We start from the raw sequence: 115,343 nt of genomic DNA, 5'->3' as shown, positions 1-115,343 counted from the left end.
AACGGGTGGCCGGGATCGGGGATGCCGGGGGCCGCGACGCCGCGGAGACGCGCGATGACCCGCTGGGCGACGTCGTCGAGGTCGGCGGCGCGCTCGCCGAGGTAGCCGCCGAGGGCGACGAGCTGCTCGCGGAACGAGGCGAAGGCGTCGTGCACGGCGAACTCGCCGTTCTTGCCCGCGGCCAGGCGCGCGTCGACCTCGGCTTCGAGGGTCGGGTCCTCGGCGATCATCGCCTGCGCTTCCAGCACGTCTCGGGCGGCGCCGCCGGCCTGGGCGCCCCGCGCCTCGAGCTCGCGCGCGACGGCGGCCACGGCCTCGCGCACGCGGGCCGTCTCCTCCTCGACCGTGCGATCGCTGGGGCTGTCCTTCGGGGCGGGGAGGGGCTCCGCCATGCGCGCGATGGGTCCCTGGGCGACGCCCAGTCCGATACCGACTCCGCGAAGTTCCGTCATGTTCCTGGTGTTCCTTTACTCGGCGTCGTGGTCGGTGGTCAGCAGCTCGGCGAGGCGCTCGAGCGTCGCCTCGGCGGTGTCGCCGTCGGCCGTGAGAGTCACGTAGTCGCCCTGCTCGAGGCCGAGGGCGATGATCCCCAGGATGCTGGCGGCGTTGACCGGGGCGCCCGCGTCTTTCGCGATCGTCACCGGGATGCCAGACTCTTTCGCCGCCTGCGCGAAGAGCTTCGCGGGGCGGGCGTGCAGGCCGCGCGACGATCCGATGCGGACCGTCCGGGTGATCTGGGGCATGGGGATTCCTTTCCGGTGGCGGGTCAGACGGTGTCCGCGGATTCCCGCGCGCCCATCGCCTCTTCCACGAGAGCGAGCGTGCGGGTACCGGTCAGGTCGGAGAAGACGTCCTCGGGGAGCAGCACGACGTGCACCCCGCGTGTCGCGGCATCCTGTCGGATCCGCTCGAACTCGGGACCGAGGTGCGGGCCGACGAGAACGATGTCGGTCGCGGGCAGGTCGATCGGGAGCGACTGCACGGTCCCCGCCGCAGCGGAGTACGGGAGGCCGCGATCGTGGGCGGCGCGTTGTACACGCTGTGCGACGAATGTGCTCGACGCACCCGCGCCGCACACCACGAGGATCTTCATCGACCCGCCTCCTTTCCCTCGATTCTGCGCACCGGCGTTCACAGCGGACAACCAGGTTCGTTTCCCACCCCCCGGAACGTGGATGCCGCGCCCCCGGCGCCGCGGGTGACCTCGCGTGGTTGGATGGGGGAAGCGTTGCCGTTCCAGGGGCGGCGCGGAGGACGGATCGTGACGACGAAAGCTCGGCAAGACCGCCTGCTGGCCTTGCTGTTGCGGGACGCGGAGTGGTCCACCGCGGCGTCGCTGGCGGATGCGCTGGGTGTGACGCCGCGCAGCATCCGCTCGTACGTCACGGCGGTGAACGCGCGCGTCCCCGGGGGCGCGGCGATCGAGTCCGGTCCGCTCGGGTACCGCGCCGGCGCGGACGCGGCCCTCGCGCTGCGCGCCGGGTCGCCCGCCGACAGCGGCACGCCCCGCGACCGTCTGCACACCCTCGTCCGCCGGCTCCTCGACGCAGCCGACGGCATCGACGTCTACGAGACCGCGGATTCGCTGCACGTCAGCGCCGCGACGCTCGAAGCGGATCTGGCACGCGTACGCGGTTTGCTCGGCGGGACCGAGCTGACCCTCGAGCGCTCGGCATCCACCGCTCGTCTCCGCGGGACCGAGGTCGCTCAGCGCCGGCTGCTGTCCAAGCTCGCGCACGACGAGATGGATGCCGGGATGTTCGACCTCGACGCCCTCCGCCGCACGCTCGGCGAGAGGTCGGTCGGAGCGCGCGCGTTCGGACCGTTCAAGGCCGAGCTCGTCGCCGAACTCGGCGCCCTCGGCTACTTCGTGAACGAGATCGGCATCGGCGACGTCGTCATGCACATCGCGATCGCCGCCGATCGGGTCACGCGCGACCGGGGCCTGGGTGCTGCGGCGGGGGAGTCCTCGGATGCCGTGGACGCCGTCGCGGACCTCCTCGACCGCCTGACCCTCAAGCACATCGGCGTGCAGCTCGGCGCGGGCGATCTCCGTCACCTCGCGACCCTCGTCCTCACACGCATCGTCGCCCCGGGCGCTCCCGCGGCCGACGACGTGCGCTCGCGCCTCGACCCCGCGGTCGAGGGAGCCGTGCGCGCGGTCGTGGAGGAAGCGGCATCCCAGTACCTCGTCGACATCGCGCACGACGACTTCGTCCTGCGCCTGGCGCTGCACGTGCAGAACCTGCTGCACCGCTCGCGCGAGCAGGCGTGGTCGCGGAACCCGCTGACGCGCTCGCTGAAGTCGACGTACCCGATGATCTTCGAGGTCGCGGTGTACATCGCGAAGGGCCTGCAGGACGCGCTCGGCATCCCGATCCTCGACGACGAGATCGCCTACATCGCGATGCACGTGGGCGGACGACTCGAGCGCAGCCGCCGCTCCGACCAGCTGCTCACGGCGACGATCGTGTGCCCCGGGTACTACGAGCTGCACGAACTCCTCCGCTCGAGCGTCGACCGTTCGCTCGGGCAGGCGATCGAGGTCGTCGGCGTCGAGACGCGCATCGACCCGGCGTGGGATTCGATCGATACCGACCTCGTCCTCACCACGATCGACCCGCCGCGGCCCGGCGACCGGTTCGTCCGCATCCAGCCGTTCCTCACCGATGCCGACGTCGAGCGCGTGCAGGCCGCCGCGTCGCGGGTGCGGCGCGGGCGGCGTCTCGCGCGGCTGCGCGCCGAGCTCGAGACGTACTTCTCGCCCGACGCGTTCGTCCGTGGCCTGGATGCCGCCGAGGGCGAGGCCGGCGTCATCCGGCGGCTCGGCGGGCTGCTTGTGGACGAGGGCGTCATCGACGACGACTACGTCGTCCGGGCGGTGGAGCGCGAGGCGATCTCCTCCACGGCGTTCACCGACGCGCTCGCCGTCCCGCACGCGATGGGCATGACCGCGACGCAGACCCGCATCGCGATCGGCATCGCCGACCCGTCGATCGCCTGGGGCGAGGGTCGCGTGCAGGTGGTGGCGCTCGTGGCGTTCAGCGAGACCGACCGCGAGGCGTTCCAGACCGTGTTCGAGCAGTTCGTCGAGGTGTTCAGCGAGCGCGACAGCGTGCAGCGGATCGTGCGCCGCGGCACGGACTTCGCGGCCTTCCTCGACGAGTTGGTCGCGGTGATCGACGGCTGACGGACCCGCAAGTCCGGAGACGTCAGCGCCGCGCGGTCACTCCTCGCCGATGTCCTCGTTCCAGAGCGAGGGGTTCTCGTCGATGAACGTCGTCATCACGTCGATGAGCGCGGGGTCCTGCAGCACGTGCACGTCGACGCCGTTCTCGCGCAGCCAGTCCTCGCCGCCGTAGAACGTGGTGTTCTCGCCGATGACCACCCGCCCGATCCCGAACTGGCGGACGAGGCCGGAGCAGTACCAGCACGGGGAGAGCGTCGTCACCATCGTGGTGCGCCGGTAGGAGCGCTGGCGCCCCGCGGCGAGGAAGGCCGACGTCTCGCCGTGCAGCGCGGGGTTGTCGCCCTGCACGCGCTGATTGCGCCCCGACCCCAGCAGCCGGTCGTCGTGGTCGAAGAGCGCGGCGCCGATCGGGATCCCGCCCTCCGCCCGACCCTCGAGCGCCTCCCAGCGCGCGACTTCGAGCTTCTCCTCGTCGGTGGCGTACACGGCTCCGACGACGGGTGCAGTGCTCACGCGGCGTCCTCCGCGGCATCGACGTGGGCCACGATCTCGTCGTCGGTCAGGGGACCGCCCACCTTCGGCGCGAAGACGCGGAAGAGGACGACGTAGAGCACCCCGGCGATGAGGAAGCCCGCGGGCGGAGTAAGGTCGCCGAGCGGCGAGGCGGCGCCGCCCGTCGCCTGGACGACGACGCCGAGGAAGAGCGTCTGGTTGGAGAACAGCAGGATCGAGACGACCACCGCCACCACGAACGAGATCGGTCCGGCGGGGTTGCGGTACTTGGCCGTGTCGCTGACGAGCGCGGCGATGGAGGTGCCGCGGCGCAGGTAGCGGTCGACGAGCACGATGCCGAGCCACGGGGCGATCCAGTACGCGATGACCAGCAGGAAGTTCTCGTAGATCGTCGTTACGTCGGCGAGGATCGAGACGAGGGCGATGATGAACCCGAGCACGCCGAACCCGAGCGCGATGATGGCGCGGCGCAGCGAGAAGGGGATCCGCACGCCGGCCGCGAGGAACGACATGGCGCCCGAGTAGACGTTCAGCGCGTTGGCGGCGATGGCGCCGACCGCGATCGCCGCAAGCGTCAGCGCGCCGATCCAGCCGGGCATCCCGTGCACGAAGGCATCCGTGGGGGAGGCGTCCGCGGGTGCGATGATCAGCGCCGAGGCGGCTCCGGCCGACATCAGCACGGTGCAGGACACGAAGATGCCGAGGGCCGCCGCCCAGCCGGTCGCCGGGAGGCTGACCGTGCGGGGCAGGTAGCGGGTGTAGTCCGCGGCGTACGGCGTCCATCCGGCCGAGTAGCCGAAGGCGGCGGCCGCCGTGAGCAGGAACCCGCCGAAGGAGAAGCCGCCGCCGGAGATGCCGGCACCGACCTCGGGGTTGGCGAAGATGGCGATCGTGGCGAGAAGGAAGATCACGCCGAGCACGATGCTCGCGTAGCGCTCGAAGACCTGCACCAGGTCGTGACCGACGAAGGCGAGGAGGACCTCGAGCACGACGATGACCACGAGGCTCAGCCACACCGGCAGCCCCGTGAGAGTGGTCAGGGCGAACGCCCCGGACACCGAGTTGACGGCGAACCAGCCCAGGCCCGCCATGACCGTGTTCAGACCGGCCGGGAGGATGTTGCCCCGCAGCCCGAACGCCGTGCGGCTGAGCACGAGCTGCGCGAGACCCTCGCGCGGGCCCCACGTCGAGAGCACGCCCTGCGCGGCCGCCGCGAGCGCGTTGCCGACGACGATCGCGAGCACGGCCTGCCAGAAGCCGAGACCGAAGAACGCCACACCGATGAACCCGACGAAGACGGTCGCGAACTCGAGGTTGGGCGCCGACCAGGTGGCCAGCAGCTGCCACGGCGAACCGTGTCGATGCTCGTCCGGGATGGCTTCGATGCCGCCCGCCTCGATCTTCGTGGGCCGCGTCCTGGCCTCACTCGCGTGTGTCGTCGCACTCATATGCTCAACGTACGACTCGCCTGTTACCGGAACGTTATGGCCGCGTTAGGGGTGTCGTCGCCGGCGTCTCGCGGAGGGCCCGAGCACCGTCGGACCCTCCGCGGGCGTCAGCGCACCGCGGCGAGCAGTTCCTCGGCGCCGGCGCGCAGCGCCTCGAGGCGGCGGCGGGCCTTCTTCGCCGACGAGCCGCGCACGTCGAGGTACAGCTTCAGCTTCGGCTCGGTGCCGCTGGGACGCACGATGAGGCGCGAGCCGTCCTCGAGCCAGATGCGCAGCACATCGCCCGGGGGCAGCCCGTCGACGCCCTGCAGCAGGTCGTCCACCTTGGATACCGCGACCTCGCCGACAGCCGACGGCGGCTGGGCGCGGAGGGATGCCATGATCCCGCCGATCTCGCTGAGGTCGGTGACGCGCACCGAGATCTGGTCGCTCGCGAACGCGCCGAACGTGTCGCGGAACTCCTGCAGCAGGTCGGCGACCGTGCGGCCCTCGGCGCGCGCGGCCGTGGCGAGGCCGAGGAACGCGACGGCGGCGGAGATGCCGTCCTTGTCGCGCACGGTGTCGGGGTTCACGAGGTAGCCGAGAGCCTCCTCGAAGCCGAAGATGATCCCCGGCGCACGCGAGATCCACTTGAAGCCCGTGAGGGTCGCGTGGAAGTCGAGCCCGTAGTGCTCCGCCACGACCTGCAGCCCGGGCGACGACACCAGCGAGCAGGCGAGGGATGCCGGCTGCCCGGCGCCCCGATCGGAATCGGCGTGCGCACGCGCCGCCCGCCAGCCGAGCAGCAGCCCGATCTCATTGCCGGTCAGGCGACGCCAACCGCCCTCGACGTCGGCGTCCGGAATGGCGACCGCGAGGCGATCGGCATCCGGGTCGTTGGCGATGACGAACTCGGCGTCGGCGGAGCGGGCCGTCTCGAACGCGAGGTCCATGGCCCCGGGCTCCTCCGGGTTGGGGAAGGCCACGGTGGGGAAGCGCCCGTCGGGGTGGATCTGCGCCTCGACGACCACCGGGGCGGGGTAGCCCGCCGCGGCGAGGACGCGCTCCACGGTCTCCCACCCCACGCCGTGCATCGCGGTGTAGACCCAGCGCACGCCCTCCGCGCCCGAGGGGGCGGGGGCGACGGCGGCGGTGGCGGCGACGTAGGCGTCGACGAGCGACTCGGGCGCGTTCTCGTACCCGACGGAGCGGGGGAGGATCGTGACGTCGCCCGCATCGGCCACACGCTGGATGTGCGCGGCGATCTCGGCGTCGGCGGGCGAGACGATCTGCGCGCCGTCGTCGGCGCCGCCGAGGTAGACCTTGTAGCCGTTGTCGTCCGGCGGGTTGTGGCTCGCGGTGACCATGACTCCGGCGTCGGCGCCGAGGTGCCGCACCGCGAAGGCGAGCACGGGCGTCGGGAGCATGCGGGGCAGCAGGATGGCGCGCAGCCCGGCCCCGGCGAAGATCTCGACCGAGTCGCGCGCGAAGACGTCGGAGTTGCGGCGTCCGTCGTAGCCGACCACGACGGTCGGCGTCCCCTCGGGCTGCTTCTCGCGCAGGTACGCGGCGAAACCCGCCGCGGCCTGCGCGACGAGCACCCGGTTCATGCGGTTCGATCCGGCGCCGAGCGTGCCGCGCAGCCCGGCCGTCCCGAAGGCGAGGCGCGTCGCGAAACGGTCCTCCAGGTCGGCGGCCGCCTCGGCATCCCCGTCCTCCACCCGCGCGAGCAGCGCGGTGAGTTCTTCGCGGGTCGTGGCATCCGGGTCCTGGGCGAGCCAGGCGCGGGCCGCGGCGACGTGGTCGCTCACAGCGCGCCGATCACGCGGGCCAGGAGCGCCGAGATCACGGGCTCCGCCTCACGACCTGCCTCGAGCACCTCGGCGTGGCTGAGGGGCGTCTTCTGGATGCCGGCGGCCAGGTTCGTGATGAGCGAGAAGCCGAGGATCTCCATGCCGGCCTGCCGCGCGGCGATCGCCTCGAGCGCCGTGGACATGCCCACGATGTGTCCGCCGATGGTCTTGGCCATCTGCACTTCGGCGGGGGTCTCGTAGTGCGGACCGCGGAACTGCGTGTAGACGCCCTCGTCGAGCGTCGGATCGATCGACCGGGCGAGGTCGCGCAGGCGCTTCGAGTACAGGTCGGTGAGGTCGATGAACGTCGCGCCCTCGAGCGGGGAGTCGGCCGTGAGGTTGATGTGGTCGCTGATGAGCACCGGCTGGCCGGGCTTCCAGGTCTCGCGGATGCCGCCCGCGCCGTTGGTCAGGATCATCGTGGTCGCACCGGTGGCCGCCGCGGTGCGGACGCTGTGGACGACCCGGCGGACGCCGTGCCCCTCGTAGTAGTGCGTGCGTGCACCGATGACGAGGACGTTCTTGCCGCCGGGGGTGCGGACGCTGCGGAGGGTCCCGACGTGTCCCTCGAGGGCGGGCTTCGAGAAGCCGACGACCTCCGTCGCGGGGAACGCCGAGGTCTCCTCGCCGATGAGTTCGGCGGCGCGGCCCCAGCCGCTGCCGAGGGTGACCGCGATGTCGTGACGCTCGACGCCGGAGAGACGCGCGATGTCGGCGGCCGCCGCCGCGGCGATCTCGAACGGGTCGACCGCCGGGTCGTCGAGCGGGTGAGAGTTGCTGTGTGCCATGGACCCACTCTAGAAAGCCACGGCATCCGAGGCCAGGCGAACGGGGCGCGCGCCGCACTAGGCAAGAATGGATGCCATGGTGCAGAGCTTCGAGCGCAAGCAGTCCGTCGCGATCGTCGGCGGTGGCCCCGGCGGCTACGAAGCGGCACTCTCGGCCGCCCAGCTGGGCGCCGACGTCACGCTCGTCGAGCGCGCGGGCGTGGGCGGCTCGGCCGTCATCACGGACGTGGTGCCGTCGAAGACGCTGATCGCCACCGCCGACGCGGCCGTCGCGATCCGCAGCGCCAGCGAGCTCGGCGTGCAGCTGTTCGCGAAGGACGACCACGGCAAGCCGCTGACGCCCGAGGTCGCGATCAACCTCGCCGCCGTGAATCAGCGCCTGCTCTCGCTCGCGCGTCAGCAGTCCGACGACATGCGCGCGTCGCTGCTCGACGCGGGGGTCCGCATCATCTCCGGCCACGGGCGCCTCGACGGCCCCGGTGCCGTCGTCGTCTCGACCGAGGCCGGCGGCACGGACTTCGACCGCATCGAAGCCGAGACGCTCGTCGTCTCCGTCGGCGCCTCGCCGCGCGAGCTGCCGTCCGCCCGCCCCGACGGCGAGCGGATCCTCACGTGGACGCAGCTCTACAACATGAAGTCGGTGCCGCAGCACCTCATCGTCGTCGGTTCCGGTGTCACGGGCGCCGAGTTCGCGTCGGCGTACATGAACCTCGGCGCCAAGGTCACGCTCGTCTCGAGCCGCGACCAGGTGCTCCCCGGCGAGGACCAGGATGCCGCGGCGGTCCTCGAGCGCGTCTTCCAGCGCGGCGGCATGACGCTGCTGGCGAAGGCCCGCGCCGACTCCGTCGTGAACACCGGCGACGGCGTCACGGTGACGCTCGCGGACGGCCGCACGATCGAGGGCAGCCACTGCCTCATGGCCGTCGGCTCGATCCCCAACACCGCCGGCATCGGCCTGGAGCAGGCCGGGGTGCAGATGACGCCGTCGGGCCACATCCGGGTGAACCGCGTCGCGCGTACGTCGGTGCCGAACATCTACGCCGCGGGCGACTGCACGAACTTCTTCCCGCTGGCCTCCGTGGCATCCATGCAGGGCCGTCAGGCCGTCTTCCACGCGCTCGGCGACGTCGTCATCCCGCTCGAGACGCGCCGCATCACGGCGAACATCTTCACCGCGCCCGAGATCGCGACGGTCGGCTTCAGCGAGCAGGACATCGCCGACGGCAAGATCGACGGCGTCGTCAAGAAGCTGCCGCTGTCGGCCAACCCGCGCGCGAAGATGCAGGGCATCATCGACGGTTTCGTCAAGCTCATCGCGCGGCGGGGGAGCGGCACCGTCATGGGCGGTGTCATCGTCGCCCCGCGCGCGTCCGAGCTCATCTACCCCATCGCGATCGCGGTCGAGCGGCGCCTCACGGTCGACCAGGTCGCCCGCGTGTTCGCGGTGTACCCGTCGCTCACGTCGAGCATCACGGATGCCGCCCGCGCCCTGCACATCGTCGACCGCGACGACCCCGGCGAGGACTGATCCGGCTGCCGTTCCGGCATCCATCCCTCTCTCCGTGCCCGTGCCCGTGCCCCTGCTCGTGCCCCTGCCCTCTGCCTCTGGCGAGCTGCGATAGGCGCGACCGCGCCGCGTCCTGACGGACAGCGATAAACGCGATCCACGGCGGGGAACGTCCTGTCGCGCCGTTTCGTGCCGTGGATGCAGTTTCTCGCGGGGACCGCCGGGCGGCCGCGCAACGCAACGCCAACGCGGCAACGCAAAGCCCGGGCGGCCGCGCAACGCGACGGCGCCGCGCCCCCGGAGGGACGCGGCGCCGGACGCGAGCGGGATGCCTCAGCTGATGAGCAGCAGCTGGTGGCCCGCCGAGACGGTGGTGCCGGGGCTGGCGTCGATGCCGCCGATGGTGCCGTCCTTGTGGGCCTGGATGGGCTGCTCCATCTTCATGGCCTCGAGCACGACGACGAGGTCGCCCTTGACGACCTGCTGGCCCTCCTCGACGGCGACCTTCACGACCGTGGCCTGCATCGGCGACTTCACGGCGTCGCCGGTGGCGCCCGCCGTGGGGGATGCCGAGTGCGAGCGGCGCGACGGCGGGGCGACGGCCGGACGGCCGGGCTTCGCGGCGGGTGCGCCCAGGCGGTCGGGGAGGCTCACCTCGAGGCGCCTGCCACCCACCTCGACCACGACCGTGTGACGGCCGGGCGCCTCCGCGGGGGATTCGAGCTCGCCGTCCCACGCGGGGATGTCGTTCACGAACTCGGTCTCGATCCAGCGGGTGTAGACGCCGAACGTGCCGTCCTCGGCGGTGAACGCGGGGTCGCGGACGACCTTGCGGTGGAACGGCAGCACGGTGGGGAGACCGGCGACCTCGAACTCGTCGAGGGCGCGACGGGCGCGCTCGAGGGCTTCGGCGCGGTCGCGGCCGGTGACGATGATCTTCGCCAGCAGCGAGTCGAACGCGCCCGAGACGCTGTCGCCCGCGGTCACGCCCGAGTCGAGCCGGATGCCGGGGCCGCCGAAGGTCTTGAAGACGTGGATCGGGCCGGGCTGGGGCAGGAAGTTCCGGCCCGGGTCCTCGCCGTTGATGCGGAACTCGAGCGAGTGGCCGACCGGGGCGGGGTCGTCGTAGCCCAGTTCCTCGCCCTCGGCGATACGGAACTGCTCGCGCACGAGGTCGAGGCCGGTGACCTCCTCGGAGACCGGGTGCTCGACCTGCAGACGGGTGTTGACCTCGAGGAACGAGATCGTGCCGTCGGCCCCGATGAGGAACTCGCACGTGCCGGCTCCGACGTAGCCGACCTCGCGGAGAATGGCCTTGGATGCCGAGTACAGAACCGAGATCTGCTCGTCGCTGAGGAACGGCGCGGGGGCTTCCTCGACGAGCTTCTGGTGGCGGCGCTGCAGCGAGCAGTCGCGGGTGGAGACGACGACGACGTTGCCGGCGGCGTCCGCGAGGCACTGGGTCTCGACGTGGCGCGGCTTGTCGAGGTACTTCTCGACGAAGCATTCGCCGCGACCGAACGCGGCCACCGCCTCGCGCGTGGCGGACTCGAACATCTCGGCGACCTCGTCGAGTTCGCGCGCGACCTTCAGTCCGCGGCCACCTCCGCCGTACGCGGCCTTGATGGCGATCGGTAGTCCGACCTGCTCGGCGAACGCGATGACCTCGTCGGCTCCGGCCACCGGGCCGGGGGTGCCGGGCGCGAGCGGTGCGCCGACCTTCTCTGCCACGTGACGGGCGGTGACCTTGTCGCCCAGCGCCTCGATGGCGTCGGGCGAGGGGCCGATCCAGACGAGGCCCGCGTCGATGACGGCGCGCGCGAAGTCGGCGTTCTCGGCGAGGAAGCCGTAGCCGGGGTGCACGGCGTCGGCGCCGGAGCGGCGGGCGATCGAGAGGATCTTCTCGATCGAGAGGTAGGTGTCGGCGCTGGTGGCGCCGTCGAGCGCGTACGCCTCGTCGGCGAGGCGGGTGTGCAGGGCGTCCCGATCCTGGTCGGCGTAGACCGCGACGGAGGCCTTGCCCGAATCGCGTGCGGCGCGGATGACACGGACGGCGATTTCGCCGCGGTTGGCGACGAGAACCTTGGCGATCTTCGGCATCCACCCAGCCTAGCGAGGGGTGGTGCGGGTCTTTTGACCCACCTCCACAAGAAACGCCGGAAAACGTGTGGGGGAGTCTACGAACGGTTCCAGAGCGCGGTCCACGATCCGCCGAGCTCCCGCACGAGCCCGCGGACGGTCGACAGCGACATCCCGACGACCGTCGACGGGTCGCCCTCCACCCGCTCGATGAAGGCGCCGCCGAGCGAGTCGACGGTGAACGCCCCCGCCACGAGCAGCGGTTCGCCGCTGGCGACGTAGGCCGCGATCTCCTCGTCGTCGACGTCCTCGGCGAAGCTCACCGACGCCTCCGCCACGGCGAACGCCTCGCGCGGTTCCTCGCCGGGGACGAGTCGGAAGACGCTGTGCCCGGAGTGCAGCACGCCGGTGCGCCCGCGCATCTCGCGCCAGCGGGCCGTGGCGGCCTCCGGGGTGTACGGCTTGCCGAGGATCTCGTCGCCGAGCGCGAACATCGAGTCCCCGCCGATGACGAAACCGTCGAACGACGGGTCGTCGACGCGGAGCCGCTCCGCGACGTCCGCCGCCTTGCGGCGCGCGAGGAGCAGCACGTGTTCCGGGGCGGGGAGGGTGCGCCCTTCCGCCGCCTCGACCTCGGCGATCACGGCCTCCTCGTCGACCTGCGGGGCGCGGGCCTCCGGTTCGATCCCCGCCTGCCGGAGAAGCATCAGACGGGCGGGAGAAGTGGATGCCAAGCACACGCGCATGCGTCCACGCTACCGACGGCGCGGCCTCGCGGTGCCGCCGTGTGACAGGCTCGGAGGATGCAGAACGGCGACCTCATCGATCTCGACATCACCGGAGTCGCCCACGGCGGCATCTTCGTCGGGCGGCACGAGGGCCGCGTCGTCTTCGTACCCGACACGCTCCCGGGCGAACGCGTGCGCGTGCGACTCACCGACACGCGGAAGAAGGCGTTCTGGCGCGCGGAGGCCCTCGAGGTCCTCGACGCCGCGCCCGAGCGGCGCCCCCACGTGTGGGCGTCGGCCGCGATCGACCGCGCCCCCGAGGACCGCGTGGGCGGCGCGGAGTTCGGGCACATCGAGCTCGCCCACCAGCGCGCCCTGAAGGAGCGCGTCATCCGTGAATCCCTCGAGCGCGTCGGTCGCCTCGAACTGCCGGTCGAGGTCCGTCCGGCGGGTGCCGACGAGACCGCCGACGGCACCGGATGGCGTACCCGGGTGAGCCTGCACGTCGACGGCGCCGGACGCGTCGGACCGTTCGCGCCGCGCTCGCACCGGGTCGTCGAGACCCCCGATCTGCCGCTCGCCACCGCCGACCTTGCGCGCGTGGCCGCCGACCTGCGCGGTGCCGCCGAGGGCCGTATCGACCTCGTACAGCCGGCCGACGGCCGCGTCCGGGTGCTGCCGCGTCCGGACGGTGCCCGACCCACCGGGCCGGTCGAGGTCGTGGAGGAGATCGTCGGCGACCGTTCCTTCCGCGTCGACGCGGGCGGGTTCTGGCAGGTCCACCGCCTCGCCGCGGGTGCTCTCACGGAAGCGGTCGCGGATCGCATCCGTTCCTCGGCGGGCGACCTGGATCCGGATGCCATCCACCTCGACCTCTACGGCGGCGTGGGCCTTTTCGCGGCGACGTTGGGCGACCTCGGCGGTGCGTCCACGCGCGTGGTGAGCGTCGAGAGCGACCCTCGGGCGACGGAGCACGCGGGGGAGAACCTCGCGGAGTGGGTCGGCGCGCGCGCCGAGACGGCCCGTGTCGACCGCTACGTCGGTCGTCTGCGGGCCGATGCGTCCGAGCGCGAGCGCGAACGCCTCTCGCGCGGCGTCGTGGTGCTGGACCCGCCGCGGGCGGGAGCCGGCCGCGAGGTCGTCGAGGGCATCGCCGTGCTGGCGCCGCAGACGGTCGTCTACGTCGCGTGCGACCCGGTCGCGCTCGCCCGGGATCTCGCGACGTTCGCGGTCCACGGCTACCGTGCCGACGGGGGCGTGCACGGCCTCGACCTGTTCCCGAACTCCCACCACGTCGAAGCCGTCGTCGCCCTGCGTCGGTGACGCGCTGGTGACGCCCGCCCGTGACGCGCCGGTGATCCGTCGACGACCCGCCGATCGGGGGATGTGGACTCCCGTTCGGGAGCGGGTCGCGCGGATACGATAAGGGGATGACGCGCGTCGCCCTCATCGATGACCATGAATCGGTCCGACTCGGCCTCGAGGCTGCGCTCGCTCAGACGGGGTCCTTCGACGTGGTGTCCTCGGGTGCGAACGTCGCCGCCTACCTCGATTGGCGCCGCTCCGCGGGCGAGGCTCCCGCGGACGTCGTCGTGCTCGACCTCACTCTGGGTGACGGCACCACCGTGTCCGAGAACGTCGACCGGGTCGTCCGCGACGGGTCGAGCGTCATCATCCACAGCGTCGCCGACCGCCCGGCCGCCGTCCGCGAGGCGCTCGCCGCCGGGGCAGCGGGCATCGTGAGCAAGTCCTCGCCCACGCACGAGGTGCTGGCCGCGATCGACACCGTCGCGCGCGGCGAGCTGCTCGACAACGTCGAGTGGGCCAGCGCGGTCGACGGCGACCGCGAGTTCGCGGACGCGCAGCTGTCGGCGCGCGAGCGCGAAGTGCTGCGGCTCTACGCCGCCGGGCTCCCGCTCAAGGCCGTGGCGGAGCGCTTGGGCGTGGCGTATTCCACGGCCAAGGAGAACATCACGCGCGTGCGGGTGAAGTACGTCGAGGTGGGGCGCCCCGCCCCGACGAAGGTCGATCTGCTGCGGCGGGCGATGGAGGACGGCATCCTCCACGAGACGCCCGAGACGCCCCGCGATGCCTGACGTCGACCGCTCCGTCCTCGACGAGGCGTGGGCACGCATCCCTCACACGCGCGAGACCAGCGACGACCCCGGATCTTTCACGCAGAAGCGGATCGAGCGCGTCATCACGCTGCTGGTCGGACCTGCGTGCCTGGTCCTCGGGGTCCAGGCCTTCGTCGCGGCCTTCGGCCCGAGCGACGAGGCTGCGGGGTGGCACCTGCCGCTGGTGGTCGGTGTCTTCGTGCCGCTGGTCGCGATGGTCGTGGCGTGTGCGGTCGACCGCTTCGCGCGGTTGTTCTCCGGCCTCTTCGCGGTGCTGTTCATGGTGGCGCTGGTGCTGTGGCCGTTCGCGACCGCCGGGGGCCAGGCGCCGTCCCCCACCGAGAACCCCTGGATCTTCTACCTGATCAATGTCGCCACGGTCGCGACGGTCGTCGCCTTCCCGCTGCCGCTGCAGGTCGCCTGGACCGTCGCCGCTCCGCTGCTGTTCGGTGTGGTCCGACTCCTGCAGGCGGGCGGGCGTCCCGAGTTCCTCCTCCCCGTCGCTCTCGACGTCTCCTTCGCGCTGCTGTTGGGCAGCGTCCTGGTCACGCTGACGTGGATGTACCGGTCGATCGCGGCGAACGTCGACGAGACCCGCACACGCGCGGTCGCGAGCTACGCCTCGGCGGCGGCCACCGCCGCAACCGAGCACGAACGCGTCGCCGTCGCCGCCCTCATGCACGACAGTGTCCTGGGCGCCCTGCTCGCCGCGGAACGCGCCGCCACCCCACGCGAACGCACCCTCGCGGTGAGCATGGCGCGCGAGGCCCTCACCCGACTGGCGAACGCCGAGAAGGACGCCCTCGAGGGCACTGACGAGCCGATGGATGCCGTGGCGCTCGCCGAGGACATCGAGAAGTCCGCGCGCGACTTCGGCGTCGAGCTCGTCGTCATCCGGCGTGTGCAGGAGGGGACTCCCCGTGTCCCGGGCCGCGTCGCCCGCGCGCTGGTGCTCGCGGCCATGCAGGCCGTCGCCAACGCCGTGCAGCACGCGGATGCCGCCGCGCTCTCCGTCGAGGTCATGGGTTCGGCGGAGCCGGGCGGCGTGACGATCCGCGTGCGCGACGCGGGCCGCGGCTTCGATGTGAATGCGATCCCGGCGGATCGGCTCGGCATCCGCGGCTCGATCATCGCGCGGGTGACGGCGGTCGGCGGTCGCTCGACCGTGGATTCGTCGCCCGCGGGCACCACGGTGACCCTCGAGTGGGAGAGCGGGGACCGCTGGTGACCGTCCGCTCCATCCTCTCGGGCATCGCCCTCGCCTTCACGGCCTACCTCGCCGCCCGGAGCCTGCTGTGGACGCTGCCCGAGACGGTCGAGCGCGGCTGGCTGTTGATCGCGGCGCTCGTGATCTATCTGCCGATCACGTGGGTGTGGGTCCTCCTCCCGACCCGCCGACGCATTCCCGCGCCCGGTGATACGGAGACGGATGAGCGGCTCTCCCCGCCGCGCTGGGCCATCGCGCTCGCTCTCTTCGCGGCCGCCGTCGTCCCCAACGCCGCGTTCGCCGCGGTCAGCGAGGCGGGACGGGCCCAGCCGTTCGTCACGTGGGTGATCGGGGGCATCGGTGCGCTGATGACGGTCGTGATGGTGCGCCGCCGGACGATCGTGGCGTGGATCGGGACGGGCCTCCTGGCGGTCTCCGCGTCCGCCTGGTTGGGCCCTCTCTCGGCCCTCAGCCTCGGGCTCGTCGGTTCGCTGGTCTGGGTGGCGGCCGCTCAGCTGATCACGGTCGCCCTCGATCGGGTCGCGCGTGACGCGGAAGAACTCTCCGAGCTGCAGCAGGCGGCCTCGGCCTGGCAGGCGTCGCAGAGCGGGCGCCAGCGCGAGCGCCGACTGCACGTACAGCGAGCACTCCACGTGGCCGGCCCGGTGCTCGGTCGGACGATCGAGACGGGTGGCAACCTGCGCCCGAGCGAGAAGACCGCAGCCCGGCTGGCGGAGCAGAGTCTCCGCGACGAGCTGCGGAGTCCGCGTCTCCTGGACGACGGCGTGCGCGCGGAGATCGACGCGGCGCGTCGCCGCGGCATGATCGTGATGCTGTTCGACGAGGGTGGGCTGGATGACCTGCCCCCTTCCGCGCTGGAGGACATCCGGTCCGAGCTGGCGGAGATCGTGCGCGACGCCACCTCCGAGCGCGTGATCATCCGCTCGTCACCGCATCACGAGATCGCGGTCACGGTGGTCGGCCGCCGGGCGACCGTCGGGGCCAGCGCGGACGAGGACGACGTGGATCTCTGGCGCGAGATCCGTCGCCCCCGCTGACCGCCCACCTCCCGCGCCCGAACGCGCCGGGCCCGACGAGCGACGCCGCGAGCGAGCCGCGGCCGAACCAGAAGCCCCCCTCGGCGGGCGGCCGAGGGGGGGCTGTGTCGGGTTTCTGCATCCGGGGAAGAGTGCGAAAAATGAGGGGTGAGGGGCGGCAATGCCTGCCCCTCACCCATGCGAACGGCTACCCGAAAACCGTCCGCGGTGGCCGGAACCGGCTCGATGGAGCGGCCCGACCGAACGCGTGATGCGTTCCAGCTCCTCCAGTATTCGCGAACGATCTCGCGGCGTCTGTAGGTATTTCGGGGGACAGTCAGCCGGTGAAGGCGTGCCAGCCCGCGGCGCGGTTCAGCGGGGTGCGGAGCCCGCGCGCGGAGAGCTCCCAGCGCGAGCGCGCCGAGACCTCGGGCGCGGTGGCATCCGCGGCCTCGCGCGCATAGGCCTCGCTCACGACGACGATGGCCGCCGCGAGTTCCTCGGGCGTCGGCGTGCCGCGGACGACGCGGGCGACCGCCTCGGACGGGTCAGCGGGTGCGGTGTCGCTCACAGCGGGATGTTCCCGTGCTTCTTCGCGGGCAGGCTCGCCCGCTTGTTGCGCAGAGCCCGCAGCGCCTTGGCGATCGATACGCGGGTCTGCGCCGGCTCGATGATGCCGTCGAGCTCGCCGCGCTCGGCGGCGAGGAACGGGGATGCCACGTTGTACGTGTACTCGTTCGCGAGGCGGGTGCGCACCGCGGCGACGTCCTCGCCGGCTTCCTCGGCGCGCTTGATCTCGCCGCGGTAGAGGATGTTCACCGCGCCCTGACCGCCCATGACGGCGATCTCGGCGGTGGGCCAGGCGAGGTTGATGTCGGCGCCGAGCTGCTTGGAGCCCATCACGATGTAGGCGCCGCCGTAGGCCTTGCGAAGGATCACGGTCACGAGCGGGACCGTGGCCTCGGCGTAGGCGTAGAGGAGCTTCGCGCCGCGGCGGATGACGCCGGTCCACTCCTGGTCCGTACCGGGCAGGTAGCCGGGAACGTCGACGAGCGTCACGATCGGCACAGAGAACGCGTCGCAGAACCGCACGAAGCGCGAGGCCTTCTCGCCGGCGTCGATGTTGAGCGTGCCGGCCATCTGCGAGGGCTGGTTGGCGATGATGCCGACCGTGCGCCCCTCGATGCGGCCGAACCCGATCACGATGTTGGGCGCGAAGAGCGGCTGGACCTCGAGGAAGTCGGCCCCGTCCACGATCCCGTCGATCACCGTGTGGATGTCGTACGGCTGGTTCGGCGAGTCGGGGATGACGGTGTTCAGCGCCCGATCGGCATCCGTCGTCTCGAACTCGAAGGGGGTCTCGTACAGCGGCAGCTCGGCGAGGTTGTTGTCCGGCAGGAAGCCGATCAGCGTGCGCGCGTAGTCGAGGGCGTCGTCCTCGTCGTCGGCGAGGTAGTGCGCGACACCCGAGCGGGTGTTGTGCGTGTGCGCGCCGCCGAGCTCCTCCATGCCGACGTCCTCGCCGGTGACGGTCTTGATCACGTCGGGGCCGGTGACGAACATCTGGCTGGTCTTGTCGACCATGATGACGAAGTCCGTGAGGGCGGGGGAGTAGACGGCACCGCCGGCCGCCGGGCCCATGATGATCGAGATCTGCGGGATGACGCCCGATGCGGCGGTGTTGAGGCGGAAGATCTCGCCGTACTTCCCGAGCGCGACGACGCCCTCCTGGATCCGCGCGCCTCCCGAGTCGAGCATGCCGATGATCGGGATGCCGCTGCGCAGCGCCAGCTCCATGACCTTGATGATCTTGTCGCCGGCGACCTCGCCGAGCGAACCGCCGAAGGTGGAGAAGTCCTGCGCGTAGACCGCGACGGTGCGGCCGTGGATCGTGCCCGTTCCGGTCACGACCGAGTCGCCGTAGGGGCGGGACTTGTCCATGCCGAAAGCCGAGGTGCGGTGGCGCACGTACTCGTCGAGCTCGACGAAGGAACCCGGGTCGACGAGCATCTCGATCCGCTCGCGGGCGGTGAGCTTGCCCTTCGCGTGCTGCTTGGTGCGGGCGGCGGTCTCGGCATCGACGACCGCCTCCTGGAACCTCGTGCGCAGGTCGGCGATCTTGCCGGCGGTCGTGGAGAGATCGGGCTGGTCGGTCACGCTTTCCACCCTAGCGACCGGTTCCACGCCGATGTTGGAGGGTGTGCACAAGCCCCCCGCGAGTACGCTGTGGCATCCATCCACTCTCCCGGTCGGAGTGAACCGGGCGGGGAAGGCAAGTGGATGCCGATCACCCGCCGTCGTGCCTAGGGTGTGCACATGCCGATCCCCGCTGCCGGATACCCGCTCGCCGCCGGCGTCAGCCCGCGCGTCCAGGTCGTCGAGACCACCGATTCCACCAACGCCGACGTCGTCGCGTCCGTCACGGCCGATCCGGCCGGCTGGCCGCATCTGTCGCTCCTCGTGACCGACGATCAGCGCGCCGGGCGCGGCCGCCTCGACCGCACGTGGACCGCGCCGGCGGGCACTGCGCTCGCCGTCTCGGTCGTCGTGGACGCGGCGCGGGTCCCGATCGAGATGCGCGGATGGATCCCGCTCGCCGCCGGTGCGGCCATGGCGCGGGCCGTGGACACCCGGTTGGCGGGGCACGGCGCGAGCGCCCAACTGAAGTGGCCGAACGACGTGCTCGTGGACGGGGGGAAGATCTGCGGCATCCTGGCGGAGGTCGTCCCCGGTGCTCCCGACACGGTCGTCGTCGGAGCCGGGATCAACACGCGGATGACGCGCGCCGACCTCCCGGTCTCGACGGCCACGTCGTTCGCCGCGATCGGCGTCGACGTCGACGAGGACCGGCTGCTCGCGGACTACCTGCGGGGCCTGGACGGATTCCTCGATGCGCTGTCGAGAGGCGACGTCGCGCGGGTGCACCGCGACATCGAGAAGCTGTGCGCGACCGTCGGGCGCGACGTGTCGGTGTCGCTCCCGGACGGGACGACCGTGCAGGGGCGCGCGGAGCGCCTCGACGCCGAGGGGCGTCTCGTGGTCGGATCCGGCACGGTCGAGACGGTCGTCGCCGCGGGCGACGTCGTCCACGTGCGCTGACGGGCGAGTTCCGCGTGTGCGGGCGGCCGCGGAGGCCGCGGCCCCGCAGAATGAGTACGTGACACAGCCGACCAGCTACGGGGGGCGCCCGCGCACGCCGGCCCCCGGTGCGGCGGCGCCCGAACGACGGATCGTGCGCCTCCGCGGACACGCGCGACGGCTGTTCTGGTCCGCGCTCGTCCTCATCGCCGTGTCCGGTGCGGCGTCGTACTACTACGACAACCTCCCCGCTCCGTTCGAGAACTGGATGCTGCTGACCGCCGCGGGCGTGGTGCTCGTGCTGCTCGTCGTGCTCCCGTACTTCGTGTGGCTGTCGCGGTCGTGGACCATCACGACGCGCCGCGTCATCGAGCGCTCGGGCTTCTTCGGTTCGCGGAGCCGCGAGGTCTCGCACGTGCGCGGGTACGCGATCGAGATGCGTCGTGGCATCCTGCAGCGCCTGTGGGGTGCGGGGACACTCACGCTCTCGAACGGCGTCGAACCGCCGATGCGTCTGAAGAACGTGCCCCACGCGGTGCTCGTGCACGAGACGCTGGTGGACCAGGTCGAGGTGAACCAGATCCTCGCGCACCGCGATTCGCAGTCGCAGGGTTCCGGCTCCGTCGACTTCTGACGCCCCACCCGCTCACGCCCCGCCCTCGCCCCGCCCGTGCCGCACCCGTGCACGACCTCGCGATAAACGGCATCCACGGCGGGAAACGCGCTGACGCGGCGTTTCTTCGCGTGGATCGCGTTTATCGCGAGGGGTGGGGAGCGAGGGCAGCGGCGGGCGGAGGCAGAATGGACGGGACGGAAGGAGCGGCATGGCGCTGCGAGTCGGAGTGGTCGGTGGCGGACAGCTGGCGCGGATGATGATCGCGCCCGCCGAAGAGCTCGGGATCGACATCCGCGTCCTCGCCGAGAGCGAGGGGATGTCGGCGGGCCTTGCGGCCACCGCGGTCGGCGACTACCACGACGCCGAGACCGTGCTGCGTTTCGCGCGCGACGTCGACGTGCTCACCTTCGACCACGAGCACGTCCCGCAGGACGTCCTGTCGGTGCTCGTGGAGGCCGGCGTCGCCGTGCACCCCGGCCCGGCCCCGTTGGCCGTCGCCCAGGACAAGCTCGTCATGCGCGCGCGCATGGCGGAACTCGGGATGCCGCAGCCCGACTGGGCGGCCGTCTCCGACGCCGAGCAGCTCCAGGACTTCCTCGACGCGCACGGCGGTCGCGCCGTCGTGAAGACACCGCGCGGCGGGTACGACGGCAAGGGCGTGCGCGTCGTGTCGGCCGCGACCGAGGCCGACGACTGGTTCGCCGCACTCGCCGAGGACGCGAACGGGGGAGCCCTCCTCGTGGAGGAGCTCGTCGACTTCACGCGCGAGCTGGCGCAGCAGGTCGCGCGCCGCCCCTCGGGCGAGGTGCGCGCGTACCCGCTGGTCGCGACGGTGCAGCGCGACGGCGTGTGCGCCGAGGTGATCGCTCCGGCGCCCCGCGCGGGGGAGCGGCTCGAGCGCGCCGCGGCGCAGATCGGCATCGCCGTCGCGGAGGGGCTCGGGGTCACCGGGATGCTCGCCGTCGAGCTGTTCGAGACCTCCGACGACCGCATCCTCATCAACGAACTCGCGATGCGACCGCACAACAGCGGTCACTGGACGCAGGACGGCGCCGTCACGAGTCAGTTCGAACAGCACCTGCGGGCGGTCCTCGACCTCCCTCTCGGATCGACGGATGCCATCGCCCCCTGGACGATCATGGTCAACATCCTGGGCGGCCCGGCCGAGGGCGGACTGACCGAGCGCTTCGCCCCGGCGATGGCCGCGCACCCGACCGCGAAGATCCACACCTATGGCAAGGATCCGCGCCCCGGGCGCAAGGTCGGACACGTCAACGTCGCGGGCGACGACCTGGACGACGTGGTCTACGAGGGGCGTGCGGCGGCGGCATTCTTCGACTGAAGCGCGCCGTTCCGCGATCTTCCAGCGACCCGGCCTAGCCTGGTCCGGTGACCCGGCCGCTGCATTCCTCCGAGACGCCCGTGGTCGGCGTCGTCATGGGCTCCGATTCGGACTGGCGCGTGATGAGCGACGCCTCGCAGGTCCTCACGGAGTTCGGCATCCCGCACGAGGTGGAGGTCGTCTCGGCGCACCGCACCCCCTGACAAGCTCATCCGCTACGGCCGCGAGGCGCGGGCGCGCGGCCTCCGCGCGATCATCGCGGGAGCGGGCGGGGCCGCCCACCTGCCCGGGATGCTCGCGTCGGTCACGGCGCTCCCGGTGATCGGCGTTCCCGTGCAGCTCGCGACGCTCGACGGCCTCGACTCCCTCCTCAGCATCGTCCAGATGCCGGCCGGGATCCCCGTGGCGACCGTGTCGATCAACGGGGCCAAGAACGCCGGCCTCCTCGCCGCCCGCATCCTCGGATCGACGGATGCCGAGATCGGAGACCGCGTCGAGCAGTACGCCGCCGACCTCGAGGCGCAGGTGGAGGAGAAGAACCGCCGGCTGAAGGACGCGCTGTGAGCGTGACCGCCCCGCCCCGGCCGCGGACGCGCGCGGCGGTCGTGGAGTCGCAGCCGATGCGCCACCCCGACGCTTCGTCTCGTGAGGTCATGACGCGCCGCGGATGGTGGCTGGTCGTCCTCAACTTCCTGCTCTGCCGGGATCGGCGCAGGTCCTGGCGGGCAATCGCCGCCTCGGCCGGTTCGGTCTCGCAACGACGCTGTTCCTGTGGGCGGTCCTGATCCTCGCGGCGCTCGGTGCGCTGCTCTGGCCCAGTGGTCTCTTCGCCCTGGCGACCGGGTCGTTCATCCCGGACTTCCTGTCGTGGTTCCGGTGGGTCCCGCTCACGCTGGTGCAGGTGGTCCTCGTCGGCTACGTGGTGGTGTGGATCGTCCTCACGATCGACACCCTGCGTCTCGTCCGGCTCGTGCGCACCGGGCCGATCGCTCGCTGGGCGATGGCCGTCGTCTCCGTCGGGCTGCTCTTCCTCACCGGCTCGGGGGCGGCGTGGGCGGCCCAGGCCGCCGGAACCACGCGTGATTCGTTCGCGGAGATCTTCGCCCAGTCCGCCCCGGTCGTCCCGCCCTCGGACGGCTACTACAACATCCTTCTCCTCGGCGCGGATTCGGGCGAGGGGCGCGACTCGATGCGGTTCGATTCCATCTCCGTCGCCTCGATCAACGCCGCCACGGGTGCCGTGACGATCACGGGCATCCCGCGCGACATGCCGGACTTCCCGTTCGCCCCCGGGCCGATGCAGGACGAATACCCCGACGGGCACACCGGCAAGTTCGACGAGACCTGTGGCTGGGGGAGTGGGATCAACCAGCTGCGCACCGAGGTCGAAGTGTGCCAGGACGGGAACGCCCTGTACCCCGACGCCAAGGCCAAGGGTTCCGAGCCCGGCATCGAGGCCACCAAGGACGCGGCCGAAGGCATTCTCGGCATCCAGATCCCGTACTACGTGCTCTTGGACATGAAGGGGTTCGCCGACCTCGTGGACGCGCTGGGTGGCGTCGACATCACCGTGGACGAGCGTCTCCCCAAAGGCGGCCCCGCCTACGACGGACAGCCGGTGGACGACTGGGCGTTCGGCTGGATCGAGCCCGGTGCCCAGCACATGAACGGCGACACCGCCCAGTGGTACGCCCGGTCCCGCTACACCACGAGCGACTTCGACCGCATGCGGCGCCAGCGGCAGCTGCAGGAGGCGATCCTCGCGCAGTTCACCCCGCAGAACGTGCTGCAGCACTTCCAGCAGGTCGCCGCCGCCGGCACGAACATCCTCGAGACCGATCTGCCCCAGGGGCTCATCGCTCCCACCCTGGTCGACCTCGCGCTGAAGGCCAAGGATCAGCCCGTGACCACGATCGAGCTGACTCCCGCGGGCGGCGTCGACGAATTCCACCCGGACTACGACCAGGTGAAGCAGATTGTTCACGACAAGCTCCACCCCCCGACCGCAACGGAGAGCCCCGCGCCGTGACCGTCACCCTTCGCGTCGTCCTCGACCAGCTCGTCGCCCCGACCTCCCGTGACCTCGAGGAGGCGTCGGCGTCGCTGACCCAGGCCCTGATCGACACCGCCCCGCGCGGGTGCGATGTCGGCGCGATCGTTCCCGCCCCCGGCCTGCCCGAAGACGCGGGCGTCGTCGGCCTCTCCTCCGAGACGCGCCTCTCGATGCGTCGCCGCGAGCTCGCGGCATCCTGGCAGCTCGGTGTTGCTCCCGGGATCGGGCGGGGACTCATCCACTCGCCGACCCCGCTCGCGCCGCTCGTGCGCCACGACCGCGTGAACGAGACGCACCAGATCGTGGTGACGCTGTGGGATCTGCGCGCGTGGGAGACGCCGGACGAGCTCCCCAAGACCGAACTGCTCGCCGCCCGCGCGCTGCTGTCGCGGATCGGCAAGCACGCCGACGCCGTCGTGGTGCCCTCGCACGCGATGGCCGACCGCCTCGCCGAGGTCGCGAAGGCGAAACTCGTCGCGAAGGTCCGCGTCATCGGCGGTGCTCCCGCGGCGGGCTTCCGCGTGCCCTCGGATGCCGTGGGCCGACTGCGCGCCCTCGACCTGCCGTCGTCGTTCCTCCTCGTCTCGGGGGGAGCCGTCGCCTCCGACGGGCTGACCGCGGCGTTCGCGGGTGTGTCCGCGGCGGGGTGGGAGGGCGACGTCGTGGTGCTCGACGTCCCCGAGGGCGAGGAACCGGCGGTCGTCGAACTGGCCTCCGCGGCAGGGATACCCGAGGCGCGGGTGCACGCCCGCGGGTCGCTCGACCGCTGGGACCGGGCCGCGGTGCTCTCGCACGCGGTCGCGCTGCTCGCCCCGAGCACCCGCACGGACTGGCCCTGGCGCGCCGTCGACGCGCTCGCCGTCGGCGTCCCGATCGTGGCCGCCGACACGGCCGTCCATCGTGAGGTGCTGGCCGAAGCGGCCCTCTTCGCGGGCGAGGACGGCTTCGGGGATGCGCTCGCGCGCGCCCTCGGGCCGGACGCGGAGCGCCTGCGCGTTCTCGCCGGCGACCGGGCGAAGGGCTTCGCCTGGGAGGCCTCGGCCGACCGGGTGTGGGCGCTCCACGCGGAGCTGTAGGGCCGCCCCCTATGCTCGAGTCATGAGTGCGCGCGTCGGGGTCGTGGTCCGCACGCATCGCCGGCCGGAGTTCCTCCGCCGCGCCCTGCAGGACATCTCCGCTCAGACTTTCACCGACCGTCGCATCGTCGTCGTGAACGACGGCGGCGATCCCGCCGACGTCGACGCTGTCGTCGCGTCCGTGCCTTTCGACGTCGAGGTCGTGCACATCGCCCCCGGCTCGGGGGGACGCTGCGTCGCCGCGAACACCGGGGTGCGCGCGTCCGGGACCGAGTTCGTCGTGCTCCACGACGACGACGACCGGTGGCATCCGGAGTTCTTGTCGCGCACGGTCGCGTGGCTCGACGCGCACCCCGCGGATGCCGCGGTCTCGGTCTCGACGGAGATCGTCTACGAGGAGGAGCGAGGCGGCCGGTGGGTCGAGGTCGGCCGGGCCCCGTTCTGGGCGGGGATGCAGCGCATCTCGCTCAGCGAGATGCTGAGTGTGAACCGCGCGGTGCCGATCTCCGTGCTCTATCGGACAGCCGTGCACGAGGAGGCGGGCTGGTACGACGAGTCCCTCGACGCCGTAGAGGACTGGGACTTCTACCTCCGCGTCCTCGCCCGTGCCGGATTCGGCTTCATTCCGGGCGAGCCGCTGGCCTATTGGACGCAGCGACCGGATGCCACGGGGATCGCCGCCAACAGCATGTTCGCGCTCGCCGGAGCCCACCGCCTCGATGACGCCCGCGTGCGCGACCGCGCCCTGTCGGAATGGACTCGCCGGGAGGGAGAGGGTCTTCCGCTCTATCTCGCGGCCCTCCAGGATCAGCTCGTCGAGCGTCTCGATGAACTCGCGCGAGCTCACGCGGAACGCTTGCGGGCCGAGATCCGCGACGACCTCCGCCGCGAGATCGACGCGCATCAGCCGGTGTGGTCACGGCTGCGGCGTCTCCGACGTCGCGTCGGGCGCGGGTGATCGCGCGCGGCGTGGCAGCCACCGATCACGCCGCTTCACCCGCACAATGATGGCGTGATCCCCGTGAACCACCCCCGGACGTCTCCCTCAGCGAAGAGGAGTCGCCGCTGGGCCGTGCCCGTCGGCATCGCCGCGATCCTCGCCCTCGCCGGCTGCGCGACGCCCGTCGGAGGGGCGGTGTCCACCGAGACACCCAGTCCGTCGGCATCCGTCTCCTCGTCGCCTGCGCCGAGCGCATCGTCGACATCGACCGCGGCGCCGACGCCCTCGGTCACCCCGTTCTCGGGAGACGTCCTCATCGTCACCTCCGATGTGATCGACGGCCGTCTCGAGGTCACCGCGATGATCCCGAAGGTCTCCGAGGGTGACGGCACCTGCACGCTCGAGCTCGTGGGCGCAGACCGCACGGTGTCGGTGAGCGGCACCGAAGGCAAGGACGTCACGTATTGCGGAGTCATGTCGATCGCCGTCGACGACGCTTCGTCCGCCCCGCAGTTCCGCGTACGGTACGAATCGCCGTCGACGCGCGCCGAGTCGGCCGTCTCCACGGTCGAGCCGGCGCCGTGACCGCACGGTCGCGCCCTCGCGCCGCCCTCTCCGTGCTCGCGGCGGTGGGTGTGCGCGGCGGCCCTCCTCGTCGCGCTGCCCGTCGCCCTTCCTGCCACGGTGGCGCCGGTGGAGACCGCATCCGCCGCGGATGCGACCGACTGGAACCCCGGCAACATCATCGATGACGCCCACTTCTTCGACCGCACAGCGCTGAGTTCGTCCGAGATCCAGGCATTCCTGCAGAAGCAGGTGCCGAACTGCCGCAGCGGCTACACCTGCCTCAAGGACTACCGGCAGAACACCGACGACCGGCCGGCCGACAAGTACTGCAACGGATATGCGGGCGCCGCCAACGAGAGCGCCTCGACCATCATCGCCAAGGTGGGCCTTTCCTGCGGCATCAGCCAGAAGGCGTTGCTCGTTCTGCTCGAGAAGGAGCAGCGGCTGGTCTCGTCGACCTGGCCCGAGGACTTCCAGTACAAGGCCGCCACCGGCCAGGGGTGTCCGGACACCGCGCCGTGCGACCCCGCAACCCAGGGGTTCTTCTACCAGGTCTACTACGCCGCCCGGCAGTTCGAGGTCTACCGCCTCAACCCGACATGGTGGGGGTATCAGGCGGGGCGCTGGAACAACATCCTGTACCACCCCTACAACAACTGCGGCACGCAGCGGGTCTTCATCGAGAACGCCGCCACAGCAGCGCTCTACATCTACACGCCGTACGTTCCCAACGCCGCCGCTTTGAGCAACCTCTACGGCACCGGTGACTCGTGCTCGGCGTACGGCAATCGCAACTTCTGGCGTCTCTACACGGACTGGTTCGGGTCGACCCGGGACATGGGGAACCCCTACGGGCCGATCGGTTCCGTCGATGCCGTCACCCGGGTACCGGGCGGTTTCCAGGTGTCGGGATGGACCGCGGATCCCGAGACCTCCACCTCCATCAACGTCCAGGTGCGCGTGGAGGGGACGACACGCACCGTGACAGCTGACGGCTATCGCGCAGACGTCGCCGCGGCGTATCCGACGCTCGGTGGAAATCACGCCTTCTCCCTCACCGTCCCAGCGGCACAGGAGGGCGACAACACCGTCTGCGTCATCGGGATCAACGTCGGCCAGGGGCGGGACTCCCAGCTCAAGTGCGAACGTCTCGCGGCCATGGCAGGCTCGCCGTTCGGCAATCTCGAGGGGGTCACGGCGCAGGCGGGCGCCGTCGCCGTCGGTGGCTGGGCCATCGATCCCGACACCGCGCAGCCGATTGCCGTGCACGTGTACGTCGACGGGGTGGGCACAGCGCTGCTGGCGGACTCGTCCCGCACGGACGTTGCGGGGGTCTACCCCGCCTACGGAGCGAAGCACGGATTCGGCGCCGTCCTCCCGGCCGCACCAGGGGCGCGCACCGTCTGCGCGTACGGGATCAACACGGGCCTCGGCGGGAACGTCCAGCTCGGTTGTCGCACGGTGACCGTCGGCCAACCGGTCGATCAGGGGCGCGTGCCTTTCGGCGCACTCGACGCCGTGACCGTCCAAGGCACGGTGGTGACAGCGAGTGGGTGGGCCATCGACCCGGACACCTCGCTACCCATCCAGGTCCGTATCCAGGCCTCGGACGCGTCGTCGTCCTCGTCCTCGTCGGCCAACCTCCCGCGTCCCGACGTCGGAGCGGCATACCCGGCCTTCGGCCCCAATCACGGCTTTGCGACCTCCCTCACCCTGATGGGGGGCAAGCACGATGTCTGCGTCTTCGCCGTGAACAACGGGAAGGGCGGTGACGGCGCTCTGGGATGCCGGACGATCACCATCCCTGTGCCCGACCTCGGACGGGCACCCATCGGCATGCTCGAGGGCGTGAGCGTCAGCGGAATGACGGCCACCGTCAGCGGATGGGCGCTCGACCTGGACACGACCTCGCCTGTGTCCGTCCATATCTACGTCGGAAGCAAGGGAGCGGCCTACACGGCCGATTCGGATCGCCCCGACGTCGGGGCGGCCTACCCCCTCGTCGGATCGCGGCACGGTTTCGCCGAGCGCATCGCCGTTCCCGCGGGCACGTCCTCGATCTGTGTCTACGTGATCAACAACGGCGCCGGGGGGAATAGCTCGCTCGGATGCCGGACGGTCGATGTGGCCGACCATTCGCGGCCCCCGATCGGCAACCTGGAGACGGTCGGTGCGACGGCGGGCGCCGTCACGGTCGGCGGGTGGGCTCTCGACCCCGACACGAGTGACCCGATCGCGGTTCACGTCTACGTGGACGGGGTCGGAACGGCGATCCTCGCGAACGTTTCGCGTGCGGACATCGCCGCAGCTTTCCCCGGCATGGGTGACCGTCACGGGTTCTCCGCGCGCGTCCCCGCGGCGAAGGGTTCGCACACCGTCTGCGTCTATCCGATCAATGACGTCGAGGGGCCGAACACGTTCCTGGGTTGTCAGACCGTCACGGTCGGATGAATCGCGGAGGGCGTCGGAGATCCTGCGTCGACGCCCTCACCGATCACGCTGTCACGTACTCCCGGAGCCGGTCCGGGCCGAGGGGCGCGCACACGTAGGTGCCGTCGCCGAGTTCGAGGACGCTGTTGCGGGGCCGCGGTGCGACCGGTCCCGCCGCGTCGGCGAAGTACTCCTCGGTGGTGACCCCGGTCACGCGTGCCGGGTCGTGACCCGTCATGCGGTACACCTCGCGCGCGATGTCGTACCAGGAGACCGGGTCACCCGCGGAGGTGACGTTGTAGACGCCGTAGGCGGCGCGGGACTCCAGCAGGGTGCGGATGGTGGTTGCGATGTCGGTGGTGAAAGTGAGGCGTCCGGTTTGGTCGTTGACGACGCGGGGGTTGATGCCGCGTTCGGCGAGGGAGGCCATGGTGCGGACGAAGTTGTTGCCGTCGCCGATGACCCAGCTGGTGCGGAGGATGTAGTGACGGGGAACGCTGGAGACGATGGCGTCGCCGGCGGCTTTGGTCTGCCCGTAGACACCGAGGGGGCAGAGGGGATCTTCGGGAGTGTAGGCGCCTTCCTTGGTCCCGTCGAAGACGTAGTCGCTGGACACGTGGACGAGGGTGATCCCGTTGTCGGCGGCGATGCGCGCGAGTGCCGCGACGGCGGTCACGTTCGCAGCCCAGGCGTGGGTGCGTCCTTCGGGTGTCTCGGCGGTGTCGACCTTGGTGTAGGCGGCGGCGTTGATGATGGTCCCGTAGTCGCGCCACCGGCGGGCGGTGGGGAGGTCGGGGGAGGTGAGGTCCAGGTCGCCGCGGGTGGCGTATTCGATCCAGGGGTGGTCGCCGAACTCGGCGCGGAGGGCGCGGCCGAGTTGACCGTTCGCGCCGGTGACGAGGATCTTCTTCGGCGGCATGGGGACGACGTCGACGAGGCGAGGGTGGTTCTTGTCCTTATCGCTGATTTCGACGGTGTCCAGGGGGATGGGCCAGTCGATGCCGACGGTTTCGTCGGCGAGGTTGAGGAAGGTGTAGGTGGCGGTGGGGGACCAGTGGTCGTTGACGAGGTACGTGTAGGCGGTGTCGGGTTCGAGGGTCTGGTAGGAGTTGCCGACGCCGCGGGGCACGAAGATCGCTTTCGACGGGTCGATCTCGGTGGTGTAGACGGCGCCGAAGGTGTCGCCTTCGCGGAGGTCGACCCAGGCGCCGAAGATGCGTCCGGTGGCGACGGAGACGTATTTGTCCCAGGGTTCGGCATGGATGCCGCGGGTGGTGCCGACGGCGTCGTTGAAGGAGATGTTGTTCTGCACCGGCCCGAAATCGGGCAGGTCGATCCCCGTGGCGGTCATCTTCTCGCGTTGCCAGTTCTCTTTGAACCAGCCGCGGGAATCCCCGTGCACAGGCAGGTCCAGGACGATCAGGCCCGGGATGGGGGTTTCGGTGGTGGTAAGGGTCTTGCCGAACGCGGTGGCCATGCCGGTCACTGGCCCTTGCTGGCGTAGAACGCTTCCACGCCGTCTTTGGCGGGGGCCCACCAGGCCTCGTTGTCCCGGTACCAGTCGATGGTCGCGGCCAGGCCCGATTCGAAGTCGCCGTACGTGGGGGTCCAGCCGAGCTCGGTGCGGAGCTTGGTGGAATCGATCGCGTACCGCAGGTCGTGCCCGGGACGGTCGGTGACCAGGTCGTACGCGTCGGCGGGGTGCCCCATGATCTGCAGGATCGCTTCGACCACGCTCTTGTTGTCCTTCTCCCCGTCCGCGCCGATCAGATAGGTCTGCCCGATCTCTCCCTTGTCGAGGATCGTCAGCACCGCGGAGGAGTGGTCGTCGGCGTGGATCCAATCCCGCACGTTCTCGCCCGTGCCGTACAGCTTCGGACGGATGCCGCGGAGCACGTTCGTGATCTGACGGGGGATGAACTTCTCGACGTGCTGGTAGGGGCCGTAGTTGTTCGAACAGTTGCTGATCGTCGCGCGCACCCCGAACGACCGCACCCAGGCTCGTACGAGGAGATCCGACCCGGCCTTCGTCGACGAATACGGCGAGGAAGGGTTGTACGGGGTGCGTTCGGTGAACCGGGCCGGGTCGTCCAGCTCCAGGTCCCCGTAGACCTCATCTGTGGAGATGTGATGGAACCGCACATCATGCTTCCGCGCCGCTTCGAGCAGCGTGTACGTGCCGATGATGTTGGTATCGAGGAACGGGCGCGGGTCATGCAACGAGTTGTCGTTGTGAGACTCCGCCGCGTAGTGCACCACCGCGTCCGCCTCCGCCACCAGCGGATCCACGGCCGCCGCGTCCGCGATGTCGCCGACGACCAAGCGCACCCGGTCCTCCGGCAACCCCGCCAGGGATTTCCGGTTCCCCGCATAGGTCAACTTGTCCACCACCGTCACCGAATGATCCGTGTGCGCAACCACGTGATGCACGAAATTCGAACCGATGAACCCGGCACCGCCGGTGACAAGAAGACGACCCATGCGGCCAGACTAACCGGGCTCACCTGGGACGTACGGCGGCCGACGGATTGGCGGGGATCGGGTGGGTCGGGGGAGAATCGAAGAATGCGTGGCATCATCCTCGCGGGCGGAACCGGGTCGCGACTGCACCCCATCACGCTCGGCGTCTCCAAACAGCTCGTCCCGGTGTACGACAAGCCGATGATCTACTACCCGCTCTCGACGCTGATCCTGGCAGGCATCCGGGACATCCTCATCATCACGACTCCCCAGGACTCCGACCAGTTCCAGCGGCTGCTCGGAGACGGGTCGCGTTTCGGTATCTCCCTCACCTACAAGGTGCAGCCGTCGCCCGACGGACTCGCCCAGGCATTCCTCCTCGGTGAAGAGCACATCGGGTCCGAACCGGTCGCCCTCGTGCTCGGCGACAACATCTTCTACGGGCAGGGCATGGGCACCCGGCTGCGCCAGTACACGCAGCTCGATGGCGGCGTCGTCTTCGGGTACCGCGTGGCGGACCCGACCGCATACGGTGTCGTGGAGTTCGACGCCGACGGGCGCGTGGTCTCGCTCGAGGAGAAGCCGGCATCCCCCAAGAGCGACTACGCCGTTCCGGGTCTGTACTTCTACGACAACGACGTGATCGAGATCGCCCGTGCACTCACGCCGTCTCCCCGCGGTGAGCTCGAGATCACGGACGTCAACCGCACGTATCTGGAGCAGGGCCGGCTGCGCGTAGAGCTCCTGCCGCGCGGCACCGCCTGGTTGGACACGGGCACCTTCGATTCCCTCGCCGAAGCGACGGACTTCATCCGCACCGTCGAGAAGCGTCAGGGCCTGTCCATCGGCTGCCCCGAAGAGGTCGCGTGGCGGATGGGCTTCCTCACGGACGACGAGCTGCGCGCACTGGCGGAGCCTTTGGTCAAGAGCGGGTACGGTGCGTACCTTCTCAAGGCCCTCGACCAGGGACAGTCGCGTGGCCGCTGACCCCGGAGTGCCGCCGCGATTCCCTCTCGGGGGCACACGCGCCGTCGCCTACGCGGTGCAGACCCGATCGGGACGGATGAGCGGCGCCGCCTTGCACACCCTCGCCGGGCTGAGAGCCGAAATGGATCACGTCCTCGTGGTCGCGGGCCCGCTCGACGCGACGGGACGCGCTCAGGTGTCTCCGCTCGCCGACGAGATCGTCACGGTCGGGCCGGAGATCCAGGGATTGTGGGCGTACGCCCACGCTCTGCGGGCGTGGGGTCACCGTGCTGACGCCTTCGATGAGATCGTTCTGACCTCCGACGCGTGGTTCGGGCCCGTATCGCCGCTGGGTCCGGTACTCCAGCGTCTCGAGTCCCGTTACGTGGATGTGTGGTCGCTCACCGATCGCCGTGACGTCGTGCGGGGCGACCGTTCCGAGGGGCGCGACGGAGTCGTCCGGCTCAGTGCATACTGGCTCGCCGCGCGTCGCCGGGTCCGGCAGTCCCAGGCGTGGAAGCAATTCTGGTCATCGCTGCCGGCCCGACCAGACCAGGACTGGCGCGTGCGCGAGATCGAGAACCGCTTCAGCGATGTCCTGACGGCGGACGGGTTCCGCCTCTCGGCGGCATTCTCCAGCGACGACTACCCCGCGGAACACGCCGACATGTTCAACGTGGACCTCCTCATCGAGGACGGGTGTCCATCCGTCCCTCGCGCCGTCTTCGACGGCTATCCGCTGTTCTTCGACCAGCACGCGATCATCGGTCGCCGACTCGCGGAGGCGATGGCCGAACACGGGTACCCCGTCGCGTTGATGTGGTCCGACCTGGCACAGCGATGCGCGCCCAAGCGGCTGCACACCACCGGTGCCATGCTCGAAGTCATCCCTCCGGTGCGTGCCGCCGTGGATACCCGCGCGGCCCGCATCCTCGCGATCATCCACGTCGTAGACCTCGACGCGCTGACGGACGTCGTCGCTCGGTTGAGCGGTGTGGGCTCGCTCCAGCGCGTCGTTCTCACCCTTTCGGACGGCGTGGCGGAAGACGTGGTCACCGACATCTGGGATGCGGCTGGGCCGACGGATCTCCCTTACGAGATCCGGCCGGCGAGGTCTCGCGTCGGAGCGGACACCGTCGTGGCGTTCGACGAATGTCGCGACCTGCTCCTCGCGGACGACGTCGACCTGGTTCTCGCGTTGCACACCCGGTACGCCCTCGGGGTTGACGCGCAACGCCCGCGAATACTTCCGGCGCCAGCAGATCGACTGCCTGCTGGGGAACGGCCCGGCCCACGTCGCGCAGATCGTGGACCTGTTCGACCGCGACCCATCGCTCGGTCTCGTCTTCCCGCCGACGCCGCATATCGGCATGTCCACCCTCGGCGAGGGGTGGGCGGGGCATCGAGACGCCGCTCTCACCGTTCTCGATCGGCTGGGGATCACGGTGCCCGTCGACTGGGCCAGCCCGCATGCGCCGATCGGTGGGATGTGGATGGCACGGCCGCAGGCGGTACGCGCGCTTTCTTCGGTGAGGTGGGCGAACGACGTGGCGGCGGGCGAACTGTGCATGCGGCTGCCCGCGTACGCGGCGGGCGAGGCCGGCTTCGTCAGCAGGACCGTCGCCACCAGTGAGCACGCGGGCCTGAGCCACGCTTCCCTGGAGTACATCGGGGACCACATGGCGATGACGTCGTACGGGTATCCCGCCGGTTACACCAACCTTCTCCACCGCGCAGGACCCGTCGGATCCGGCCGCGCCGTGGACTTCACCCGCATGTGGCTCCGCTACCGGCACCCCCGGGTCTGGGCCGTCGTGGCGCGGGCCGCGAGCGCCGTCAGAGTCGCCCGACGGCTGCAAGGCCGACTCACCGGAAGGAGGCGTTGACATGACGCACCCGTCTCGTTTCCCCGATGGCGGCTCCCGGGCCGTCGTCTACGTGATCTACGACCGTCGGGGCCGGATCGAGGACTTCGTGCTGCACGCGCTGCGCAGCCTGCGACAGCACGCGGATCGCATCGTCGCGGTGGTCAACGGCGAACTTCTTCCAGAGGGCCGTGCGAGGCTCGCCGAGGTCGCCGATGACGTTCTCCAGCGGGAGAACGTCGGGTTGGACATCTGGGGTCACAAGGCGGGGCTCGATCTCCTCGCGGGGGAACTCGACGCCTTCGACGAGATCATCCTCACCAACGACACCTGGTACGGCCCGGTGCGACCCTTCGGCCCCGTATTCGAGTCGATGGAACAGGCCGAGATCGATTTCTGGGGGCTCACGGACCACCCGCGGGTCGAGCAGGGCGCGTCCTGGACCGGCGAGGTGATCCCGTATCACCTGCAATCGTTCTGGATCGCCGTGCGGAAACGGATGTTCACGTCGCCTGCGTGGCGAACGTACTGGGACGAGCTGCCCCTCCTGGATGACTGGACGGAGGCCGTCACGCGGCACGAGGTGACCTTCACCGAGCACTTCGCCGAACGAGGGTTCACGCATCGCGTCGGATTCGCTCACGACCGTTACGACACCGAGAACCCCTCGGTCTTCAATGCTTCGCAGATGCTCGACGACGGATGCCCCATCGTCAAGCGGAAGCCCTTCTACTTCTGGCCCGTGACGATGGACCACGAGGCGTCGATCGGCAAATGGCTGCTCGAGAAGGTCGAATCCTATGGGTACAGCGCCGATCTGATCTGGAGCCATCTGACACGTAACGCTCCGCCGCGGGACCTCACCGCCGATCTCGGCCTGCTCGAGATCCTGCCCAGCGTGGATGTGTCCTACGACGCGGATCGGCCGCTGCGGATCGCCGTCATCGCACACATCTTCTACGTCGACATGACGGATGAGATGGTCGACCGTGCGGACCTGTTGCCCTGCGACTACGACATGATCATCACGACGCCCGACGCCGAACGGGCGCGGGCGATCGAGGAGATCCTCGCGGCCCGAGCCCGCCCCGGGCGGACCACGGAGGTCCGCGTGCTCCCATCGAACGACGGACGCGATCAGAGCGCCTTCCTGATCGGATGCCGCGACGTGATCCTCGGCGACGAATACGACCTCATCGTCAAGGTCCACACGAAGCGCACTCCCCAGCAGGGGTTCGCGGTGGGGCAGCATTTCAAGGGGCAGCAGCTCGACAATCTGCTTCCGGATGCCGGGTACGTCGCCAACCTGGTGGCGCTCTTCCAACGGGATGAGTCCCTCGGGCTCGCCTACCCGCCGATGATCCACATCGGCCACGGCACGCTGGGGCATGCGTGGTGGGGGAACCGCCCCCGATTCGAGCGCGTCGCCGCGGAGCTGGGGATCGCGGTGCCGATCGACAACGTCTCGCCGCTCGCGCCCTTCGGCTCGATGTACGCGGCGCGGCCGCGTGCGCTGCGCATCCTCGCGGAACGCGATTGGCGTTACGAGGAGTTCGGGGGGAAGGACGCCTACAAGGACGGCGGGCTGGCTCACGTGCTCGAACGGATGCCGTCGTACGCGGCGGCCGAGGACGGTTTCCACACTCGCACGGTCCTCACCGCGGAGTACGCCGCGCTGAGCCACACCTCGCTGGAGTTCAAGGTCGACGAGATGGCCGCGACCCTGCCCGGGTCGCTCCGGGACAAGACGCTCTTCCTGCACCGTGCGGGCTGGATGGGCACGGGTCGCGCGACCGACTTCTTCTGGATGTACCTGCGCTTCAACCGACCGGATCTGGTCCCGCGCTTCGAACGCCTGCGTGCACTGATGAGCGCCCCGCGCCGCATGCGGGACATGGTCCTGCGTCGTTCCCGTCGCTGAACGCACAGGGGGCGTCGAGGCGCGTCAGAGCGATCCGTCGGTCTCGCCCGTTAGAATCATGATTCCCGAAGAACGATGGTCAGGCTTGGAAAAATCAGAGAGATTCGCCGCGCTCGCGCTTCTACCGTTCGCGACGGTCGATGCACGGGGCATGTCCTTCCCCGGACGTGGGGGCAAGCTCCGCGAACTGGTGTCTCGTCGCGACCTGCTGTTCCTTCTGATCCGGCGGGACCTGCAGGCGCGGTATCGTGACAGCTTCCTCGGGTTCTTGTGGACGGTCATTCGACCGCTGATCCAGTTCCTGATGTATTTCATCGTGCTCGGTCAGTTTCTGCGCGCCGCCGAGGGCATCCCGAACTTCGCGATCTACCTGTTCGCCGGCCTGACGCTGTACCAGTTCTTCAACGACACCGTGTCGGGTGCGACCGGCTCGATCCTCATGAACTCGGGATTGGTGAAGAAGATCTATCTCCCTCGTGAGATATTCCCCTTCGCCAGCGTCGGCGGTGCAGGGTTCATGTTCCTGGTCCAGCTCTCCGTGCTGGTGATCGCCGCTCTGGTCTTCCAGGCGCTTCCGGCCCCGGTCGAGATGCTGTGGTTCTTCCCCTCGCTCGCCCTCGCTCTCGTGTACGGGACGGCGGTGGGGCTTCTTCTGAGCGCCGTCAACGTCTACTTGCGCGACATCCAGTACCTCACCGAGGTCGTGCTGATGCTCGCGATGTGGGCCTCTCCCATCGTGTACTCCTGGCGCATGGTGAGCGACGTGATCGCGCGGTTCTCGCTCCCTTCGTGGATTCTCGAGCTGTATCTCGCCAACCCGCTCACCCTCGCCATCCTCGGCTTCCACAAGGCGTTCTGGGGGGCGGGATCACCGCAGGACTATCCTCCGGGTCTCGAGCTCCGCATGCTCGTTGCCGGGATCGTCGGGCTGGTGCTTCTCTTCGTGTCCCACCGGGTCTTCACCCGCCTCCAAGGAAATTTCGCTCAGGAGCTGTGATGGACGACGTTTCCGGGCCTGTGGTTGTGCGCCTGAACGAGGTGCGCAAGCGTTTCCGCGTCCGCAAGGACAACAGCCTCAAAGACCGCATCGTGCACCTGGGACGTCAGGGGAAGACGCACCGGGAGGATTTCGTCGCCGTCAAGGACGTCAGCATCGAGATCGAGGCCGGGACGACGGTCGCCCTCATGGGGGCGAACGGCTCGGGCAAGAGCACGCTGCTCAAGCTCATCGGCGGAATCGTCTCGCCCACCTCCGGAACCGTGCAGACACGCGGGCGAATGGCAGCCCTCCTCGAGCTCGGTGCCGGATTCCACCCCGATCTGAGCGGGCGCGAGAACATCTATCTCAATGCCGCGATCCTCGGGCTGAGCCGCGCGGAGGTCGACGCACGGTTCGAAGACATCGTGGAGTTCAGCGGGATCGCCGACTTCATCGACACCGCTGTGAAGTTCTACTCCTCGGGGATGTACGTGCGACTCGCCTTCTCGGTCGCCATCCACACGAATCCCGACATCCTGCTCGTCGACGAGGTGCTCGCGGTGGGCGATGAGGCGTTCCAGCGCAAGTGCATGGATCGGATCGCCCGGTTCCGCGCGGAGGGCTGCACGATCATTCTGGTCAGCCACTCGGCTCAGCAGGTGGCGGAGCTCTGCGACCGTGGAATCGTTCTTCGCAAGGGCGAGGTCGTGCACGACGGCGACGTCGATGAGGCGATCGGTGTCCTCCGCGACGTTCTCGAGGGCCGCGATGAGGCCACGGTCAGCGAGACGGTCGATGCGGCACCCATCAATGTCGCCAGCGTCGAGATCCTCGGTGTCGATGGCGAACGAAACCGCACGTTCGACTCCGGTGAGCCGCTCACGATCCGACTCGGCTTGCGCTCTGCGCGGCCGATCACGCCCTGGGCTGCAGGGTTCAGCATCAACACCCCGATGGGGCACATGGTGTTCGCGTCCAACACCGACCTTCTGCACACGCCCCTGCCTCCCATCGACGGAGAGCTCTCGATCGACTTCCGGGTCGGCGCGCTGCACCTGGGCGAGGGGACGTATCACGTGCATGCGAACGCCGTAGCACCCGAGGAGGGCGGGGTGCACGGGATCGCGCACGGTGCGACGTTCAGCGTCCGGACCCCCGAGCCCACGCTGGGCACGGCGACCGCCGACGTCGCGGTGACCGTGGGCTGACCGCGATTCCCCGACGTCAGCCGCGGAGCTGGAGTGCGGCGTCGAGCAAGGTTCGGGCGCGGGCGTCGAACGAGTGTTCGCGCCTCACCCGTTCGGAGATCAGGGCGAGCGTCTCCGGGTCGGGGAACAGTCCGGCGGGGTCGCTCGACAGCATCTGGAGGAGTTCCGGCACGGTCTCATAGGTAGCGACGGCTCCGGAGAAGAGCGCGTCGATCCCCTCCACCTCGTCGCTGACGGCCCGGCCCCCGGCGGCCACGACATCGAACAGTCGGTTCGACACGAAGCCGTGGCGCTGCATGGCGGGCCAGTGGTCGTTGAGCACGGCGCGCGCACCCTCATACAAGCGCGGGAGTTCGCTGTTGGGGACGTGTGTGGCGACGATCGTCGAGGGCGGTATGTAGCCGCGCCAATCCGGACCGTACACATCGACGGGGAGTCCCGCGCGGATCGGCTCGACCACCGAAGGCCGCGCTATTCCCCGCGACGTCCCGACGAACACGTACCGGTCGCCCCGGGGGGTGCCGTGCGGGCGGAATCGTTCTGTGTCCGTGCACTGAAGAAGCGGATGAACGTCGCGCTCCCACTCGCGCGTCTTGGCGCGCGCCCAGCTCTCCGACGCGGCGAACACCGCGTCGAAGCCCTCGACATCATCGCGGTCCAGCTCGTCCGGATGGCTGATCACCCACAGCAACGAAACCGCTCCGGGCTGGGGCAGGAGCGGCTCCGGGCCGCGAAGGGCCAGCGCGACCTCATCGAGCGCGGAGGACGGGCGATCCCGCGCCGCATACGCGTCGATCACCACCTCCTGTCCGAGTCGGCGCAGCGCGTCGGCGATCCCGCGCGCGAAGTGGGTGTCGCCCCAGGCCTCGCCGGGACGTCCGGGGGGCGCGGCGATCTTGATCGCCCATCGAAGCGAGGGGAGGCGTCGTCCTCCCGGGAGGGCGGTCTCACGGGCCAGACGTCGGAAGCGTGGACCGGCGGAGGTCCAGCCCTCGACCACCCAGCCGAGAGGTGCCACGAGCTCGGCGATGTCCGTGTCGGGGCCCGCGACGGTCCTCGACGACGCGGACGGGAGAGCCGGGGCCCGCACGACCGTGTCCGTCAGCGTACGAGCCGCTCGGTCCGAAGGCGCCACGGGGCGGGCGTAGGTCGTGCCATCCACCTCCGCGGAGAGGACGACGGGCCCGAGCGCCATCGCGTCCTCTCGGGGGAATCCGGCGAGAAGACGGTACGAAACGTCCGTTTCGCACACCCGTGCCGGCGGAGGCCACCGATCCATCCCATCCGAGCCAGAGCGGGGCGACCGGGCCGTCCGAGGCGGACCGTGCGAGCACGAGGAGATCGTCGGCGGAGATCTCGGCGTGCGGGCCTCGCACGACGACGATCGCGTCCGCCGGGAGGGTCGCCGCCACGCGGCTCGCCACGTCGTCGGTGTCCCGGACCAGGAGGGTGTTCGGCCGGGTCGCGGCGATCTGGGCCCCGGCGGCGGCCACTTCGCTCCCCGAACCGGCGAGCGCCAGCACCAGTGCGGCGCCGATTCGATCGGCGGCGTCCCTCGTCTCGCGGAGAGGGGTGGCCGGGAGCCCCTCGTCACCGGCGAAACGGGCCACGACGGCCGCGGGGGCGTCGAGGACGTGGGGAATGACCCCCCGAGCTCCTGCCACCGCCGCGCATGCGGACGTATGCAGAACGTCCCATGATGTCCGCTCGCGGTCGGAGACTTCGAGGACGCCCTCCCGTCGAGCGCGTCGCCACGCGTGCCCCAGCACGCTCCCGCGATCGTCGAGGGAATCGGGGTTGCGGGTCGCGTAGGCGGGCGCGTCCCACACCACGCTCGCCTCGACCCGACGCACGTCGTTCGCCAGATATGCGTAGAGCGCTGGCACGCGCCCGGCGTCCGGGAGCTGCGATGACACCAGTCGCTCCATGAACAACGGGTTCAGCGCGAGTCCGGATCGGAAGCCGCCCCGCACATAGGCGCGGACGGCGCGGCGCACGGTGGGAGGACCACCCTGGGCGACGACGAACTCGAGGTCGACGACGTCCGCACGGCGGATCGTGCGCGCCCACCACCATCGATCGGCCGCCACGACCAGGGGTGCCAGGAGCGACGACGACCGCGCCCGACGCAGGATCGCTCGGGCTCGTCTCCGCACCCGTCAAGTATAGGAACTTCCCGAACCGCCCCCGTCGCCGCTGCCGCAGGAGTCACAGGCGGGGCAGTAGACTTGCCTGGTTATGACGGACCTGGGTGATCGCGTCGCCGTGCTCGTGCCGGCGTGGAACGAGGTCCGTAATGTCGGCCACACCGTTCGTGAGATCCGAGCCGCGGACGACCGGTACGACGTCATCGTGATCGACGACGGGTCCTGGGACGGGACGAGCGAGGCTGCCCGATCCGCCGGTGCGGAAGTCCTCGTGCTGCCCTTCAACCTCGGGGTCGGAGGCGCGATGCGGACGGGCTTCACGTTCGCCGCGCGCCGGGGATACTCTCGGGCGATTCAGGTGGATGCCGACGGCCAGCACAACCCCGAGCACATCCGGCTGGTCCTGGACGGGCTCGAGCGGGCGGACATCTCGATCGGTGCCCGGTTCGCGGACGTCGGCGACTATCAGGTGAGCGGCCCACGACGATGGGCGATGGTGTTCCTCGCTGCCATCGTCTCGCGGGTTTCCGGCGTCCGGCTGACCGATGTCACGAGCGGGTTCCGCGCCGCGAACCGCCGCGCTATCGAGCAGTACGTGCGTTACTACCCGGCCGAATACCTCGGCGACACCCTCGACTCTCTCGTGGAGGCTCTGCACTCCGGTCTCACGGTGACGCAGGTCCCGGTGGCGATGCGGCCGCGCATGCACGGTAAGCCGAGTCAGAACGTCCTGGGGTCGACGGTGTATCTCGTGCGCTCCGTGTTCGCCATCTCGCTCGCGCTCATGCGAGGCGCCCTGCGTCGGAGGCCCCACGCATGATCGTTCCGGTCGGCATCGCGTTCGCACTCGTGATCCTCGCGATCATCGTCGTGCTGCTCATGCGTCGCCATCTGCGAGAGAAGTACGCCGTCATGTGGCTGCTCATCGGAGCGGCGATGCTCGTCCTCGCGTTCTTCCCCGACCTCCTCAGCGGGCTTGCCGGGCTGCTGGGTGTGCTCGTTCCCGCGAACCTCTTCTTCGCGCTCGCGGTCGCCTTGCTGACCGGAGTGACGCTCCACCTGTCGTGGGAGCTCTCGCGCGCCGAGGAGGAGATTCGTCGCGTCGCCGAAGAGGTCGCGATCCTCCGCGCCGAGGTCGACGACCTGCGAGCGAACAACTCCGGCGACCGTTCCGACTGAGTCGGTGTTCGCGGACCCGACGCTCAGACGGTTCCGGCGAACCCGCGGGCGATGAGGTCTTCGACGATGATGTCGGAGGGTGAGGCGGACTCCGCGTCGGCCGCAGCCCGCCGGGTGTCGGCATCGGCGAGGAATCGACGGACGACGTCCTGGTCCCAGTGGGACAACAGAGCGCTGGTGCCGAGTCCTTCCGAGCGTTCGGTGGCCATGCGGTGGATGAGCGTCGGGATGCCGAACACGGCCGCCTCCTCCTGCACACCGCCCGAGTCGGTGACGACGAGCTGCGCGCCCTGCAAGCTGGCGACGAAGGCCGCGTGCTCCTGCTTGGCGGTCGGGGTCAACCGCGACAGCCCGTGTTCGCCGATGACGCGTTCGATCGCGTCGCGGGAGTAGGAGTCGACGACGACCCTGAGGTCGACGGGGGTGTGATCGTTCAGGGTTCGCAGCGTGTCGACGACGAGTTGGGGGTTCGAGATGAACTCGAACCGGTGCAGCAGCACGAGTCCGTAAGGGGATGACGACGCGTCGGTGCGGAGCCCGCGCGCGGCGCTGTCGCGGACGGCATCCTTCACGGTGTTGCCCTGGGTCACGATGACGTTCGACCGCCCGGCGAGGTTGGCTGCAGTCTCGGGCGTGGGGGCGTAGTGGATGGCGGCGAGGCGACCGACGATGCGCCGGTCCAACTCCTCGGGGAAGGGATGCCGCCAGTCGCCGGACCGCAAGCCGGCCTCGACGTGCGCGACGGGGACGCCGGCAAGACGGCCGATGAACGTCCCGAGCACCGTCGTCATCGTGTCGCCGTGGACGATCACGACGCCCCCGCGGGGAGCGCGGCGAAGAGCGCCCAAGTGGCGGATCGCCCACCCGCCCACCGTCGCCATCCAGCCGACCATCTGGATGGGGCGCTTGAGCGGACGACCCCGCCACCCGTCGGCGATGACCCGATCGGGAGCCCGCAGGCCCAGTTCGGGCATGGCGGCCCGCAGGGCGTCGGTGTGCTGGAACGTCACCCACTGCTGGTACGCCACCCCGCGTTCGTCGAGTCGGCGCATGATCGGGGCGAGCTTGATGGCTTCTGCGGTCGTGCCGTAGATGAAGACGATCATGGCGTGTGCTCCTTCGGTGCGCGCGAGAGGAAAGCGGCGCGATGGATTCCGATGCCGCGGACGATCCCCGCCCAGAACGGCGCCGCGAACGGCAGCAGGTATGTCAGGAAGGCTCGGATCGACCGGGGCGGACACCGCCGAGACGCGGCGGTTCCGCTCACGGCGGCGACGGCGGCGGCGAGCAAGCCGCCGATCGGGAGGAGGCGCCGCGCGCGTCCGCCGAGGACCGCCGAGAGGAAGATCGCGCCGAGGGCGACGGGGGCGACGGCGAGGAGAAGGAGAACGACCGACCGCAGGGGGGTCGTCCCGGCGTACGAGTCGACGAACAGCGTCCCGCGGTCGAAGGAGTGCGCGAGGAAGCCCCGCACGGTCGTGCGGGGGCGATAGGTCGCCCGGAATACGGGGTCGAGCCGGATGCCGCCGTGCCCGGCGATCCACCGGAGCACCTTGGTGTCGTCGGACACGAGAGGGGATTCGACTGTCGGAGCGGCGAAACGGAACGCCTCCTCCAGCACCGTCCGCGGGGCCAGGAACATCGTCGTCCCCTTCGGCGCCCGATCGAAGTTCTCCGGGGTCAGGACCATGGGGCGAGGGTCGGCGAGGTAATGCGACCAGAACAAGTGGGTCGGCACTTCCCAGAAGAGCCCGACGAGCGGCGTGGACGGATCGGTGACGATGTGGCCGTTCCACACGCGGAGGTCGTCGTTCACGACCTGGGGCCAGACGTCGCGGAGACTGTCGGGCCCGATGAGGACTCTCGAGTCCAGCAGGAGGACCATCTCTGCCCTCGCGGACTCGAGGCCCCGACGCCGTGCGGCGAAGCGGCCGGCGTTCGGCTGCGTGATCACCTCCGAGCGGCCGGGGAAGGTCGCGGTGGCCGAGCGGGCGGCCCCGGCGGTGTCGTCGGTCGAGCCGTCGTCGACCACGATCAGCTCCACGTCGAGCCCCGCGCGATGCACCGCCTCCGACAGGGCGGCAACGGTCGAAGGGATCCATGGAGCCGAGTTGTAGGCGGGAATCACCACGCTCAGAACCGGCATCGGCGACGCGCTCATCGCAGCTCCGGCCGACGGCGCGCCCCGGCCGTCACGGCATGGGGCGATCTCGGCGCCGGATAGCATGGAGCGGGGCTGCGGGACACCCGACAAGCCTAGTCCGTGGCGAAGCAGAGCCTCTTGCCGCTGTCGACGTCAGCTGATCCTACGAAGGGGCCCGCGCCCGATGAGATTCCCATCCGCCGTCCGACGACTTCGACCGGCGGCGATCATCGCCGCTGTGCTCCTGGCGTTGATGGCGTGGGCGGTCTCGTCTCCTCCCGGTTCCAGCCCGGACGACGATTACCACATGGCATCCATCTGGTGCGCGACGACCGCCCCGACGGACCTCTGCTCCTCCACTCCTCAGTCGGAGGAGCGCACGCTGCACGCCGACGTGCTCGACGCGGCGAGCTGCTTCGCGTTCGATTCCACCGCCGCGGCGTCCTGCCCCCGCGACGAGACCGGAACGCGCGTCAGCACACGGGGCAACTGGAACGGCGAGGCCTACCCGCCGGTCTACTACGCGACGATGCACCTGTTCGCCGGCGACGACCTCTCGGCATCCATCGTCCTCATCCGTTCTGTGAACGCCCTTCTCTACGTGGGGCTGATCGCGGTCGTGTTCTTCCTGCTCCCGCGGTCCGGGCGGGCGCCGTTGATCTGGGGGGCCCTGATCACGGCGGTCCCGCTCGGAGTGTTCCTCGTCGCCAGCGTCAATCCGAGTTCGTGGGCCGTCATCTCCGCGTCCGCGCTGTGGGCGGCGACCTGGGGGTACTTCCAGCAACGAGGATGGCGCAAGGTCGCGCTCGCCGTTCTGACGGTCCTGCTCGTCGTCGTCGGTGCGGGATCCCGCGGTGACGCTGCGGCCTACGCGATGCTCGCGCTCTTCGTCGGTGCCGCGCTGTCCTTCCGCCGCGACCGGCGATTCGCTCTCGAGTCGCTCCTTCCGGTCGCGCTGGTCCTCGTCTCGGCCGCGCTGTTCCTCAGCGCGGGGCAGTCGGCGGTGGTCGGCGGCGCGACGGTCGTGAAGAACCAGACCTACACCTTCAGCGAGCTGCTCTTCATCAACGTCAAGCAACTGCCGCAGCTGATCACCGGCTTCACGGGAACGTGGGGGCTCGGGTGGTTGGACACCTACATGCCCGGGATCGTCTGGGTGACGACGATGCTGATCTTCGGGGGAGTCGTCTTCTGGGGTCTGCGCGTCGGGTCGTGGCGCAAGTGGCTGGCCGTCGCCGCCGTCGGAGCAGGAGTCATCGCTGTTCCTCTCTTCCTCCTCATGCACGACGGTGTCGTCGTCGGAAACGGCGTGCAGCCGCGGTACGGCTTCCCGCTTGTGATCATGTTCGCGGGGGTCGTCCTCGTCGGCTTCCGGGGAGCATCGCTGGGTCTCGGACGTGCGCAGCTGATCGTGGTCGGCGTCGGCCTGATCGTTGCCAACAGCGTCGCGCTCCACGTGAATCTGCGCCGATACGTGACCGGTCTCGACCGTGTCGGTATCAACCTCGACCGTGACATCGAGTGGTGGTGGAACGCGCCCATCTCGCCGATGGGCGTCTGGGTGTTCGGCACGCTCGCGTTCGCCGCGGCCATCGCGATCCTTCTCACCGTCGCCTGGCCCCCTGCGCGAGAGCGCCGTTCCTCCGACGCCACCGGTATCGCGCCGGTGGACGCATGACGCCTGCGGCCGGTCGTGGCGGACACGTCCGCGCGCACGCGGTCGCGCTCGCCGCGGTGGGAGTGGCCAGCGCGGTAGGCGCGATCGCGGCGTTCGCATTCCACGTCGTCACCGCCCGGTTCCTGGGGGCGGCCGATTTCAGCCTCCTCGCGGCGTTCTGGTCCATCGTCAACGTCGCCGCGATCGGGAGCTCCGCGCTGCAGAACTCCGTCGCCGTGGAGACCGCTCGTCTCGGCGCCGTTCGTGCCGCTCCGTCGCGGTTCCGTCTGCCCCTCGACGCGGTGGTGGTCGGACTCGCGGGCGGTGTGCTCGTGTCGGTCCTCTCGCCGCTGCTGGCGAGTGCTCTGGATGCCAACACCGCCATCGTCCTCACGGCTGCCGTCACCGTCCCGCTGAGCTTCCTCTTCGCCGCCTACCTGGGACGTATCCAGGGAACGGGCCGGGCTGCCGCGACCGTCGGATGGTCCACTGCCTCGCTCGTCTTCCGGGTCGTGCTGGCGGTCCCGGCTCTCGTACTCGGCGCAGGGGTGGGTGGAGCTGCGGGCGCGGTCGTCGCCGGGACGGGTCTGGCCGTGATCGGCGCAGCCGTGTCCGCACGTCGAGCCCCGGCGCCGTCGCGATCGATCTTCACCGCGGACGGCGTGACGATCATGGTCATCACCGTCGCGTTGGCCTGGCTCACCAGTTCCGACGTCTTCTTCATGCGGATGCTCACACCCCCCGATTTCGCCGGTGCCTACGCGTCCGTCGCAGTGCTGGTGAAGTCGTCGTTCATTCTTCCGTCGACGCTGTCGCTGTATCTCCTGCCGCGTTTCGCGCGCAACCGCGGCGAGGCGGACCTGACCCGTCTGGGGGTCCTGGTTTCGCTTCTGGCCTCCGCCGCGGCCGCCGTGGCGGTGGTCGTCGTGTTCCTCCTCATCGGCGGCCCCCTCATCGATGTCCTGTACGGGTCTGCGTACGCGGAGGCGAAGTCGCTGCTGCTGCCGGTCGCGATCGCGTATGTGCCCTGGATCGTCCTCCAAGGACTTCTGATCCAGTTGATCTCGGACGCCTCGCGAGCGGCGGCGGTGGTGCTCGTCATCGCGGTGGGGGTTCAGGCGGCCGTGTTCTTCGCCTTCCTCCCCGCCATGGGTCCCGCGCTGATCGGCTTCGGTGTCCTCGGGGCCGTGCTCTGCGCCGTTCTGCTTCTCACCATCGGGCAGCGGCTCGCACGGGTGCGCCGGGCCGCGCGCGAGAATCGCGCCGCCTGACTTCGCCCGACCTCAGCGGACGACGCGCTCGAACGCCTCGAGCATGCCTTCGGCCGTGGCATCCCATGTGAACAGTCCGGCGCGCTCGCGGCCGTCCTGCACCATCGTCGCGCGAGCCGCAGGGTCTACGAGGGTCGTCTCGATCTGGCGGGCGATGTCGCTCGGGTCGAGCGGGTCGAAGTAGCGCACGGCGTCGCCACCCACCTCGCGGAGCACCGGGATGTCCGAGCAGATGACGGGACACCCGCGCTCCATGCCCTCCAGGACGGGCAGCCCGAAGCCCTCGAAGAGCGTGGGGAACACCACCGCTGCCGACGTCCGGTAGAGCGTCTCGACCTCTTCCTGGGTGAGCCAGCCGCGAAGATCCACCCACTTCTCGATGCCGAGGTCGGCCGCCACCGCGCGCAGCGGGTCGTCGCCATGGCTGCCAGAGATCGTCAGGATCGGGCGAGTGGGCTCGGGGATGAGGGCGAGCGCCTCGAGGAGACGAGGGAAGTTCTTGTGCGGCATCCGGTTGCCGAGGCTGAACAGCCCCGAACGCGGCTGCTCTTCCACGTCACGACGGACCCCCGATCCGCCCGGGAAGACGACGGTGACGTCCGCGGCATCCCGTCCGGTGATCTCGAGGATGTCGGATCGCGCGGCCTCGGAGTCGGTGACGATGTGGGACGCGGCGCGGGCGGCCCCCGAGATCAGGAGCTTCGTGGGAAGGACCCCGGCCTTGCTGGGCAGGAACTCCGGGCGCTTGAAGGCCAGCATGTCGTGGAGAGTGAGGACGAGAGGTGCGCCGGGGCGCGGCGGGCCGAAGTTCGCCGGGGAGTGGATGACGTCGGCCCCGACCGACCGCGCCGCCCGGGAGACCCCGAACAGCTCTCCCCACGCCCACTGCGGACGCTTGTCGCAGTGGAGTCCCGAGTCGATGAGGCGCCCGGGGAACCAGTCCGCGCCGGCGGCGACGAGCTCGCTGCTGGCGTAGCCGACGAACTCCCACCCGGGGCGGTCCGCGAGCCGCGAGTAGACCTGACGCGCCACGGTCTCGGTGCCGCCCTGCTTGCCCGTGAAGTACAGCAGATCGACAAGTACGCGCGTCACGGAACGATCCTATCGTCGGGGTCGATGAAGCCTCGGATGGGGACGTCCGCTGCGGCCGGTGCCGTGATGAGTTCGCGGTACGCGCTCCGGGTGCGGCGGATCATCCAGAGGGTCGCGATGAACTCGGTCGCCGCGTAGCCGATCGCGGTTCCGACCGGACCGATGCCGTACGTGAGGACGACCATGAGCGGAAGGCCGACGGCGCTGGCGACGAGGGTGGCCACCATCACCGTCGTGGCGGCGTGCGCCGGGAACAGGAAGTGTCGGATCATCGACATCCGGGTCGAGTAGCACGCGAACGCGAAACCGAGGACGACGACCACGCCGACCGGCGCGACCGTGCTCTCGCCGAACAGGACGAGACTGACGAACGAGCCCAGGGATCCGAGTGCGGCCCAGCCGAGCAACCCCATCGCGATGTGCAGGCCGAGAGCGCGCCGCAGCCGATGCGCGCGCGCGTCACCGCTCACCTCGGCCGTCCAGTACTGGAGGGCGTTCGCGAGCGTGATCGGGAGGAACTGCCCCAGCTTGAGCATCTTGTCCCCGGACGCGTATCCGGCCGCTGCGGCGGGCGCGGCGACCTGGACCAGCGGTACCGGGACGGACGAATAGAGTCCGAGAGCGCCCTCGTTCACCGCGACGGGCGCGGTGATCCGGAACAGGCCCGGTACCTCGCGCCACGCGGGCCACGCCGCGGGGAATCGGCGGAGGATCCGCAGGGTGTACAGCGTCGTGCCGATCACCGTCACGGCGATGCCGGAGAGCGGGTACAACTCCACCGGAGCACCCAGGATGCCGATCGCCGCCGCGACGCAGACGGCCGCGATCACCCGAGGCACGGCGTCGTAGAGAGCGATGGACCACGGGTCGCCGAGACCCACGGCGAACCACGTGTACGACATCGAGATGAGCGCTCCCTGCACCCCCATCAGCACCGCGAGCAGCGCGTACTGCCCGGAGGCGAGCGAGGCGCTGATCACAGCGGTGAGCGGGAGGGCGATCAGCGCCGTGAGGGTGCGGACGACGAGAGCCTCCCGGTAGATCCGCCCGCGGCGTGCCGTGGATGCCACCGACACCAGGGCCGGGCCCACCGTCGTCCACCCGAAGGCCAGGGCGATCGCAGCGAACGTCCCGACGGCTTCGCCGGCGAGCGCGCTCGACCACCCACTCGGTCCCGCGACACGTGCCAGGAACGGGAGGACGACGAGGGGGGAGACGGCGGCCAGGGCCGGCAGGATCGTGAAGCCCAGCAGCCTCCGTCTGGTCGCGCGGCTGTCGGGGGTCGACTCGGCGATGGCTCGGCCTAGCTCTCGATGACGGCTTCGGGGCGCTGCTCGCGCCGCGGCGTCGTGAGCACGCCGGAGAAGAAGCTCATCATGACGGTCTGGAAGCCGAGGATGATCAGCAGCGCGCTCGGCACGGCGATGCGCACGGCCTGCGCGGCGTTCTGCGCTCCGAAGTCGATGCTGCCCCAGACGGTGACCTGGACGATGCCGATGATCACGCCGAGCAGGAACAGCCCGAGTCCGATGAGGAGGCCGCGTTCGGCCGACCAGTTCGCCACGATGCGCCGGTACCGCTCGCTGGTGGGGAGGAAGCCCTCCTGCGTCGCGTAGAGCTTGGTCAGCCAGAAGAACAGCAGGGATTGGAACCCGATCACGCACAGCGCGCTGGCGTAGACCATGGTCGTCACGTCGAAGCCGACGCCCCCGATGTTGACCCCGCCGAAGGAGAGGACGCCGACCGCGATCGCGCCCAGGAAGAAGGCCACCAGCCCGGGGTACACGAACAGCCAGCGCGGTGCGAAGAGGAGCAGGAACCGCAGGTGACGCCAGCCGTCGTGCCAGCTGCGCAGGTGCGGCGGACGCGACCGGCCGTCCTTCTTCAGCGTCGTCGGCACCTCCTCGATCCGGTAGCGCGCGAGGGAGGCGCGCACGACCATCTCGGAGGCGAACTCCATCCCCGTGGTCTGCAGGTCGAGGTCGCGGATGCGGGCGCGATTGAAACCGCGGAGACCGCAGTGGAAGTCGCGGATGCCGGGACGGAAGAACAGCTCGCCGATGAACGACAGCACGGGGTTGCCGAGGTACTTGTGGAGCGGCGGCATGGCGCCCGGCGCGATCCCCCCGCGGAAGCGGTTGCCCATGACCAGGTCGGCGCCCGCGCGGAGGCGATCGACGAAGGGTTCGAGGTTCTCGAAGTCGTAGCTGTCGTCGGCATCCGCCATGATCACGAACTCGCCGCGGGCCTGGTCGATGCCGTTGATGAGCGCGGCGCCGTAGCCGCGGCGCGGTGCGTGCGAGACCCGGGCACCGAGGCGTTCGGCGATCGCCTGCGACCCGTCCGTGCTGCCGTTGTCGGAGATGAGGACCTCGCCACGGATGCCACTGCGCTCGAGGAAGCCCTGAGCCTTGCGGATGCACACCTCGAGGGTCTCGGCCTCGTTGAGGCACGGCATGAGGATCGTCAGCTCGACGGCGTCGGCGGGGGAGGGAGTGGTCACGGCGTGTCTTCTTTCGTGGTCCGCGAGGCGGAGACGGTCGGCAGCTGCAGCGCCGAGACGATCCCCTCCACGGTGCGTCGGATGGTGCGGGTGCCCACCGCGGTGTCGTACCAGGCGCGCGCGGAGCGCCGCAGGTCGTCGCCGCCGTCGGCGACGGCTCGGATCGCTCGCGCGAGATCGGTGGGCGAGATCGTGGGGGCGACGACGCCGTTGACGCCGTCGTCGATGAGTTCGGTGGCGGCGTTGCCCTCGTCGGCGACGAGGACGACGGGGGTGCCGTGCGCGTTGGCCTCGACCACGACGAGACCGTATCCCTCGCGACGCGACGGGTTGATCAGGGCGAGGGCGCCGTGCATGAGGGCGTCGAGTTCGGCGTCGTCCACGAATCCGGGGAAGTCCGTCCACCCCGTGCCGTCCACGCGCGCGACCTCGGCGCGGATCCGGTCGGTGCTGGGCCCGGAGCCGAGTACCACGAGACGCAGGTCGGGGATCGTCGCCCGCGCCTCGGCGACCGCCGCGGGGAGCGCTTCGACACGCTTGTCCGGAATGTGGCGCCCCGCGTAGAGAACGTAGGGAGGGAGGGATGCCGGCGCGGTCGGCGCCGCCTCGACGGCACCGTCGATCAGCCCCGGGCTCACCAGCGGCGGACGCCGCAGACCCTCGCGCCGCAACCGGGTGGCGCTGAGCTGCGAATGACAGGTCGCCAGGGGAGTGACGGCGATCGCCGCTCGCTGGAGCAGCCAGGCGATGTTCCCGGTGAGCGCGCCCGAGTACTCCACCCACTGGCGACGGTGCCACACCTCGAGATAGTCCACGACGAGCCGCGTGCGCGTGCCGAGAAGCGCCAGCCGCGCCGCGAAGACGTTGAAGATCGGCAGACCGCTCACGATGACCGCGTCGTAGCGGCCGCGCCGGCGGCGCAGGGCCCGGAAGAGCCCGGCCGCGTAGGTGAGGGCGGCGGGGATCCGTCGAACCCCGTCGGCCGAGTAGAGGGAGAGTCGCCCGCTCACGGGGACGATCCGGAACCCTTCTTCACGGGGCACCGTCCCGTCCCACTGGACGGCGGTCAGGTAGTCGACGTCGAACCCGTGCGCGCCGAGTTCGTCGGCGAACGCGCGGTACTGCCGCTCGCCCCCGCCCGTGGAGTACGGGAACAGGCAGTCGTACGCGACCGCGACGGTCGCTCGCTGGTCCACGGTCAGCACCCTTCGATGCGGAAGAGCCGCGCGTTCGGGCCCTGCGAGTCGACGAGCACGAGGTGCTGCCCGGGCGTGAGGTCCTGGATGCCGTCGTAGGCCACGGCGCCGGCAGGGTCGATGACGTCCTGGCGGCCGAAGTCGAGCACGTAGTCCACGCCCAGGTCGTCGACATAGCGGCAGACGGTGGGGTCGCTGTCGATATCGCGCAGGTGGAGGTTGAGGAAGACCAGCTCGGGCGAGGGGGAGCCGAAGACGTGCTTCTGCGCGACCTGCCGGTCTGCGAGGGCCAGCGCCAGCGACGTTCCCGTGCGCGGACTGCCGGCGATGAGCGCGTCCGGGGGCGTGTCCTCGTCGAGTCGTTCCAGCAGCGCGTGTTCGTCGGTGGAGAGGATGAGCGAGTCGTCGGTGTAGGCGTACGCTTCGTTCACCTGTCCGAGCGCGATTCGGACGTTGGGTCCGACGGCGACCGAGAAGATCACGATCACTCCCACGGCCGTCGCCAAACCGCGCGCCCATGCGGGCAGGTCGCGCGCTCGTGCCCACCGTTGGACGAGGTCGACGACGACGAGGGCTCCGAGAGTCGCGACAGGGATAGCGGCCAGAGGCAGTAATGCGGCCAGCCGATTCGAGTCGTTGTACCACGGGTTGGTCAGAAGCTGACGCAGCGGGTGGTCGGCGCGCAGACCGGACGACACGACGAAGAGGAGGACGGCCACCGCGAAGGGAGCGACGGCCGGGAGCAGCCGCGGTCTCCGCGCGACGGCAATGAAGGCGACCATCAGGAGGGCCGAGACCAGGAGCGTCGGCGTGTACCCGCGCGGGGAGGCGAGCGCGGCCTCGCCGAACGACTGCGCCAGGTTCTGCCACGGTGCCCAACCGGAGTGATCGGCGGGAGTGCGGAAGACGGCCACCGTGGCGAGCACGGCGACGGCGAAGGCAGCGGCGACGAGGATGAGCGTGAGGACCGCGCGACGGTCACGCGCCGTCGCGGCTCGCGCGGCGAACGCCGCGACGACCGCGGCGGCTGCCACGAAGAGCAGGCTGAGAAACGCGTTGGGATGTCCGAGGAATGTCCCGGCCGCTAGCAGCGCGATCAGCAGCGTCGACCGCACGAGAACGGCTCGGCCGCGGTCTCCCAGCGCGGTGACGATCGCCGCGAGCGCGGCGGGCACCATCGCGTACCCGACGAGGTTGGGGTAGAGGACCCCCCAGTTGAAGAACAGGGCGGGGAAGGCGCCGAAGCCCGTCGATAGGGCTGCGGAGACGACGTACGCGGTCCGCCGTTGGGCGAAGAACGCTCCGGCCAGCGCCATGGTGGACGCGGGCCACAGGATGCCGACGATGGCGAGGTTCGCCGCATTCACGGCGACGGGCACGGACGCGCCGGTGAGCTCCGCTCCGAGCGTGGTCAGGGCGTGCCAGGCGTTCGGGTAGAAACCGATGTCCGAGGTCGCGCCGATCTGGAACGGCGATGCACTACCGCTCTGCAGAGCGAAGGCGATGGCGTTCAGATGGACGATGTTGTCGAAGCGCTGCGCGATGTTTTCGGGCGACCCGAAGGCGCGGGCGAACAGAACGGTGGTGGCCGCCGCGGTCGCCGCGAGCGCGCCGAGCACGACCAGCCCGGTCCCGCGAGGTGCCGCCGCATCGGCGCCGGCGAATCGGCGGAGCAGCAGAGCGATCCCGACGACGACGATCGTCATCGCCACGAGGGGCAGCAGGTTCCACCGCAGCCCGAGCAGCGGGGCGACGGATGCCGCGGCTGCCGCGATCGTGGCGGACAGTGCCGGTGCCAGGAGCAGGCGCTGGGGGTTGCGGAAACCCCACCCGGCGATGACGACGGCAGTACCCGGGATGATGAGGACGGCGACGACGACGAGGTACGACGGAATCGCACTCATCCAGTCACCCATGCGATTTCGTCTCCATCCGCCGCCTTTTCGACACGCCATCGTATCCGACGGTCACTGCGCGCCCGCTGAGCACCGCCCACGTCGCCCCCAGACACGCCGGGTAGTATCGAGCGACGTTTCCTGAGGGCTTCCGCCCTGCTCCCGACACGAAAGCCGCTTCTTTTTCATGGATCTTCTCATCGTCGGTTCGGGCTTCTTCGGTCTCACGATCGCCGAGCGCGCGGCCGCCGCAGGTCGGAAGGTGACGGTCATCGATCGTCGCCACCACATCGGCGGCAACGCGTACTCGGAGGCCGAGCCCGAGACCGGGATCGAGGTGCACCGCTACGGTGCGCACCTCTTCCACACCTCCAACCCGTCGGTGTGGGAGTACGTCAACCGCTTCACCGCGTTCACGTCGTACGTCCACCGCGTCTACACGACGCACAAGGGCGTGGTGTACCCGCTCCCCATCAACCTGGGCACGATCAATCAGTTCTTCCAGGCGGCGTACACGCCCGACCAGGCGAAGGCGCTGGTCCACGAGCTCGCGGGCGAGTTCGACGCGAAGGATGCCACGAATCTCGAGGAGAAGGGGATCGCCCTGATCGGGCGTCCGCTGTACGAGGCGTTCATCCGCGACTACACGGCGAAGCAGTGGCAGACGGACCCGAAGGACCTCCCGGCCGAGGTGATCTCCCGCCTCCCCGTCCGCTACACCTATGACAACCGGTACTTCAACGACACCTGGGAGGGCCTTCCCGTCGACGGGTACACGGCTTGGCTCGAGCGCATGGCCGACCACCCGAACATCGACGTGAAGCTGTCGACGGACTACTTCGACGAGTCGCAGCCGCTGAACAAGAAGGCCACGGTCGGGCAGATCCCCGTCGTTTACACCGGGCCCGTCGACCGCTACTTCGACTACGCCGAGGGCGAGCTGTCGTGGCGCACCCTCGACTTCGAGCAAGAGGTCCTCCCGATCGGCGACTTCCAGGGCACGAGCGTGATGAACTACGCCGACGCCGACGTCCCCTACACCCGCATCCACGAGTTCAAGCACTTCCACCCGGAGCGCGCGGACCGCTATCCGACCGACAAGACGGTCGTGGTGCGCGAGTACTCGCGGTTCGCCACGCGCGCGGACGAGCCCTACTACCCGGTCAACACCGCGGACGACCGCGCCGGCCTGCTGGCGTATCGCGAGCTGGCCAAGGGCGAGCAGGACGTGTTCTTCGGCGGGCGCCTCGGCACCTACCAGTACCTCGACATGCACATGGCCATCGGCTCCGCCCTGTCCATGTGGAACAACCAGCTGGCGTGAGGACGGCACCCCTCGTCACGACCCTTCTGACATCCGGCAGCGGGCCCGACGACGGGCGCTGGGCGTATCGGCCCGACATCGACGGGCTGCGCGCGGTCGCGGTCCTGCTCGTGGTGACGTACCACGTGTGGTTCGGGCGCGTGTCCGGCGGCGTGGACGTGTTCCTGATGCTGTCCGCGTTCTTCCTGACCCGCGGCTTCCTCCGCCGGATGGACGGCCCGCACCCCGTGCGGCCGGTGCGGCACCTGCTGGGGATGTTCCGGCGGCTCCTGCCGGCGGCGGCGGTCACCCTGCTCGGGGTGCTCGCCCTCGTGCGCACGGTGTATCCACCGACGATCTGGAACTCCGTGTGGGAGCAGACGTGGGCGTCGCTCTTCTACGTCCAGAACCGCGTCCTCGCGGCGGATGCGGTCGACTACTACGCGCGCTCCGAGACACCCAGCCCGCTGCAGCACTTCTGGTCGCTGTCGGTCCAGGGGCAGGCGTTCGTCCTCTGGGTGGCGATCCTCGCCGTGTGCCAGCTCCTCGTCCGCCGCCGGGGATGGGCGGCCGGTCGTGTCGTCGGAGTCGCCTTCGGCGCGGTGTTCCTCGTCTCCTTCGCGTACTCCGTCGCGATCACCGCAGCCGATCAGCGAGCCGCGTACTTCGACACCGGGGCGCGACTGTGGGAGTTCGCCGCCGGATCGCTGCTGGTCGTTGCGCTGCCACACCTGCGCGTGGGCGAGCGGCTGCGCGCCGCCCTGGGGTGGGTCGGTCTCGCGGGTCTGCTCGCTCTCGGGATGCTCGTGGACGTGCAGGGCGGCTTCCCCGGGTTCCTCGCCCTGTGGCCCGTTCTGTGCGCCGCCGCCGTTGTGCTGTCGGGCTCGGGCGCGCGGCCCGTCGGACCCGCGAGGCTCCTGGCATCCCGTGCGTTCGGGATGCTCGGACGCGACGCGTACGGGCTCTATCTCGTGCACTGGCCGCTGCTGATCACCCTGATGGTCGTCACGGGCCGATCGGATGCCGGTCTGGTCGGGGGTGCGCTGGTCATCGCGGTATCGCTCGTTCTCGCCCGCGGACTCACCGCGCTCGTCGACGCCCCCGTGCGGGCGTGGCGCCGGTCGGACTCCTCACCGCTCATCCCCGTCGCCGTCCTGACGGTCGCGACGGCCGTCGTGGTGACGCCGCTGGCGGGGTGGCAGGTGGCGAGCGCAATCCAGGACCGCGAGCTCCAGGCACGCGCGCTGCTCGACAACCCCGGTGCCGCGGTGCTGCGCGACCCCACGCTGCCTCAGCCGCCCGCCGACGCCGCTCTCCTGCCTCTTCCCACCCAGCTCGAGGACGAATGGGTGTCCCTCGACCGGGAATGCTGGGGCGTGCGCGCCGTCCCGGACGAGATCCTGCGGGGCACCTGCTGGGAGACGCAGGGGACTCAGCGCGCCGAGCGGACGATCGTCGTGATCGGTGACTCCCACGCGCAGCAGATCACGGGGGCGCTCCTCCCCGTCGCCGCGGAGCGGGGATGGGGAGTCGTCTTCCTCATCAAGGGCGGCTGCTCGATGGGAGTCGACGAACCGGGCATGGACCCCTCCTGCCCCGACTGGCGCGAAGCGGCGATCTCCCACGCGGAGCGGCTCGCCCCCGCCGCGGTGATGACGGTCGTCACCCGTTCGAACCCGGGTGAGGACGACGAGGCGCTCCGCCCCGGCATCGAGCGGTTCCTGGAGCGGATGACGGATGCCGGGATCGAAGTGTTCGCGGTGCGGGACAACCCCCGCTTCTCCTTCGACATGTTCGGGTGCGTCATCGATTCCGAGAACGCGATCGACTGCGCCGTACCGCGGTCGAGCTCGCTGGCGGATGCCAACCCGGCGGCGGATCTCGCCGGGCCGGGCGTGCGGATGGTCGACCTGACGTCGTGGATCTGCCCCGACGACTTCTGTCCCGGGATCGTCGGCAACGTGGTCGTCTACCGTGACGACAACCACCTGTCCCGCACCTACGCGACCACGCTGGCACCGTCGCTCGCCGAGCAACTGCCGGCCCGTCTGGGCTGAGAGCGAACGTCCCGCCCGGGTCGTCGACCGGGGCGGGACGAACGGTGGTCAGGCGACGGGCTGAGCCGGCTCCAGCGGGGGCATCGGACGCCACGACGTGTCACGCGAGATCGCCCGTCCGTCGCGGAGTCCGCGGAACAGATGGCTCGTGCCGCGGAGCTTGCGCTCGACGACGACGAGACGGATGAGCTCCTTCACGAACGTGAGCGCGGTGCCGGCCGAGAACGCGAGCGGCCGGTAGACCCCGAGGGCGCGGTAGTAGTTCGCGAGGTACGCGCGGTTGCGCATGATGTAGTACCGGTAGGCGTCGCTCGAGGCGTTCATGTGCCGAATGCCCATGTCCCACTGTTTGATCTCGCGCGTGCGGCGCAGAACGAACTCGTTCACGATGACCGAGTCGGTCACGCGCGATGCGAGCCAGCCGTAGAGCTGGTCGTCCCAGTAGATGAAGAACCGCGGGTCGGGCAGCCCGATCTTCGCGACGACGTCACGGTGGATGAACATGCCCTCGAAGCAGCCGGAGTTCATCGGCTTGAACCCCGAGGAATCGAATGAGGCCGGAGCGAAGGGGATCGGGATCGCGAGGGGTTCGGCGACCCGGTACTGCCAGTAGAACTCGCTCCCGTCGTAGTCGTACCGTCGGCCCTGGATGCTGCGGAACCGCGGCGTCCACCGCCCCATGCGGGCGAGACCGTCGGAGATGACCTCGACGTCGTCGTCCATCAGCCAGATCCACTCGGAACCCAGCTCGTACGCGACGCGCATCCCCTCGCTGAAACCCCCCGAACCGCCCGTGTTGGTCTCGAGGCGCCGATACACGAGCTCGGTGGGGAGCCGGTCGCGGAAGGACTCGACGACCTCGGTGGTGTCATCCGTCGACGCGTTGTCGATGATGACCAGGTGTCCCGGAGCCGGCGACATGCGCTCGATGCTCTCGAGCAGCCGGGTCAGCAGCGGCGTCCGGTTGTAGGTGACGACGACGATGGTCGCGGTCGACGGGTCGAAGGATGCCACGCTCACGCACGCTCCTCGAACGTCGCGCGCCACTGCGCCTCGGACGTCAACTCGGGGAGGGCGTCGCGGTATGCCAGCGACAAACGCGGCCACTCCCGCTGGAGTCGACGGTGCAGACGGACGCTGTCCAGGAGCATGCGGCGGAACCGCGCGCGGTCGCGCGTGTAGATGTTCTTGCCGGATCCGTCGGCTGCGCTCACGAGGGCGCTGTCGTACAGCGGGACACGCCACCAGTGGGCATCGCCCTTGCCGAACTCCACCTCGGGCTCCGCCACGTTCTCGGGCCGCGGGGTGTGGAACCAGTGCGCCAGCAGGGTACGCGCCGTGAAGGTGCGCAGGGCGAGGCCGGTCGGGCTGTCGAACTCGTTCTTCTTCAGCCGCTTGAACACCTGGCGTCCGCGGCGGGAGCGCAGCGGCACCCCGGAGTCCTTGTGGATCTGCGTCTCGGGGTGCTTCTGCGCGATCAGGCGTGCCTCGGGCATCGCGGTGGCCAGCGTCTGCCGCATGTGCGCGGGGCCGGACAGCACGTCGCGGAGGGCTCGGTGGCGCAGCTCCACGGGGTAGTACTGCATCATCATGAGGTGCTTGAGGTCGACGCGTCGACTGTGCCGGATGAGGGTGCCCCCCAGCGGCGACCGGGAGTGCAGCAGCGCGGCGACGATGCGGTTGCGCGCGTGGAAGTACGCCTGCCAGTCAATCGAGTCGTCCTTCCCGACCCACGACACGTGCCACAGCGCCACACCCGGCATCGACACCGTCGGGTAGCCGGCATCCCGCGCCCGGACACAGAACTCGGCGTCGTCCCACTTGATGAAGGCGGGAAGCGACAGGCCGATCTCGCGCAGGACGCTGGTCGGGATGAGGCACATCCACCAGCCGTTGTAGTCGGCGTCGAGGCGCATGTGCAGCATCGGCGACTGGCGCAGGTTCGCAACGCTGAAGTCGTGGGGGAGGCGCTCCTGGAACAGGGCCCGCCACATGAACGGCTGGTCGTCGATGACCTCGGCCCACGCGTGGAGCTTCGGTCGATCGAGGAGGTCGAACATGTGGGCCCCGACGATCGTGGGGACCGAGGCGTAGCGGCCGAACACGACCGAGCGACGGATCGACTCCGGCTCGATACGCACGTCGTCGTCGAGCAACTGGACGAAGTCGCTCTCCGGTCGTTGGAGCGTCTCGACCATCGCGCGGGCGAAGCCGCCCGAGCCGCCCAGGTTGGGCTGCCGCACGATCTGGAGGGTCTCGCCCAGGCGCTCGGCGACGGCGGGGTAGCCGGCCTGGTCGGTCACGACGTCGGTGCCCTGATCGATGAGGAAGACGCGATCGACGACGTCGAGGACGTCGGGCGCGTCGGCGAGGGCGTTCAACGTCGAGACGCAGTAGTCGGGCTTGTTGTAGGTCGTGATGCCGATGCTCGCCTTGCCCGCGCGGACGGGCTCCTGCTCGGTGGTCCACTCGGCGCCCTCGAAGACGGCGTCCGTGCGGTCGGCGGCGACATCGAACCAGATCCACCCGCCGTCGCTGTACTGGTCGAGCACCAGGTCGAATGAGGCCGTCGCCTCTCCGCGGACCTCGCGCGTCTCGATGCGCTGCCGCGTCCCGCCCCCGTTCGAGCGATAGACCAGGATCGTGGCATCCCCGGAGGTGCGGACGGTCAAGCGCACCTCGCGGACGGCGGTCCAGTGCTGCCAGTAGGAGGCGGGGAAGGCGTTGAAGTACGTGCCGAAGGACACGCGACGACCGGCGACGATCCGGGCGCGATGGCGGTCGAGGACGTTGCTCAGCTGCGCGACGTTGGTGACGCGGACCGGCTCCTCGTCGATCGTGGACCAGGTCTCGGGATCGACATACAGGGGGAGGAGGTCCGGATCGCGGTCGAGCGGGAGCACCGCGTTCTGAAGGGTGTACGTCACGAAGAGATCTTTCGTCGAAGGCGCGGGCCGTCGAGGCCAGCCCGCAGTCTACCCGGCGGCCTCGAACGGGCTCTGAGCGCCGACCCCAGCTCCCGCCTCGGCGACTCAGGACTCCCGCCGCAGGAACTCGCCGCGCTCGATCGCCATGCTCTGCTCGGCGGGGCCTACTCCGATGAGGGGGGACTGCTTGATCTTCGCGCCGAACAGCACGACGAACGTCCACCCCCAGAGAAGCAGGGGTGCGGAGTCGGTCAGGCCCTGCACGACCAGGAGCGCGCCGATGAGCGTCGGCAGCAGGGTGAGCGGAGAGTAGGGGCGGTCGGCGCGGAGGTCCCAGCGCGGTCGATCCACCGCGAAGAACCAGGACCGCCACACGTACGCGAGGAAGACGAGCGCGAGCAGCACGACGCCGATGCCGCCGAGCTGGAAGTAGGCGTCGAGCCACATGCTGTGCGCCTGCACGACGGTCTGGCCGCGATCGACGATCCAACCGTCGATGAGCGGCTCGGACGCGATCCACGGGGTCGAGAACCCCCAGCCGAGGAACGGATGCTGATCGGCCCGGGCGAGGACGTCGGCCCAGACTCCCTCCCGCCCGGTCAGATCGGCCCCGCGTCCCAGAGCGCCGAAGATGGCGTCGCGCGCGAACCACAGCACCGCGCCGCCCCCGATACCGAGGAACGCGTACAGCGCGTACCACCGGGTGCGCTCGCCGGGGCGTCGTGCGGTGCGCATGACGAGCACCGTGGCCAGGACCAGCACCACGAACGCCGCCGCGACGACGGCCGTGATCGACGCGGCCCGCACGAACAGGAACGCCGCGACGGCCGTCCAGCCCCACAGCAGCGTCCGGCGAGGGGCGTGGGCCGCGAAGCGGATCGCGAACACGGCGATCGCCACGAGCATCACGGCGCCCAGCAGGTCGGCGTTTCCGAAGATCCCGCGCAGCGGTCCGCCGGCGAAGAGGTTGCCGCCCGACCAGAACCTGATCGGGTCCTCGTCGCCTGCCGCCCGGACGAAGCCGGGGAGCAGCGGGCCGCGCACGATGAGCGCGACGGCGAGCTCGAACAGCAGCGAAGCGGCGACGACCCACTTCGCCGCGGAGGCCACCGCCCCCACGACGTCGCGCCACGTGAGGACCGCGCCCACGAAGAGAGCCTGGAAAGTGGTGACCGCGAGGAGCAGCCACGTGAGGACGGATGCCGCGGGCCACGCGCTCCACAGGATCGAGAGCCCGGCCCACGCGACGTAGCCGAACGCCAGGAACGGGAGGCGCCGCGCCGCGATCGGCGGCCGGACCACCGCCCATACCGTGGCGGACACGATCGCGGATCCGACCGCGACCACGCCGGTGGCGGTGGGCCCGATCGCGTCCACGACGGCGACCCCACCGAGGGCGAGCACCAGAACGAAGACGCACCACGCCCGCAGCAGCAGGTGTCCGGTGGTCTCCCGCGGGGGCGCGGTCGGCAGCGCCGAAACCGGGTGACTCGTGTACATCGCCATGGTCAGCCCAGGCTACCGTTCGGTCTCCCGGGCGCCCAGGGGTACGGCGCTAGGCTGACTCCCGTGCTGGTGGAGATCTCGAACACGCCCCGTGACTACGCCTGGGGGAGTCGGACGCTCATCGCGGACCTCGAAGGGCGCGCGCCGTCAGGCGCCCCCGAGGCGGAGGTGTGGTTCGGCGACCATCCGGGATCGCCCGCCCGCCTCCACGACGGGTCGGACCGCACGCTCGACGACTGGCTTCCCGCGCACGCGGATGCCACGGGCGCGCCGGCGCGGCTGCCGTATCTCCTGAAGCTGCTCGCCGCGGGCGCACCGCTGTCGATCCAGGTGCATCCGTCCAAGGATCAGGCCGTCGAAGGGTTCGCCCGCGAGGAGGCCGCGGGCCTCCCGCGCGAGGCCGCGAACCGGAACTACAAGGACGACAACCACAAGCCGGAGGTGATCGTCGCGCTCAGCGACACCTTCACGGCCCTCGCGGGACTGCGGGATCTCGCCGCCACGCGGCGTCTCGTCGCGGCCCTCGCGGACGGCGACGGCGTCCGCGTCCTCCGCGGGCACCTGGATGCCGCCGACCCCGCCGACGCTCTGCGCTCGGCGATCGGGTGGGTGCTCGGCGAGGCCGACGCGGCGGAGGTCCAGCAGATCGTGGGGGCCGCGGCATCCACGGAATCCGAGGAGTTCGCCGCCGAACTCGAGCTCACGCGCACGCTGTCGACGGCGTACCCCGGGGACCCCGGCATCGTCGTCGCCCTCCTCATGAACCTCGTCGCGCTGCGGCGCGGAGAGGCGATCTTCGTTCCCGCCGGTGTCCTGCACGCGTACGTCGCGGGCCTCGGGGTGGAGATCATGGCCGCGAGCGACAACGTCCTGCGCGGCGGTCTCACGCCCAAGCACATCGACGTCGCGGAGTTGCTCGCGCTGGTCGACTTCCGCCCGGCCGCTCCGCCCTTCCTTCAGCCCCGCCCCGCGGGGGACGGCGTGGAGCTCTTCGCTCCCGGCATCCCGGATTTCGCCCTCGCGCACGTGACGGAGAAGGGGGAGGTCACGCTGAACGGGATCTCGCTCGCGCTCGCGGTCGCGGGGGACGCCGTGGTGACGGGCGCATCGGGCGCCCGCGTCGAGCTCCGGCCGGGGCACGCCGCCCTTCTCACCCCGGACGAGTCTCCCGTGACGGTCACCGGCGGCGAGGTCTTCGTCGCGCAGCCGGGGGACTGACGCGCGACACGCCGACGACGTGTCGTGAAGGTTCACCTCGCCCTTGAGGGTTTACGATCCGCGACTTGACCAATCGGAATGACACGGGTGTAATTACTCGTACGCGCCAGCGTCAGGGGATCGAACGAGGGGGAGGACGAGATGGCGACATCGCAGTACCGGTCCGGTGTCCCGGACAACTGGTTCGTCGATCCGGTCGACCTGGGAGTCCCGGGCGTCCGTCGTGACATCGACGCACCGGAGGAGAACACGCTCGCGTGGCAGACCGACGCGTTGTGCTCGCAGACCGACCCCGAGGCCTTCTTCCCGGAGAAGGGTGGATCGACGCGGGATGCCAAGCGCATCTGCACCTCGTGCGACGTGCGGTCCGAGTGCCTCGAGTACGCGCTCCAGAACGACGAGCGCTTCGGCATCTGGGGTGGGCTCAGCGAGCGCGAGCGCCGCAAGCTCAAGCGTCGCGCCTGACACGCGGCATCCGGAGTCCGCTTCCTGAACGATCGGCGGCGGATCGGCGCGGCGTCTCGGATCGCGGGAGAGCCCGCCTAGGCTGACCACGCCATGCCCGCCCGTGTACACGCCGTCCTCGTGGTCCGCCCCGAAGGACGCATCCCCGCCGCCCCCCACCTCACGCGCACCCTCGAAGCGCTGGCCGCTCAGACGCGCCCGGTGGACGCCCTCACGATCGTGCTGTGCGGAAACGACCCCGCCCTGACGCGGATCGCCGCCGGTTCGGGGGCGGAAGGCGTCATCACGGCGTCCGCCGGGACGACCTTCGCCGCCGCGACCGCGCTGGCCACCCCGCGCCTGACCGGTGACGCCGTGTGGCTCCTCGCCCAGGACACCGCGCCGGATCCCGACGCCCTCCTGCAGCTGGCCGGCGCTCTCGAACTCTCGTCATCGCTGGCCATCGCCGCACCGAAGCTCGTGGCGTGGGACGACCCGTCGGAGATCGTCTCGCTCGGCGTCAGCTTGACCCGGTACGGCCGCGCGGTGGAACTCGCCGCGGGGGAACTCGACCAGGGACAGCGCGACGGCGATGCCGACGTGCTCGGGGCGGACGTCCGCGGCATGCTGGTCCGCCGCGAATCCTGGCGTGCCTTCGGCGGACTGGACCCGGCGCTCGGCGGCGCGGACGAGGGCCTCGACCTCTCGGTGCGTGCGCGCCTCGCGGGCGATCGCGTGTCGCTCGTGCCCGCGGCTCGCGTCGCGGTGGCCGGCGACGGCGTCGCCGCGATGGCCCGCGGACGCAAGCGCGCCCGGCGCCGGGCGTTCGCCGAACGCACCGCCCAGCTCCACCGGCGGCTCGTCTACGCACCCGCTCCGGCCGTGGTGCTGCACTGGCTCTCTTTCCTGCCGCTCGCGCTGTGGCGCACCGTGGCTCACCTCGTGGGGAAAGTCCCGCACAAGGTGATTCCGGAATGGGGCGCGACGCTGCTCGTGATGGCCCGGGTCGCCGCGGTCGCCCGCGCACGGCGGCGTATCCGCACGGTGCGCACGGTCGGCTGGTCGCGCATCGCGCCGCTGCGCATCTCCCGCGCCGAGATGCGCCTGCGCTGGGAGACCGACGCCGCGGAGAGCGACGCCCCGGTGCGCACCGAACTGAAGTTCTTCGTCGGCGGTGGCGCGTGGGCCGTGCTCGGCGCGCTCGCGGTGTCCGCTCTGCTCTTCGCCCCCCTGCTGGCCTGGCCCGTGCTCGGCGGCGGCGGCCTCGCCCCGCTGCGCGCCACCCTCACGCAGCTGTGGCAGGACGCGGCCTGGGGCGCGCGCCCTCTCGGTCTGGACGTCGTCGGTCCCGCGGACCCGTTCTCCGCCCTCCTCGCCCTCATCGGCTCGCTGTCGCCGGCCGAACCGTCCCGCGCGATCGTGGTGCTGTGGATCCTCGCCCTGCCGCTGGCGGTGCTGGGCGGGTGGTTCGCCGCCACGCGCGTCACCGAGTCGTCGCTGCTGCGCATCACGGCGGCCGTGGCCTGGGCGCTCGCGCCCACGTTCCTCGCGGCGATCGTCGAGGGGCGCCCCGCAGCGCTGCTGCTGCACCTGCTGCTGCCGTGGCTGTTCTTCGCCGCGAGCGTGGCGCACCGGTCCTGGGCGCCCGCGGGAGCGGCATCCATTCTCCTCGTCGGTGTGCTGGCCTGCGCTCCTTCACTCGCGCCCGCCGCGGTGGTGCTGTGGTCGGCCGCTCTGGTCGTGGTGGCCCTCGTCGCCCCGCGCGGGATCGCTCGCGTCATCTGGCTGCTCGTTCCCTCGATCGTCGTGTTCGCGCCTCTCGTCTGGACGCAGGTCCGGCTGGGCAACCCGTGGGGTCTGCTGGCCGACCCCGGTGTGCCGTTCGCGGGCGATGAGGCCACAGCGGATCCGCTCGGGCGTGCGCTGCTCGCCGCGGGCTTCCCCACGTCCGACCCGGGCGGGTGGGGCGCACTCACCGGCGGCCCGGTGTGGTGGATTCCGCTGCTCGTGGCACCGCTCGCCGCGCTCGCGGTGCTGTCCGTCCTGACTCCGCGCTGGCTCACCGCCACCGGACTGCTCCTCATCGCCGCGACGGGCCTCGCCACGGCCTTCGCGGCGGTCGGGGTCGCCGTCTCGTTCGACCACGCCATCCCCGTGCCGCTGTGGCCCGGGTCGGGCCTCAGCCTCGCGTGGCTGGGTGTCGTGGGCGCGGCGGTCCTCGCGCTCGACGCCGGGATCGTGGAGCGCGTGCGCGTGCTCCGCCCGATCGGGGCGGTCGTGACGCTCGCCGCGCTCGCGGTCGCCGTCGCCCCGTCGCTCACGGCCATGACCTCCGAGACTCCGCGCGCCGTGCTCACGAACGGCCCGGTCTCGACGCTCCCCGCGTTCGTCGCCGCGGAGGGGCGCGGGTCGACGTCGGTCGGCACGATCGTGCTCGACCCGCGCGCCGACGGTCTGCGCGTGGACGTCGTGTGGGGCGGCAGTGCGACCCTGAGCGGGCAGAGCACGGTCGAGGCCACCCGGACCTGGGCGCGACCCGCCGATCAGGAGCTCGCCACGCTCGCCGCCGACCTCGTGACGCCGTCCTCCGAGGACGCCGTCGCCGGTCTCGCGGCGCGGGGGATCCGGTTCGTGCTACTCGAGTCCGGACCCGGGGGAGAGGACGACGTCATCCGCGGAGCGCGCCTGACCGCGGCCACCTCGCTCGACCAGCGCAACACGCTCGACAGCGTCGGAGCCACCACGCGCGGCGACCTCTGGCGCGTCACCGCCGACGTCCAGCCCCGCGCGGCGCTCGACGACCACCAGGTCGCGCTGCAGCGGCTCGTGACGGGCGCGTCCATCGGCGTCCTGCTCGTGGCCCTGCTGCTCGCGATTCCGACCGCCGCTTCGCGTCGCATCGCGCGGCGGACCCCGCGCACCGTCGGACCCGTCCGGGGAGGTACTCGATGAGCGATCGTCGCCTGGTCCGCTTTGCCACCACCAGCGCCCGTGTCGTTGCGGGGAGCGCCGTCGCGGCGGCCGTCGTCGTGGGCGCGGTCGTGGGGATCGCCGCTCCGTGGCCGCGCCTCGTCGCCGAACCCGTGCGCGTCCAGGTCGACCCGGCGCCGTCCGACACCGTGCTCGCGTGCGCCGGTCCCGTCTTCGCGCTCGGGCGCGCCGCCGAGTCCGCCGGTGGGGTGACCGTCGCCGCGACGCCGACGATCGTCTCCGGTCCGGATGCCGCCGGGGCACAGGTCTCCCGCGCCACCGGTGCGACCAGCGATGGATCGGGGGATGCCACGGTGTTCCGCGCCGCGCCGAAGGACCGGGCCGCGACCCCGTTCGCGGCTGCAGGCTCGGCGACGGTCTCCTCGAGCGACCTCATCGGCTTCAGCGCGTCGGCGTGCCGCCCCCCGCTTGCGGAGTCGTGGTTGGTCGCGGGTGCGACGACCACCGGCGCCAACGACCTCGTCGTGCTCGCGAACCCCGGCGACGTCGCGGCGACCGTACAGCTGTCGGTCTACGGCGCGAAGGGTGTCTCCACGCCGCCTTCGGGTACGGGGCTCGTCGTCCCGGCCCACGGTCAGCGCGTCGTCCCGCTCGCCGGTCTGCTGCTCGGCGAGGAGAGCCCCGTCGTTCGCGTGGTCGCCACGGGAGCGCCCGTGCAGGCGTCCCTTCAGGCGAGTCTCACCCGCACGCTCCTTCCGGGCGGAAGCGACCAGGCCGCCCCGCTCGCGCAGGCGTCCGCGTCGCTCGTGCTTCCCGGCGTCCAGGTCATCGCGACCGGGCAGGGGGATGCCGGAACGGTGCTGCGTCTGCTCTCGCCCGGTGCCGACGCGTCGGCGACGGTGACGATCACGCCCGTCGGCGGGGACGTCCCGGCTGGAGATCCCCGCACTCTCGCGCTCCCGGCGGCCACGCCCACGTCGCTCAATCTGTCCGACCTGACTCCGGGGGCCTACACGGTCTCGATCGCAGCAACGCAGCCGGTCGTGGGCGGGGCGTGGTCCACGACCGGGTTCGGCGAGGGCGCGGACTTCGCGTGGTATGCCGCGGCGCCGGAGTTCTCGGCATCCTCGCTCATCGCGATCGCTCCGGGCGCGGGCGCATCCCTCGTGATCGCGACGGATGCCGCCTCCGGCTCGGCATCCGTCACCCTCACGCCGCAGAGCGGCGGGGACCCGGTCACGGTGTCGGTGCCCGCGGGCGGGTCGGTGGCCGTCCCGGTGACGGCCGGCGTCTACGAGCTGGCTCCGGATCGCCCGGTGCACGCTGCGATGTCGTACTCGGCACCGGGGGCGTTGGCTGGGTACCCGCTGTGGCCCGCGGACGCGGCGGCGGGGACGCTCACGATCCTGCCGTGAGGCGGAGCCGACCGGCGCCGCACGGCCCTGCTGCGGCGCGGGACCGACGCGTCGTCAGAAGCGGAAGCGCTCCGGGCCGAGGTCCCACGGGTCGCGGTCGAGGTACTCGGCGGCCGCTCGGAACACGGCGCCCTCGATCATCATGCGGCGGTGGAAGTCGTCGTCGACGTGGGGGTGGCCGAGGCGTTCGATCGGCACGCGGTAGAGGATGATGCGCTTCTGCTCGCGCAGCACTTGCCAGCGGGGGATCGCCCCGGAGGCCGCGGGCGGCATGATGCCGATCTCGAACGACACGTCGCGGAGGTCGGTCCACGCGGACCGGAGGAACTCCGCCGCCGTGCTCACGGCGATGTCGAACCGCTCGACGCGCGTGTCCAGCGGCGGCAGCGGCGGGCGCACGACGGGGCTGCGGTTCTCGCGACCGTGCCGTCCGTGGCGCGAGGGTCTCGCGACCGGACGGGCTTCACGGGTACGACGACGCATGCGTGCCATCCTACGTTCGCGGCGCGGGTCGCCGCCTCGAAGTCGAGGCCTCGCCCGGCGTCGACCGGCCGCGGCGCGGCGTCGCCGACCCGGCGCCGCGTCGGCCTAGGCTGACCCGCGATGCGCGACAGACTCTGCTCGAAGGTGGGATGCGCCCGTGAGGCGATGAGCACCCTCACCTACGACTACGGCGACCAGATGGCCGCCCTCGGCCCGCTCGGCCGGGCCGGTGATCCGCACGCCCACGACTTGTGCGCCCTGCACGCCGACCGGCTGTCCGTCCCGCGCGGCTGGGTCGTCGTGCGGCACGAGACCCTGCGGGCCTGAGCCCGGCGCCGGCCTACGCCGGTGCGTGAGTCGCCATCATTTGTCGCCTGAACGCGGCGCGAGGCGACACATTCTGGCGACTCACGCGGGCGGGGTCAGGGCGGACGCGCGCGCGTTCTCGAGCATGAGGGCGCGGTACTCCCGGTCGCGGCGGACGACCGCTACCGCTCGCACCAGCGTCTCCGGATCGACCGCGGGGAGCGGCGAGACGTGGGGTGCCACGGCGTCGGCGAGTCCCGCGGCCACGCGCGCGCGGGCGGCCGGCTCGAGGGCGTCGGCGCCGCGGACGAACTGCGCCATCCGCGCGGCCAGACGGTCGGGGAGCCGCGACACGTCGGCGACCGCCGCCCACGCCTCCATCCCCGGCGGGAGACCGGGGGCCGCCGGGGGCAACGGGCGGGTGCGCGTCCGCTCGGATGCCGTACCGGCGAGGAGGTCGCCCAGGCGCTGCGCGCGCGGGGTGAACATCCCGACGATCGCGGCGATGCCGCCGAGCGTGAACCACAGTTCCAGCACTCCGACGAGCGCGCGGATCAGCGCCTGACGGAAGCCCACCGCGCCGCCGTCGACGCGGACGATCCGGCCGCCGATCGCCCAGCGCCCGAGACTGCGCCCGCGCGTGAGCGTCTCCACGGCCGTCGGGATGACGACCATCACGGCGACGATCAGCACGATGACGCCGATGCGGAGCGCGCTGTCGGGGATCGTGCCGCTCGCGACGAGCGCGGTGAGGAGCAGCGAGCCCGCGACCAGCAGCACGATGCCCGCGACCATGTCGATGAGGCATCCGACCGCCCGCAGGAAGAATCCGAGCGGCTGGATGTCGAGCGCGACCGCCTCGCCGGTGAGCGTCTCGTCCTCCGCCGCGTGAACGTGCGCAGCGCCCGGACCCGGGACCGGAGTGGATGCCATGCGTACAGTTGACCACATGGACCTCGACGCCCTCACGGCCGCCCGGCGCGAGGAGTGGGCGCGGCTCGACGAACTGGGGCGGACCCGGCGGCTGACCGGACCCGAGGTCGACGAACTCGTCACCCGGTATCGCGCCGCGTCGGCGGACCTCGCCGACATCAAGACCTCGGCCGGGCGTACTCCGCAGGGCGACTACGTCTCGATCCTGCTCGCCCGCACGCGGCTGCGCCTGACCGGAGTGCGCGAGAACGTCCTGCGGCAGGCGCCGCGGTTCTTCCTGCGGCAGCTGCCGGCGGCCCTGTACCGAGTGCGGTGGACGACGCTCGCGATCGCCGTCTCGTTCGTCGTGGTGGCGACCCTCGTCGCCGTGTGGATCTCTTCGGATCCGCAGGCCGTCGCGGCGCTGGGCGCCCGGAGCCAGCTGCAGAACTATGCCGATCAGCAGTTCGTCCAGTACTACCGCGAAAACCCCAACGCGATCTTCGCCGGCACGGTGTGGACGAACAACGCCTGGATCGCGGCGCAGTGCGTGCTGTTCGGCGTCACGGGCATCTGGCCGCTGATGGTGATAATGCAGAACGCCATGGGGGTGGGGTCGTCGGCGGCGATCATGATCGCCTTCGATCGCGGGGACGTGTTCTTCCAGTTCATCCTTCCGCACGGTCTGCTCGAACTCACGGCGATCTTCGTCGCCGGAGCGGCCGGGCTCCACATCTTCTGGGCGTGGGTGGCCCCGGGGCGTCGCACGCGCGCCGCGGCGCTCGCCGCGGAGGGGCGCGCTCTCGCGACGGTGGCGGTGGGGCTCGTGTTCGCGCTCGGGCTCTCGGGCCTCGTCGAGGGTTTCGTGACCCCGTCCCTGCTGCCGTGGCAGGTCAAGGTGGCGATCGGGGCGGCGGCGCTGGCGCTGTTCCTCTCGTACATGCTCGTGCTCGGGCGCCGCGCCGTCCGGGCGGGGGAGACGGGAGACGTGACGGAGTACGAGGGCGGAACTCCCACGCTGACCTCGGGCTGAGGCATCCACGATTCCGAACCTTCTCCGGCGCGTCATTTTTGATTCACTCAAAAATACGTAGGGTGGAAGCATGCTCGACGATCGGACGGATGCCACCGCGGACGCGCTCCTGCGCGGCGCGGGGCTGAGGGTCACCGCGACACGCGTCGCGGTTCTGGGGGCCCTGCGCTCCCGCCCGCACGCCACCGCCGACGACGTCTTCGACACGATCCGGGACACACTCCCGGGCACCAGCATGCAGTCCGTGTACAACGCCCTCGGCGACTTCGCCGACGCGGGGTTGGCGCGGCGCATCGAGCCGGCCGGACACCCCGGCATGTTCGAGCTGCGGGTCGGGGACAACCACCACCACGTCGTCTGCACCGGTTGCGGCCGGGTCGACGACGTGGACTGCGTCGTGGGGGAAGCCCCGTGTCTGCACGTGCCCGAGGGCAGCGGTTTCCTCATCGAGACCGCCGAGGTGACGTTCTGGGGCGTGTGTCCCGACTGTCGAGCGACGTCCGAAGCCGAAAAACCGAGAGGATCCCGATGAGCGACGCTCTGAACGGGTGCCCCGTCTTCCACGACGGCGCCGCCCCCGACGACAACCGACTGCCGGTGGGCGAGGCCCCCGCCCGACAGCGAGCCGGCCGGTGCCCTGCCCCACCCGACCCGCGGGTCGGCGAACCGCGTGTGGTGGCCCGACAGCCTGAACGTGAAGATCCTCGCGAAGAACAACGAGAAGCGCGACCCGCTCGACGCGGGCTTCGACTACAAGGCCGCGTTCGAGGCTCTCGACCTGGCCGCCGTGAAGAAGGACATCCAGGCGGCGCTGACCACGTCGCAGGACTGGTGGCCCGCCGACTTCGGTCACTACGGTCCGCTGATCATCCGCATGGCCTGGCACAGCGCCGGAACCTACCGCGTGACCGACGGCCGTGGCGGCGCGGGCGCCGGCATGCAGCGGTTCGCACCGCTGAACAGCTGGCCCGACAACGTCAACCTCGACAAGGCCCGTCGTCTGCTGTGGCCGATCAAGAAGAAGTACGGCCAGGCGATCTCGTGGGCCGACCTCATGATCCTCGCCGGAAACGTCGCGCTGGAGGACATGGGCTTCCCGACCTTCGGCTTCGCCGGTGGCCGCGCCGACGTCTGGGAGCCGGACGACGACGTGTACTGGGGCCCCGAGACCACGTGGCTCGGTGACGAGCGCTACACCGGGAACCGCGAGCTGGAGAAGCCGCTCGCTGCCGTGCAGATGGGTCTCATCTACGTCAACCCCGAGGGCCCCAACGGCAACCCCGACCCGCAGCTGTCGGCGCACGACATCCGCGAGACGTTCGGGCGCATGGCCATGAACGACGAGGAGACGGTCGCGCTCATCGCCGGCGGTCACACCTTCGGCAAGACGCACGGCGCCGCGCCCGACAGCAACGTGGGTCCGAACCCCGAGGCCGCCGACATCGAGGACCAGGGCTTCGGCTGGAAGAACGACTTCGGCTCCGGCAAGGGCGACGACACCATCTCCAGCGGCCTCGAGGTCACGTGGACGTACCACCCCACCCGCTGGGACAACGAGTTCTTCCACATCCTGTTCGCCTACGAGTGGGAGCTCTTCCAGAGCCCCGCCGGCGCCCACCAGTGGCGCCCGAAGAACGGCGGCGGTGCCGACATGGTCCCGCTCGCCCACTCCGAGGGTCGCCGCGAGCCGCGCATGTTGACGAGCGACCTGGCGCTGCGCGTCGACCCCGCGTACGAGAAGATCTCGCGTCGCTTCGCCGAGGACCCGGCGGCATTCCAGGATGCCTTCGCCCGCGCGTGGTTCAAGCTCACCCACCGCGACATGGGCCCGCGTGTCCGGTACCTCGGTTCCGAGGTCCCGGCCGAGGTGCTCGACTGGCAGGACCCGGTGCCCGCGGTCGACCACCCGCTCATCGACGCGGCCGACGCCGCGGCGCTGAAGCAGCGGATCCTCGACAGTGGACTGTCGGTGCCGCAGCTCGTCACCACGACGTGGGCCGCGGCCTCGACCTTCCGCGGCAGCGACAAGCGCGGCGGCATCAACGGCGCGCGCATCCGCCTCGAGCCGCAGAAGAGCTGGACGGTCAACAACCCCGAGCAGCTGGCATCCGTGCTCTCGGTCCTCGAGAACGTCAAGGCCGAGTTCGACGCGCAGGCGGCGGACGGCAAGAAGGTCTCGATCGCCGACCTGATCGTGCTCGCCGGCAACGCCGGTGTCGAGCAGGCCGCGCGTGCCGGTGGCGTCGAGGTCGAGGTGCCGTTCACCCCGGGCCGCACCGACGCGACGCAGGAGCAGACCGACGTCGACTCGTTCCGCTGGCTCGAGCCGGTGGCCGACGGCTTCCGCAACTACGCCTCCCGCGAGGCGCGTCTGCCCGCCGAGTACCTGCTGCTCGACAAGGCCAACCTGCTGACGCTCACGGCGCCGGAGACCACGGTGCTGGTCGGGGGTCTCCGCGCGATCGGCGCGAACTGGGACGGCTCGGACTGGGGCGTGTTCACCGCGACCCCCGGCGCGCTGACCAACGACGTGTTCGTGAACCTCCTCGACCTCGGGACGACGTGGAAGCCGCTCGACGCCGGCAAGCACGCGTTCCAGGGCACGAAGGACGGTTCGGGCGAGACGGTCGGCATCGGCACGCGCGTCGACCTGGTGTTCGGCTCGAACTCGGAGCTCCGCGCGATCGCCGAGGTGTACGCCTCCGACGACGCGAAGGAGAAGTTCGTCCGGGACTTCGTCGCCGCGTGGCGCAAGGTGACCGAGCTCGACCGGTTCGACCTGGTCTGAGTTCCGCGCCGGCAGCTTCGCAGCCGGGTGCTCCGTCCGGAAGGCCCGTCCCCGCGTGGGGCGGGCCTTCCGCGGTTGCTGCCGTGCTGTTGCTGCTGCCGTGCTGTTGCTGTCGCTGCGGCCGTTGTGTCGCCGCCGTGCTGCTGCTGTCGTTGCTGTCGCTGCCGTTGTGGCTGCCGTCGCCGGGGCGACGCCCTATCGCGGAAAGGGGGGGCGGGGCGGCCGCGTCGCGGCGGGAGGGCGGGATGCCGAGGGTCAGGCGCGGGAGAGGCGGCGCAGGCCCTCGTCGATCGAGACGGCGGGCGACCAGCGCAGGTCGCGGCGGATCTCGGTCTGGTCGAACCAGTGCGCGGTGGAGAGCTGTTCGGCGAGGAAGCGGGTCATCGGCGGCTCGTCGGTGCCGGGCCGCACGGCCCACACCCGCTCGACGAGCCCGCCCGCGGCGCGCGCGAGTCCCGCGGGGACACTGAACCGCGGCGGCCGCACGCCCGAGGCGCGGCAGATCCCTGCGAGCAAATCGCCGACCGGGCGGGGTTCGCCGTTCGTCAGCACGTACGCGCGTCCGCTGACGTCGTCGACGCGTGCGAGGGCGGCGACGATCCCGGACGCGGCGTTGTCGACGTACGTCGAGTCGATGAGGGCCGTGCCGCCGTTCAGCAGCGGCAGCCGCCCGCGTCGGGCGCGATCCACGACGCGAGCGATGAGCTGCGTGTCGCCCGGCCCCCACACGAGATGCGGTCGGATCGCGACGAGGGATGCCGTGTCCCCGGCGCGGGAGAGGGCGAGAAGCTCGGACTCGGCCTTCGTCCGGGCGTACTCGCCGCGGGCACCGACGGGGTCGGCGGGCTCGGCCCCCACCCCGGCCAGCGCGTGCCCGGCGTGGGCGACGGACGGCGACGAGACGTGCACGATGCGCGTGACCCCGGCTGCGGCGGCGGCGTCGAGCAGCGTCCGAGTGCCCTCGACGTTGACGGCGCGGAACTCCGACGGATCCCCGGCGAGCGACACCTTCGCCGCGAGGTGCACGATCGCGTCGACGCCCTCCACGGCGGCGGCCGTGGCGGCGGCGTCCGTCACGGAGCCGAGGCGGTCCTCGGCGCCCGGCACGCCCGAGGGACGGCGCTGCAGAGTTCGTACGGTGTACCCGGTGTCTCGCAGAGCGCGCACGACCGCGCGCCCGAGGAAGCCGGACGCCCCGGTGGCCAGAACCCTCACGGCGCCGTCGGCTTCTCGCCGGCCAGCACGCGCTCCGCCCACGCCGCGAGGCGGGAGCGATCGATCTTGGAGTTGTGCCGGATGTCCGTGGGGAGCGTCGGCACGACGAGCACGGCCGCGATCGGCTGCCCGGTCGCGGCGCGCACGACCTCGGTCAGACCCGCGGATGCCACGCCCGCGCGCCGCACGCCCGGATCACGTTCGAGCACCACGGCGACGACCTGCCGCCCGACCGGTCCCACGCCGACGGCGGCGGCACGGACGACGCCCGGCACGGACTCGACGTCCTGCTCGATGCCGACGGGAGTCACCGGACCGTCCGCGGTCGTGATGACGTGGGGGAGGCGTCCCTCGATCCACAGGCGTCCCGCCGCGTCGAGGTGCCCCACGTCGCCGGTGCGATGCCAGCGGCCGCGCAGGTCGCCCAGGTCGCGGGTCGCCTCGCGGTCGGTGAGGTGCAGCCGGAAGTAGCCGCTCTTGAGGTGCGGCGCGCTGATCACGACCTCGCCGGTGACTCCGGCGTCGGTCGTGGGGGTGCCGGTGGCGCGGCCGTCGGCGTCGAGGGGCGCGATGCGCACCCGTCCGCGGCCGATCGGCGCGCCCACGCACACTCCGCGATCGCCGGAGGCCGTGGCATCCACGATCTCCGGCAACGTGACGTCCGCGACGAGCAGGCACTCGGTCATCCCGTAGGGCGTGTGCGCCGTCGCGTTCGGCATGAGCTGCTGCGCCCGCTGCAGGAGCGGTGTGCCCACGGGGGCTCCGGTCGAGAGGAAGGTGTCGACCCGGGCCAGGGCTGCGCGGTCGTCGGTGCTCAGCGCGGAAGCGGTCGCGACGACGTTGCGCACCGCGGCGGGGGAGAGGAACACGATCCGGGCGTCCGACGCGCGCACCGCGGCGGCCACCGCGGCAGCCGTCAGCGTGCGGGGCGCCGACACGTCCATGTCGGGGGTCGCCGAGCGGGTGCCGAGCGCGGGTCCGAGGAGGGCGAACGGGGCGAAGCCGGTGACCAGCCCCGTGTCGGGTCCGACGGCGAAGTGCTCCGCGAGGGCGTCGCGCAGCGAGGACAGCTGGCGGTGCGTGTAGACGACGCCCTTCGCCGGTCCCGTCGACCCCGACGTGAAGAGGATCGCCGCGTCGGCGTCCGCGGCGGGCGGTGCGGGCAGGGGGCGACCGCGGCCCGCGCGCGCGACGTCGGCGAGGCTCGCTTCGACCCCGAGGGCGCGCATCGTGGCGGCGGGGAGTGCGGTCGCCGACAGGCGCCGGCCCGGCCAGCCGAGGGCGCGCGCGGCCGCGAGCCCCGCGACCTCGCCGATGACCACGTCGGGCACGGCGCCGCGCACGGCACGGGACAGTCCCCGGATGCCGAGACCCCTGTCGGCCACGACGACGACCGCGCCGATGCGCAGACACGCATACAGCACCGCGGTGAGCGTGGGCCCCGGGGGAACGAGCAGGGAGACGCGATCTCCGGCGCGAACGCCGAGGACGTCGAGTCCCGCCGCGATCTCGTCGACGCGGGCGGCGAGCTGCCGCCAGCTCACCCGCAGCCCGGCGCCGCCCCGGCGCGCGGCCATGTCGATCACGGCGACGTCGTCGTCGTCACGGCGGCGGGTGAGGGCGTCCCACAGGGGTGCGGGGGCGGGGGTGTCGTCCGCGGGTGCGGGGGTACGGGCATCCGGAGCGCTCTGGGCGGCGAGCCAGTCGAGCACCGCGTCGGCGTACGGGCGTTCCTCGGCCATCAGGTGACCCGCGCCCTCGAAACGGTGCACGTCGGCGTGCGGTAGCCGGTCGACCAGGTCGTCGAGGTGCGCCTCGAGGAACACCGGGTCCTTCGGGCCGCGCAGGAGCAGGGCCGGCACGTCGAGCTCGCGCAGGCCGGCGGACAGGCTCCGCAGTGCCGGGGTGCTCTCGTCCGCGGCGGTCGCCGGGATGTCGGCGACGAACGCGCCGATCCCGCGTCGGCGCGCGGCCGTGGCGTACGGGGCGCGGAACGCCGCCCGCACGGCGGGGTCTAGGTCGGCGAGCGCGAGCGTCGTGTCGAGGAACGCGGTCGTCCCCGTCGTGCCGGCGGCGAGCACGCCGCGCGCGGTCGCCACACGCAGCGGGAACGGCAGCGGCGCGTCCTCGGCGTGGTGCACGGCGGTGTTCAGCGCAATGACGGCGGCCAGCCGCTCGCGGTGTTGCACGGCCCAGCCGAGCGAGATCGGTCCGCCCCAGTCGTGCCCGAGCGTCACGATCGGATCCTGGATGCCGAGCGCGTCGACGAGGCCACCGAGATCGGTGATGCGCTGCGCGAGCGTCCGGCGCAGTTCGGTGCGCTCGGAGAAGCCCATCTCGAGCTGGTCCACCGCGACGACGCGCCACGCGGGGGCGCCCGCCTCGGCCCGGGCGAGCGACGCGTTCACGAGTGCGCGCCAGAGGTACGACCACGTCGGGTTGCCGTGCACGGCGACGATCGTCCCGACGGGGGTGAGGCCGCGCGCGGTGAGCGCGGGGCCCGTGTCCAGCACGTGCCACGTGCGCCGGTGACCGGCGTCCGCGTCGGCGCCGTCGACCTCGACGAGGCGGGACAGGGCGGGATCGAGACCGGGGAGGCCCGCCGGGGGAAGAGTCGCGGACAGGTCCGTGATCGTCACCAGGCCAGCTCCAGCATCCCGGTGTTCAGCCCGGAGCCCACTCCCATCAGCAGGACGCGGTCGCCGCGGCGCAGGGTCTTCTGCTCGTCGGCCAGGGTGATCGGGATGGAAGCGGGGCCGACGTTCCCCAGGTGCGGGTAGGTGACCGGCACCCGGCCGCGGTCGAGCTTCGCGGCGCGCACGATCGCGGAGGTGTGCACCGACGAGACCTGGTGGGTGATGTAGCGGTCCATGCCCGTCCACGAGAACTCGCCGCGGGCTTCCTTCCACGCCGAGACGACGAGGTCGAGGCCGCCCTTGAGCAGCGCCTTGGCATCGGTGAACATGCCGTCGACGCTGCCGACGCACAGGTCGTAGAACTGCGTCGCGGCGCGGGTCACGCCGCCGACGATGCGGTGCCCCTCGGGGTGGTCGCTCGCGCGGCCGAGCACGGCAGCGGCTGCACCGGAACCGAGCGTCAGCGAGGCGAACTCCTGCATGAACGCGTCGCGGTCGAGGTCTTCGCGAACGAGCCGGTTGATCGTGTTGACCTGGATCTCGTCGGCATCCTCGCCGTTGACGATGAGGGCGTACTTGACCTGACCGGACTGGATCATGCCCGCCGCGAGGCTCATGCCGTTGATGAAGCCCAGGCACGCATTGGCGACGTCGAAGTTGATCGCCGAGCTCGGCAGCCCGAGCCCGTGGTGCAGGCGCACCGCGACGGAGGGCTCGAGGTGCTTGCGCGTCACCGAGGTGTTGATGATGAGCCCGATCTCGCTCGGGTCGACGCCCGCCTCGGCGAGCGCCTGCTTGCCGGCCGCGATCGTCGCTTCGTCGGACGACTCGCCCTCGGCCCAGTTCCGGCGTTCCACCACTCCCGCGACCCGTCGCAGGAGTCCGGGCTTGAGCTTCAGACGCGACAGCGCGGGAGCCAGACGCTCCTCGATGTCGTCGGACGTGGTCACGCGGCTGGGCAGCACGCTCGCCACCGACACGAGGGCCACGTCGTCGAAGCGGGTGGTGGCGTTTCCTGGCAAGAGAGCTCCCGCATCCTGTGCGTAGACGGCCGAACCGTGCGCGGAGGGACACGCCGGCGGCTGGAAAGGGTACCCCCCAGGATAAGCCGCGACGTATGCGACGGGATGCATGGTCGGCTGTGTGCTACGCCTGGGATGCCTGTGATCCGTCGCTGCGTCACGGCCGTGCTCGGTCGGGGCCGTCAGGCGGAGGGATGCCGTGCCCCGCGGCCGGGACGGGGTTCGCGCTACAGCCGCCCGGCGGCTTTCAGCGCGAGATAGCGGTCCGCCACGAGCGGCGGCAGGTCGTCGGCCGAGGCGGAGACCGCGTCGCCGCCCGCGCGCTCGACGGCCGCGCGCACGCGATCGGCGTCGGACCGCGCGCGCTCGATGGCTGCGGCGGCGTAGACGGCGGCGGCGTCGTCGCGCTCCGGGGTCTCGCCCGGACCGTCGGTGGCCGTGGCCACGAGCAGGCGCGACCGCGCGGCGACGGCGGGGAGCGACGCGAGGAACGCCCGCGCGGCCTCGGGGTCATCGGCGGCGGTCAGCAGCACCACGAGCGCGGGACGCTGCGTGAAACCGCGCACGTGGGCGAGGGCGGCATCCCAGTCCGTGTCGATGAGCTGCGGGTCGACGGGAGCCATGGCCTCCACGAGTGCGGGAAGGAGCTGCGCACCGTCCACGCGAGTGACGCGGGCCCGGGTGACGCGGTCGAACATGAGGAGGTGCACGTGGTCACCGGCGCGCGTCGCGAGCGCGGCGAGCAGGAGGGCGGCCTCCATCGCGGCATCGAGCCGAGCACCGTCGCCCACGCGCGCGGCGGCGGTGCGCCCGGTGTCGATCACGATGACGACGTGCCGGTCGCGCTCCGGGCGCCAGGTCCGCAGCATCGTCGCGCCCGCGCGCGCCGTCGCACGCCAGTCGATCGAGCGGACGTCGTCGCCGCGGACGTACTCGCGCAGGCTGTCGAACTCCGTGCCCTGTCCGCGCATCTGCAGCGTCGTGTTGCCGTCGAGTTCGCGCAGCCGCGCGAGCCGCGACGGAAGATGCCGTCGCGAGGTGAACGGCGGCAGCACGCGCAGCCGCGCGGGAACGGGGAGCTTCGCTTGACGCCCGGCCAGACCCAGCGGACCCGCCGACCGCACGACGACGAACTCGCTGCGAAGTTCGCCGCGTCGCCGCGGCAGGAGCGACAGCGCGGTCCCGCGGCGCTCGCCGGGAGGAACGGTGAGCTGCAGGCGCTCCGACGGTGCACCCGCCGTCGGCTGCCAGGCGTCGCGCACCTGCGCCCGGAGCGTGCGGCGCCCGAGGTTGCGCACCCGCAGCTCGCCGGCGAGGGGCACATCCCGCAGCGCCCGTTCGGGCAGGACCCGTGTGACCTCGAGGCTTCGGGCGTTCGCAGCGAGGATCACGTCGGCCGCGGCGAGTCCCGTGCACAGCAGCACCCACCCGCCCACCACGCTCCACGGTTCCGCCCCGGCCGCCGTGAAGAGGATCACCGGGACGACCCCCAGTGCGACGAGCAGGGCCGAACGGCCGGTGACGTACATCAGAGCGGGACGCGGGTCTGCTGCAGGACCGAGGTGAGAACGGCATCCACCGAGACTCCTTCGATCTCGGCTTCCGTCCGGAGGCGGATCCGGTGCCGCCACACGGGCACGAGCATCGTCTGCACGTGGTCGGGGGTGATGGCGGGGTAGCCGCCGAGCCACGCCCAGGCCTTCGCCGCGGCCAGCAGCCCCGTCGACGCCCGGGGGCTCACTCCGAGCAGAACGGACGGGCTCTGACGCGTGGCGCGGGCCAGGTCGACCACGTACCCGAGCACGTCCTCGGCGACGGCGACGGATGCCGCGGCGTGCTGCGCCGCGAGGATCTCGGCCGGCGTGATGACGGCATCCACCCCGGCCTCGCCGAGACGACGGGGGTCGAACCCGCCCGCGTGACGGCGGAGGACGTCGACCTCCGCGTCGCGCCCGGGGAGATCGACCACGAGCTTGAGCAGGAAGCGGTCGAGCTGCGCCTCGGGCAGCGTGTAGGTTCCCTCGTGCTCGACGGGATTCTGCGTCGCGGCGACGAGGAACGGGTCGGGAAGGGGCCGGCTCACGCCGTCGGAGGACACCTGACGCTCCTCCATCGCCTCCAGGAGCGCGGCCTGCGTCTTCGGCGGCGTGCGGTTGATCTCATCGGCGAGCAGCACGTGGGTGAACACCGGGCCCGCCCGGAACTCGAACTCGCCCGACCGGGCGTCGTAGACCAGCGATCCGGTCACGTCGCCGGGCATCAGGTCGGGGGTGAACTGCACGCGGCGCGTGTCGAGACCGAGCGCGCGGCTGAACGACCGCACCAGCAGCGTCTTCGCCACGCCCGGCACACCCTCGAGCAGCACGTGGCCGCGGGCGAGGAGGGCGATGAGCAGCCCGGTGATCGTGCCGTCCTGCCCGACGACGGCCTTGCCGACCTCGGTGCGGACCCGGTGCATCGCCTGCCGCAGGGCCGCGTCGTCGCCGTCGGGTCGCGGGGCGGCGCTCGCCGGGGCGGCCGGGGCAGTGGAGTCGGGGGCGCCGAGAGGACTGTCGGTCATCGGGGGGTCCTTTCCGTGGGAAGGGTCGCGCGGACGCTCGTCTCGAGGTCGCGCAGGCGATCGCTCGCCGCGACAAGGTCGCGGTCGGTGCGGGGAAGATCCTCGATCAGGATGCCGTGCACCACCGCTCGATCCGCGCCGAGTCGCTCGGCCACGGCGTCCGCGAGGTGCTCGGGGGTCGTGCGGGGCGAGAGGCCCAGCATCCGCACGAGGCGTCGGCGCGTGGCCGCTCGCACCTCGCCGAGGGCGTGGGCGGCGTCGTGGGACGCCGCGTAGAGGCGGGCGCGCCCCTCGGTCGTCTCGGTCGCGCGCACGGTGACCGGGAGGCGCTCGGCGACGAGGGGTCCGAAGCGGCGCCCCCGCCACACGGCGGCCGTGAGGCCCGCGAGCAGGAGCAGCACCATCGTCGGCGTCACCCACGGAGGCGTGAGGTCGCCGAGCGTGGGGGCGGCGGCTCCCGTGTCGGCGTCGGCGGGGGACGGGACGTACCAGACCAGGGTCGGCGAGCGGCCGAGGAGGCCGAGGGCGAGCGCGGCGTTCCCATCGAGCGGCAGGGTGCGGTTGGTGACGACGGAGAGGCCGTCGAGCGCCGCCACCGTGCCGTCTCCGTCGGTCGCTCCCTCGTCGGCTCCCTCGTTCGCGACGAGCACGCCGAAGCCGTCGTCGCCGGGATAGCACCCCGCTACGCCCGGGCCTGGCAGGTACAGCTCGCCGACGCGGGCCTGTCCCGCGCCGCTCGCGGCCGGTATCTCGCACGCGGGGTCGACCGTCTGCTCGTCGACGACCCCGCCCAGGGTGGAGCCGTTCAGCAGGACGTCGAGGCTGCGGGAGCGCGGTTCGATGAGCACGACGTCGCGGGCCTGCGTGCGCAGCCGCCGGAGGGCCTCATCGGAGAGCATCGGCGCATCGCGCAGAACGAGGGTCGCGGGCGCGGCCGCGAGCGCGCGTTCCGCGGCCTCGCGATCCCGTGCGACGACGACCTGGACGCCTTGCTGCTCGAGCACCCGGACCAGGGCACGAGTGCCATCGGGGGCGGGCGATTCCGGGTCCAGGGCGTCGCGCGGCGTCCACCCGCCGAACACGAGCACGGTTCCGAGGAGGGCCACGACCGCGAGGGCGGCGACGAGACCGATCCATCCGGCACCGACGCGGACCCGGCGCCGGGTCGGTGTGGCGGCGAGCGCGGTCACGGGGCGACCGCCGCTTCCGAGGAGACTCGCGCGCGCACGGCGGTCTCGTCGAGGCGAACGATCTGGTCGTAGCTCTCCGCGGTGCCGGGCCGTCCGAGGTACCGGACGTCGTCGAACGCGGCGGCGCCCTCCGCGGCCGGGATGCCGAGGACCGGGAGGGTCTCGGCGGCCGAACGGGCGAACGCGCGCGCCGTGGCGCCCGGTGGGGGATCGACGATCCCGCGTTCGGTGAGCCCCCGGGCGAAGGCGCGGAAGCGCAGCACGATGGCGTCGTCCCAGGTCCCACGCCCGGCGGCCGCCGCGGCGTCCGCCCTCAGCTCGGCGGCCGAGCGTCCGTCGTCGTCGTCGAACAGCGCGCGGGCGGCCGGTGTGGCGCGCACGGTGCTGCGCGGCCGTCCCCAGATCAGCACGCCGACGACGATCGCGGCGACCACCAGCACCGCCAGCACCACGAACGCCCAGGGCCCCCAATCACCCGACACGGGGGCGGAGAACAGGCTCTCCAGGAAGTCGCGGACCGCCTGCGCCGCGCGGTCGAACGCCGTCGGCTCCGCGGCACGGTACACGGGGTCGGCGAGCTCGCGCTGGGCCCACTCCCGGGCCTCGTCGGGGTCGGGGAGGAGCGGAGTGGAGCCCGGCCTCAGCCAGAGAGCGGGGGTCACGACTCGCGGGGCGGGCCGCCCGGAGCGGCCCAGGAGGTCGGGTCGGACGGCGGTGCCGCGGGTGCAGGACTCACCGGCGGTGCGGGGGGCTGAGGTGCCGGGGTCGCTCTGGGCTGCGGCGCGGCCGCGGGCTGCGGCCTCGGGGTCGGGGCGGGCTGCGGCGCCGGGGTGGGCTGCCCGACGGAGGGGTGGCCGGGGGACGGCGCGGGCAACCCGGGCCCGGCCGGAGTGCCGGGGCCTCCGCCCGGTGCGGGCCACGCGCCGCTGGACGGAGCGCCCCAGGTGGGCGCAGGCGCCCACGTGCGGCCGACACCGACCCGGTAGGGGTCGGCGAGCCCGGACCGCCCGGCATCCCGAGCCTCGACGTACGCCGCCAGGTCGTGATCGAGCCCTTCGACGCGCATGCGGGCGTCGACGTACACCAGGACCGCCGACGTCGACTGGACGACCACGGCGATGCACTGCACGAGCAGGATGCCGATCTGCCCCACGAGCTGGAGCACCACGTAGGCGATGATCGCGCTCGGCTCGTTCGCGCCGGTGGGCGCGACGATCGTCGTGAGACCGCCGGAGAGCAGGCTCAGGGGTAGCGAGATCACCTGCGCGACGAACCCGAACGCGAGCGAGATGATCGCGATCACGCCGAACGTCGACCAGAACCGACGTCGCGTCAGCACCCACGAACGGACGATGCCGCGGCGGATCCCGACCCCCTCCAGGATCATCACGGAGGGGACGAGGAAGAGCTTCGTCGACAACCACGCATAGAGGGGGATGAGCCCCAACACGAACAGGACGCCTGCCAGGATGCCGAGCGGCAGGACCGCGAGACCGAGCAGTACGGCGATCCCGCCGAGCACGGCGAGGACCACGATCGAGGCCAGCAGCGTCAGGAGGGCGTACCCGACGAGGCGCAGGAACACCGGTCGGACTCGGCGCCACGCATCGCGCAACGTCGGCTTCTCTGCGACGACCGCCGAGGCGACCTCGCTGACGACGACGGCCTGGACGAGGATGCCGAGGGCACCGGCGAGCGCCCCGAGCACGAGGGCGGTGATGCCCGTCAGTGCGATCGACCCGACCATGACGGCGTCGAACTCATCGCTGCCCTGGACGAGCGTGTCCAGCCGCGAGAAGCTCGCGATCGCCACCCCCGCGATCGCCACGGTGACCACCACGTAGGCGACGGTCTGGACCACGAGCGCGAAGCCCAGCAGAACACGGGGGTTGTGGCGCAGGGCCACGAAGGAGCGTCCGAGGATCGTCCCGAAGCCGTAGGGGTGGAGAGGCACGATTCCGGCGCGTGAAGCCGGAGTCCAGGCGGGGTACGCGGTCACGATGGCGGCCTCCTCGGCATCGGCTTCCGGTTCATCGTGTCACACACCCCCGACACGCTCGGCCTCATCGCGCACGCGTCGACTACGCTCGGGGGTGATGCGCCCCACCCGTGGCGCATTGCCCGTTTCCGAATGGGGCCGAGACGGAAGACGTACACCCGATGACTTCACGGATCCTGGTTGTCGACGACGACACCGCGCTCGCCGAGATGATCGGCATTGTGCTGCGCACCGAGGGATTCGAGACGGTGTTCTGCGCGGACGGCGCCCAGGCGGTCGACGCGTGGCGCAGCGAGCGTCCCGACCTGATCCTCCTCGACCTCATGCTGCCGGGCGTCGACGGGATCGAGATCTGCACGCGCGTGCGCGCGGAATCCGGCATCCCGATCATCATGCTGACCGCCCGCACCGACACCGCGGACGTCGTGAAGGGCCTGGAGTCGGGGGCCGACGACTACATCGTCAAGCCGTTCAACCCGAAGGAGCTCGTCGCTCGCATCCGGACGCGGCTGCGTCCCGCGCAGGCGCCGGTCGACGAGACGCTGCGCATCGGCGACCTCGTCGTCGACGTCGCCGCGCACGAAGTACGACGGGGCGACAGCCCGATCGCCCTCACGCCGCTGGAGTTCGAGCTCCTCGTCGCTCTCGCCGAGAAGCCGCAGCAGGTGTTCTCCCGCGAGATGCTCCTCGAGCAGGTGTGGGGCTACCACTACAAGGCCGACACACGCCTGGTGAACGTCCACGTGCAGCGCCTCCGGGCGAAGATCGAGGCCGATCCGGACAATCCCCGCATCGTGACCACCGTGCGCGGGGTCGGCTATCGCGCCGGCGCGGTGGCTTGAGGTCCTCATGACCGGCGCGGTGCGCACGCTCCCCGTCTCCCGGGTCGGGCGGCGGACCGACTGGCGCCGGGTGCGCGACCGCGTGGCGACCCTCTGGCGGCGTTCGCTGCGATTCCGCACCATCGTGATCGCCGTCTCGCTCACGGCCGCGACCATCCTCGTCACGTGCGTCGCGATGGCGCTGGTCATCCAGAACGAGCTGTTCACGGCGCGCAAGGACCAGGTGCTCCTGGAGGCGCAGCGCGCCACCGCCGCCGCGCAGGCGACGCTCGACGCGGCGGTGGATTCCACGGACCCGGCAGCGGCGCAGACCCTGATGAACGGGATCGCCACGCGCCTGTCGCAGCAGTCCTCGAGCGACCTGATCGCGCTCTACCGCATCGGTCCGCCGTCGCCGCTCGCCCCGCAGCCCTTCATCTCGCCGTCGTTCGACTCGCACATCGTCACCGACGCCCTGCGCACGCAGGTGCAGTCCAACCCGGATCTGCAGTGGTGGCAGTCCGTGGCGCTGCCGTCCGACACGGGCCGCGAGGTCCCTGGCATCCTGGTCGGTCATCAGCTGCGGTTCCCGGCGCAGGACGGTGTCGACTACTACGAGCTCTACATGGGGTACGACCTCACCAGCGCCGCTCAGACCCTCGCGTTCGTGCAGGTGCTGCTGTGGGTGGTCGGCCTCGTGCTCGTGGTGCTCATCGGGGCGATCGCGTGGGTGGTGCTGCGCTCGGTGACCACCCCGATCGCGGATGCCGCCGAGACCAGCGCGAAGCTCGCGGCGGGGGATCTGGGAGTCCGGCTTCCCGTGCGCGGTGAGGACGAACTGGCCACGCTCAACCGGTCGTTCAACGCGATGGCCGACAGCATCGAGGCGCAGATCAAGGAACTCGCCGACCTGTCGCTCGTGCAGCAGCGATTCGTCTCCGACGTCTCGCACGAGCTCCGCACGCCGTTGACGACCATCCGCCTCGCCGCCGACATGATCAACGACCAGCGCTCGGAGTTCGAGCCGACCACAGCCCGCGCCGCGGAGCTGCTGCATGCCCAGGTGCAGCGGTTCGAGCTCCTCCTGACCGACCTGCTGGAGATCAGCCGGTACGACGCCGGATCCGTGCAGCTCGAGTGGGAGCCGACGAGCATGGCCCACCTCGCGGAGGACGTCATCGCCTCGATGGAGCAGCTCGCGCACCAGCACGGCAGCGACGTGCGTCTGGTCGCCCCGGGCGGGTACACCCCGATCGACATGGACGGGCGCCGCGTGCGACGGATCGTCCGCAACCTCCTCGGCAACGCCATCGAGCACGGAGAGGGACGCCCGATCGTGGTGACGGTCGACAGCGACCGGGATGCCGTGGCCCTCAGCGTCCGCGACTTCGGTCTGGGCATGCGACCCGAGGACGTGGAGCGCGTGTTCGACCGGTTCTGGCGCGCGGATCCGTCGCGCGTGCGCACGATCGGCGGGACCGGGCTCGGGCTGTCGATCGCGCTCGGCGACGCGCGGCTGCACGGTGGCTCGCTGTCGGTGTGGTCCGAGCTCGGCCACGGCTCGAACTTCCTGCTCACCCTGCCCCGCGACGGACGCCCGCTCGGCGGGTCGCCGCTGCCGCTCGTGCCCGACGACGAACAGGGCGGGGCCCTGGAGGCGCTCGGTCTGACGCAGCCCATCTCGCTCGGTCGACAGGGAAGGCCGTCCTCGTGAAGCGCGCGTTCGCGGGCATGAGCCTGCTCCTCGTGCTGGTGCTCTCCGCGTGCACCGGCCTGCCCACGACGGGCTACGTCAATCCCGGCCGCGGTCCGCAGGGGGATGACGCCCAGGCGTTCGCGTTCGTCCCCGACGGTCCGCAGGACGGCGCATCCCCGGCCGAGATCGTCGAGGGGTTCCTCCGCGCCGGGTCGGGCCCTGCCGACGACTGGGCGACGGCGAAGATGTTCCTGGCCCCCGGAACGTCCTGGGACCCGCGGGCGCGCGTCACGATCGACCGCCTCGCGGATCGTCGTGCCACCGCGGGTGCCGACGGCACCTCGGTCACGGTGGCGCTCTCCACGATCGCCGGAGTGGATGCCAATGGTGCCTACTCCCCGGCTGTGGGCGGGGCCACCGAATCCCTCCCGTTCACCCTCGCCCGTGTCAACGACCAGTGGCGCATCACCTCCGCGCCGGACGGTGTCGTGCTGTACGAAGAGGTGTTCCCCACCGTCTACCAGGCGGCATCCGTGGCGTACTTCGACCCCTCCTGGAGCTACATCGTCCCGGACGTCCGCTGGTTCCCGCGGCCCCTGGTCGCAAGCCGCGTGACGACCGCGCTCGTGGACGGGAAGCCCAGCGCGTGGCTCGACGGCGCGGTCAAGAACGCGTTCCCCGACGGGCTCTCGCTGGTGGGACGGTCGGTGACCCTGTCCACCAGCGGGGTCGCGCAGGTGCAGCTGCCGCAGGCGGCGCTCGGGCTGGACCGCACGACGCTCGACCGGATGCAGACGCAGTTGTCGCGCAGCCTCGCGACCGCGGGCATCAGCGACGTCCAGATGACGGTCGACGGGACCCCGATCGCCGCGACCGAACTCCCGGTGAAGGTCACCCGCGTCGACCCGTCGCCGGCCGTCCTGAACTCCGACGGGAAGTTCGGAGTGCTCAACGGCGACGCCGTCGAACCGATCCCCACACTCTCGGGCGCCGTGGAATCGCTCGCGCCCACGAGCATCGAGCTCGAGGCCGACCGCAGCCTCGCCGCCGTCCTCACTCAGCAGGGCACGGTCGCGAGCGCGCTCGCCGACGGCGGGACGTTCCTGCTCGACGACCGCGCCGGACTCCTGTCACCCTCGATCGATTCGAACGGAGAGATCTGGAGCGTCCCGCGCACCGCTCCCTCGCAACTGCGCGCCTTCTCGCCGCAGGGCGTTCCGCGAGAGATCGGGAACGCGTGGCCGGATGCCTCGGAGGTCGTGGCGTTCCAGATCTCGCGCGACGGCACGCGCGTCGCCGCCGTCGTCACGGTGGCGGGGGTGCGCGAGGTGTGGCTCGCCGGGATCGTCCGCGAAGGCACCGCCGTGAGCCTCGGCGCGCCTCACGTGCTGTCGTTCTCGGAGCCGGGCGCGTTCGACCTCGCCTGGCTGGACGACTCGACCGTCGGGGTGCTGACCACGGTGGACGGGACCGGGCATCTGGACGAACTGAACGTCGGCGGCCGCGGCACGGTCGGTCCGGTGCCCGAGGACGCGAAGGCGATCGCGGGCGGCAGCGCGAGCGTTCGGATCCTGGATGCGACGGGTCGCCTGTTCAGCCGTCGCGGCAGCTCCTGGACGCTCGTCGCGAACGACATCCGGGTCCTCGCGGTTCAGCAGGGCACCACGTCCTGACCCCTCCTCCCCGGGCTGCGGGTTCGAGGATCCGTCCACGGATGGCGCCGGGACTGTGTCGCGGACCGGCGTCCGCGCGGCATCCTGTCGCCATGGCACTCCTGGTTCCCGCCCTCGCGACCGGCGTCCGCGTCGCAGCGATCGAGGCGTCGGCGTTCTGGCTCCCCGTCGCGTGCGCCGGCTGCGGCGAGCTCGATGTCGACGTGTGCGAGGGATGCCGCGCCGGCCTGGTGCCGCGGCTGCGGCGCGACGTCCTCGTGCCCGGAGTGGAGGTCGTCAGCGCCCTCGAGTTCGACGGCGTCGTGGCCCGGATGATCCGCGCGCTGAAGGCCGAGGGACGCACGGGGCTCGCCCGTGCACTCGCTCCCGCGCTCGCCGAGGCCCTGCGCGCAGCACCCCCGGGCGCGACGGTGACCACGGTGCCGCCCTCCCGCGCGGGGGACCGTCGGCGGGGCTACCGGCCCGTGGATCTGCTCGCCCGACGCGCGGGCGCGCGCCCCGTCCCGCTGCTGCGACTCACCCGCGCGGCGGCGGACCAGCGCGGTCTCGGGCGGGCCGCCCGCCTGGCGAACGTGGCCGGTGCGTTCGCGGTGCGCGCGTTGCCGCCCGGCCCCCTTGTGGTCGTGGACGACGTGCTCACGACCGGCGCGACGCTCGGCGCCGCCGTCGCGGCGCTCCGGACGGCAGGGGTGACCGAGGTCATCGCCGTGGCTCTCGCGCGCACGCCGCGACGCAGCGGATCCACACGTGAATCGGAGGTGATTGAGACGTGACAGGGAGGTGTCCACGCGACTACCGTGGGGATGACTGAAGGCGACGGCTGTTCCGCCCTTAGACCGGGCGGAACCCGGAACAAGGAGGTCACGGATGGACACCAGCATCGTCGGCGTGGGGGTCGGTATCACCGACCGATTCCGCTCGGTGGTCGAAGAGAAGGTCAGCCGGATCGAGCACCTCGCGCCCCGCGCGAACGCGCTCGAAGTCAAGGTGACGCATCGCTCCTATCGCAACGGCCGGATGGAGGACGACACCGTTGAGCTCACCCTCGACGGAAAGGGTCCCGTGGTCCGGGCGGAAGCGACGGATGCCGATAAGTTCGCCGCTCTGGACCTGGCCGTCGACAAGATCTCGGAGCAGATACGCCGGGCGAAGCAGAAGCGCGTGGATGCCCGAAACCACCCGCGTGGTGCCAAGTTCGAGAAGGGCACCGGCGAACTGGCCGGCATCGACCTCGAGCCCGCGTCCGTCGACGTACTGCGCGCCGTCGCGACGGGATCCATTCCCGTGCAGGCGGATGCCGCCGAGGAAGAGGAGTACTGCCCCGTCGTCATCCGGCAGAAGGAGTTCGACGCCGAGTGGATGACGGTCGAGGACGCCGTCGACCGCATGGAGCTGGTCGGCCATGACTTCTTCCTCTTCATCGACGCGCGCTCCGACCACCCGAGCGTCGTCTACCGCCGCAAGGGCTGGGACTACGGTGTCATCGCGCTCGGCACGCAAGCCCCGCCGGAGGTCGCGGTCGCGTCCTGAGCCGCCAATGAGCAACGGGGCCCCGTCCAGATGGACGGGGCCCCGTCGTCGTCGATGACGGGTTCAGCCGTCGAAGATGTCGCCGAGGAGCGAGCCGATCACGAGGCCGCCGAGCATCCCCCCGACCATGTTCCCGCCGCCCATGCCGCCGCCGCGCCCGTAGCCGCCCTGGCCAAAGCCGTTGCCGCCCCAGTCGTCGGGACGGGACTGCTCGATATCGCGCTGCGCCAGTTGCAGGGACTCGGATGCCAGGCCTCCGGCGCGCCGCGCGGTGGCCAGCACGACCTCGCGCTGCTCCTCCGGGATGGGGCCGAGGGGGAGCCCCGCGCGCAGGCGTTCGGCCTCGACGAAGCGCGTGCGCGCGTCGGCGCCGATCCAGCCGCGGTGGCCGGTGATGAGGCCGCGGGCGACGGCGAGCTGACGGTCCGCGTCGTCGATCGCGTGCTCGACCTGCTGCTGGGAGGGGAGCGGCCGGGCGGCGCGCTCCCGGGCGAGGTCGAGGTCTGCGTTCGCCTGGCGGAGAGAGGAGAGGGCGCTGAACGGGTCCGTGCGGGAGCCCGAGGCGGGGAGCGCCTGGAGCTCGCGTTCGAGGCTCGCCATGGCCTGGAGCACCGTCGGCGTCTGCGGACCGCGCCGCGCTTCCACCAGGTCGCTGCGCGAATCGTCGATCACCGCGGCCAGAGTGGATTCGGCGCGGAGGGCTTCGATCTCGAAGGTGTCCACGGCATCCAGAAGCGATTCCGCCCGACGGACCGCCTCCGTCGCCGCTTCGAGCGCGACGGACGCCTGCTCGCGCTGACCGGCTTCGCGGCGGCGCTCGGACACCCCGGCGGTGTGGACGGCGAAGTCGAGCAGCTGCTGGACCTCGTCGGGGTTGCCGGCGACCTGCTGGAGGGCGGAGGGGCTGTAGCGCTGCGCGAGTCGGTCGACGATCTCGCGCGCGTGCGGCACCCGTTCGGCGAGACGGTCGCGGTCGGCCCGCACGCGAGCGAGCGTCTCGGGAGCGCGACGCACCGCGTCGATCTTCGGCTGCAGGACGAGCGTGCGCTCCTCGAGCAGATCCTCCGCCCACTGGGAGAGCTGGATGATGCGCGCGTTGCGCGTACGCAGCTCCTCCTTGGTGTCGGGGATCTCGTCGTGGTTCAACTGGTGGAGCTGGAACGCCTCGGCCAGGTGCACCTTCACCGAGTCCAGGGCGGCGGCGAGGTCTTCCGTGGCCTTGTCGCCCAGCTCGGCGCGCGCGAAGTCGAGTTCGTCGGAGGTCAGGCGGACGCGTTCGTCCGCGGCCACGATGGCGAGCTCGGCGCGACGCGCGAGATCGGCATCCGCGGCATCCTGCTCTTCGCGCTTCCTCTTACCCCAGAAACCGGCCATGGGTCGATCCTAGGCCGGGTGTCTCGGAGCGGGCCGGGTGTTCGCTCCGGGCGCGAGGGGGGCATCGGGAAAGCCAGCAGGCTCGCAGGTCACGAACCGATAACACGGATAACATGACCGTGTATGCCTGTGCGCAGGCCGGCGTCCACGAGGGCGCCGCACCCGATAGATGGAGATGCTTCGTGGCCAATCCGCTCGAGAAACTGCTGCGCGCCGGAGAGGGGCGCATCCTCCGCCGACTGCAGGGCGTCGTGAAGGCGACCGGTGCCCTCGAGGAGGACTACGAGCAGCTCACCGACGAAGAGCTGCGCAACGAGACCGTCGAGCTGCGGGCCCGGTACGAGGCCGGCGAGACGCTCGACCAGCTGATGCCGGAGGCCTTCGCCGCCGTTCGCGAGGCGGCCAAGCGCACGCTCGGCCAGCGTCCGTACGACGTGCAGATCATGGGCGGCGCGGCCCTGCACCTCGGCAACATCGCCGAGATGAAGACCGGTGAGGGCAAGACCCTGACCGCGGCCTTGCCCGCTTACCTCAACGCGATCGCGGGCAAGGGCGTCCACGTCATCACGGTCAACGACTTCCTCGCGAGCTACCAGTCCGAGCTCATGGGTCGCGTGTACCGCGCGCTCGGCATGACCACGGGCACCGTGGTCTCGGGCCAGACGCCCGACGTGCGCCGAGAGCAGTACGAGGCCGACATCAGCTACGGCACGAACAACGAATTCGGCTTCGACTACCTGCGCGACAACATGGCCTGGCGCAAGGAGGACCTCGTGCAGCGCGGTCACTTCTTCGCGATCGTCGACGAGGTCGACTCGATCCTCATCGACGAGGCGCGCACGCCGCTCATCATCTCCGGCCCCGCGTCGGGGGAGGCCAACCGCTGGTTCACCGAGTTCGCCAAGCTGGCGCGCACGCTCGAGGCGGGCGTCGACTACGAGGTCGACGAGAAGAAGCGCACGATCGGCGTGCTCGAGCCCGGCATCGAGAAGGTCGAGGACTACCTCGGCATCGACAACCTGTACGAGTCGGCCAACACCCCGCTCATCTCGTTCCTCAACAACTCGATCAAGGCGATCGCGCTCTTCAAGCGCGACACCGACTACGTCGTCATGAACGACGAGGTCATGATCGTCGACGAGCACACGGGCCGCATCCTCGTCGGACGCCGGTACAACGAAGGCATCCACCAGGCGATCGAGGCGAAGGAGGGCGTGCCGGTCAAGGCTGAGAACCAGACCCTCGCCACGGTCACCCTGCAGAACTACTTCCGTCTCTACGAGAAGCTCTCCGGCATGACCGGTACGGCCGAGACCGAGGCGGCGGAGTTCATGTCGACCTACAAGCTCGGCGTGGTGCCCATCCCGACGAACAAGCCGATGATCCGCAAGGACCAGCCCGACCTCGTCTACAAGAACGAGACGGCGAAGTTCGCGCAGGTCGTGGAGGACATCGCCGAGCGTCACGAGAAGGGCCAGCCGGTCCTCGTCGGAACGACGAGCGTCGAGAAGAGCGAGTACCTGTCGCGGCTGCTGTCCAAGAAGGGCATCCGCCACGAGGTCCTGAACGCCAAGAACCACGCGCGCGAGGCCGAGATCGTCGCGCGCGCGGGTCGCCTCGGCGCCGTCACGGTCGCCACGAACATGGCCGGCCGCGGTACCGACATCATGCTCGGCGGAAACGCCGAGTTCCTGGCGGTGTCGGAGATGAAGGCGAAGGGTCTCGACCCGGTCGAGACGCCGGACGCGTACGAGGCCGAGTGGGACTCGGTCTACCAGGCGGTCCGCGACACGGTCGCCGAGGAGGCCGCGAAGGTCACCGAGGCCGGCGGCCTGTACGTGCTCGGCACCGAGCGCCACGAGTCGCGCCGCATCGACAACCAGCTGCGCGGTCGTTCGGGCCGTCAGGGCGACCCCGGTGAGAGCCGGTTCTACCTGTCGCTCACTGACGACCTCATGCGCCTGTTCCAGTCGGGAGCCGCCGAGGCGATCCTGTCCCGCACGAACTTCCCCGACGACGTCGCGATCGAATCCGGTCTCGTCTCGCGCGCGATCAAGAGCGCCCAGTCGCAGGTCGAGGCGCGCAACGCCGAGATGCGCAAGAACGTCCTCAAGTACGACGACGTCCTCAACCGCCAGCGCGAGGCGATCTACGCCGACCGCCGGCACATGCTGCAGGGCGACGACATCGCCGACCGCGTGCAGCACTTCATCGAGGATGCCATCACCGCGATCATCGACGACCACACCAGCAGCGGTCACACCGAGTCGTGGGACTTCGACGCGCTGTGGACCGAGCTGAAGACCCTGTACCCCGTGAGCGTCACGATCGACGAGGTCGTGGCCGAGGCGGGCGGCAACAAGGGCCGCATCACCCCCGAGGGGCTGAAGCGCGAGATCATCTCCGACGCCCGCATCGCGTACGAGGCCCGCGAGGAGGCGCTCGGTGCCCCGGCGCTCCGCGAGCTCGAGCGCCGCGTGGTGCTGCAGGTGCTCGACCGCCGCTGGCGCGAGCACCTCTACGAGATGGACTACCTCAAGGACGGCATCGGCCTGCGGGCGATGGCTCAGCGCGACCCGCTCATCGAGTACCAGCGCGAGGGCTACCAGATGTTCCAGTCGATGATGGGGCAGATCAAGGAGGAGTCGGCCGGCTTCCTCTACAACCTCGAGGTCGAGGTCCGGAAGGGCGACGGCGTCGAGGGTGCCCAGGTCGAGGCCAAGGGTCTCGCCCCGGCGGCCGTCGAGGGCCAGCGCCTGGAGTACTCCGCCGCGAACGACGCCGGTGAGGTCGAGGTCCGCAACGACCGCGGCCAGGTGCAGCAGGCGGCGACCAACCGTCTGCGCCAGGCGGGTCAGGCTCAGGCTCCCGCGGCCCAGGCCGCGCCGACCGGCGCCCGTGGAGCGTTCGGACAGCGCACGGACGCTCCCGAGCCCGCCGCGAACAACCGCGCGGATCGTCGCGCCGCCGGCAAGAAGAAGTAGCGCCAGCTCGTGGATGCCGTGCCCCCGCCGCTGCGCGGGAGCACGGCATCCGTGCGTCCGGGGAGGCCACGCGTGGTCGATTGGCCGGATCGACGCGGGGATATCCTGACCTGATGAGCCCGCTGCGCCCCCTCGATCAGTCGTCGAAGCTGAAGGATGTCCTCTACGAGATCCGCGGGGAGGCCCTCGTCGAGGCCGATCGACTCGAGGCCGAGGGGCACTCGATCCTCAAGCTCAACACCGGCAACCCGGCGATCTTCGGCTTCGAGGCTCCGCACCAGATCGTGCGCGACATGATCGCGTCGGTGCCGCACGCGCACGGCTACAGCGACAGTCGTGGCATCCTGTCCGCCCGTCGCGCGATCGTGTCGCGGTACGAGCAGGAGCCCGGCTTCCCGCACTTCGACCCCGACCACGTGTACCTCGGCAACGGGGTGTCCGAGCTGATCACCATGACGATGCAGGCCCTCCTCGACGAGGGCGACGAGGTGCTGATCCCGGCACCCGATTACCCGCTGTGGACGGCGATGACGAGCCTCGGCGGCGGCACCCCCGTGCACTACCTGTGCGACGAGTCGCGCGAGTGGCAGCCCGACCTCGAGGACATCCGGTCCAAGGTCACCCCGCGCACCAAGGCCATCGTCGTGATCAACCCGAACAACCCGACGGGTGCGGTCTACTCGCGCGAGATCCTCGAGGGCATCGCCGACATCGCCCGCGAGCACTCGTTGCTGCTGCTGTCGGACGAGATCTACGACCGCATCCTGTTCGACGACGCCGTGCACATCCCCATGGCGACCGTCGCTCCGGATCTGCTCTGCCTGACCTTCAACGGCCTGTCGAAGACGTACCGCGTCGCCGGGTACCGGTCGGGCTGGCTCGTCATCACCGGGCCGCAGGATCACGCCGAGGGGTTCCTGCAGGGCATCAACCTCCTGGCATCCACGCGTCTGTGTCCCAACGTGCCGGCGCAGTTCGCGGTGCAGGCGGCGCTGTCGGGGGTGCAGTCGATCGATGCGTTGATCGCACCGTCGGGGCGTCTGCACGAGCAGCGGGACGCCGCGTGGAAGGGCCTCGAGGCGATCCCCGGTGTCTCGTGCGTGCTGCCGCGGGGTGCGCTGTACGCGTTCCCGCGGTTCGACCCCGAGGTGTACGAGATCCCCGACGACGCGGCGTTCGTGCGCGACTTCCTCGTCGCCGAGCACGTGCTGCTCGTGCAGGGTTCGGGCTTCAACTGGCCCGCGACCGACCACGTGCGCATCGTGACGCTCCCCGAGGCTCGGGTGATCTCGGATGCCATCGAGCGTCTGGGCAACTTCCTCGCGTCCTGGCGGCCCTGAGCGTTCTCAGAGCAGCGCGAGCGCGGTGACGCGCCAGCGACCGTCGAGCCCCTCGATGCGGAGCGCGATCGCCCGGGTGCGCGTGCGGGCCGAGGCGATCACGGTGGCCTCGAAGACGCCGTCGACGGGGGAGAAGAGGTGCACCGAGCGGATCGCGTGCACGTCTCGTGGTGCCGTCATGCGTCGCGCGCTTCTCGCCCGCGCGGCGAGACCGGCGCGGACCACGATCGCCCGATAGACGTCCTCGGTGGTCCATCGCGCGAGCTGCTCGGCCTCGCGGACCCCGGCGAAGACCTCGAGCACCCCGCGCACCACATTGCGGATGAACACTTCGGCGGAGGGGAGCTCGTCCGACGAAGTTCGCTGGGGCGCGAAGAAGGCGTCGGATCGAACGGCGGTTCGGGACGTCGATCCACGGGGGAGCGGAGCAGCAGGCATAGCGGGGGGAAACTTCCGTGTGTCGTGGTGCCGGGGGACAGTGGCACGACGGTAGGACGGAGACGACCGGTGAAGCCAACCGAGCCGGAGCGCGCGAATCGAACGAGTCGGGGGTGAAACGCGGACGACGGTCAGTCGGGATGACGCACGTCGCCGTGCCCCCACAACTCCGGGAAGCTCGCGGCCTGCGACTGATCCCAGAGTGCGGTGCGGCGGACGTTTTCCGCCTGGTCATCCAGGTAATCCTCGACGCTCGCGAGCTCGATGCGCCACTCCTGCCCCGGGCCGACGCGCACCCCCCGGATGCGACCCTCACCCACGAGCGAAAGCACGCTCGGTACATCGATCCCCAGCATCCGGGCGACGGATTCCGGGGACGCGAACCGGTCAGGGGGTGACGGCGCCTCGGGCACGCGATCATTATGTCCCCCGAGTTGCCGGGGCGACCATTTCACCCCCGTACTTCACCCGGCACGACAACCGGCCCGGCGCGACGGCCCGCGCGGCTTAGGGTGAGAGGGTGTCGACACTCAGCGAACTCGTCTACGCCCAGGGCCGCTCCAGCGAAGCCGACGTCGAGTGGCTGCATCGGCTCGCCGGCGACGGCCAGCTCCTCGCCGACCTCGCGTTCGCCGACATCGTGATCTGGGTGCCCACGCCCGACGACTCGTTCGTCGCCGTCGCGCACACCCGACCCGGGGGAGCGGCGACCCTGTTCTACCGCGACATCGTCGGTGACCGCGTGCGTCCGCAGTGGCGCACCCAGGTGCGCGAGGCGTTCCAGAGCGGACGCATCGTGGACTCGGCATCCCCGGACTGGTTCGAGGAGACGCCGACGCGCGTGCGCGCCGTGCCGATCGTCCGCGAACTCTCGCGCGAGGGCCACGCCGTCACGACCGTGGGCGTCCTCACCCGCCACACCAACCTCGGCGAGACCCGCACGCCCTCGCGGCAGCAGATCACCTTCAACGACTGCGCCGACGACCTGTTCGGCATGATCGCCTCGGGCGAGTTCCCCGACCTCAAGGCGCCAACCTCGCCCCGTCGCGGTGCCCCGCGCGCCTCCGACGGTCTCATCCGCCTCGACGTCGACGGCATCACGACGTTCGCCAGCCCCAACGCGCTCTCGGCGTTCAACCGCATGGGCTTCGACGACGAGCTCGAGGGGGAGTCCCTCGCCGAGGTCACCGAGCGCATCCTCCCCGCGAAGCGTCAGGACGTCGACGAGTCCCTGCCGATCGTCGTCACCGGCCGAGCCCCGTGGCGCGCCGACATCGAGGCGCGCGGCGTGCAGGTGTCGCTGCGCACGATCCCGCTCCGCGACCGCGGCACCCGCATCGGCGCGATCGTGCTGAGCCGCGACGTGACCGAGATCCGGCACCAGGAGCAGGAGCTCATCACCAAGGACGCGACGATCCGCGAGATCCACCACCGCGTCAAGAACAACCTCCAGACCGTGGCATCCCTCCTTCGCATCCAGGCGCGGCGGACGCACTCGGACGAAGCGCGGGATGCCTTGACCCAGGCCATGCGGCGCGTGTCGGCGATCGCGGTGGTCCACGACACCCTGTCGGAGGGCCTCGCGCAGAACGTCGACTTCGACGACGTGTTCGCCCGCGTGCTGAAGCTCGTCGCCGAGGTCGCGGCCGCGCCCAACACCCGCGCGCGGACGCGCAGCACGGGGCGGTTCGGCACTCTCCCGAGCGAGTACGCGACGCCCCTCGCGCTGGCCCTCACCGAGCTCGTCACCAACGCCGTCGAGCACGGCCTCGCCGGTCAGGAGGGCGACGTCGAGATCTCCGCCGAGCGCGGCGACGAGATGCTCGAGGTGCGCGTGCGCGACACGGGCGTGGGGCTGCCCGAGGGGCAGGTGGGCCGTGGTCTCGGCACGCAGATCGTGCGCACCCTGATCCAGGGCGAGCTCGGCGGCACCATCGACTGGCACACGCTCATGGGCAACGGCACCGAGGTGACCATCGAGATCCCGCTGCGGTACATCGACCGCGCCAACGCCTGACCCGGCGCTGCCTCCGCGATTCGCGCAACCTCAGCAGCCTTCCGCACGCCCGGGCTGATTCTGGGCGGATCACTGAGGTTGTGTCGCGCGCGGCCCGGAGCGGCGCCCGGCGCTGCCTCCGCGATTCGCGCAACCTCAGCCGCTCGCCACCGTTTCGCGCTGAGCGAGCGCGGATCACTGAGCCGGCGCGCATCACGGACCAGCGCGAGCGGGCCCGGAAACGAAGAAGCCCACCCCCGGAGGGGTGGGCTTCTCGGCGACGTGGGGTCAGGAGGCGCGGCGGGCGCGCGCGGCGCGGCGCTTGAGCGCGCGGCGCTCGTCCTCGGAGAGGCCGCCCCACACGCCCGAGTCCTGGCCGGACTCGAGGGCGTACTGCAGGCAGACCTCGGTGACGGTGCAGCGCGCGCAGACCGACTTGGCCTTCTCGATCTGGTCGACCGCGGGGCCGGTGTTGCCGACGGGGAAGAACAGTTCGGGGTCGACGGTCAGGCAGGCTGCTTTGTCGCGCCAATCCATAGGGGTGCTCCTTGTTGCGGAAAAATTTCTGATGGCGGGCACCGGGGTTCGGGTCCGGTACCCTGGTGGGATACGCGAGCGATTGCTCGCCCCACGTCGCTGTGGGAGCACACGGCTTTTTCAATGCTCCCACAGCGCTTCCGGCCGATCAAGAGGTAACCGGCAGGTTTCCAGGTTGCAACGCTGGGGAAACACTCGTCGGGAAGGATCGCGGGTCATGCCGGTTCGTCTTCTGGCCGCGCTCGTCCTCGGGCTCGAAGCGATCGGCGTGCTGGCGCTCGCCGGCTGGCAGGTCGTGGCCCTCATCGGGGGCGACACCGACTCGGTGGTCAGTTCGCTCGCGCTCATCGTGCTCACCGTCATCGGCGCCGCGGCGATCGGGGCCTTCGCCGTTGCGACCGCGCGCGACGTCTCGACCGGTCGATCGGGCGGCATCGTGACGCAGCTGCTGATCCTGTCGGTCGCGATCGGCGCGCTGACGGGGGAGTGGGCCTCGCCCGGTGTGGCCCTGCTCATCGCGGTGCCCGCGCTCATCGGCCTCGCGCTGCTGATCCTCGCCGTGCGGGCGGCCGCGCCGCGCCGCCGCGACGACGCCTGACGAGCGGCCGCGCCGGGTCTTGGCATCCATTCGCGAGATCGCCGATTCGGGGCGCGTTCCTCGTTCCGGGGCGCGAAACCCGCGCCCCAGAGCGACGGATGCGCCCCGAACCCGACGGCGGCGGCGAGACCCGGCTCAGGCGGTGGCGAGACCCAGCGTCTTGCGCAGGCGCGCGACGTGGCCGGCGGCCTTGACGTTGTACTGCGCCTCGACGATGCGGCCCTCTTCGTCGATCACGAAGGTCGAGCGCAGCACGCCGGTGATCGTCTTGCCGTAGTTCTGCTTCTCGCCCCACGCGCCGTACGCCTCGTGCACGGCGTGGTCGGGGTCGCTCAGCAGCGGGAACGTCAGGCCGTCGCTGTCGCGGAACGCGCGCAGCTTCTCGGGGGTGTCGCGCGAGACGCCGAGGACGGTGTACCCGGCGCCCTGCAGCGAGGAGAGGCTGTCGCGGAAGTCGCACGCCTGCGTCGTGCAGCCGGGCGTCTGCGCCGCGGGGTAGAAGTACACGATCACGCGGCGACCGCGGAAGTCGCTGAGCGAGACGGGGTGCTCGTCCTGGTCGAGCAGGGTGAAATCGGGAGCGGCCTGGCCGGCTTCGAGGGTCGTCACCCCTCCAGCCTAGAACGCTCGATGGACCGGAACGTCGTGAGAAGTCGTTGCAGCGAATCGAGGCGGGCCGCCGCCCCCGGGCCGAGGCGACCGGATGCCACGGCCTCGACGATCGCGCAGTCCGGGGCGTCCGGGAGGTGGGTGCAGCCGCGCGGGCACTCCTCGGCGACCTCGGCGAGGTCGGTGAACGCGGCCAGGACGTTGGCGGGGTCGACGTGCCCGAGACCGAAGGACCGGACGCCGGGGGTGTCGATGACCCACCCGGATCCGGCCGGACCGCGGTAGCGCAGCGAGACCGCCGACGACGAGGTGTGACGACCGCGGCCGGTGACCTCGTTGACGTGACCCGTGGCGCGCTCGGAACCCGTCAGCGCGTTCACGAGCGTCGACTTCCCGACGCCGGAGTGCCCGACGAAGACGGTCGAGTGCCCCGCGAGGGCCTCGCCGATCCGTTCGAGCGGCATGTCCTCCCGCCCGCTCGTGAACACGCGCAGATCGACGCCCTCGAAGTGCGAGAGGAACTCGCTCGGATCCGACAGATCGGTCTTGGTCACGACGAGCATCGGACGGATGCCGGCATCCAGCGCCGCGACGAGATAGCGGTCGACGAGGCGTTCGCGCGGTTCGGGGTCGGCGGCGGCCACGACGATGAGCATCTGGTCGGCGTTGGCGACGATGACGCGCTCGACCTGATCGGTGTCGTCGGCGCTGCGCCGCAGGAGCGACGTCCGCTCCTCGATGCCGACGATGCGGCCGAGCGTGCCCTCGGCGCCGGAGAGATCGCCGACCACGCGCGCCCGGTCGCCGTTGACGATCGGCTGCTTGCGCAGTTCCCGCGCGCGGGTCGCGAGGACGCGCCGCTCGTCGGGCCCGTCCTCGTCGACGAGGACCGTGTACCGGCCGCGGTCGACGCCCAGCACCCGTGCGATCTGCGCGTCGGCGTGGGCCGGGCGGCGCTTGGTGCGCGGGCGGTTCGCCTTCGGGTTCGGGCGGACCCGGACCGACGACTCGTCGAATTCGAGGTCGTCGTCGTCATCGGCTGCGTCGTCGAGCCAGCTCACGCGTCAGTCCGAGGCATCCGTGCCCAGCATCGTCTGCCAAAGGGCCGCGAACTGCGGCAGGGTCTTCGCGGTCGTGCCGATGTCGTCGATCACGATGCCGGGGACGCGCAGGCCGATGAGCGCGCCCGTCGTGGCCATGCGGTGGTCGTGGTGCGCTTTCCACTCGCCGCCGTGCAGCGGGGCGGGGACGATCCGGATGCCGTCCTCGAGCTCGTGCGCCTCGCCCCCGATCCCGCGGAGGTTCCCGACGAGAGCGGCGATGCGGTCGGTCTCATGTCCGCGGATGTGCCCGATGCCGTGCAGCGTCGTCGGGCCGTCGGCGAAGGCGGCCAGGCCGAAGATCGTCGGGGCGAGTTCGCCGGCGGCCGACAGGTCGAGTTCGGCACCCTGGATGCCATCGCCCGCCGTCACCGTCAGCGTGCCGCCGCGACGGTGCACGTGCGCACCCATCTCGCCGAGGATCTCGGGGAGCAGTGCTCCGGGCTGCGTGCTATGCGCGGGCCAGCCGGTGACCGACACGGATCCTCCCGTGACCATCGCCGCGGCGAGGAACGGAGCGGCGTTGGACAGGTCGGGCTCGATCGCGACGTCCTTCGCGCGGATCGGACCGGCCGGCACGATCCACTCGCCGACCGCGGGACGCTCGACGTGGACGCCGCGGTGCGCGAGGGCCTCGACCGTCATGTCGATGTGCGGAACGCTCGGGAGTCGCGAACCGACGTGGCGCAGGTGCAGTCCGACGTCGAAGCGGGGAGCGCTGAGGAGGAGCCCCGAGACGAACTGGCTCGACTGACTCGCATCGATCTCGACCTCGCCACCGCGCACGTGCCCGTGGCCGAGGACCGTGAAGGGGAGCGTCCACCCGCCGCCCGCGTCGATGTCGACGCCGACATCTCGCAGGGCCGACACCATGGCGCCCATCGGGCGGTGCAGCGCGCTCTCGTGGGCCGTGACGTACACGTCGCCGCGCGCGAGACCGGCGACCGGGGTGACGAAACGCATCACGGTGCCGGCCTGACCGCAGTCGACGGTCGTGCCGCCCGTGAAGCTCGACGGCGGGGTCACGCGGAGGTCGGGGCCGAACGGGGATCCCTCGTCGATCTCCTCGATCTCGACGCCGAGCGTGCGGAGCGCGTCGATCATGCGCGCCGAGTCGTCGGAGTGGAGCGGCGCGTGCAGCACGCCCGGTCCGTCGGCCAGCGCGGCCAGGACGAGTTCCCGGTTGGTCAGCGACTTCGACCCGGGCACCGTGACCGTGGCATCCACTCCGCCGTCGGCGACGGGCGCACGCCACTCACCGCGCCCCTCGGTACGGTGCGCGGCGGTCGGGGAAAGGGGGGAATACCCGTGGTCGCTCATCGGTTTCTACCCTACTGAAAGGGGATGACACGTGACCGCACTTCTCGAACGTCCGGCTCTGGGTTCAGCCCTGAGGTGGGCCGAAGATACGCCCGACGTAGACTTGCCGTCGATGGACGACAAGGCACCCACGGGCCCGCTCGAAGCGGAGCCCCGCGCACAGTTCGAAGAGCAGGCACTGCCCTTCATGGATCAGCTGTACGCGGCGGCGATGCGCATGACCCGGAACCCGGCCGACGCGGCCGACCTCGTGCAGGAGACCTTCGTGAAGGCCTTCGGCTCCTGGTCGAGCTTCACGCAGGGCACCAACCTCAAGGCGTGGCTCTACCGCATCCTGACGAACACGTACATCAACACGTACCGCAAGAAGCAGCGCGAGCCGTATCAGAGCGCCATCGACGATCTCGAGGACTGGCAGCTCGGCGGCGCCGAGTCGACCACGGCCACGAGTGCCCGTTCGGCCGAGGCCGAAGCGATCGACCACATGCCGGCGTCCATCGTGAAGGACGCGCTGCAGTCGATCCCCGAAGATTTCCGGCTGGCGGTGTACCTCGCCGACGTCGAGGGCTTCGCCTACCAGGAGATCGCCGACATCATGAAGACCCCGATCGGCACGGTCATGAGCCGCCTGCACCGCGGCAGGCGGTTGCTGCGTGACCTGCTGTCGGATTACGCGAAGGAGCGCGGCATCCAGGCCGCGACGGGAGTGAAGAAATGAGCGACTGCGGCTGCGACAAGGCGCGACGTGACCTGGAGGAGTACCTCCGCAACGAGGTCTGCAAGACGGAGCACAACGACATCCGCGAGCACCTCGAGAAGTGCCCCGAGTGCCAGAACGAAGCTCTCGTGGCGCGGACCCTGACCGAGGTGGTGGCCCGCGCGTGCAAGGAGACGGCTCCCGACGAGCTGCGCGATCAGGTGTTGGCGCGGCTGCGGTCGCTGCAGGCCGCACACTGACGTCGCAATCCCTCCGCGCGGGGGCGGGCGGTCCGTAGGCTGGGGTGATGGCTTCCGCGCAGAACACGACGCCCCCTCTCGACGCCGAATCGACCGCGGCGCTCGCCGCCACCGGCCTCGAGTACGCCCTCGTCGACGTCGAGGGCGAGGCCTTTCCCGCCTTCCTCTCCTCGGTCGCCCGCGGCTTCCTCGGTGAGGAGCCGACGAAGGAGCAGGTCGAGAACTCCCGGGACGGGTTGCGCGGCCGTCGCCTCGTCGGTGTCTACGACCGGGCGGGCGACCAGCCGGAGGCTCCCGTGGCCACGGTCGACTCGTGGGTGAGCGAGCTGACGGTGTCGCCCGGTCGGACGATCCCGCTGTGGTCGATCAGCGCCGTCACGGTCGCGCCGACGCATCGCCGCCGCGGCATCGCCACGGCGATGCTCACCGGCGAACTGCGGGCCGCAGCCGCCGCCGGCTTCGCGCTGGCCGGGCTCACCGTGACGGAAGCCACGATCTACGGGCGGTGGGGATTCTCGCCGGCAGCCTGGGCATCGAACGTCACCGTCGACACCCGCCGGGTGCGCTGGACGGGGCCGGTGGCGCCCGGCCGTCTCGATTTCGTCGCGCGTGAGAGCCTGACCGCGCGCCTGGCCGCCGTGCACGAACGCATTCGCGTGCAGCGCCCCGGCGCGGTGCCGGGCTGGGACAACCGGTGGCGCGGGATCGCGGGACTGACGCCCGAAGCACCGGATGCCAAGAAGGTCCGGGCCGTGACCTACACCGATACCTCCGGGGTCGAGCGCGGCATCCTCGTCTACACGATCGCCGAGCGCGAGGAGTACACCGAGCACGAGCTGCAGGTCCGCGCGCTCTTCGCCGACGGAGACGAGGCGCTGGCCGCGCTGTGGCGCTTCGCGCTCGAGCACGACCTCGTCGGCAAGGTGACGGCCGAGCTCCAGCCCGCGGTGCCGCCCGTGCAGTGGATGGTGTCCGACCGGCGCGCGGTCACGGCGACCCTCACCGACCATCACTGGCTGCGCATCCTCGACGTGCCCGGAGCGCTGGCATCCCGTGCCTATTCCGGTCCGCTCGACCTCGTCGTCGGCGTCGAGGACGCCCTGGGCTTCGCCGATGGAGCGTGGCGCGTCCGCATCGGCGCCGACGGAGAGGCCTCGGCCGAGCGCACGGACGTCGCGCCGGACGTGTGGATGCCGGTCGGCTCGCTGGCATCCCTGCTGCTCGGGGGCGTGCGGGCCACCGAACTCGCCACCGCCGGTCTCGTACGCGGTACGGGGGAGGATCTCGCCGCGATCGACGCCGCGTTCGCCCCCGCCGCGACGCCGCTCCTCGACATCTGGTACTGAGAATCGCCCATAGAGTCCCCGAGTAACATCCCTCCGATGTCCGACGCCCCTGCTCCTTCCGCCGTTCCGCGGCGCGGTCGGCGTACCCGGGAGCGGTCGGGCGCTTTCCTCCGGGCGGCGGGGCGGTACGTGCGGACCCACCCGGTGTCCTTCGCCTTCGTGGTGATCATCCTCACGTCGGCCGCGCTGACGGAGTCGCTCTGGGGCGAGGACGCGTCCGTCTGGGGCGCCGGCCCCCTCGCGACGTTCGCCGCGGGGCGGTGGTGGACTCTTCTCACCGCCCTCGTGATCCCGGACTCGACCATCGACGCGGTGGTGTCGGCGGCATTGGCCGTCACGGTGCTCGCCTATGCCGAGAGGCTGCTGGGATCGCGGCGTACCGCGGTCCTCCTGGCCGTGCTCGGGCTCGCGGGTCTCCTCACCGGGATCGGGCTGCACGCGGCCGCGTGGGCGGTGACCGACCTGCGTCCGGTGATCGCCGCCGAGGTGCCGGTCCTCGACCCGACGACGCCCATCGCGGGTGTCGTGATGGCCGCGTCGGCCTTCGCGTCGACCCTCTGGCGGCGCCGCGTCCGCCTCGTCGGGTTCGCGACGCTCGCCCTCTTCGCTCTGTACGCCGGCGACGCGGACTCCTGGTACCGCCTCAGCGCCGCGCTCATCGGTCTCGTCGTGGGCGAGATCCTCGCGCGCGGGCGGGAGAGACGCGCGTGGCATCGCAGCTCCACCCGCGAGACGCGGACGCTGCTCGCGCTCGTCGTCGCGGTCGTGGGAAGCGGCCCGCTGGTCGCGCTCATCAGCGGCGGCGGTCGCGGCCCGCTGTCACTGGTCGTGGATGCCTACACCCAGTACGACGACGAACTGCTGTCGCGGTGCGGCCGGATGTCCTCGTCGGTGTGCGACGAGCAGGTGGCGCTGCTGATGACCCGCGGGCTCGGTCCGGCGCTGCTGGCCGTCATCCCTCTCGTGCTCATGCTCGTCGCGGCGTGGGGGCTGCGACTCGGGCGCCGAGCGGCGCTGATCCTCGCGGTGCTCACGCTCGTGGCATCCGCGGTCATCCCCGTCATCTCGCTGATCGACGGGCGTCTGCGCATCGACCCGTGGGTCGACGGCAGCGGTGCGGAGTACGTGCTGTGGGCGCTCGCCACGGTCGTGATCCCGCTGGTCCTGGCGATCGTCCTCCTCCTGCAGCGGCGCAAGTTCCCGGTGCTCGCGACGCGCGGCGCGGCACGCACCGTCGCCGTCGTCATCGGCGTCGCCTTCGTCGCCTGCGCGTCCACGTTCTTCGCTATCGAGGAGCTCGGGCGCCGGTCCTTCGACCGCGACCCGTCCGTCCTCGACCTCGTCCTCCTGACGCTGCGGCGCTTCCTCCCGCCCGCGTACACGAACCCCGCCGGGGCCGCGACGTTCCCGCACCACGGGCCGGCGCTCTTCGCGTACCAGTGGGTCGGCGTGCTGTTCTGGGTCATCGTCATCGCCGCCGTCCTCTGGTTGTTCCGTCGGATCCAGCGTCCCGATCCCGGCGACACGCGGCTCTACCGCGAACTGCTGCAGCGGGGCAGCGACACCCTGGGGTTCCTGGGGACGTGGACCGGCAACCTGCACTGGTACTCCGACGACCTCGAATGCGCCGTGGCGTACCGGCTCGTGGGCGACGTGGCCCTCGCCGTGGCGGACCCGCTCGTGCCGGAAGGTCGTCGGCCCGAGACCCTGCAGACGTTCTCCGATTTCTGCGTCGAGCGCGGCTGGACGCCCGCCTTCTACAGCGTCCACGAGGACACGGCCGCCGACCTCGATGCCCTCGGCTGGCGGAACGTGCCCGTCGGGGTGGAGACGGTGATGGATCTGCCCGGACTGACCTTCGCGGGGAAGGCGTGGCAGAAGGTGCGTCAACCGCTCACGCGTGCGGAGCGGGAGGGGTACACGGCCGTCTGGACGCGCTGGCACGACCTCACCGTCTCGCAGGCGTCGCAGGTGATCGCGATCGACGAGGAATGGGTCGCCGACCGGGCTCTTCCGGAGATGGGCTTCACCCTCGGCTCGCTGGACGAGCTGCGCGACCGCGATGTCCGCCTGCTCTTGGCGGTCGGACCCGAGGGACGCATCGAGGCGGTCACGAGTTGGATGCCGAGCTGGACCGACGGTGCCATCACGGGATGGACGCTCGACTTCATGCGGCGTCGGACCGACGGCCCCAACGGCATGATGGAGTTCCTCATCGCCAAGGCCGCGCTGCAGTTGCAGGAGGAGGGCGTCGGGGTGCTCAGTCTCTCCGGCGCGCCCCTGGCCGAGTCGCCGGAGGCGCTCAGCGATGCCGATCCGGCGCCCCTCCGTGCTCTCCTGCGGTGGCTCGCGGAGGTGCTGGAGCCCGCGTACGGCTTCGCGTCCCTCTTCCGTTTCAAGGGCAAGTTCCGTCCGCGCTACCGCGAGCTGACCCTGGCCTACCGCGATCCGCTGGACCTGCCGGCCATCGGCGCGGCGGTGGGCCGCGCGTACCTGCCGGACGCCTCACGCCGGGAGATCGTGGCGCTCGCGCGGAGCGCCTGGGGAGGGCGCCGGTGACCCGGTTCCTCCTGTCGTTCGAGCTGATCGACTCGCCTCTGCTCATCGTCACCGCCGTGATCGCCGCGCTCGGCGTGCTGGCCGTCCTGCTGTGGCCGCCCCGCCGCCTCACGGGCACGCTGCTCATCGCCGTGACCGCGGCACTCCTCACGTACATCGTGGTGCGTGCGCTCGAGGGCCGGGGCGTCTTCCAGGGTGCGCTCCCCGCATTCGCCGCCGTCTGGGCCGCCGGAGGCGTCGCCGCGGTGGCGGTGGGCGTCGTCGGGGTGTGCCTGCGGCCGTGGGGACGAAGGATCGTCGGTGTCGTCACGGTGCTCGCCGCGCTGTTCGCGGCGGCGCTCGGCGTGAACGCCTCGTATGGCGTGACGCACAACCTCGCCGCCATCCTGGGCGTGCAAGCGCTCGATCCCGCCAGCCTCCCGCAGCGGGACGCCGCGGCGAACGATCCGGCGACGCTCTATCGCACCTGGGCGCCCCCGGCCAGCATGCCCGCGAAGGGATCGGTGAGCGCCCTCACGGGCAGCACCAAGATCCCGACGGGCCAGTATTCCGCGCGCGACGCGTCGCTGTACCTTCCGCCCGCAGCGCAGGTGCCGAACCCCCCGGCGCTGCCGCTGCTCGTGTTCATGATGGGACAGCCCGGCTCGCCGGATCCCACCGCCCTGGCCAAGGCGCTCGATGCGTTCGCGGCAAACCATCAGGGCCTCGCCCCGATCGCGATCGTGGTCGACCAGCTCACGGCCCCCGACCGCGACCCCGCGTGCGTCGACTCGGCGAAGTATGGCGCCGTCGCGACCTACATCAACCAGCTGGTGCCCCAGTGGGCCGAGAAGAACCTCAACATCGTCACGGATCACCGGTACTGGACGATCGGTGGCTTCTCGAACGGCGGTTCGTGTGCCGCCGTGTACGGCGCGAAGTACCCCGGGACGTGGGGCAATCTGCTCGATGTGATGGGGAACGAGTTCCCCGGATCGGAGCACGTCGAGCACACGGTTGCGGAGGTGTACGGCGGCAACGCGGGCGCCTTCCAGGCGAACAAGCCGTCGGTGATCATGGCCGCGGCCCCCGCGGACAGCTATGCCGGCCACACCGCCGTCTTCACCTGGGGCAGCCTCGACACCACGTACGGTCCGGGGCAGCTCGCGAATTCCCAGGCGGCCCAGGCTGCGGGATTCAGCGTCCTCACCCACATCGTCGAGGGAGCCGGGCACACCGGCGAGGCGCTCGACGGGAGTCTCGCGTACGCGATACCGGCCCTGGCGCCCACGCTCGGCCTCGCAGCCCCGGCATCCTGAATCCGGGGTCACGCCGCTGCGGCATCCCGGATCCGGAGCGACGGTCCCGCCGCAGCGGCATCCTGAATCCGGAAGGACGGCCGCGGCGCGGCATCCGGGGATGACGCCCCCGTCGCGGCATCCGGGAATGGCGCATCGACGCGGGCACGGAGAACGACGAAGGGGCCCGGTCATCTCGACCGAGCCCCTCCGTCATTCCGGGGTCAGAGCGAGAGCGCGGCCTTCATGATGGCGGCGTGCTCGTTCGCGTGCACCTTCGGCGATCCGGTGGCCGTCGAGGCGGCGGCTGCGCGGGAGATCACGCGGATGCCGCGCCCACCGAGCTGATCGGCGACCTCGAGCGCGATGAACGGCCAGGCGCCCTGGTTCTCGGGCTCGTCCTGAACCCACACGAGCTCGGCGTTCGGGTAGGTCTCGAGCACCCGATTCAGCTCTTCGACCGGAGCCGGGTAGTACTGCTCGAGGCGCACGAGCGCGATCTCGGGGTTGGGGTTCTTGTCGAGCTCGGCGCGCAGGTCCCAGTGGATCTTGCCGGCGTGCAGGAGCACGCGCTTGACGGCGCCGCGGTCGATGCCGCGGTCGTCGTCCAACACCGGCTCGAAGCGTCCCTCGAGGAAATCCTCGACCGGGCTCGTCGCGCCGCGCAGACGCAGCATGGCCTTCGGCGTGAACACGATGAGCGGGCGACGGGGGCGCTGGTACGCCTGGCGGCGCAGCAGGTGGAAGTACGACGCCGGGGTCGACGGGCGGGCGACGATCATGTTGTCCTGCGCGCACATCTGCAGGTAGCGCTCGATGCGGGCGGACGAGTGGTCGGGACCCTGACCCTCGTAGCCGTGGGGGAGCAGCAGCACGACGCTCGACTGCTGCGCCCACTTCTGATCGGCCGACGAGATGAACTCGTCGATGACCGACTGGGCGCCGTTGGCGAAGTCGCCGAACTGGGCCTCCCACAGCACGAGGGCGTCCGCGCGCTCGACCGAGTAGCCGTACTCGAACGCCATCGCGGCGTATTCGCTCAGCAGGGAGTCGTACACCCAGAAGCGGCCCTGGTTCTCGCTGAGGTTCGCCAGCGGCAGCCATTCCTGACCGTTGTTGCGGTCGTGGAGCACCGCGTGGCGCTGCACGAAGGTGCCGCGACGCGAGTCCTGACCGGCGAGACGCACGGGCGTGCCCTCCATCAGCACCGAACCGAAGGCGAGCAGCTCGCCGAAGGCCCAGTCGATCCCGCCGTTGCGGCTCATGTCGAGACGCTTCTCGAGCAACTGCTGGAGCTTGTTGTGCACCGTGAAGCCGTCCGGCTTGTTCACGAACGCGTCGCCGATGTGGTGCACGACCTCGCGCGACACACCCGTGGTCTCGGGCGCCCCGACGACGACGTCGTCCGCCGCGTCGGTCGAGACGACCGGGGTGGCCCCGGTCTCGGCCGCGTGGGTGTCGGCGAAGGCGACTTCCAGACGGTTCTGGAAATCCTGCTTGGCCTGCTCGTACTCGTCCTCGGTGATGTCACCGCGTCCGACGAGCGATTCCGTGTACAGACGGCGCACCGAGCGCTTCGCCTCGATGAGGTTCGTCATCAGCGGCTGCGTCATCGAGGGGTCGTCGCCCTCGTTGTGACCACGGCGGCGGTAGCAGACGAGGTCGATGACGATGTCGCGGTGGAACTCCTCGCGGTAGAGGAATGCCAGGTCGGCGGCGCGCACGACGGCCTCGGGGTCGTCGCCGTTGACGTGCAGGATCGGGGCCTGGATGGTCTTGGCGACATCGGTCGCGTACACCGAGCTGCGGGCGTCGGTCGGGGTGGTCGTGAAGCCGACCTGGTTGTTGACCACGACGTGGATCGTGCCGCCTGTGCGGTACCCGCGCAGCTGGGACATCTGCAGCGTCTCGACGACGACGCCCTGGCCGGCGAAGGCCGCGTCACCGTGGACCAGGATCGGCAGCCAGGAGAAGGTGCCGATCGGCTTCCGGTCCTGCTTGGCGCGCACGATGCCCTCGAGCACACCGTCGACGGTCTCGAGGTGCGACGGGTTCGCGGCGAGGTACACGGGGAGCTCCGCGCCGGAGTCGCCCACGAACGTGCCCTCGGTGCCGAGGTGATACTTCACGTCGCCCGAACCGCGCTTGCTGCCCACGGCGACGGCGCCCTCGAATTCGCGGAACACCTGGCCGTAGGTCTTGCCGGCGATGTTGGTGAGCACGTTGAGGCGTCCGCGGTGGGCCATGCCGATCGCGGCGCCGTCGAGGCCGGCGGATGCCGCGCCCTGGAGGATCTGGTCGAGCAGCGGGATGAGCGACTCGCCGCCCTCGAGGCTGAAGCGCTTCTGGCCGACGAACTTCGTCTGCAGGAACGTCTCGAAGGCCTCGGCCTGGTTGAGCTTCGACAGGATGCGCAGCTGCTCGTCGTGGCCGGGCTTGGTGTACTTCACCTCGACGTTGCTCTGGAACCACTGACGCTGCACCGGGTCCTGGATGTGCATGTACTCGACGCCGAGCGTGCGGCAGTAGGAGTCGCGGAGCACGCCGAGGATGTCGCGGAGCTTCGCCACGCGCTTGTTGCCGAGGCCGCCGGTGACGAACTCGCGGTCGAGGTCCCAGAACGTCAGCCCGTGCGACTCGATCTCGAGGTCGGGGTGCGTGCGCTGCACGTACTCGAGCGGGTCGATGTCGGCCATGAGGTGGCCGCGGACGCGGAAGGAGTTGATGAGCTCCTGGACGCGGGCGCTCTTGTCGATGCGCTCGGACAGGTCGACGCTGATGTCGGCGGCCCAGTGGATCGGCGCGTACGGGATGCGCAGCGCCGCGAAGATGTCGTCGTAGAAACCGCGCTGCCCGATGAGGAGCTCGTGCACCTTCTTCAGGAATTCGCCCGAGCCGGCGCCCTGGATCACGCGGTGGTCGTAGGTGCTGGTGAGGGTGATCGTCTTGCCGATCGCCAGCTCGTTCAGCGTCCGCTCGCTCGCGCCCTGGAACTCGGCGGGGTACTCGAGCGCGCCCGCGCCGATGATCGCGCCCTGGCCGCGCATGAGGCGGGGGACCGAGTGGACGGTGCCGATGCCGCCCGGGTTCGTCAGCGAGATGGTCGTGCCCTGGAAGTCGCCGGGCGTGAGCTTGTTCGAGCGCGCGCGACGGACGAGGTCTTCGTAGGAGGCGAGGAACTCGCCGAACGTCAGCGTGTCGGCACGCTTGATGCTGGGCACCAGCAGCGCCCGTGTGCCGTCGGGCTTGGGCATGTCGATGGCGATGCCGAGGTTGATGTGCGCCGGAGCCACGACCGAGGGCTTGCCGTCGATCTCGGCGTAGTAGACGTTCTGGCTCGGGAACTCCTTGAGCGCCTGGATGAGCGCCCACCCGATGAGGTGCGTGAAGCTGACCTTGCCGCCGCGCGTCCGCGACATGTGGTTGTTGATGACGATGCGGTTGTCGATCATCAGCTTGGCCGGGATCGTCCGGACGCTGGTCGCGGTGGGGACCGTGAGCGAGTCGTCCATGTTGCTCGCGAGAGCCTTCGGCATCCCCTTGAGGACGGTGACGCGGTCTTCCTCGGTGCTCTCCGCATTCGCCGACGGCGCGGCGTTGGGGGCCTGCGCGGGGATCGGCTGCGGCTTTGCCGGCTTGGCCGTGGTGCGCGCCACGGGAGCCTGACCGACCACCGGGATGGGTGCGGTCACGGGCTTCGGTTCGGCCGGCGCCGCCGTGGGCGGGGACGGGGGCGATGCGGAGGCGTCGCCGGCTCCGTCGACGACCGGATGGTACGCCTCCAGAATCGGCCACCAGGCCTTGTCCACGGAGTGCTTGTCGACTTTGAACTGTTCGTAGAGCTCGTCCACGAGCCACTCGTTCGCGCCGAACTCGCCCTCGCTCGAAGTACCGACGCCCGTCACCTGGCTCGACACAGTCGATCGCCTGCTTTCCTCGATGAAGATTCGTGTGGATGCACGCAGTGATCCTCGTTGCGCACTCTCTCCAGCCTAGCCGAGTATTCCCGCCCCTTCCCGGGTCGCGGCATCGATGGATGTGATGAGGTGGATGCCATGGAGTTCTCCGGTGCACAGCCCGACGTCGACCTGACCTATTCGGATGTTTTCCTGGTCCCGCGTCATTCCGAGGTGGGCAGCCGCTTGAGCGTCGACCTCGCGCCGGGCGACGGGAGCGGCGCGACCCTTCCGCTGGTGTCCGCCAACATGAACTCGGTCACGGGGCCCCGTCTCGCGGCGACCCTGGCGCGTCGCGGCGGCCTCGGCGTGCTGCCGCAGGATCTGGCGCTGCCGCGGTTGGTCGAGGCGGTGGAGTGGGTCAAGGCGCAGCCCGTGGCGTGGGACGCCGCCCTCGTGTTCCCGCCGTCGGCCACGGTCGCCGAAGCCCGCCGCGTGCTCCCCGCCGTGCCCGGGCGGGGGATCGTGGTGGCCGATCAGCGCGAGGACGGCACGATCCCGCTCGACGGCTACCGCGGCATCGTCCCGGCTCCGCGCCTGGCCACCGCGCTCCCGGACGCGACCCTCGGCGACATCGCCCGCACCGACGCCTCGCCGGTCGAGGTCGAGCGGATCGGCGACCCCCACGAGGTGTTCGAGCTGGTCGGTTCGGCGGACATCGTCCCCGTCGTCGATGGCGACCGCATCGTCGGGACGCTCTCGGCGCGGAGCGCACTGCGCGACTCGGTGTACCGCCCCGCCGTCGACGCCGACGGGCGGCTCATCGTGGCAGCCGCCGTGGGGATCAACGGCGACGTGGCCGGAAAGGCGCGCGCGCTCGCTGCGGCCGGCGTCGACGTACTCGTGGTCGACACCGCGCACGGCCACCAGGAGCAGATGCTGCGGGCGCTGCGCGAGGTCGCGGCGCTGGACCTCGGCATCCCGATCGCCGCGGGCAACATCGTCACCGCGGACGGCGTGCGCGATCTCACGGACGCGGGCGCCTCGATTCTCAAGGTCGGCGTCGGTCCCGGCGCGATGTGCACCACGCGCATGATGACCGCCGTCGGGCGCCCGCAGTTCTCCGCCGTGCTCGAGACGGCCGAGGCCGCCCGCGCGGTCGGAGCCCACGTGTGGGCCGACGGCGGCGTCCGCTATCCGCGCGACGTCGCGCTCGCGCTCGCCGCGGGCGCCGCGTCCGTGATGATCGGGTCGTGGTTCGCCGGCACGATCGAGTCGCCGGGGCTGCTGCGCACCGACGAGGACGGCCGGACGTTCAAAGAGTCGTGGGGGATGGCATCCACCAAGGCCGTCCAGGGGCGTTTCCACGGACTGGATGCCTTCGAGCGGGCCCGCAAGGAGCTCTTCGCCGAGGGCATCTCGTCGTCGCGCATCTACCTCGACCCGCAGCGCCCGGGAGTCGAGGACCTGCTCGACATGATCACGTCGGGTGTGCGTTCGTCGTTCACATATGCCGGCGCCGCGACCGTGGCGGACTTCCACGAGCGGGCTCGCGTGGGACTGCAGTCGGCCGCCGGATACGAGGAGGGCAAGGCCCTGCCGGTCAGCTGGTGAGGCCCGCCGAGGCTGTGACGTCGGCCTCGAGCGTGATCCACGCGCCGAGCTGGACCGAGAGGTCGAGGTCGTCGCCCTCGCCTCGCGCCTCGCGCCGCGGGTCCGCCGGGAACCGACCGTCCCGGCGCAGCGCCCACAGCGCGTCGGCGTTGCGTCGCACGAGACGCCGGGCGCGATCGGCAGCCACCCCGTCCAGGTGCGACGCGGCGAGGCCCACGTACCGGGCGAGGATGCCGGCGAACAGTCCGCCGTCCCCGCCCCCTGCCGCGGGGAACAGGCCGTCGTCCGCCGCGCACCACCGGTCGACCGCGTCCAGCACGGCCGCGGCGCGCGGGCGGTCGCCCAGCGCGAGGGCGGCCCCGATCGCGACGCCCTGGTTGTACGTCCAGAGGTCGGGCCGGACCGTGCCGTGCTCGATGCCGTCGCGCACGAGACCGGTGTCGGGATCGTCGAGGGTCGTCGTGATCCACGCGCTCAGCTGCGCAGCCAGCGAGCGGTGACGGCTGGGGGCGAGCACCATCGCCGCCGGCCCGTTCGCGGGGGCGTTGTAGAGGACGCTGCGGGTGCGCCAGGGGAGCGCCCCGACCGCGGGATCGTAGGCGCGCGCGAGGATCCGGGCGATGCGGGCGCGCGCGTGACCGTGCGGGCGCGTCTCGGCGAGCGCGAGTCCCATCCACGCGATGTCGTCGTAGAACGGGGTGATCCAGGTGCCGGCGGTGCGCAGCGTGACGCCGCGGAGCAGGTCGCCGATCAGTCGGCGCCGGCGAGCCGACGGGCGGTGCCGCTCGGCCTCGGCCAGCGCGTGCACGAGGTGCGCGTGCCACCAGTAGTGCCACGTCCGCGCCCCGTCGCCCGCGGTGGAGGCGTGGGCCCAGGCGACCGGCCCGTACCGGTGCACGTACGCGGCGAGCACCGCGTCCTCCGCGGCGGCCGCGCGCTGCTGCGCGGGGGGAGTGGCATCCATGACTCCATCCTGAGGGGGATGAGGGGATGCCGATCTCCCGGTGCCGTCGTCACCGGGAGGCCCTAGAATCGTGGGCACGATGGACGACCCTCCCAGTTGTAGACCCGAGCCCCGACGACCCTCTCCCGCGGTGAGCGGGGGTGACGCGTGATCGATTACGTCATGTTGGGCGTGGGGCTGCTTCTCACGGTGGGCACGGGACTCTTCGTCGCGAGCGAGTTCGCGCTGGTCAATCTCGATCGCGCGGACCTGGAGGCGCGACGCGACGCGGGGGAATCCCGCCTGTCGCTCACGATCGACGCGCTGCGGATCACGTCGACCCACCTCTCCAGCGCGCAGCTGGGGATCACACTGACGACGCTCCTCACCGGTTACACGATGGAGCCGGCGATCTCGAACCTCCTGCGTCCGGTCTTCCTGTCCTGGGCGATCCCGGAAGCGGTCGTCATGCCCGTCTCCGCCGTGCTCGGCATCGGTATCGCCACCGTGCTGTCGATGATCCTCGGCGAGCTGGTGCCGAAGAACTTCGCGCTTGCCGTCCCGATCCAGGCGGCCAAGCTCGTGATGCCGTTCCAGGTCGCCTTCACCATGATCTTCCGGCCGGCCGTCGCCGTGCTCAACGGCAGCGCCAACGGCGTGCTGCGGGCGGTGGGCGTCGAACCCAAGGAGGAGCTCTCCGGCGCGCGCACGGCCGAGGAGCTCTCCAGCCTCGTCCGTCGCTCCGCGAGCGCCGGCCTGCTCGAGAAGGACACCGCGTCGCTCCTCGACCGCAGCCTCACGTTCGCCCGGCTGAGCGCGGCCGACGTCATGACCCCGCGCCCGAGCGTGCACGCGCTTGCCGCGGGGGAGCCGACGGATGCCGTCATCCAGCTCGCACGCCGCACGGGGCATAGCCGCTTCCCCGTCTATGACGAGTCGATGGACGACATCATCGGCGTCGTGCACCTCAAGGCAGCGGTCGGCGTGCCGCGCGATCGCCGCGCCGACGTCCCCGTCGCCGCGCTCGCGACCGAGCCGCTCCGCGTCCCCGAGACGGTGCACCTCGACACCCTCGTGACCGAGCTCCGCACCCGCGTGGTACCAGATGGCGATCGTCGTCGACGAGTACGGCGGTACGGCCGGCGTCGTGACGCTGGAGGACCTGGTCGAGGAGATCGTCGGCGAGGTGCTCGACGAGCACGACCGCTCGCGCGCGGGTGTCGTGCGCACCGCGGCATCCCTCACCTTCCCCGGCGACCTGCGTCCGGACGAGCTCCTCGACCGCGCCGGGGTGCGCGTGCCCGAGGGCGACGTCTACGACACCGTCGGCGGATTCCTCATGGCCGAGCTCGAGCGCATTCCGAAGGCCGGCGACACCGTCGAGATCGAGGAGGGCCTCCTGACCGTGCAGCGCATGGACGGGCGCCGCGTCGACCGCGTGCAGTTCACGCCCGCGCCCGCCGAGGAGAACGTCGACGACCTCGTGCGCGCCGCGAAGGGAGGTGACCAGCGATGAGCGACTGGGCCGGAATCGCCTGGCTGGTGGTGCTGCTCGCCGCCAACGCCTTCTTCGTCGGGTCGGAGTTCGCCGTCATCTCGGCGCGCCGATCGCAGGTCGAACCCCTCGCCGAGCGCGGCTCGCGGTCGGCCAAGACCGCGCTCTACGCGATGGAGCACGCGACGCTCATGCTCGCGACGTGTCAGCTCGGCATCACGATCTGCTCGCTGCTGATCCTGAACGTCTCCGAGCCGGCGATCCA

Annotated in this window: 91 protein-coding genes and 4 pseudogenes (2 of these 95 cut by a window edge); 52 read left to right on the top strand and 43 right to left on the bottom strand. The window is 71.0% G+C overall.

Features of this window, described 5'->3' with window-relative positions; genetic code table 11:
- The 3 genes in view from ptsP to RKD05_RS01595 are tightly spaced (at most 23 nt apart) and all read right to left on the bottom strand, a layout consistent with a single transcriptional unit that may run on beyond the window.
- Positions 1–452, bottom strand: partial view of a phosphoenolpyruvate--protein phosphotransferase gene (gene ptsP, locus RKD05_RS01605; protein ID WP_424707606.1) — the 5' end (the start) only. It extends 1,231 nt beyond the left edge of the window; the window shows 452 of its 1,683 coding nt (coding positions 1–452); its start codon is at positions 450–452; its stop codon lies off the left edge, out of view.
- A 15-nt stretch (positions 453–467) separates the two neighbouring features.
- Complete coding sequence (locus RKD05_RS01600) at positions 468–743, bottom strand: HPr family phosphocarrier protein (RefSeq protein WP_022880318.1); 276 nt, start codon at positions 741–743, stop codon at positions 468–470.
- Positions 744–766: 23 nt separating this feature from the next.
- On the bottom strand, positions 767–1,093 hold the full coding sequence (locus RKD05_RS01595) for a PTS sugar transporter subunit IIB (protein ID WP_424707605.1): 327 nt from the start codon (positions 1,091–1,093) through the stop codon (positions 767–769).
- Between the two features lie 168 nt (positions 1,094–1,261).
- On the opposite strand from RKD05_RS01595, the gene RKD05_RS01590 reads away from it, so the two are divergent.
- Positions 1,262–3,190 carry a BglG family transcription antiterminator gene (locus RKD05_RS01590; RefSeq protein WP_424707603.1) on the top strand — a complete coding sequence of 643 codons (1,929 nt, stop codon included), beginning with the start codon at positions 1,262–1,264 and terminating at the stop codon, positions 3,188–3,190.
- Positions 3,191–3,226: 36 nt separating this feature from the next.
- Here the strand turns inward: RKD05_RS01590 and RKD05_RS01585 are convergent, their stop codons facing one another.
- From RKD05_RS01585 to RKD05_RS01570, 4 genes are all read right to left on the bottom strand, one after another.
- Positions 3,227–3,703: a nucleoside deaminase gene (locus RKD05_RS01585; protein ID WP_424707601.1), complete on the bottom strand. Its 477-nt coding sequence runs from the start codon at positions 3,701–3,703 to the stop codon at positions 3,227–3,229.
- Positions 3,700–5,151: a purine-cytosine permease family protein gene (locus RKD05_RS01580; RefSeq protein WP_424707599.1), complete on the bottom strand. Its 1,452-nt coding sequence runs from the start codon at positions 5,149–5,151 to the stop codon at positions 3,700–3,702. Before RKD05_RS01580 ends, RKD05_RS01585 begins: the two co-directional genes overlap by 4 nt.
- Before the next feature lie 107 nt (positions 5,152–5,258).
- The gene (locus RKD05_RS01575; protein WP_424707598.1) at positions 5,259–6,941 is read right to left on the bottom strand and encodes a phospho-sugar mutase; all 1,683 of its coding nucleotides are present in this window, start codon (positions 6,939–6,941) and stop codon (positions 5,259–5,261) included.
- A complete protein-coding gene (locus RKD05_RS01570; RefSeq protein ID WP_424707596.1) occupies positions 6,938–7,771 on the bottom strand; it encodes a purine-nucleoside phosphorylase in 834 nt (277 codons plus the stop codon). The genes RKD05_RS01575 and RKD05_RS01570 overlap by 4 nt, the downstream gene beginning before the upstream one ends.
- Positions 7,772–7,838: 67 nt before the next feature.
- Between RKD05_RS01570 and RKD05_RS01565 the strand changes: the two genes are divergently transcribed.
- Complete coding sequence (locus tag RKD05_RS01565; protein ID WP_424707595.1) at positions 7,839–9,299, top strand: NAD(P)H-quinone dehydrogenase; 1,461 nt, start codon at positions 7,839–7,841, stop codon at positions 9,297–9,299.
- Positions 9,300–9,611: 312 nt separating this feature from the next.
- Here RKD05_RS01565 and RKD05_RS01560 read toward each other — a convergent pair whose 3' ends face one another.
- On the bottom strand, positions 9,612–11,378 hold the full coding sequence (locus RKD05_RS01560) for a biotin carboxylase N-terminal domain-containing protein (protein WP_424707594.1): 1,767 nt from the start codon (positions 11,376–11,378) through the stop codon (positions 9,612–9,614).
- A gap of 77 nt (positions 11,379–11,455) precedes the next feature.
- Positions 11,456–12,103, bottom strand: coding sequence for a Maf family protein (locus tag RKD05_RS01555; protein WP_424707592.1), 648 nt, complete (start codon positions 12,101–12,103; stop codon positions 11,456–11,458).
- A 57-nt stretch (positions 12,104–12,160) separates the two neighbouring features.
- Here RKD05_RS01555 and RKD05_RS01550 point away from each other — a divergent pair, with 57 nt between their 5' ends.
- The 4 genes from RKD05_RS01550 (at position 12,161) to RKD05_RS01535 (ending at position 16,467) form a co-directional block, all read left to right on the top strand.
- A complete protein-coding gene (locus RKD05_RS01550; RefSeq protein WP_424707591.1) occupies positions 12,161–13,408 on the top strand; it encodes a class I SAM-dependent RNA methyltransferase in 1,248 nt (415 codons plus the stop codon).
- Between the two features lie 107 nt (positions 13,409–13,515).
- A complete protein-coding gene (locus tag RKD05_RS01545; protein WP_022878030.1) occupies positions 13,516–14,181 on the top strand; it encodes a response regulator transcription factor in 666 nt (221 codons plus the stop codon).
- Positions 14,174–15,430, top strand: coding sequence for a sensor histidine kinase (locus RKD05_RS01540; RefSeq protein ID WP_424707589.1), 1,257 nt, complete (start codon positions 14,174–14,176; stop codon positions 15,428–15,430). The genes RKD05_RS01545 and RKD05_RS01540 overlap by 8 nt, the downstream gene beginning before the upstream one ends.
- Positions 15,427–16,467 carry a hypothetical protein gene (locus RKD05_RS01535; RefSeq protein ID WP_424707588.1) on the top strand — a complete coding sequence of 347 codons (1,041 nt, stop codon included), beginning with the start codon at positions 15,427–15,429 and terminating at the stop codon, positions 16,465–16,467. Before RKD05_RS01540 ends, RKD05_RS01535 begins: the two co-directional genes overlap by 4 nt.
- 316 nt (positions 16,468–16,783) lie before the next feature.
- On the opposite strand, the gene RKD05_RS01530 is transcribed toward RKD05_RS01535, so the two are convergent.
- Complete coding sequence (locus RKD05_RS01530) at positions 16,784–17,017, bottom strand: acyl-CoA carboxylase subunit epsilon (protein ID WP_424707587.1); 234 nt, start codon at positions 17,015–17,017, stop codon at positions 16,784–16,786.
- Positions 17,014–18,603, bottom strand: a complete 1,590-nt coding sequence (locus tag RKD05_RS01525; protein ID WP_424707586.1) for an acyl-CoA carboxylase subunit beta — start codon at positions 18,601–18,603, stop codon at positions 17,014–17,016. Before RKD05_RS01525 ends, RKD05_RS01530 begins: the two co-directional genes overlap by 4 nt.
- A gap of 159 nt (positions 18,604–18,762) precedes the next feature.
- Here RKD05_RS01525 and RKD05_RS01520 point away from each other — a divergent pair, with 159 nt between their 5' ends.
- From RKD05_RS01520 to RKD05_RS01480, 9 genes and pseudogenes are all read left to right on the top strand, one after another.
- Complete coding sequence (locus RKD05_RS01520) at positions 18,763–19,545, top strand: biotin--[acetyl-CoA-carboxylase] ligase (protein WP_424707585.1); 783 nt, start codon at positions 18,763–18,765, stop codon at positions 19,543–19,545.
- Positions 19,546–19,603: 58 nt separating this feature from the next.
- Positions 19,604–20,158, top strand: a complete 555-nt coding sequence (locus RKD05_RS01515) for a PH domain-containing protein (RefSeq protein ID WP_026095653.1) — start codon at positions 19,604–19,606, stop codon at positions 20,156–20,158.
- 190 nt (positions 20,159–20,348) lie between these two features.
- The gene (locus tag RKD05_RS01510) at positions 20,349–21,482 is read left to right on the top strand and encodes a 5-(carboxyamino)imidazole ribonucleotide synthase (RefSeq protein ID WP_424707584.1); all 1,134 of its coding nucleotides are present in this window, start codon (positions 20,349–20,351) and stop codon (positions 21,480–21,482) included.
- A gap of 95 nt (positions 21,483–21,577) precedes the next feature.
- Positions 21,578–22,046 (top strand): annotated as a pseudogene (gene purE / locus RKD05_RS01505) (5-(carboxyamino)imidazole ribonucleotide mutase).
- Positions 22,043–23,511, top strand: a pseudogene (locus RKD05_RS01500) (LCP family protein). The pseudogenes purE and RKD05_RS01500 overlap by 4 nt, the downstream one beginning before the upstream one ends.
- The gene (locus RKD05_RS01495) at positions 23,508–24,611 is read left to right on the top strand and encodes a glycosyltransferase (RefSeq protein ID WP_424707582.1); all 1,104 of its coding nucleotides are present in this window, start codon (positions 23,508–23,510) and stop codon (positions 24,609–24,611) included. The pseudogene RKD05_RS01500 and the gene RKD05_RS01495 overlap by 4 nt, the downstream one beginning before the upstream one ends.
- A 22-nt stretch (positions 24,612–24,633) precedes the next feature.
- Positions 24,634–25,569 (top strand): glycosyltransferase family 2 protein, encoded by a 936-nt coding sequence (locus tag RKD05_RS01490; RefSeq protein WP_424707581.1) that lies wholly within the window; start codon positions 24,634–24,636, stop codon positions 25,567–25,569.
- Between the two features lie 54 nt (positions 25,570–25,623).
- On the top strand, positions 25,624–26,136 hold the full coding sequence (locus RKD05_RS01485) for a hypothetical protein (RefSeq protein WP_424707579.1): 513 nt from the start codon (positions 25,624–25,626) through the stop codon (positions 26,134–26,136).
- A gap of 108 nt (positions 26,137–26,244) precedes the next feature.
- Complete coding sequence (locus tag RKD05_RS01480) at positions 26,245–28,569, top strand: hypothetical protein (RefSeq protein WP_424707578.1); 2,325 nt, start codon at positions 26,245–26,247, stop codon at positions 28,567–28,569.
- A 43-nt stretch (positions 28,570–28,612) separates the two neighbouring features.
- On the opposite strand, the gene RKD05_RS01475 is transcribed toward RKD05_RS01480, so the two are convergent.
- Together RKD05_RS01475 and rfbB are read right to left on the bottom strand one after the other, a co-directional pair.
- A complete protein-coding gene (locus RKD05_RS01475) occupies positions 28,613–30,025 on the bottom strand; it encodes a sugar nucleotide-binding protein (RefSeq protein WP_424711759.1) in 1,413 nt (470 codons plus the stop codon).
- A gap of 5 nt (positions 30,026–30,030) precedes the next feature.
- Positions 30,031–31,029 (bottom strand): dTDP-glucose 4,6-dehydratase, encoded by a 999-nt coding sequence (rfbB, locus tag RKD05_RS01470; RefSeq protein WP_424707577.1) that lies wholly within the window; start codon positions 31,027–31,029, stop codon positions 30,031–30,033.
- An 84-nt stretch (positions 31,030–31,113) separates the two neighbouring features.
- On the opposite strand from rfbB, the gene rfbA reads away from it, so the two are divergent.
- The 6 genes and pseudogenes from rfbA (at position 31,114) to RKD05_RS01440 (ending at position 37,947) form a co-directional block, all read left to right on the top strand.
- A complete protein-coding gene (gene rfbA, locus RKD05_RS01465) occupies positions 31,114–31,995 on the top strand; it encodes a glucose-1-phosphate thymidylyltransferase RfbA (protein WP_077050445.1) in 882 nt (293 codons plus the stop codon).
- A 76-nt stretch (positions 31,996–32,071) separates the two neighbouring features.
- Positions 32,072–33,127, top strand: a pseudogene (locus RKD05_RS01460) (rhamnan synthesis F family protein); the annotation flags it as partial.
- Between the two features lie 70 nt (positions 33,128–33,197).
- Positions 33,198–33,860 (top strand): rhamnan synthesis F family protein, encoded by a 663-nt coding sequence (locus RKD05_RS01455; protein ID WP_424707576.1) that lies wholly within the window; start codon positions 33,198–33,200, stop codon positions 33,858–33,860.
- Between the two features lies 1 nt (position 33,861).
- Positions 33,862–35,760 (top strand): rhamnan synthesis F family protein, encoded by a 1,899-nt coding sequence (locus RKD05_RS01450; RefSeq protein WP_424707575.1) that lies wholly within the window; start codon positions 33,862–33,864, stop codon positions 35,758–35,760.
- 151 nt (positions 35,761–35,911) lie between these two features.
- Positions 35,912–36,757 carry an ABC transporter permease gene (locus RKD05_RS01445; RefSeq protein ID WP_424707573.1) on the top strand — a complete coding sequence of 282 codons (846 nt, stop codon included), beginning with the start codon at positions 35,912–35,914 and terminating at the stop codon, positions 36,755–36,757.
- On the top strand, positions 36,757–37,947 hold the full coding sequence (locus tag RKD05_RS01440; RefSeq protein ID WP_424707572.1) for an ABC transporter ATP-binding protein: 1,191 nt from the start codon (positions 36,757–36,759) through the stop codon (positions 37,945–37,947). Before RKD05_RS01445 ends, RKD05_RS01440 begins: the two co-directional genes overlap by 1 nt.
- A gap of 16 nt (positions 37,948–37,963) precedes the next feature.
- Here the strand turns inward: RKD05_RS01440 and RKD05_RS01435 are convergent, their stop codons facing one another.
- Positions 37,964–39,142, bottom strand: coding sequence for a CgeB family protein (locus tag RKD05_RS01435; RefSeq protein WP_424707570.1), 1,179 nt, complete (start codon positions 39,140–39,142; stop codon positions 37,964–37,966).
- 1,043 nt (positions 39,143–40,185) lie between these two features.
- On the opposite strand from RKD05_RS01435, the gene RKD05_RS01430 reads away from it, so the two are divergent.
- Entirely contained in the window at positions 40,186–40,914 is a 729-nt protein-coding gene (locus RKD05_RS01430) for a glycosyltransferase family 2 protein (RefSeq protein ID WP_424707568.1), read from the top strand.
- The gene (locus tag RKD05_RS01425; RefSeq protein ID WP_424707566.1) at positions 40,911–41,273 is read left to right on the top strand and encodes a DUF2304 domain-containing protein; all 363 of its coding nucleotides are present in this window, start codon (positions 40,911–40,913) and stop codon (positions 41,271–41,273) included. Before RKD05_RS01430 ends, RKD05_RS01425 begins: the two co-directional genes overlap by 4 nt.
- Positions 41,274–41,296: 23 nt before the next feature.
- On the opposite strand, the gene RKD05_RS01420 is transcribed toward RKD05_RS01425, so the two are convergent.
- The gene (locus tag RKD05_RS01420) at positions 41,297–42,379 is read right to left on the bottom strand and encodes a UDP-N-acetylglucosamine 2-epimerase (protein ID WP_424707565.1); all 1,083 of its coding nucleotides are present in this window, start codon (positions 42,377–42,379) and stop codon (positions 41,297–41,299) included.
- The gene (locus RKD05_RS01415) at positions 42,376–43,434 is read right to left on the bottom strand and encodes a glycosyltransferase family 2 protein (RefSeq protein ID WP_424707564.1); all 1,059 of its coding nucleotides are present in this window, start codon (positions 43,432–43,434) and stop codon (positions 42,376–42,378) included. Before RKD05_RS01415 ends, RKD05_RS01420 begins: the two co-directional genes overlap by 4 nt.
- A 64-nt stretch (positions 43,435–43,498) precedes the next feature.
- On the opposite strand from RKD05_RS01415, the gene RKD05_RS01410 reads away from it, so the two are divergent.
- Positions 43,499–45,094 carry a DUF2142 domain-containing protein gene (locus tag RKD05_RS01410; RefSeq protein ID WP_424707563.1) on the top strand — a complete coding sequence of 532 codons (1,596 nt, stop codon included), beginning with the start codon at positions 43,499–43,501 and terminating at the stop codon, positions 45,092–45,094.
- Positions 45,091–46,344 (top strand): lipopolysaccharide biosynthesis protein, encoded by a 1,254-nt coding sequence (locus tag RKD05_RS01405; protein WP_424707562.1) that lies wholly within the window; start codon positions 45,091–45,093, stop codon positions 46,342–46,344. The genes RKD05_RS01410 and RKD05_RS01405 overlap by 4 nt, the downstream gene beginning before the upstream one ends.
- Before the next feature lie 12 nt (positions 46,345–46,356).
- Here RKD05_RS01405 and RKD05_RS01400 read toward each other — a convergent pair whose 3' ends face one another.
- The 5 genes from RKD05_RS01400 to RKD05_RS01380 form a co-directional block, all read right to left on the bottom strand.
- Entirely contained in the window at positions 46,357–47,436 is a 1,080-nt protein-coding gene (locus RKD05_RS01400; protein WP_424707561.1) for a glycosyltransferase family 4 protein, read from the bottom strand.
- Positions 47,433–48,527, bottom strand: a complete 1,095-nt coding sequence (locus tag RKD05_RS01395) for a hypothetical protein (protein ID WP_424707560.1) — start codon at positions 48,525–48,527, stop codon at positions 47,433–47,435. The genes RKD05_RS01400 and RKD05_RS01395 overlap by 4 nt, the downstream gene beginning before the upstream one ends.
- A gap of 212 nt (positions 48,528–48,739) precedes the next feature.
- Entirely contained in the window at positions 48,740–49,939 is a 1,200-nt protein-coding gene (locus RKD05_RS01390) for a glycosyltransferase family 2 protein (protein ID WP_424707559.1), read from the bottom strand.
- Positions 49,936–51,135 (bottom strand): glycosyltransferase family 4 protein, encoded by a 1,200-nt coding sequence (locus tag RKD05_RS01385; RefSeq protein ID WP_424707558.1) that lies wholly within the window; start codon positions 51,133–51,135, stop codon positions 49,936–49,938. Before RKD05_RS01385 ends, RKD05_RS01390 begins: the two co-directional genes overlap by 4 nt.
- Positions 51,136–51,137: 2 nt before the next feature.
- Entirely contained in the window at positions 51,138–53,039 is a 1,902-nt protein-coding gene (locus RKD05_RS01380; RefSeq protein WP_424707557.1) for a DUF6541 family protein, read from the bottom strand.
- 178 nt (positions 53,040–53,217) lie between these two features.
- Here RKD05_RS01380 and glf point away from each other — a divergent pair, with 178 nt between their 5' ends.
- Together glf and RKD05_RS01370 are read left to right on the top strand one after the other, a co-directional pair.
- Positions 53,218–54,354, top strand: a complete 1,137-nt coding sequence (glf, locus tag RKD05_RS01375) for a UDP-galactopyranose mutase (RefSeq protein ID WP_424707555.1) — start codon at positions 53,218–53,220, stop codon at positions 54,352–54,354.
- Positions 54,351–56,390 carry an acyltransferase family protein gene (locus RKD05_RS01370; protein ID WP_424707553.1) on the top strand — a complete coding sequence of 680 codons (2,040 nt, stop codon included), beginning with the start codon at positions 54,351–54,353 and terminating at the stop codon, positions 56,388–56,390. The genes glf and RKD05_RS01370 overlap by 4 nt, the downstream gene beginning before the upstream one ends.
- 48 nt (positions 56,391–56,438) lie before the next feature.
- On the opposite strand, the gene RKD05_RS01365 is transcribed toward RKD05_RS01370, so the two are convergent.
- The 3 genes from RKD05_RS01365 to RKD05_RS01355 form a co-directional block, all read right to left on the bottom strand.
- On the bottom strand, positions 56,439–57,404 hold the full coding sequence (locus tag RKD05_RS01365; protein ID WP_424711757.1) for a glycosyltransferase family 2 protein: 966 nt from the start codon (positions 57,402–57,404) through the stop codon (positions 56,439–56,441).
- Positions 57,405–57,406: 2 nt separating this feature from the next.
- Positions 57,407–59,317 carry a glycosyltransferase gene (locus RKD05_RS01360; protein WP_424707552.1) on the bottom strand — a complete coding sequence of 637 codons (1,911 nt, stop codon included), beginning with the start codon at positions 59,315–59,317 and terminating at the stop codon, positions 57,407–57,409.
- Positions 59,318–59,422: 105 nt separating this feature from the next.
- Positions 59,423–60,823 carry an O-antigen ligase family protein gene (locus RKD05_RS01355; RefSeq protein WP_424707551.1) on the bottom strand — a complete coding sequence of 467 codons (1,401 nt, stop codon included), beginning with the start codon at positions 60,821–60,823 and terminating at the stop codon, positions 59,423–59,425.
- Between the two features lie 63 nt (positions 60,824–60,886).
- On the opposite strand from RKD05_RS01355, the gene manA reads away from it, so the two are divergent.
- The 4 genes from manA to RKD05_RS01335 all read left to right on the top strand — a co-directional run bounded on the left by manA (position 60,887) and on the right by RKD05_RS01335 (position 66,831).
- A complete protein-coding gene (gene manA, locus RKD05_RS01350) occupies positions 60,887–62,041 on the top strand; it encodes a mannose-6-phosphate isomerase, class I (RefSeq protein WP_424707549.1) in 1,155 nt (384 codons plus the stop codon).
- Between the two features lie 141 nt (positions 62,042–62,182).
- Positions 62,183–62,506 carry a WhiB family transcriptional regulator gene (locus RKD05_RS01345; protein WP_022878766.1) on the top strand — a complete coding sequence of 108 codons (324 nt, stop codon included), beginning with the start codon at positions 62,183–62,185 and terminating at the stop codon, positions 62,504–62,506.
- Positions 62,507–62,599: 93 nt separating this feature from the next.
- On the top strand, positions 62,600–65,437 hold the full coding sequence (locus tag RKD05_RS01340) for a glycosyltransferase (protein WP_424707548.1): 2,838 nt from the start codon (positions 62,600–62,602) through the stop codon (positions 65,435–65,437).
- Positions 65,434–66,831, top strand: coding sequence for a DUF5719 family protein (locus tag RKD05_RS01335; RefSeq protein WP_424707547.1), 1,398 nt, complete (start codon positions 65,434–65,436; stop codon positions 66,829–66,831). The genes RKD05_RS01340 and RKD05_RS01335 overlap by 4 nt, the downstream gene beginning before the upstream one ends.
- Positions 66,832–66,885: 54 nt before the next feature.
- Here the strand turns inward: RKD05_RS01335 and RKD05_RS01330 are convergent, their stop codons facing one another.
- Positions 66,886–67,314, bottom strand: coding sequence for a hypothetical protein (locus tag RKD05_RS01330; RefSeq protein ID WP_022878763.1), 429 nt, complete (start codon positions 67,312–67,314; stop codon positions 66,886–66,888).
- A 120-nt stretch (positions 67,315–67,434) separates the two neighbouring features.
- On the opposite strand from RKD05_RS01330, the gene RKD05_RS01325 reads away from it, so the two are divergent.
- A complete protein-coding gene (locus tag RKD05_RS01325) occupies positions 67,435–67,641 on the top strand; it encodes a DUF3499 family protein (RefSeq protein WP_022878762.1) in 207 nt (68 codons plus the stop codon).
- Positions 67,642–67,722: 81 nt separating this feature from the next.
- Here the strand turns inward: RKD05_RS01325 and RKD05_RS01320 are convergent, their stop codons facing one another.
- Positions 67,723–68,553 (bottom strand): RDD family protein, encoded by an 831-nt coding sequence (locus tag RKD05_RS01320; RefSeq protein WP_424707545.1) that lies wholly within the window; start codon positions 68,551–68,553, stop codon positions 67,723–67,725.
- Between the two features lie 16 nt (positions 68,554–68,569).
- Between RKD05_RS01320 and RKD05_RS01315 the strand changes: the two genes are divergently transcribed.
- The 3 genes from RKD05_RS01315 (at position 68,570) to katG (ending at position 72,353) form a co-directional block, all read left to right on the top strand.
- Complete coding sequence (locus tag RKD05_RS01315; RefSeq protein ID WP_424707543.1) at positions 68,570–69,565, top strand: stage II sporulation protein M; 996 nt, start codon at positions 68,570–68,572, stop codon at positions 69,563–69,565.
- A 70-nt stretch (positions 69,566–69,635) separates the two neighbouring features.
- Entirely contained in the window at positions 69,636–70,097 is a 462-nt protein-coding gene (locus RKD05_RS01310) for a Fur family transcriptional regulator (RefSeq protein ID WP_063258127.1), read from the top strand.
- Positions 70,098–70,235: 138 nt separating this feature from the next.
- Positions 70,236–72,353 (top strand): catalase/peroxidase HPI, encoded by a 2,118-nt coding sequence (gene katG, locus RKD05_RS01305; protein WP_424707542.1) that lies wholly within the window; start codon positions 70,236–70,238, stop codon positions 72,351–72,353.
- Positions 72,354–72,608: 255 nt separating this feature from the next.
- Here katG and RKD05_RS01300 read toward each other — a convergent pair whose 3' ends face one another.
- The 8 genes from RKD05_RS01300 to RKD05_RS01265 form a co-directional block, all read right to left on the bottom strand.
- A complete protein-coding gene (locus tag RKD05_RS01300) occupies positions 72,609–73,568 on the bottom strand; it encodes an NAD-dependent epimerase/dehydratase family protein (RefSeq protein ID WP_424707541.1) in 960 nt (319 codons plus the stop codon).
- Positions 73,565–76,207, bottom strand: coding sequence for an alpha/beta fold hydrolase (locus tag RKD05_RS01295; protein ID WP_424707539.1), 2,643 nt, complete (start codon positions 76,205–76,207; stop codon positions 73,565–73,567). The genes RKD05_RS01300 and RKD05_RS01295 overlap by 4 nt, the downstream gene beginning before the upstream one ends.
- Positions 76,204–77,226 carry a 3-oxoacyl-ACP synthase III gene (locus RKD05_RS01290; RefSeq protein WP_026096098.1) on the bottom strand — a complete coding sequence of 341 codons (1,023 nt, stop codon included), beginning with the start codon at positions 77,224–77,226 and terminating at the stop codon, positions 76,204–76,206. Before RKD05_RS01290 ends, RKD05_RS01295 begins: the two co-directional genes overlap by 4 nt.
- 227 nt (positions 77,227–77,453) lie before the next feature.
- Positions 77,454–78,755: a DUF58 domain-containing protein gene (locus tag RKD05_RS01285; protein ID WP_424707538.1), complete on the bottom strand. Its 1,302-nt coding sequence runs from the start codon at positions 78,753–78,755 to the stop codon at positions 77,454–77,456.
- Positions 78,755–79,786, bottom strand: coding sequence for an AAA family ATPase (locus RKD05_RS01280; protein ID WP_424707537.1), 1,032 nt, complete (start codon positions 79,784–79,786; stop codon positions 78,755–78,757). Before RKD05_RS01280 ends, RKD05_RS01285 begins: the two co-directional genes overlap by 1 nt.
- Positions 79,783–80,976, bottom strand: coding sequence for a DUF4350 domain-containing protein (locus RKD05_RS01275; protein WP_424707535.1), 1,194 nt, complete (start codon positions 80,974–80,976; stop codon positions 79,783–79,785). The genes RKD05_RS01280 and RKD05_RS01275 overlap by 4 nt, the downstream gene beginning before the upstream one ends.
- The gene (locus RKD05_RS01270; protein WP_424707533.1) at positions 80,973–81,638 is read right to left on the bottom strand and encodes a DUF4129 domain-containing protein; all 666 of its coding nucleotides are present in this window, start codon (positions 81,636–81,638) and stop codon (positions 80,973–80,975) included. The genes RKD05_RS01275 and RKD05_RS01270 overlap by 4 nt, the downstream gene beginning before the upstream one ends.
- Positions 81,635–82,975 (bottom strand): glycerophosphoryl diester phosphodiesterase membrane domain-containing protein, encoded by a 1,341-nt coding sequence (locus RKD05_RS01265; RefSeq protein WP_424707531.1) that lies wholly within the window; start codon positions 82,973–82,975, stop codon positions 81,635–81,637. The genes RKD05_RS01270 and RKD05_RS01265 overlap by 4 nt, the downstream gene beginning before the upstream one ends.
- Positions 82,976–83,136: 161 nt before the next feature.
- On the opposite strand from RKD05_RS01265, the gene mtrA reads away from it, so the two are divergent.
- The 5 genes from mtrA to hpf all read left to right on the top strand — a co-directional run bounded on the left by mtrA (position 83,137) and on the right by hpf (position 88,695).
- Positions 83,137–83,817 carry an MtrAB system response regulator MtrA gene (gene mtrA / locus RKD05_RS01260; RefSeq protein WP_022878914.1) on the top strand — a complete coding sequence of 227 codons (681 nt, stop codon included), beginning with the start codon at positions 83,137–83,139 and terminating at the stop codon, positions 83,815–83,817.
- Positions 83,818–83,824: 7 nt separating this feature from the next.
- Positions 83,825–85,510 (top strand): MtrAB system histidine kinase MtrB, encoded by a 1,686-nt coding sequence (gene mtrB / locus RKD05_RS01255; RefSeq protein ID WP_424707530.1) that lies wholly within the window; start codon positions 83,825–83,827, stop codon positions 85,508–85,510.
- Positions 85,507–87,165, top strand: coding sequence for an LpqB family beta-propeller domain-containing protein (locus RKD05_RS01250; RefSeq protein ID WP_424707529.1), 1,659 nt, complete (start codon positions 85,507–85,509; stop codon positions 87,163–87,165). The genes mtrB and RKD05_RS01250 overlap by 4 nt, the downstream gene beginning before the upstream one ends.
- 92 nt (positions 87,166–87,257) lie before the next feature.
- Positions 87,258–87,938, top strand: a complete 681-nt coding sequence (locus RKD05_RS01245) for a ComF family protein (RefSeq protein ID WP_424707527.1) — start codon at positions 87,258–87,260, stop codon at positions 87,936–87,938.
- A 94-nt stretch (positions 87,939–88,032) separates the two neighbouring features.
- A complete protein-coding gene (gene hpf, locus RKD05_RS01240; RefSeq protein ID WP_424707526.1) occupies positions 88,033–88,695 on the top strand; it encodes a ribosome hibernation-promoting factor, HPF/YfiA family in 663 nt (220 codons plus the stop codon).
- 63 nt (positions 88,696–88,758) lie between these two features.
- Here hpf and RKD05_RS01235 read toward each other — a convergent pair whose 3' ends face one another.
- Positions 88,759–90,069, bottom strand: coding sequence for a hypothetical protein (locus RKD05_RS01235; RefSeq protein ID WP_424707524.1), 1,311 nt, complete (start codon positions 90,067–90,069; stop codon positions 88,759–88,761).
- 182 nt (positions 90,070–90,251) lie between these two features.
- Here RKD05_RS01235 and secA point away from each other — a divergent pair, with 182 nt between their 5' ends.
- On the top strand, positions 90,252–93,053 hold the full coding sequence (gene secA / locus RKD05_RS01230) for a preprotein translocase subunit SecA (RefSeq protein ID WP_022878920.1): 2,802 nt from the start codon (positions 90,252–90,254) through the stop codon (positions 93,051–93,053).
- A gap of 113 nt (positions 93,054–93,166) precedes the next feature.
- On the top strand, positions 93,167–94,393 hold the full coding sequence (locus tag RKD05_RS01225) for a pyridoxal phosphate-dependent aminotransferase (protein ID WP_424707522.1): 1,227 nt from the start codon (positions 93,167–93,169) through the stop codon (positions 94,391–94,393).
- A gap of 6 nt (positions 94,394–94,399) precedes the next feature.
- Here RKD05_RS01225 and RKD05_RS01220 read toward each other — a convergent pair whose 3' ends face one another.
- A complete protein-coding gene (locus RKD05_RS01220; RefSeq protein ID WP_424707520.1) occupies positions 94,400–94,723 on the bottom strand; it encodes an Rv3235 family protein in 324 nt (107 codons plus the stop codon).
- A gap of 239 nt (positions 94,724–94,962) precedes the next feature.
- Positions 94,963–95,244 carry a helix-turn-helix domain-containing protein gene (locus RKD05_RS01215; RefSeq protein ID WP_424707519.1) on the bottom strand — a complete coding sequence of 94 codons (282 nt, stop codon included), beginning with the start codon at positions 95,242–95,244 and terminating at the stop codon, positions 94,963–94,965.
- A 107-nt stretch (positions 95,245–95,351) separates the two neighbouring features.
- Between RKD05_RS01215 and RKD05_RS01210 the strand changes: the two genes are divergently transcribed.
- Positions 95,352–96,848, top strand: coding sequence for a sensor histidine kinase (locus RKD05_RS01210; RefSeq protein WP_424707518.1), 1,497 nt, complete (start codon positions 95,352–95,354; stop codon positions 96,846–96,848).
- Between the two features lie 267 nt (positions 96,849–97,115).
- On the opposite strand, the gene RKD05_RS01205 is transcribed toward RKD05_RS01210, so the two are convergent.
- Positions 97,116–97,364 (bottom strand): WhiB family transcriptional regulator, encoded by a 249-nt coding sequence (locus RKD05_RS01205; RefSeq protein WP_013583608.1) that lies wholly within the window; start codon positions 97,362–97,364, stop codon positions 97,116–97,118.
- 217 nt (positions 97,365–97,581) lie between these two features.
- Between RKD05_RS01205 and RKD05_RS01200 the strand changes: the two genes are divergently transcribed.
- The gene (locus tag RKD05_RS01200) at positions 97,582–97,962 is read left to right on the top strand and encodes a histidine kinase (RefSeq protein ID WP_424707516.1); all 381 of its coding nucleotides are present in this window, start codon (positions 97,582–97,584) and stop codon (positions 97,960–97,962) included.
- 135 nt (positions 97,963–98,097) lie between these two features.
- Here RKD05_RS01200 and bcp read toward each other — a convergent pair whose 3' ends face one another.
- Genes bcp through aroA form a run of 3 tightly spaced genes read right to left on the bottom strand, consistent with a single transcriptional unit; the run spans position 98,098 to position 100,991 of the window.
- Positions 98,098–98,571 carry a thioredoxin-dependent thiol peroxidase gene (gene bcp, locus RKD05_RS01195; protein WP_424707514.1) on the bottom strand — a complete coding sequence of 158 codons (474 nt, stop codon included), beginning with the start codon at positions 98,569–98,571 and terminating at the stop codon, positions 98,098–98,100.
- On the bottom strand, positions 98,568–99,632 hold the full coding sequence (rsgA, locus tag RKD05_RS01190; RefSeq protein ID WP_063258109.1) for a ribosome small subunit-dependent GTPase A: 1,065 nt from the start codon (positions 99,630–99,632) through the stop codon (positions 98,568–98,570). Before rsgA ends, bcp begins: the two co-directional genes overlap by 4 nt.
- 3 nt (positions 99,633–99,635) lie before the next feature.
- Entirely contained in the window at positions 99,636–100,991 is a 1,356-nt protein-coding gene (gene aroA, locus RKD05_RS01185) for a 3-phosphoshikimate 1-carboxyvinyltransferase (RefSeq protein ID WP_424707513.1), read from the bottom strand.
- Between the two features lie 31 nt (positions 100,992–101,022).
- On the opposite strand from aroA, the gene RKD05_RS01180 reads away from it, so the two are divergent.
- From RKD05_RS01180 to RKD05_RS01160, 5 genes are read left to right on the top strand one after another with little or no spacing between them, the layout of a single operon-like run.
- Positions 101,023–101,709, top strand: coding sequence for a sigma-70 family RNA polymerase sigma factor (locus tag RKD05_RS01180; RefSeq protein ID WP_026095822.1), 687 nt, complete (start codon positions 101,023–101,025; stop codon positions 101,707–101,709).
- Entirely contained in the window at positions 101,706–101,948 is a 243-nt protein-coding gene (locus tag RKD05_RS01175) for a zf-HC2 domain-containing protein (protein ID WP_022878930.1), read from the top strand. Before RKD05_RS01180 ends, RKD05_RS01175 begins: the two co-directional genes overlap by 4 nt.
- 47 nt (positions 101,949–101,995) lie before the next feature.
- A complete protein-coding gene (locus RKD05_RS01170; RefSeq protein WP_424707512.1) occupies positions 101,996–103,294 on the top strand; it encodes a GNAT family N-acetyltransferase in 1,299 nt (432 codons plus the stop codon).
- A 36-nt stretch (positions 103,295–103,330) separates the two neighbouring features.
- The gene (locus RKD05_RS01165; RefSeq protein ID WP_424707511.1) at positions 103,331–105,853 is read left to right on the top strand and encodes a bifunctional lysylphosphatidylglycerol flippase/synthetase MprF; all 2,523 of its coding nucleotides are present in this window, start codon (positions 103,331–103,333) and stop codon (positions 105,851–105,853) included.
- On the top strand, positions 105,850–107,151 hold the full coding sequence (locus tag RKD05_RS01160; RefSeq protein WP_424707510.1) for an alpha/beta hydrolase: 1,302 nt from the start codon (positions 105,850–105,852) through the stop codon (positions 107,149–107,151). Before RKD05_RS01165 ends, RKD05_RS01160 begins: the two co-directional genes overlap by 4 nt.
- Positions 107,152–107,354: 203 nt before the next feature.
- Here the strand turns inward: RKD05_RS01160 and RKD05_RS01155 are convergent, their stop codons facing one another.
- Complete coding sequence (locus RKD05_RS01155) at positions 107,355–111,047, bottom strand: multifunctional oxoglutarate decarboxylase/oxoglutarate dehydrogenase thiamine pyrophosphate-binding subunit/dihydrolipoyllysine-residue succinyltransferase subunit (RefSeq protein ID WP_424707509.1); 3,693 nt, start codon at positions 111,045–111,047, stop codon at positions 107,355–107,357.
- Positions 111,048–111,185: 138 nt separating this feature from the next.
- On the opposite strand from RKD05_RS01155, the gene RKD05_RS01150 reads away from it, so the two are divergent.
- Positions 111,186–112,640, top strand: coding sequence for a GuaB1 family IMP dehydrogenase-related protein (locus tag RKD05_RS01150; protein ID WP_424707508.1), 1,455 nt, complete (start codon positions 111,186–111,188; stop codon positions 112,638–112,640).
- Here the strand turns inward: RKD05_RS01150 and RKD05_RS01145 are convergent.
- The gene (locus RKD05_RS01145; protein WP_424707506.1) at positions 112,630–113,604 is read right to left on the bottom strand and encodes a glycoside hydrolase family 76 protein; all 975 of its coding nucleotides are present in this window, start codon (positions 113,602–113,604) and stop codon (positions 112,630–112,632) included. The two genes, RKD05_RS01150 and RKD05_RS01145, sit on opposite strands and share 11 nt — an antisense overlap.
- 150 nt (positions 113,605–113,754) lie before the next feature.
- Here RKD05_RS01145 and RKD05_RS01140 point away from each other — a divergent pair.
- Together RKD05_RS01140 and RKD05_RS01135 are read left to right on the top strand one after the other, a co-directional pair.
- Positions 113,755–115,099, top strand: a pseudogene (locus RKD05_RS01140) (hemolysin family protein).
- Positions 115,096–115,343, top strand: partial view of a hemolysin family protein gene (locus tag RKD05_RS01135; RefSeq protein WP_424707504.1) — the 5' portion only. The gene runs 814 nt beyond the window's last position; 248 of the gene's 1,062 nt are visible here — the first part of the coding sequence; its start codon is at positions 115,096–115,098; its stop codon lies off the right edge, out of view. Before RKD05_RS01140 ends, RKD05_RS01135 begins: the two are co-directional and overlap by 4 nt.

Origin of the sequence: Microbacterium sp. SLBN-111 (assembly GCF_049739645.1) — a bacterium.
Taxonomy (GTDB): domain Bacteria; phylum Actinomycetota; class Actinomycetes; order Actinomycetales; family Microbacteriaceae; genus Microbacterium.
This window is presented reverse-complemented; position numbering and strand designations above follow the sequence as displayed.

What these genes read in the sequence shown, in the direction of transcription:
- RKD05_RS01600 (WP_022880318.1), bottom strand. Translation starts at nt 743, where the DNA reads ATGCCCCAGATCACCCGGACGGTCCGCATCGGATCGTCGCGCGGCCTG.
- RKD05_RS01595 (WP_424707605.1), bottom strand. Translation starts at nt 1,093, where the DNA reads ATGAAGATCCTCGTGGTGTGCGGCGCGGGTGCGTCGAGCACATTCGTC.
- RKD05_RS01580 (WP_424707599.1), bottom strand. Translation starts at nt 5,151, where the DNA reads ATGAGTGCGACGACACACGCGAGTGAGGCCAGGACGCGGCCCACGAAG.
- RKD05_RS01570 (WP_424707596.1), bottom strand. Translation starts at nt 7,771, where the DNA reads ATGGCACACAGCAACTCTCACCCGCTCGACGACCCGGCGGTCGACCCG.
- RKD05_RS01565 (WP_424707595.1), top strand. Translation starts at nt 7,839, where the DNA reads ATGGATGCCATGGTGCAGAGCTTCGAGCGCAAGCAGTCCGTCGCGATC.
- RKD05_RS01560 (WP_424707594.1), bottom strand. Translation starts at nt 11,378, where the DNA reads ATGCCGAAGATCGCCAAGGTTCTCGTCGCCAACCGCGGCGAAATCGCC.
- RKD05_RS01555 (WP_424707592.1), bottom strand. Translation starts at nt 12,103, where the DNA reads ATGCGCGTGTGCTTGGCATCCACTTCTCCCGCCCGTCTGATGCTTCTC.
- RKD05_RS01550 (WP_424707591.1), top strand. Translation starts at nt 12,161, where the DNA reads ATGCAGAACGGCGACCTCATCGATCTCGACATCACCGGAGTCGCCCAC.
- RKD05_RS01545 (WP_022878030.1), top strand. Translation starts at nt 13,516, where the DNA reads ATGACGCGCGTCGCCCTCATCGATGACCATGAATCGGTCCGACTCGGC.
- RKD05_RS01540 (WP_424707589.1), top strand. Translation starts at nt 14,174, where the DNA reads ATGCCTGACGTCGACCGCTCCGTCCTCGACGAGGCGTGGGCACGCATC.
- RKD05_RS01520 (WP_424707585.1), top strand. Translation starts at nt 18,763, where the DNA reads ATGCCGATCCCCGCTGCCGGATACCCGCTCGCCGCCGGCGTCAGCCCG.
- RKD05_RS01510 (WP_424707584.1), top strand. Translation starts at nt 20,349, where the DNA reads ATGGCGCTGCGAGTCGGAGTGGTCGGTGGCGGACAGCTGGCGCGGATG.
- RKD05_RS01490 (WP_424707581.1), top strand. Translation starts at nt 24,634, where the DNA reads ATGAGTGCGCGCGTCGGGGTCGTGGTCCGCACGCATCGCCGGCCGGAG.
- RKD05_RS01475 (WP_424711759.1), bottom strand. Translation starts at nt 30,025, where the DNA reads ATGGCCACCGCGTTCGGCAAGACCCTTACCACCACCGAAACCCCCATC.
- rfbB (WP_424707577.1), bottom strand. Translation starts at nt 31,029, where the DNA reads ATGGGTCGTCTTCTTGTCACCGGCGGTGCCGGGTTCATCGGTTCGAAT.
- rfbA (WP_077050445.1), top strand. Translation starts at nt 31,114, where the DNA reads ATGCGTGGCATCATCCTCGCGGGCGGAACCGGGTCGCGACTGCACCCC.
- RKD05_RS01450 (WP_424707575.1), top strand. Translation starts at nt 33,862, where the DNA reads ATGACGCACCCGTCTCGTTTCCCCGATGGCGGCTCCCGGGCCGTCGTC.
- RKD05_RS01445 (WP_424707573.1), top strand. Translation starts at nt 35,912, where the DNA reads ATGTCCTTCCCCGGACGTGGGGGCAAGCTCCGCGAACTGGTGTCTCGT.
- RKD05_RS01440 (WP_424707572.1), top strand. Translation starts at nt 36,757, where the DNA reads ATGGACGACGTTTCCGGGCCTGTGGTTGTGCGCCTGAACGAGGTGCGC.
- RKD05_RS01435 (WP_424707570.1), bottom strand. Translation starts at nt 39,142, where the DNA reads ATGGCGCTCGGGCCCGTCGTCCTCTCCGCGGAGGTGGATGGCACGACC.
- RKD05_RS01430 (WP_424707568.1), top strand. Translation starts at nt 40,186, where the DNA reads ATGACGGACCTGGGTGATCGCGTCGCCGTGCTCGTGCCGGCGTGGAAC.
- RKD05_RS01425 (WP_424707566.1), top strand. Translation starts at nt 40,911, where the DNA reads ATGATCGTTCCGGTCGGCATCGCGTTCGCACTCGTGATCCTCGCGATC.
- RKD05_RS01420 (WP_424707565.1), bottom strand. Translation starts at nt 42,379, where the DNA reads ATGATCGTCTTCATCTACGGCACGACCGCAGAAGCCATCAAGCTCGCC.
- RKD05_RS01415 (WP_424707564.1), bottom strand. Translation starts at nt 43,434, where the DNA reads ATGAGCGCGTCGCCGATGCCGGTTCTGAGCGTGGTGATTCCCGCCTAC.
- RKD05_RS01410 (WP_424707563.1), top strand. Translation starts at nt 43,499, where the DNA reads ATGGAGCGGGGCTGCGGGACACCCGACAAGCCTAGTCCGTGGCGAAGC.
- RKD05_RS01405 (WP_424707562.1), top strand. Translation starts at nt 45,091, where the DNA reads ATGACGCCTGCGGCCGGTCGTGGCGGACACGTCCGCGCGCACGCGGTC.
- RKD05_RS01380 (WP_424707557.1), bottom strand. Translation starts at nt 53,039, where the DNA reads ATGAGTGCGATTCCGTCGTACCTCGTCGTCGTCGCCGTCCTCATCATC.
- glf (WP_424707555.1), top strand. Translation starts at nt 53,218, where the DNA reads ATGGATCTTCTCATCGTCGGTTCGGGCTTCTTCGGTCTCACGATCGCC.
- RKD05_RS01355 (WP_424707551.1), bottom strand. Translation starts at nt 60,823, where the DNA reads ATGGCGATGTACACGAGTCACCCGGTTTCGGCGCTGCCGACCGCGCCC.
- RKD05_RS01345 (WP_022878766.1), top strand. Translation starts at nt 62,183, where the DNA reads ATGGCGACATCGCAGTACCGGTCCGGTGTCCCGGACAACTGGTTCGTC.
- RKD05_RS01340 (WP_424707548.1), top strand. Translation starts at nt 62,600, where the DNA reads ATGCCCGCCCGTGTACACGCCGTCCTCGTGGTCCGCCCCGAAGGACGC.
- RKD05_RS01335 (WP_424707547.1), top strand. Translation starts at nt 65,434, where the DNA reads ATGAGCGATCGTCGCCTGGTCCGCTTTGCCACCACCAGCGCCCGTGTC.
- RKD05_RS01330 (WP_022878763.1), bottom strand. Translation starts at nt 67,314, where the DNA reads ATGCGTCGTCGTACCCGTGAAGCCCGTCCGGTCGCGAGACCCTCGCGC.
- RKD05_RS01325 (WP_022878762.1), top strand. Translation starts at nt 67,435, where the DNA reads ATGCGCGACAGACTCTGCTCGAAGGTGGGATGCGCCCGTGAGGCGATG.
- RKD05_RS01320 (WP_424707545.1), bottom strand. Translation starts at nt 68,553, where the DNA reads ATGGCATCCACTCCGGTCCCGGGTCCGGGCGCTGCGCACGTTCACGCG.
- RKD05_RS01315 (WP_424707543.1), top strand. Translation starts at nt 68,570, where the DNA reads ATGGACCTCGACGCCCTCACGGCCGCCCGGCGCGAGGAGTGGGCGCGG.
- RKD05_RS01310 (WP_063258127.1), top strand. Translation starts at nt 69,636, where the DNA reads ATGCTCGACGATCGGACGGATGCCACCGCGGACGCGCTCCTGCGCGGC.
- RKD05_RS01285 (WP_424707538.1), bottom strand. Translation starts at nt 78,755, where the DNA reads ATGTACGTCACCGGCCGTTCGGCCCTGCTCGTCGCACTGGGGGTCGTC.
- RKD05_RS01280 (WP_424707537.1), bottom strand. Translation starts at nt 79,786, where the DNA reads ATGACCGACAGTCCTCTCGGCGCCCCCGACTCCACTGCCCCGGCCGCC.
- mtrA (WP_022878914.1), top strand. Translation starts at nt 83,137, where the DNA reads ATGACTTCACGGATCCTGGTTGTCGACGACGACACCGCGCTCGCCGAG.
- mtrB (WP_424707530.1), top strand. Translation starts at nt 83,825, where the DNA reads ATGACCGGCGCGGTGCGCACGCTCCCCGTCTCCCGGGTCGGGCGGCGG.
- RKD05_RS01245 (WP_424707527.1), top strand. Translation starts at nt 87,258, where the DNA reads ATGGCACTCCTGGTTCCCGCCCTCGCGACCGGCGTCCGCGTCGCAGCG.
- hpf (WP_424707526.1), top strand. Translation starts at nt 88,033, where the DNA reads ATGGACACCAGCATCGTCGGCGTGGGGGTCGGTATCACCGACCGATTC.
- RKD05_RS01235 (WP_424707524.1), bottom strand. Translation starts at nt 90,069, where the DNA reads ATGGCCGGTTTCTGGGGTAAGAGGAAGCGCGAAGAGCAGGATGCCGCG.
- RKD05_RS01225 (WP_424707522.1), top strand. Translation starts at nt 93,167, where the DNA reads ATGAGCCCGCTGCGCCCCCTCGATCAGTCGTCGAAGCTGAAGGATGTC.
- RKD05_RS01205 (WP_013583608.1), bottom strand. Translation starts at nt 97,364, where the DNA reads ATGGATTGGCGCGACAAAGCAGCCTGCCTGACCGTCGACCCCGAACTG.
- RKD05_RS01200 (WP_424707516.1), top strand. Translation starts at nt 97,582, where the DNA reads ATGCCGGTTCGTCTTCTGGCCGCGCTCGTCCTCGGGCTCGAAGCGATC.
- aroA (WP_424707513.1), bottom strand. Translation starts at nt 100,991, where the DNA reads ATGAGCGACCACGGGTATTCCCCCCTTTCCCCGACCGCCGCGCACCGT.
- RKD05_RS01175 (WP_022878930.1), top strand. Translation starts at nt 101,706, where the DNA reads ATGAGCGACTGCGGCTGCGACAAGGCGCGACGTGACCTGGAGGAGTAC.
- RKD05_RS01170 (WP_424707512.1), top strand. Translation starts at nt 101,996, where the DNA reads ATGGCTTCCGCGCAGAACACGACGCCCCCTCTCGACGCCGAATCGACC.
- RKD05_RS01165 (WP_424707511.1), top strand. Translation starts at nt 103,331, where the DNA reads ATGTCCGACGCCCCTGCTCCTTCCGCCGTTCCGCGGCGCGGTCGGCGT.
- RKD05_RS01150 (WP_424707508.1), top strand. Translation starts at nt 111,186, where the DNA reads ATGGAGTTCTCCGGTGCACAGCCCGACGTCGACCTGACCTATTCGGAT.
- RKD05_RS01145 (WP_424707506.1), bottom strand. Translation starts at nt 113,604, where the DNA reads ATGGATGCCACTCCCCCCGCGCAGCAGCGCGCGGCCGCCGCGGAGGAC.